At 32.3% G+C, this 115,343-nt stretch carries 106 protein-coding genes and 2 tRNA genes (1 of these 108 running past the window's edge); 53 read left to right on the top strand and 55 right to left on the bottom strand.

Annotated elements, in window-relative coordinates; all coding sequences use genetic code 11:
* A protein-coding gene (locus tag JM80_RS02245; protein ID WP_144709103.1) for a porin crosses the window boundary here: on the bottom strand, window positions 1–1,083 show its 5' portion. 123 nt of this gene lie to the left of the window's left edge; only the first 1,083 of its 1,206 coding nucleotides appear in the window; it begins with the start codon at window positions 1,081–1,083; its stop codon lies off the left edge, out of view.
* Window positions 1,084–1,306: 223 nt separating this feature from the next.
* Here JM80_RS02245 and dgt point away from each other — a divergent pair, with 223 nt between their 5' ends.
* Complete coding sequence (dgt, locus tag JM80_RS02250) at window positions 1,307–2,650, top strand: dGTP triphosphohydrolase (protein ID WP_013621220.1); 1,344 nt, start codon at window positions 1,307–1,309, stop codon at window positions 2,648–2,650.
* Here the strand turns inward: dgt and JM80_RS02255 are convergent.
* The gene (locus tag JM80_RS02255; RefSeq protein WP_034644753.1) at window positions 2,647–3,747 is read right to left on the bottom strand and encodes a DUF3078 domain-containing protein; all 1,101 of its coding nucleotides are present in this window, start codon (window positions 3,745–3,747) and stop codon (window positions 2,647–2,649) included. The genes dgt and JM80_RS02255 overlap by 4 nt on opposite strands.
* A 4-nt stretch (window positions 3,748–3,751) precedes the next feature.
* Window positions 3,752–5,521 (bottom strand): 1-deoxy-D-xylulose-5-phosphate synthase, encoded by a 1,770-nt coding sequence (locus JM80_RS02260; protein WP_144709104.1) that lies wholly within the window; start codon window positions 5,519–5,521, stop codon window positions 3,752–3,754.
* 166 nt (window positions 5,522–5,687) lie between these two features.
* On the opposite strand from JM80_RS02260, the gene JM80_RS02265 reads away from it, so the two are divergent.
* The gene (locus JM80_RS02265; RefSeq protein ID WP_075694973.1) at window positions 5,688–6,137 is read left to right on the top strand and encodes a nucleoside deaminase; all 450 of its coding nucleotides are present in this window, start codon (window positions 5,688–5,690) and stop codon (window positions 6,135–6,137) included.
* A gap of 56 nt (window positions 6,138–6,193) precedes the next feature.
* Here the strand turns inward: JM80_RS02265 and JM80_RS02270 are convergent, their stop codons facing one another.
* The 4 genes from JM80_RS02270 to aspS form a co-directional block, all read right to left on the bottom strand.
* Window positions 6,194–6,385, bottom strand: a complete 192-nt coding sequence (locus JM80_RS02270; protein WP_034644878.1) for a cold-shock protein — start codon at window positions 6,383–6,385, stop codon at window positions 6,194–6,196.
* Between the two features lie 86 nt (window positions 6,386–6,471).
* On the bottom strand, window positions 6,472–6,726 hold the full coding sequence (locus JM80_RS02275) for a hypothetical protein (RefSeq protein ID WP_141103717.1): 255 nt from the start codon (window positions 6,724–6,726) through the stop codon (window positions 6,472–6,474).
* 6 nt (window positions 6,727–6,732) lie between these two features.
* Window positions 6,733–8,520 (bottom strand): chloride channel protein, encoded by a 1,788-nt coding sequence (locus tag JM80_RS02280; RefSeq protein ID WP_144709105.1) that lies wholly within the window; start codon window positions 8,518–8,520, stop codon window positions 6,733–6,735.
* Between the two features lie 19 nt (window positions 8,521–8,539).
* Window positions 8,540–10,294: an aspartate--tRNA ligase gene (gene aspS, locus JM80_RS02285; protein ID WP_089118402.1), complete on the bottom strand. Its 1,755-nt coding sequence runs from the start codon at window positions 10,292–10,294 to the stop codon at window positions 8,540–8,542.
* A 215-nt stretch (window positions 10,295–10,509) separates the two neighbouring features.
* Between aspS and JM80_RS02290 the strand changes: the two genes are divergently transcribed.
* A complete protein-coding gene (locus tag JM80_RS02290; protein ID WP_144709106.1) occupies window positions 10,510–13,143 on the top strand; it encodes a TonB-dependent receptor in 2,634 nt (877 codons plus the stop codon).
* A 208-nt stretch (window positions 13,144–13,351) separates the two neighbouring features.
* Window positions 13,352–13,702, top strand: a complete 351-nt coding sequence (locus JM80_RS02295; protein WP_013621211.1) for a toxin-antitoxin system YwqK family antitoxin — start codon at window positions 13,352–13,354, stop codon at window positions 13,700–13,702.
* Between the two features lie 75 nt (window positions 13,703–13,777).
* On the opposite strand, the gene JM80_RS02300 is transcribed toward JM80_RS02295, so the two are convergent.
* The 4 genes from JM80_RS02300 to JM80_RS02315 form a co-directional block, all read right to left on the bottom strand.
* Window positions 13,778–13,969: a hypothetical protein gene (locus JM80_RS02300; RefSeq protein ID WP_034644744.1), complete on the bottom strand. Its 192-nt coding sequence runs from the start codon at window positions 13,967–13,969 to the stop codon at window positions 13,778–13,780.
* Window positions 13,970–14,184: 215 nt separating this feature from the next.
* On the bottom strand, window positions 14,185–15,630 hold the full coding sequence (locus JM80_RS02305) for a SusD/RagB family nutrient-binding outer membrane lipoprotein (protein ID WP_144709107.1): 1,446 nt from the start codon (window positions 15,628–15,630) through the stop codon (window positions 14,185–14,187).
* Between the two features lie 11 nt (window positions 15,631–15,641).
* Complete coding sequence (locus JM80_RS02310; RefSeq protein ID WP_144709108.1) at window positions 15,642–18,734, bottom strand: SusC/RagA family TonB-linked outer membrane protein; 3,093 nt, start codon at window positions 18,732–18,734, stop codon at window positions 15,642–15,644.
* 28 nt (window positions 18,735–18,762) lie between these two features.
* Window positions 18,763–20,019 carry an alkaline phosphatase family protein gene (locus tag JM80_RS02315; RefSeq protein WP_144709109.1) on the bottom strand — a complete coding sequence of 419 codons (1,257 nt, stop codon included), beginning with the start codon at window positions 20,017–20,019 and terminating at the stop codon, window positions 18,763–18,765.
* A 169-nt stretch (window positions 20,020–20,188) separates the two neighbouring features.
* Between JM80_RS02315 and JM80_RS02320 the strand changes: the two genes are divergently transcribed.
* A complete protein-coding gene (locus JM80_RS02320) occupies window positions 20,189–20,794 on the top strand; it encodes a TetR family transcriptional regulator (protein ID WP_013621207.1) in 606 nt (201 codons plus the stop codon).
* A 4-nt stretch (window positions 20,795–20,798) separates the two neighbouring features.
* Here the strand turns inward: JM80_RS02320 and JM80_RS02325 are convergent, their stop codons facing one another.
* The 3 genes from JM80_RS02325 to rseP all read right to left on the bottom strand — a co-directional run bounded on the left by JM80_RS02325 (window position 20,799) and on the right by rseP (window position 22,615).
* Window positions 20,799–21,026, bottom strand: coding sequence for a hypothetical protein (locus JM80_RS02325; RefSeq protein WP_013621206.1), 228 nt, complete (start codon window positions 21,024–21,026; stop codon window positions 20,799–20,801).
* A gap of 120 nt (window positions 21,027–21,146) precedes the next feature.
* Window positions 21,147–21,220, bottom strand: a tRNA-Asn gene (locus JM80_RS02330).
* A 78-nt stretch (window positions 21,221–21,298) separates the two neighbouring features.
* Window positions 21,299–22,615, bottom strand: a complete 1,317-nt coding sequence (gene rseP / locus JM80_RS02335) for an RIP metalloprotease RseP (protein ID WP_144709110.1) — start codon at window positions 22,613–22,615, stop codon at window positions 21,299–21,301.
* Window positions 22,616–22,768: 153 nt separating this feature from the next.
* On the opposite strand from rseP, the gene JM80_RS02340 reads away from it, so the two are divergent.
* From JM80_RS02340 to feoB, 3 genes are all read left to right on the top strand, one after another.
* The gene (locus JM80_RS02340; RefSeq protein ID WP_013621204.1) at window positions 22,769–23,440 is read left to right on the top strand and encodes an SCO family protein; all 672 of its coding nucleotides are present in this window, start codon (window positions 22,769–22,771) and stop codon (window positions 23,438–23,440) included.
* Window positions 23,441–23,537: 97 nt separating this feature from the next.
* Complete coding sequence (locus tag JM80_RS02345; protein WP_013621203.1) at window positions 23,538–23,768, top strand: FeoA family protein; 231 nt, start codon at window positions 23,538–23,540, stop codon at window positions 23,766–23,768.
* Window positions 23,769–23,780: 12 nt separating this feature from the next.
* Window positions 23,781–26,003, top strand: coding sequence for a ferrous iron transport protein B (gene feoB / locus JM80_RS02350; RefSeq protein ID WP_144709111.1), 2,223 nt, complete (start codon window positions 23,781–23,783; stop codon window positions 26,001–26,003).
* A 1-nt stretch (window position 26,004) separates the two neighbouring features.
* On the opposite strand, the gene JM80_RS02355 is transcribed toward feoB, so the two are convergent.
* Genes JM80_RS02355 through JM80_RS02370 form a run of 4 tightly spaced genes read right to left on the bottom strand, consistent with a single transcriptional unit; the run spans window position 26,005 to window position 29,563 of the window.
* Entirely contained in the window at window positions 26,005–26,658 is a 654-nt protein-coding gene (locus JM80_RS02355) for a hypothetical protein (RefSeq protein WP_013621201.1), read from the bottom strand.
* Window positions 26,659–26,714: 56 nt separating this feature from the next.
* Window positions 26,715–27,959: a DNA cytosine methyltransferase gene (locus JM80_RS02360; RefSeq protein WP_144709112.1), complete on the bottom strand. Its 1,245-nt coding sequence runs from the start codon at window positions 27,957–27,959 to the stop codon at window positions 26,715–26,717.
* Between the two features lie 7 nt (window positions 27,960–27,966).
* On the bottom strand, window positions 27,967–28,614 hold the full coding sequence (locus JM80_RS02365) for a hypothetical protein (protein ID WP_013621199.1): 648 nt from the start codon (window positions 28,612–28,614) through the stop codon (window positions 27,967–27,969).
* Window positions 28,615–28,660: 46 nt separating this feature from the next.
* Entirely contained in the window at window positions 28,661–29,563 is a 903-nt protein-coding gene (locus JM80_RS02370; RefSeq protein WP_144709113.1) for a metallophosphoesterase, read from the bottom strand.
* 116 nt (window positions 29,564–29,679) lie between these two features.
* Between JM80_RS02370 and JM80_RS02375 the strand changes: the two genes are divergently transcribed.
* A complete protein-coding gene (locus JM80_RS02375) occupies window positions 29,680–32,052 on the top strand; it encodes a hypothetical protein (RefSeq protein WP_013621197.1) in 2,373 nt (790 codons plus the stop codon).
* A gap of 68 nt (window positions 32,053–32,120) precedes the next feature.
* On the opposite strand, the gene JM80_RS02380 is transcribed toward JM80_RS02375, so the two are convergent.
* Window positions 32,121–33,329 carry a Pycsar system effector family protein gene (locus JM80_RS02380; protein ID WP_013621196.1) on the bottom strand — a complete coding sequence of 403 codons (1,209 nt, stop codon included), beginning with the start codon at window positions 33,327–33,329 and terminating at the stop codon, window positions 32,121–32,123.
* A gap of 47 nt (window positions 33,330–33,376) precedes the next feature.
* Between JM80_RS02380 and JM80_RS02385 the strand changes: the two genes are divergently transcribed.
* On the top strand, window positions 33,377–37,093 hold the full coding sequence (locus JM80_RS02385; RefSeq protein ID WP_144709114.1) for a metallophosphoesterase: 3,717 nt from the start codon (window positions 33,377–33,379) through the stop codon (window positions 37,091–37,093).
* A gap of 3 nt (window positions 37,094–37,096) precedes the next feature.
* Here JM80_RS02385 and JM80_RS02390 read toward each other — a convergent pair whose 3' ends face one another.
* The 6 genes from JM80_RS02390 to JM80_RS02415 form a co-directional block, all read right to left on the bottom strand.
* The gene (locus JM80_RS02390) at window positions 37,097–37,948 is read right to left on the bottom strand and encodes a hypothetical protein (protein WP_013621194.1); all 852 of its coding nucleotides are present in this window, start codon (window positions 37,946–37,948) and stop codon (window positions 37,097–37,099) included.
* Window positions 37,949–37,951: 3 nt separating this feature from the next.
* Window positions 37,952–38,728 (bottom strand): enoyl-CoA hydratase/isomerase family protein, encoded by a 777-nt coding sequence (locus tag JM80_RS02395; protein WP_144709115.1) that lies wholly within the window; start codon window positions 38,726–38,728, stop codon window positions 37,952–37,954.
* Between the two features lie 11 nt (window positions 38,729–38,739).
* Window positions 38,740–40,170, bottom strand: coding sequence for an ATP-binding protein (locus JM80_RS02400; RefSeq protein ID WP_013621192.1), 1,431 nt, complete (start codon window positions 40,168–40,170; stop codon window positions 38,740–38,742).
* Between the two features lie 111 nt (window positions 40,171–40,281).
* On the bottom strand, window positions 40,282–40,647 hold the full coding sequence (locus JM80_RS02405; protein WP_144709116.1) for a hypothetical protein: 366 nt from the start codon (window positions 40,645–40,647) through the stop codon (window positions 40,282–40,284).
* Window positions 40,648–40,724: 77 nt separating this feature from the next.
* Complete coding sequence (galE, locus tag JM80_RS02410) at window positions 40,725–41,741, bottom strand: UDP-glucose 4-epimerase GalE (protein ID WP_144709117.1); 1,017 nt, start codon at window positions 41,739–41,741, stop codon at window positions 40,725–40,727.
* A gap of 16 nt (window positions 41,742–41,757) precedes the next feature.
* Window positions 41,758–42,912: a DegT/DnrJ/EryC1/StrS aminotransferase family protein gene (locus JM80_RS02415; protein WP_144709118.1), complete on the bottom strand. Its 1,155-nt coding sequence runs from the start codon at window positions 42,910–42,912 to the stop codon at window positions 41,758–41,760.
* Between the two features lie 92 nt (window positions 42,913–43,004).
* Here JM80_RS02415 and JM80_RS02420 point away from each other — a divergent pair, with 92 nt between their 5' ends.
* Both JM80_RS02420 and JM80_RS16545 read left to right on the top strand, forming a co-directional pair.
* On the top strand, window positions 43,005–44,255 hold the full coding sequence (locus JM80_RS02420; RefSeq protein WP_144709119.1) for a 3-deoxy-D-manno-octulosonic acid transferase: 1,251 nt from the start codon (window positions 43,005–43,007) through the stop codon (window positions 44,253–44,255).
* 98 nt (window positions 44,256–44,353) lie between these two features.
* Entirely contained in the window at window positions 44,354–44,479 is a 126-nt protein-coding gene (locus JM80_RS16545; protein WP_013621187.1) for a hypothetical protein, read from the top strand.
* A 161-nt stretch (window positions 44,480–44,640) separates the two neighbouring features.
* On the opposite strand, the gene JM80_RS02425 is transcribed toward JM80_RS16545, so the two are convergent.
* From JM80_RS02425 to JM80_RS02440, 4 genes are all read right to left on the bottom strand, one after another.
* On the bottom strand, window positions 44,641–46,098 hold the full coding sequence (locus tag JM80_RS02425) for a TolC family protein (protein ID WP_144709120.1): 1,458 nt from the start codon (window positions 46,096–46,098) through the stop codon (window positions 44,641–44,643).
* A complete protein-coding gene (locus JM80_RS02430; protein WP_144709121.1) occupies window positions 46,082–49,324 on the bottom strand; it encodes an efflux RND transporter permease subunit in 3,243 nt (1,080 codons plus the stop codon). Before JM80_RS02430 ends, JM80_RS02425 begins: the two co-directional genes overlap by 17 nt.
* Before the next feature lie 23 nt (window positions 49,325–49,347).
* Complete coding sequence (locus JM80_RS02435; RefSeq protein ID WP_144709122.1) at window positions 49,348–50,430, bottom strand: efflux RND transporter periplasmic adaptor subunit; 1,083 nt, start codon at window positions 50,428–50,430, stop codon at window positions 49,348–49,350.
* A gap of 154 nt (window positions 50,431–50,584) precedes the next feature.
* Window positions 50,585–50,986, bottom strand: coding sequence for a hypothetical protein (locus JM80_RS02440; protein WP_144709123.1), 402 nt, complete (start codon window positions 50,984–50,986; stop codon window positions 50,585–50,587).
* A 132-nt stretch (window positions 50,987–51,118) separates the two neighbouring features.
* Here JM80_RS02440 and JM80_RS02445 point away from each other — a divergent pair, with 132 nt between their 5' ends.
* Entirely contained in the window at window positions 51,119–51,721 is a 603-nt protein-coding gene (locus JM80_RS02445) for an alpha-ketoglutarate-dependent dioxygenase AlkB (protein WP_089118384.1), read from the top strand.
* Between the two features lie 43 nt (window positions 51,722–51,764).
* On the opposite strand, the gene JM80_RS02450 is transcribed toward JM80_RS02445, so the two are convergent.
* Window positions 51,765–51,846 (bottom strand) — tRNA-Leu (locus JM80_RS02450).
* 119 nt (window positions 51,847–51,965) lie between these two features.
* On the opposite strand from JM80_RS02450, the gene JM80_RS02455 reads away from it, so the two are divergent.
* The 4 genes from JM80_RS02455 (at window position 51,966) to JM80_RS02470 (ending at window position 57,575) form a co-directional block, all read left to right on the top strand.
* Window positions 51,966–53,354: a dipeptidase gene (locus JM80_RS02455; RefSeq protein ID WP_013621181.1), complete on the top strand. Its 1,389-nt coding sequence runs from the start codon at window positions 51,966–51,968 to the stop codon at window positions 53,352–53,354.
* A gap of 286 nt (window positions 53,355–53,640) precedes the next feature.
* Window positions 53,641–54,006 carry a BlaI/MecI/CopY family transcriptional regulator gene (locus JM80_RS02460; protein WP_034644721.1) on the top strand — a complete coding sequence of 122 codons (366 nt, stop codon included), beginning with the start codon at window positions 53,641–53,643 and terminating at the stop codon, window positions 54,004–54,006.
* Window positions 54,007–54,008: 2 nt separating this feature from the next.
* Window positions 54,009–56,357 (top strand): M56 family metallopeptidase, encoded by a 2,349-nt coding sequence (locus JM80_RS02465; protein ID WP_144709124.1) that lies wholly within the window; start codon window positions 54,009–54,011, stop codon window positions 56,355–56,357.
* Window positions 56,358–56,474: 117 nt separating this feature from the next.
* A complete protein-coding gene (locus JM80_RS02470; protein ID WP_144709125.1) occupies window positions 56,475–57,575 on the top strand; it encodes a DUF4407 domain-containing protein in 1,101 nt (366 codons plus the stop codon).
* A 58-nt stretch (window positions 57,576–57,633) separates the two neighbouring features.
* On the opposite strand, the gene JM80_RS02475 is transcribed toward JM80_RS02470, so the two are convergent.
* Entirely contained in the window at window positions 57,634–59,286 is a 1,653-nt protein-coding gene (locus JM80_RS02475; protein WP_034644866.1) for a solute:sodium symporter family transporter, read from the bottom strand.
* Window positions 59,287–59,520: 234 nt separating this feature from the next.
* Between JM80_RS02475 and JM80_RS02480 the strand changes: the two genes are divergently transcribed.
* The 11 genes from JM80_RS02480 to JM80_RS02525 all read left to right on the top strand — a co-directional run bounded on the left by JM80_RS02480 (window position 59,521) and on the right by JM80_RS02525 (window position 66,836).
* Window positions 59,521–61,068, top strand: coding sequence for a hypothetical protein (locus JM80_RS02480; protein WP_316931898.1), 1,548 nt, complete (start codon window positions 59,521–59,523; stop codon window positions 61,066–61,068).
* Between the two features lie 164 nt (window positions 61,069–61,232).
* Window positions 61,233–61,499 (top strand): hypothetical protein, encoded by a 267-nt coding sequence (locus JM80_RS02485; protein WP_144709126.1) that lies wholly within the window; start codon window positions 61,233–61,235, stop codon window positions 61,497–61,499.
* A gap of 673 nt (window positions 61,500–62,172) precedes the next feature.
* The gene (locus JM80_RS02490; protein WP_144709127.1) at window positions 62,173–62,634 is read left to right on the top strand and encodes a hypothetical protein; all 462 of its coding nucleotides are present in this window, start codon (window positions 62,173–62,175) and stop codon (window positions 62,632–62,634) included.
* Window positions 62,635–62,683: 49 nt separating this feature from the next.
* On the top strand, window positions 62,684–63,175 hold the full coding sequence (locus tag JM80_RS02495) for a hypothetical protein (protein ID WP_144709128.1): 492 nt from the start codon (window positions 62,684–62,686) through the stop codon (window positions 63,173–63,175).
* Between the two features lie 157 nt (window positions 63,176–63,332).
* Complete coding sequence (locus tag JM80_RS02500) at window positions 63,333–63,677, top strand: hypothetical protein (protein ID WP_144709129.1); 345 nt, start codon at window positions 63,333–63,335, stop codon at window positions 63,675–63,677.
* Window positions 63,678–63,688: 11 nt separating this feature from the next.
* Window positions 63,689–63,922 (top strand): hypothetical protein, encoded by a 234-nt coding sequence (locus JM80_RS02505; RefSeq protein ID WP_144709130.1) that lies wholly within the window; start codon window positions 63,689–63,691, stop codon window positions 63,920–63,922.
* Window positions 63,915–64,346 (top strand): imm11 family protein, encoded by a 432-nt coding sequence (locus JM80_RS02510; RefSeq protein WP_370511833.1) that lies wholly within the window; start codon window positions 63,915–63,917, stop codon window positions 64,344–64,346. The genes JM80_RS02505 and JM80_RS02510 overlap by 8 nt, the downstream gene beginning before the upstream one ends.
* A gap of 263 nt (window positions 64,347–64,609) precedes the next feature.
* Window positions 64,610–64,753 carry a hypothetical protein gene (locus JM80_RS16405; RefSeq protein ID WP_186439744.1) on the top strand — a complete coding sequence of 48 codons (144 nt, stop codon included), beginning with the start codon at window positions 64,610–64,612 and terminating at the stop codon, window positions 64,751–64,753.
* Between the two features lie 7 nt (window positions 64,754–64,760).
* Window positions 64,761–65,135, top strand: coding sequence for a hypothetical protein (locus tag JM80_RS02515; RefSeq protein WP_144709132.1), 375 nt, complete (start codon window positions 64,761–64,763; stop codon window positions 65,133–65,135).
* Between the two features lie 64 nt (window positions 65,136–65,199).
* Window positions 65,200–66,036, top strand: coding sequence for a hypothetical protein (locus tag JM80_RS02520; RefSeq protein WP_144709133.1), 837 nt, complete (start codon window positions 65,200–65,202; stop codon window positions 66,034–66,036).
* A gap of 95 nt (window positions 66,037–66,131) precedes the next feature.
* Window positions 66,132–66,836 (top strand): DsbA family protein, encoded by a 705-nt coding sequence (locus tag JM80_RS02525; RefSeq protein ID WP_144709134.1) that lies wholly within the window; start codon window positions 66,132–66,134, stop codon window positions 66,834–66,836.
* 72 nt (window positions 66,837–66,908) lie between these two features.
* Here the strand turns inward: JM80_RS02525 and JM80_RS02530 are convergent, their stop codons facing one another.
* The 4 genes from JM80_RS02530 to JM80_RS02545 form a co-directional block, all read right to left on the bottom strand.
* Window positions 66,909–68,336, bottom strand: a complete 1,428-nt coding sequence (locus JM80_RS02530; RefSeq protein ID WP_013621172.1) for a Gfo/Idh/MocA family protein — start codon at window positions 68,334–68,336, stop codon at window positions 66,909–66,911.
* 106 nt (window positions 68,337–68,442) lie between these two features.
* Entirely contained in the window at window positions 68,443–69,114 is a 672-nt protein-coding gene (locus tag JM80_RS02535; RefSeq protein WP_075694955.1) for an HD domain-containing protein, read from the bottom strand.
* On the bottom strand, window positions 69,111–69,848 hold the full coding sequence (locus JM80_RS02540; protein ID WP_013621170.1) for a 1-acyl-sn-glycerol-3-phosphate acyltransferase: 738 nt from the start codon (window positions 69,846–69,848) through the stop codon (window positions 69,111–69,113). Before JM80_RS02540 ends, JM80_RS02535 begins: the two co-directional genes overlap by 4 nt.
* Window positions 69,849–69,914: 66 nt before the next feature.
* Window positions 69,915–70,325: a BrxA/BrxB family bacilliredoxin gene (locus tag JM80_RS02545; protein WP_013621169.1), complete on the bottom strand. Its 411-nt coding sequence runs from the start codon at window positions 70,323–70,325 to the stop codon at window positions 69,915–69,917.
* 124 nt (window positions 70,326–70,449) lie between these two features.
* Here JM80_RS02545 and JM80_RS02550 point away from each other — a divergent pair, with 124 nt between their 5' ends.
* From JM80_RS02550 to JM80_RS02570, 5 genes are all read left to right on the top strand, one after another.
* The gene (locus tag JM80_RS02550) at window positions 70,450–71,193 is read left to right on the top strand and encodes a TerB family tellurite resistance protein (RefSeq protein WP_013621168.1); all 744 of its coding nucleotides are present in this window, start codon (window positions 70,450–70,452) and stop codon (window positions 71,191–71,193) included.
* A 30-nt stretch (window positions 71,194–71,223) separates the two neighbouring features.
* Window positions 71,224–71,808 carry a HupE/UreJ family protein gene (locus JM80_RS02555; protein WP_013621167.1) on the top strand — a complete coding sequence of 195 codons (585 nt, stop codon included), beginning with the start codon at window positions 71,224–71,226 and terminating at the stop codon, window positions 71,806–71,808.
* 78 nt (window positions 71,809–71,886) lie between these two features.
* On the top strand, window positions 71,887–72,309 hold the full coding sequence (locus JM80_RS02560) for a dCMP deaminase family protein (RefSeq protein WP_034646463.1): 423 nt from the start codon (window positions 71,887–71,889) through the stop codon (window positions 72,307–72,309).
* A gap of 8 nt (window positions 72,310–72,317) precedes the next feature.
* Window positions 72,318–73,946 carry a S41 family peptidase gene (locus JM80_RS02565; protein ID WP_144709135.1) on the top strand — a complete coding sequence of 543 codons (1,629 nt, stop codon included), beginning with the start codon at window positions 72,318–72,320 and terminating at the stop codon, window positions 73,944–73,946.
* Window positions 73,947–73,989: 43 nt separating this feature from the next.
* On the top strand, window positions 73,990–75,357 hold the full coding sequence (locus JM80_RS02570; RefSeq protein WP_144709136.1) for an aldehyde dehydrogenase: 1,368 nt from the start codon (window positions 73,990–73,992) through the stop codon (window positions 75,355–75,357).
* A 61-nt stretch (window positions 75,358–75,418) separates the two neighbouring features.
* Here the strand turns inward: JM80_RS02570 and JM80_RS02575 are convergent, their stop codons facing one another.
* The 3 genes from JM80_RS02575 to JM80_RS02585 all read right to left on the bottom strand — a co-directional run bounded on the left by JM80_RS02575 (window position 75,419) and on the right by JM80_RS02585 (window position 76,389).
* The gene (locus JM80_RS02575) at window positions 75,419–75,889 is read right to left on the bottom strand and encodes a hypothetical protein (protein ID WP_013621163.1); all 471 of its coding nucleotides are present in this window, start codon (window positions 75,887–75,889) and stop codon (window positions 75,419–75,421) included.
* Window positions 75,890–75,983: 94 nt separating this feature from the next.
* Entirely contained in the window at window positions 75,984–76,169 is a 186-nt protein-coding gene (locus JM80_RS02580) for a hypothetical protein (RefSeq protein ID WP_013621162.1), read from the bottom strand.
* Window positions 76,170–76,224: 55 nt separating this feature from the next.
* Window positions 76,225–76,389: a DUF1328 family protein gene (locus JM80_RS02585; RefSeq protein ID WP_013621161.1), complete on the bottom strand. Its 165-nt coding sequence runs from the start codon at window positions 76,387–76,389 to the stop codon at window positions 76,225–76,227.
* A 304-nt stretch (window positions 76,390–76,693) separates the two neighbouring features.
* Here JM80_RS02585 and JM80_RS02590 point away from each other — a divergent pair, with 304 nt between their 5' ends.
* From JM80_RS02590 to JM80_RS02630, 9 genes are all read left to right on the top strand, one after another.
* Window positions 76,694–77,203: a Dps family protein gene (locus tag JM80_RS02590; protein ID WP_013621160.1), complete on the top strand. Its 510-nt coding sequence runs from the start codon at window positions 76,694–76,696 to the stop codon at window positions 77,201–77,203.
* A gap of 45 nt (window positions 77,204–77,248) precedes the next feature.
* A complete protein-coding gene (locus tag JM80_RS02595; protein WP_013621159.1) occupies window positions 77,249–78,127 on the top strand; it encodes a mechanosensitive ion channel family protein in 879 nt (292 codons plus the stop codon).
* A 208-nt stretch (window positions 78,128–78,335) separates the two neighbouring features.
* Complete coding sequence (locus JM80_RS02600; protein WP_042256817.1) at window positions 78,336–78,962, top strand: ABC transporter ATP-binding protein; 627 nt, start codon at window positions 78,336–78,338, stop codon at window positions 78,960–78,962.
* A complete protein-coding gene (locus JM80_RS02605; protein WP_144709137.1) occupies window positions 78,959–80,167 on the top strand; it encodes an ABC transporter permease in 1,209 nt (402 codons plus the stop codon). Before JM80_RS02600 ends, JM80_RS02605 begins: the two co-directional genes overlap by 4 nt.
* 52 nt (window positions 80,168–80,219) lie before the next feature.
* Complete coding sequence (locus tag JM80_RS02610) at window positions 80,220–80,666, top strand: hypothetical protein (protein WP_144709138.1); 447 nt, start codon at window positions 80,220–80,222, stop codon at window positions 80,664–80,666.
* 161 nt (window positions 80,667–80,827) lie between these two features.
* Window positions 80,828–82,387: a DUF748 domain-containing protein gene (locus JM80_RS02615; protein WP_144709139.1), complete on the top strand. Its 1,560-nt coding sequence runs from the start codon at window positions 80,828–80,830 to the stop codon at window positions 82,385–82,387.
* Between the two features lie 42 nt (window positions 82,388–82,429).
* Window positions 82,430–82,831 carry a hypothetical protein gene (locus JM80_RS02620; RefSeq protein WP_013621154.1) on the top strand — a complete coding sequence of 134 codons (402 nt, stop codon included), beginning with the start codon at window positions 82,430–82,432 and terminating at the stop codon, window positions 82,829–82,831.
* Window positions 82,832–82,835: 4 nt separating this feature from the next.
* Window positions 82,836–83,936, top strand: coding sequence for a DUF748 domain-containing protein (locus JM80_RS02625; protein WP_144709140.1), 1,101 nt, complete (start codon window positions 82,836–82,838; stop codon window positions 83,934–83,936).
* A gap of 100 nt (window positions 83,937–84,036) precedes the next feature.
* The gene (locus tag JM80_RS02630; protein WP_144709141.1) at window positions 84,037–85,398 is read left to right on the top strand and encodes an NAD-dependent succinate-semialdehyde dehydrogenase; all 1,362 of its coding nucleotides are present in this window, start codon (window positions 84,037–84,039) and stop codon (window positions 85,396–85,398) included.
* Window positions 85,399–85,471: 73 nt separating this feature from the next.
* Here the strand turns inward: JM80_RS02630 and JM80_RS02635 are convergent, their stop codons facing one another.
* The 5 genes from JM80_RS02635 to JM80_RS02655 all read right to left on the bottom strand — a co-directional run bounded on the left by JM80_RS02635 (window position 85,472) and on the right by JM80_RS02655 (window position 90,865).
* Complete coding sequence (locus tag JM80_RS02635; protein WP_144709142.1) at window positions 85,472–86,302, bottom strand: TlpA disulfide reductase family protein; 831 nt, start codon at window positions 86,300–86,302, stop codon at window positions 85,472–85,474.
* A 3-nt stretch (window positions 86,303–86,305) separates the two neighbouring features.
* The gene (locus JM80_RS02640) at window positions 86,306–86,890 is read right to left on the bottom strand and encodes a TonB-dependent receptor plug domain-containing protein (RefSeq protein WP_186439745.1); all 585 of its coding nucleotides are present in this window, start codon (window positions 86,888–86,890) and stop codon (window positions 86,306–86,308) included.
* Window positions 86,891–86,936: 46 nt separating this feature from the next.
* Window positions 86,937–88,241 (bottom strand): M56 family metallopeptidase, encoded by a 1,305-nt coding sequence (locus JM80_RS02645; RefSeq protein WP_144709144.1) that lies wholly within the window; start codon window positions 88,239–88,241, stop codon window positions 86,937–86,939.
* Window positions 88,241–88,600: a BlaI/MecI/CopY family transcriptional regulator gene (locus tag JM80_RS02650; RefSeq protein ID WP_089118371.1), complete on the bottom strand. Its 360-nt coding sequence runs from the start codon at window positions 88,598–88,600 to the stop codon at window positions 88,241–88,243. Before JM80_RS02650 ends, JM80_RS02645 begins: the two co-directional genes overlap by 1 nt.
* A 180-nt stretch (window positions 88,601–88,780) precedes the next feature.
* Entirely contained in the window at window positions 88,781–90,865 is a 2,085-nt protein-coding gene (locus JM80_RS02655) for a M13 family metallopeptidase (protein ID WP_144709145.1), read from the bottom strand.
* A 245-nt stretch (window positions 90,866–91,110) separates the two neighbouring features.
* Between JM80_RS02655 and JM80_RS02660 the strand changes: the two genes are divergently transcribed.
* The 3 genes from JM80_RS02660 to JM80_RS02670 all read left to right on the top strand — a co-directional run bounded on the left by JM80_RS02660 (window position 91,111) and on the right by JM80_RS02670 (window position 92,407).
* Window positions 91,111–91,554 (top strand): molybdenum cofactor biosynthesis protein MoaE, encoded by a 444-nt coding sequence (locus JM80_RS02660; RefSeq protein WP_186439746.1) that lies wholly within the window; start codon window positions 91,111–91,113, stop codon window positions 91,552–91,554.
* A 2-nt stretch (window positions 91,555–91,556) separates the two neighbouring features.
* Window positions 91,557–91,985: a cyclic pyranopterin monophosphate synthase MoaC gene (gene moaC / locus JM80_RS02665; protein WP_144709146.1), complete on the top strand. Its 429-nt coding sequence runs from the start codon at window positions 91,557–91,559 to the stop codon at window positions 91,983–91,985.
* A 119-nt stretch (window positions 91,986–92,104) separates the two neighbouring features.
* Complete coding sequence (locus tag JM80_RS02670; protein ID WP_034646479.1) at window positions 92,105–92,407, top strand: hypothetical protein; 303 nt, start codon at window positions 92,105–92,107, stop codon at window positions 92,405–92,407.
* A 1-nt stretch (window position 92,408) separates the two neighbouring features.
* On the opposite strand, the gene JM80_RS02675 is transcribed toward JM80_RS02670, so the two are convergent.
* Entirely contained in the window at window positions 92,409–93,350 is a 942-nt protein-coding gene (locus tag JM80_RS02675) for an NAD-dependent epimerase/dehydratase family protein (protein ID WP_038505676.1), read from the bottom strand.
* Between the two features lie 152 nt (window positions 93,351–93,502).
* Between JM80_RS02675 and JM80_RS02680 the strand changes: the two genes are divergently transcribed.
* Complete coding sequence (locus JM80_RS02680; RefSeq protein WP_013621142.1) at window positions 93,503–94,006, top strand: hypothetical protein; 504 nt, start codon at window positions 93,503–93,505, stop codon at window positions 94,004–94,006.
* Window positions 93,999–94,487, top strand: a complete 489-nt coding sequence (locus JM80_RS02685) for a nuclear transport factor 2 family protein (RefSeq protein WP_013621141.1) — start codon at window positions 93,999–94,001, stop codon at window positions 94,485–94,487. Before JM80_RS02680 ends, JM80_RS02685 begins: the two co-directional genes overlap by 8 nt.
* A 72-nt stretch (window positions 94,488–94,559) precedes the next feature.
* Here JM80_RS02685 and JM80_RS02690 read toward each other — a convergent pair whose 3' ends face one another.
* Window positions 94,560–95,258, bottom strand: a complete 699-nt coding sequence (locus JM80_RS02690) for a hypothetical protein (RefSeq protein WP_144709147.1) — start codon at window positions 95,256–95,258, stop codon at window positions 94,560–94,562.
* 385 nt (window positions 95,259–95,643) lie between these two features.
* Window positions 95,644–96,855, bottom strand: a complete 1,212-nt coding sequence (gene hflX, locus JM80_RS02695; protein WP_144709148.1) for a GTPase HflX — start codon at window positions 96,853–96,855, stop codon at window positions 95,644–95,646.
* 119 nt (window positions 96,856–96,974) lie between these two features.
* On the opposite strand from hflX, the gene JM80_RS02700 reads away from it, so the two are divergent.
* Window positions 96,975–97,910 carry an endonuclease gene (locus tag JM80_RS02700; RefSeq protein ID WP_013621138.1) on the top strand — a complete coding sequence of 312 codons (936 nt, stop codon included), beginning with the start codon at window positions 96,975–96,977 and terminating at the stop codon, window positions 97,908–97,910.
* A gap of 8 nt (window positions 97,911–97,918) precedes the next feature.
* Here the strand turns inward: JM80_RS02700 and JM80_RS02705 are convergent, their stop codons facing one another.
* Window positions 97,919–98,632 carry a 3'-5' exonuclease gene (locus JM80_RS02705; protein WP_144709149.1) on the bottom strand — a complete coding sequence of 238 codons (714 nt, stop codon included), beginning with the start codon at window positions 98,630–98,632 and terminating at the stop codon, window positions 97,919–97,921.
* Between the two features lie 123 nt (window positions 98,633–98,755).
* Between JM80_RS02705 and JM80_RS02710 the strand changes: the two genes are divergently transcribed.
* Window positions 98,756–99,508: a hypothetical protein gene (locus tag JM80_RS02710; protein ID WP_144709150.1), complete on the top strand. Its 753-nt coding sequence runs from the start codon at window positions 98,756–98,758 to the stop codon at window positions 99,506–99,508.
* A 56-nt stretch (window positions 99,509–99,564) separates the two neighbouring features.
* On the opposite strand, the gene JM80_RS02715 is transcribed toward JM80_RS02710, so the two are convergent.
* The 8 genes from JM80_RS02715 to hemB all read right to left on the bottom strand — a co-directional run bounded on the left by JM80_RS02715 (window position 99,565) and on the right by hemB (window position 107,066).
* Window positions 99,565–100,035 (bottom strand): methylated-DNA--[protein]-cysteine S-methyltransferase, encoded by a 471-nt coding sequence (locus tag JM80_RS02715; protein WP_038507360.1) that lies wholly within the window; start codon window positions 100,033–100,035, stop codon window positions 99,565–99,567.
* A complete protein-coding gene (locus JM80_RS02720; protein WP_013621134.1) occupies window positions 100,035–101,198 on the bottom strand; it encodes a CNNM domain-containing protein in 1,164 nt (387 codons plus the stop codon). The genes JM80_RS02715 and JM80_RS02720 overlap by 1 nt, the downstream gene beginning before the upstream one ends.
* Window positions 101,199–101,317: 119 nt before the next feature.
* Window positions 101,318–101,587 (bottom strand): hypothetical protein, encoded by a 270-nt coding sequence (locus JM80_RS02725; protein WP_013621133.1) that lies wholly within the window; start codon window positions 101,585–101,587, stop codon window positions 101,318–101,320.
* 100 nt (window positions 101,588–101,687) lie between these two features.
* Window positions 101,688–102,566, bottom strand: a complete 879-nt coding sequence (locus JM80_RS02730) for an AraC family transcriptional regulator (protein WP_144709151.1) — start codon at window positions 102,564–102,566, stop codon at window positions 101,688–101,690.
* A gap of 85 nt (window positions 102,567–102,651) precedes the next feature.
* The gene (locus JM80_RS02735; RefSeq protein WP_013621131.1) at window positions 102,652–103,566 is read right to left on the bottom strand and encodes a sialate O-acetylesterase; all 915 of its coding nucleotides are present in this window, start codon (window positions 103,564–103,566) and stop codon (window positions 102,652–102,654) included.
* A 174-nt stretch (window positions 103,567–103,740) separates the two neighbouring features.
* Window positions 103,741–105,039: a short-chain dehydrogenase gene (locus JM80_RS02740; RefSeq protein WP_144709152.1), complete on the bottom strand. Its 1,299-nt coding sequence runs from the start codon at window positions 105,037–105,039 to the stop codon at window positions 103,741–103,743.
* Between the two features lie 80 nt (window positions 105,040–105,119).
* Window positions 105,120–105,869: a hypothetical protein gene (locus JM80_RS02745; protein WP_144709153.1), complete on the bottom strand. Its 750-nt coding sequence runs from the start codon at window positions 105,867–105,869 to the stop codon at window positions 105,120–105,122.
* Between the two features lie 207 nt (window positions 105,870–106,076).
* Window positions 106,077–107,066 carry a porphobilinogen synthase gene (hemB, locus tag JM80_RS02750; RefSeq protein WP_013621128.1) on the bottom strand — a complete coding sequence of 330 codons (990 nt, stop codon included), beginning with the start codon at window positions 107,064–107,066 and terminating at the stop codon, window positions 106,077–106,079.
* 72 nt (window positions 107,067–107,138) lie between these two features.
* Between hemB and JM80_RS02755 the strand changes: the two genes are divergently transcribed.
* The 4 genes from JM80_RS02755 to JM80_RS02770 all read left to right on the top strand — a co-directional run bounded on the left by JM80_RS02755 (window position 107,139) and on the right by JM80_RS02770 (window position 115,293).
* Window positions 107,139–109,784, top strand: coding sequence for a DEAD/DEAH box helicase family protein (locus JM80_RS02755; protein ID WP_144709154.1), 2,646 nt, complete (start codon window positions 107,139–107,141; stop codon window positions 109,782–109,784).
* 107 nt (window positions 109,785–109,891) lie between these two features.
* On the top strand, window positions 109,892–110,773 hold the full coding sequence (locus JM80_RS02760) for an ABC transporter ATP-binding protein (RefSeq protein ID WP_034646495.1): 882 nt from the start codon (window positions 109,892–109,894) through the stop codon (window positions 110,771–110,773).
* Between the two features lie 2 nt (window positions 110,774–110,775).
* Window positions 110,776–114,384 (top strand): M1 family aminopeptidase, encoded by a 3,609-nt coding sequence (locus JM80_RS02765; protein ID WP_144709155.1) that lies wholly within the window; start codon window positions 110,776–110,778, stop codon window positions 114,382–114,384.
* Window positions 114,385–114,714: 330 nt separating this feature from the next.
* The gene (locus JM80_RS02770) at window positions 114,715–115,293 is read left to right on the top strand and encodes a fasciclin domain-containing protein (RefSeq protein ID WP_034646498.1); all 579 of its coding nucleotides are present in this window, start codon (window positions 114,715–114,717) and stop codon (window positions 115,291–115,293) included.
* The last annotated feature ends 50 nt before the right edge of the window (window positions 115,294–115,343 follow it).

The raw sequence follows: 115,343 nt of genomic DNA on the forward strand, positions 1-115,343 counted from the left end.
TGTGTATTGCAATTCTTTATTTCTGCCTGTGATATCTTTATCCAAATCTACAAATGTATATCTGCCAGACAGCTCCCAATTATTTTTAAACACATAACCAGACATTAAGTTTAGTCCGTTACCTACTTGCACTATATCACCAGTTACCGTACCATCATTATTTTTAGCAATGGCATCGTCGGCGTTTCTGTCTGCATATTCACCCATAAAGGAAAAGCCGTTATATTTAAACATAGCATTTACAAATAAAGTTTTTATGTCTGTTTCATAAAAACCGGTATCTGTATACATATAATCTCCTTGGTTGCTTCTTGTTTTTACAGCGTTATTATTAAAATCATAAGCTGCACCAATCATTAATTTAGGCTTTTTTTCACGTTTTAAATCGGCTCCAACAAATTCTGTATTACCTGTAAAATTACCAAAAGGCAAAAAATCTATTCTTGCTGTGTATTGGTAACCTCCTAAATTTCCTTTGCTAACATTTCTTCCTTCTCCTTGAGAAATAGCTAATGCTTCTTTTACAATAAAATTTTCTGAAACATTAAATTTATGTCGTAATTGCATTCCCATATCTCTGTCTATTGTAAACCTACTATTTAACAAAGATCTATCAACCATTTGCATATTTGCAGAAGAAACTATGCGCTCTATATTTCCTGGTAATTTTGTTTGGCCTATCCACAGTTCAAAATTCTCATAAAAATTCCACATCACATAAGCATCTAAAATGTAGCGTGGAGCATCATGGGTAAACTCAGACCCTCCAGACAAATCTCTATTAGACAGCCCCAACTCAACCTTATATTTAAATTTAGGAGAGTAAGCAAAACCGCTAAATTTTAACCTGGCTCTACGCACTAAAAAGTTAGATCCTACAGAAGCTAAATTCCCATCTTCATTTTCTCCCCATTGTCCTATTCCTAAAAATTGTAAACGGGCAGATGCTTTCATAGTCCAAGTACTATCTTGCCCAACAATATTTAGTATACCCCTACCAAAACTAGGTGCTTTAATCTCCTGAGCTTCAAGCGTATTTAAACCTACTACAAAAAACAATACTGTAAAAATTCTAAAACACATAAATACTATTTTCCTCTTGCAACAATCCTTTTACAAATGTTAATTAATTGTTTCTAAATTATTAACTAGATGCAAATTTAGGTAAACTAACTTAAAGACAAAGGTGTTATTTTAGATAACCCATGCAACCATAAAATGTATAGTGTATAAATATACTTTTTAAGTTTATTCTACTTTATTTAAAAAGCTATTTAAGTATCTTGCAACTTTTAAATCATGTACTATGAATTGGGAACAATTACTATCTTTAAAGCGCTTTGGAGACACTAATAAAAGACTACGTAAAGAACAAGATGAAACCAGATTGGGTTTTGAAGTTGACTATGACCGTGTAATATTTTCGTCTGCATTTAGAAGTTTACAAGATAAAACCCAGGTTATACCACTTTCTAAAACAGACTTTATACACACTAGGCTTACGCACAGTTTAGAAGTGTCTGTGGTTGGCCGTAGTCTAGGACGTATTGTTGGAAAAAAAATACTAGAAAAACATCCGCACTTAAAAGAAGTTCACGGATACCATTATAATGATTTTGGAGCTATTGTTGCCGTTGCTTCTCTTGCGCATGATATAGGAAATCCTCCATTTGGACATAGCGGAGAAAAAGCTATTGGCGAATATTTTAAAACCGGAAACGGACAAAAATACAAAACCAAACTTACAGCCAAAGAATACCAAGATATTATAGATTTTGAAGGAAATGCTAACGGGTTTAAACTGCTAACTGAATCTAGAACAGGTGTAGAAGGAGGATTAAGATTAAGTTATGCTACACTGGGTACTTTTATGAAATACCCAAAAGAATCTTTACCCAAAAAGCCCACAAAACATATTGCTGATAAAAAATTTGGTTTTTTTCAGACAGAAAAGGATTTTTTTAGTGAGGTTGCAGAAGAACTTGGCTTATTGCAAACCAGAGATGGCAAAGACATTTCTTTCTCTAGACACCCACTTACTTATTTGGTTGAAGCTGCAGACGATATTTGTTATACAATTATTGATTTTGAAGATGGCATAAACCTAGGTTTAATATCTGAAGACTACGCTTTAGAATACTTAATTAAGCTAGTTAAAGACAAGATTAACACAAAAAAATACAACGAAATGGTTTTTATGCAAGATCGTCTTAGCTACTTAAGAGCACTTGCCATAAACACATTAATTACAGATGCAGTTGCTATATTTTTAGAAAATGAAGAAGCAATTTTAGATGGTTCATTTGACGTATCTTTATTAGATAAAAGCAACTATATTGCCCAAATAAAAGACATAATATCTTTAAGTGTATCTAAGGTTTACAAATCACAAGAGGTAATAGAAAAAGAAATAGCTGGCTATAAAATTATATCAGATATTTTAGATGTATACACAAATGCTTTAGTAAAAACAGCAGAAGGTACTGCTTCTAATTATGATAGTATTGTTTTACAAACATTACCAGAACATTACCAAAATACAGATGCTCCTTTGTACAACTTACTTTTAAATACCTGCTGTTATGTGGCAAGCTTATCAGATAGTGGCGCTGTGCACATACACAACAAAATTATGGGCAAACAACTTTAAAAATCATAAGATAACCCCACACCAAGTAGCTGCTTAAATTGTATTTTAGGCCTACCAGGTGTGGTTACAACACCATCTGTTACAACCTCATCAAAAACAACATCATCATCATATAAAAGATTGGTGCCAATATTAGCTTTTACGTATTGGTTAACCTTCATATCTAAACGCAGTTCCCAATCTACATCTATATTACCAAAACTATTTAGGTAATCTGTGTAAAGAGTTAAGTCATGCGCTAAAGTCATATTTTTAGCCACATCTGTTTTCCATGTATTAGTAACTAAAAAGCCAAATTCCATTAAAGTTCGCTCTCCTTCTTTTGTGATGTTACCATCTGCATCTCGCTCAGCTTTTTGCACACCAAAAGCACCAGAATTTGCTAACTCTTGATCTAACACAAAAGTTGCTTTTTGTGTTATTGGTGATATGTATAAGTTAAACTTTTTACCTTCTGGAATATAAGAAGTACCCGCTCCTAAAAACAAATAACCAGGTGCCATAAATGTAGAAATTTTATCTTCTGTATTTGGGTATTTATAACCGTCTGCAAATTGCGAATTAAAGTTTGCCTTAACAGAATAGTACCAATTACTTATTGTGTCTCTCCTATATGCAAAAGTAGAGCTAAAACGAATTGCATCATCTGCCTTTCTTAATTTCTCACCTTCTATGGCACTAAGTCCAAACCTAAGATCTAAACTATTGTTCCACTGTATGTATCTAAACTTGTAATTACGAACAAATTTTACATTTCCTATAGCCGATACAGAGTTGTTACCACCAGCTTTCCAGTTTACAAAAGCCACCTCATTAATAGCTATACCTAAATGGTTTGTTTTATCCCAAAAAGAAGGAACCTTAAACCATCCGAAATTTTCTCTACGTGGGTTTGCCTCATAAGTAATTCTTGGGTTAGCTAGCTTAACACCTCTAGGGATATTCTTAATTTTTTCTTGATTTTTACGAACTACAATTGTACCTACTATAGTGGTATCTACCTGAACAGAATCTGTTTCTACAGGATTAGAAATTTGAGCGTTTATTTCCGCTATACAAAAGGTTAAAACTAAAATTACAATTGTTTTTTTAAACATAATCCTATTCGTTTGCATGTAAAGATTCTATAAAAATCTTAAAACTATTTGCTCCTATATTATTTATTTCATGTAGTTGCGCTACACTGCCATGTTGCACAAAAACATCATCTATTCCTAAAATATGCACCTTATTTGTAAAGCTATTGGTATTTGCAAACTCTAAAATAGCACTACCAAAACCTCCAATTTTACAACCATCCTCAATAGTAACTATTGTTGAATATTTGTTAAAAATAGACAATAATTTTGTAACGTCTAATGGTTTTATAAATCGCATATTAACGTGTCCTATTTTACTACTGTCTAAATCATTTAAAACAGCCGCAACCATGTTACCAATATGACCTACAGAAAGCACCACAATTTCTGTGCCTTTTTTTAATTCTAAAGATTTTCCTATCTCAATTTTTGTAAATGGTTGTTTCCAATTTTTAGTAACACCTCTGCCTCTTGGATACCTTATTGCAATAGGCTGTTGCAAACCTAATTGGGCGGTGTACATTATATTTCTTAATTCCTCCTCATTCATAGGAGCAAAAATTAACAAATTTGGTATGCAACGTAAATAAGCAATATCATAAACACCATGATGCGTGGCACCATCTTCACCAACCAAACCTGCCCTATCTAAACAAAAAATTACTGGCAAGTTTTGCAATGCTACATCATGTATAACCTGGTCATAGGCACGTTGCAAAAAAGTAGAGTATATATTACAAAACGGAACCAAACCCTCTGCAACCATACCAGCAGCTAAAGTTACTGCATGTTGTTCTGCAATACCTACGTCAAATGCCCTATCAGGAATTTCTTCCATCATAATTTTTAAAGAGCTACCTGTTGGCATCGCAGGCGTAATACCTACTATTTTTTTATTTTCTTTAGCTAACTCAACAATAGTTAAGCCAAAAACATCTTGATATTTTGGCGTTCCCTCTCCGTTAACCTTAGGCAATAAATCTCCTGTAACTTTATTAAATTTGCCTGGCGCGTGGTAGGTTACTTGGTTTTCTTCAGCTTTTTTAAGTCCTTTTCCTTTTGTAGTAATAACGTGTAAAAACTTAGGGCCTCTAACTGTTTTTAGTCTATTTAACTCCTCTATTAGTAAAGGTAAATTATGGCCATCTATTGGTCCTGAATAATTAAAATTTAACGCTTCAAAAATATTATCTTGCTTTGCTCTACCTTTTTTAACATTGGTAAGGTATTGTTTTAAAGCTCCAACGCTTGGGTCTATACCAATAGCATTATCATTTAAAATTATTAATACATTTGCATCTGTTACGCCAGCGTGGTTTAACCCTTCAAAAGCCATACCGCTAGCAATAGAAGCGTCTCCAATTACCGCTATATGCTGCTTTAAAGTTTCCCCTTTTAATTTAGAGGCAATTGCCATACCCAAAATAGCAGAAATAGATGTAGAGCTATGCCCTGTTCCAAAATCATCATAAATACTCTCTTCCCGTTTAGGAAAACCACTAATACCGTTTAGTTGCCTATTGGTTTCAAAAACATCACTTCTGCCCGTTAAAATTTTATGTCCGTAAGCTTGGTGACCTACATCCCAAATTAATTTATCAAACGGCGTATTAAAAACATAGTGTAAAGCAACGGTTAGCTCAACCACACCTAAACTAGCTCCTAAATGTCCTTCTTTAGCAGAAACAATATCAATAATAAAATCTCTAAGCTCCTTTGCTACAATTGGCAAGTTTTGCGCTGGTACTTTGCGCAAATCATCTGGAGTTGTTATGTTGTTTAAATATGCCATTTAAACAGCAAATTTAAAGGGTATTTATGAGTAAATAAAGAAATAAGTAAAGAGTTATAGCTTTACAACCAAATGTGCTACATAAAAGGTTGTATTTTATTTGGTAAGGTTGATAAACTCTAAAGCTAAGCTTAAAAACTGTTGGTATTTTTTATATTTTTACTCCATGATAAATCCTTTTGACGACACGTACTTTATGAAAAAAGCCTTAGAAGAAGCACAAGCTGCTTATGACAAAGGAGAAGTACCTGTTGGAGCTGTTATAGTTATAAAAGACCGTATAATTGCACGTGCACATAACTTAACAGAACAATTAAATGATGTAACAGCACACGCAGAAATGCAAGCTATAACTTCTGCTGCAAATTTTTTAGGCGGTAAATATTTAGAAAACTGCACACTTTATGTAACCTTAGAACCTTGCCAAATGTGCGCAGGAGCCTTGTATTGGAGTCAAATTTCTAAAATTGTATACGCAGCTAAAGATGTAAAAAGAGGTTTTACTGCAATGGGCACAACCTTACACCCTAAAACAAAAATATCTGGTGGTTTATTAGAAAAAGAAGCCTCTGAACTTTTAAAACGGTTTTTTATTGAAAAACGAAACTTGAATTAAAAATAAAAAGCCTTGCAATGCAAGGCTTTTGTTTTAATCAAAATAAATATACTTTATTAGATTACTTGCACTTGTGCAGCAACCACTCCTTTTCTTCCTTCTTCTTCTACGTATTCTACTTTGTCTCCTTCGTTTAGCTCTACTCCGTTTAGCGATGTTGCATGCACAAAGATGTCTTTTCCTGTTTCGTCGTTTGTAATGAATCCATATCCTTTAGAGTCATTATAAAATTTTACTGTTCCAGTCATTAAAAATAAATTATAAAAAATGTTAATACTCAAATATAACATATTTTAATTAGAGCAATGTAAACAGAAGTTAAAATCGCATAAAATTATTGATTATCAGTCTTTTCCAAGTTTTTTCCTTGCATTTTCTTAATATTTTCTTCATTTAGCATGTAATTTTTAACATTCTTCCCCTTACTTACTCTTATTAAAAAAAGAGGCATTGCTATAAAAAATATTCCTACGGTTCCAAAACCTATAAACTTGTGCGCTATGGCTTCATTCCCTTCTAAAATAATAAAACCATACACTATTAAGCCTATTGCTACTATAGCTACTATACCACTACTATATTTCATCATACATCATTATTTTGTGAAATCTATTAATTTTTTTCTGTAAGCTGTTAATAGTTTAGATTTAGACACAAAGCCTATATACTTCCCTTCTTTAACAATTGGTAAGTTCCAAGCACCTGAAAGTTGAAATTTATCCATTACTGCCTGCATATTGTCTTTTTCATATTCTATTACCTCTGGCACAGACTGCATAAAATTTTCTACTTTTAACGTTTTATACAGCTCTTGTTTAAACATTACATCTCTAATATCATCTAAAAGCAAAATACCTTTTAAAGCTCTTCCTTTTTTATCTAATACAGGAAAAATATTTCGGTTAGATTTAACAATTGCAGAATGCACTACATCTCCTAACGTCATATTTTGTTTTAAAGGAATAAAGTTAGTCTCTATAACGGTATCAATATCCATTAGTGTAAGGACTGCATGATCTTTATCATGAGTTAACAACTCACCTTTACGACCTAACTCCATAGTGTACACAGAGTGCGGATAAAAATACTTTGTAATACCAAATGACAATGTTGCTGTAATCATTAAAGGCACAAAAAGTTCATAACCACCAGTAACTTCGGCAATTAAAAATATAGCTGTTAATGGTGCATGTAACACGCCTGCCATTAAACCTGCCATACCAATTAATGTAAAATTACTTTCAGACACTGGTGAGCTAACCAAGCCTGTTGCATTTATAATTTTAGCAAAGCAATTACCCATTATGCTTCCCATAAATAATGTTGGCGCAAAAATACCTCCTACACCACCTGCTCCAAAAGTTAAAGAACCTGCTATTACTTTAAAAAACACCAAACCTCCCAACAAAGCTATAATTACCCATACGTTTTCTAGGTCTAAATGCAAAAAGTTAGTAGATAAAGCTTTTTCTGGATGCCCTGCCATAAGGTGGTTAATAACATCAAAACCCTCTCCGTATAGTGGCGGAATAAAATAAACCAAAACCCCAATAGAAAGTCCACCAATTATTAATTTTTTTAAGGGCGATTCTATTTTATCAAACAATTGCTGAATACGATCATAAACCTCTGTATAGTACATAGAGATTAATGCAGAGACTACACCTAATGCCATATAAAAAGGAACATCAGAAATAACAAATTTGTCTTCTAATTTAAACGGAAGCAAAACATCGTCTCCAAAAAAAAAGTAAGATGTTATTATTGCTGACAAAGATGCCAGTAATAAAGGTAACATAGACGCAATAGTTAAATCTAAACTAAATACTTCTATAGCAAAAACAATTGCCGCTATGGGCGCTTTAAATATTGAAGACAAAGCACCAGCTGCAGCACAACTAATTAGTAAGTTACGCGTTGTTTGGTCTAGATGAAAAAAACGAGATAAATTAGAACTTATAGCAGCACCTGTAGCTACCGTAGGGCCTTCTAAACCTACAGACCCACCAAAACCAACTGTTATTGGAGCTGTAATTAAGGAACCAAACATTTGATACCTTTTCATAAACCCTTTACGCTTGGCTATTGCGTACAATGTTGAAGGTATACCGTGACTAACCTTATTTCTAATAATATATTTAACACATAAGTACACTAAAAAAAAACCTAGTATTGGCGACAAAAAGTAAAAAGCATGGTGGTAATTAGCCACCAATTTACCCTCTAACGCGTGTTGTATAAAATGGGTTGCATTTTTTAGCAACACTGCACCAATACCAGATGTTATACCTACTATTACACTAAGAATGTATATAAACTGCCTATTTGTAATGTACTTTGCTCTCCATACAAAAATACGTTTAAGCAATTTTTTATTAGACATTACGTAGCTTTTTAAATTCCTATTTGTTAACTGTTACTTGTAAGCTTAGTTCTTTTAGTTGTTCATCATCAATTGCAGCAGGAGCATCTATCATAACATCTCTACCGCTATTGTTTTTAGGGAAAGCAATAAAGTCTCTAATTGTTTCTTGCCCTCCTAAAATAGATACTAACCTATCCAAACCAAAAGCTAAACCTCCGTGTGGTGGTGCTCCATATTGAAAAGCATCCATTAAAAAGCCAAATTGCTCTTTAGCTTCTTCTGGTGTAAAGCCCAAATGTTTAAACATTGTAGCTTGCGTTTCTTTATCGTGTATACGTATAGATCCTCCTCCAATTTCGTTTCCATTTAAAACCAAATCGTATGCATTGGCTTTTACAGCACCTGGATCTGTATCTAAAAGCTCTAATTGACCTGGTTTAGGAGATGTAAACGGGTGGTGCATTGCATGGTAATGCCCTGTTTCTTCATCTAACTCTAATAAAGGAAAGTCTATAACCCACAATGGTGCAAACTCATTTGGTTTACGTAAGCCCAAACGTTCTGCAAGTTCCATACGTAAAGCACTTAGTTGCGCTCTTACTTTATTTGTTGGCCCAGAAAGCACACAAACCAAGTCTCCTGGTTTAGCACCTGTTCGTTCTGCCCATTTAGCAAGATCTTCTTGGTCATAAAATTTATCTACAGAAGATTTAAAAGAACCATCATCATTGCAACGAGAATAAACCATACCTAAAGCACCAACTTGCGGACGCTTTACCCAGTCTATTAATTTATCTATTTCTTTTCTAGTGTATGCGTTACCACCTGGCACAGCAATACCAACAACTAACTCTGCATTATTAAAAACACCAAAATCTTTATGTTGTGCTATATCATTTAGCTCGCCAAATTCCATTCCAAATCTAATGTCTGGTTTATCATTACCATACAAGCGCATAGCATCATCAAACAACATTCTAGGAAACTTATCTACTTCTACACCATTAATTTCTTTTAAAAGGTGGCGTGTTAAGTTTTCAAAAATGTTTAAAATATCTTCTTGCTCAACAAAAGCCATTTCACAGTCAATTTGCGTAAACTCTGGCTGGCGATCTGCTCGCAAATCTTCATCTCTAAAACATTTTACAATCTGAAAATATTTATCCATACCACCTACCATAAGCAACTGCTTAAAGGTTTGTGGCGATTGTGGCAAAGCATAAAACTCACCCTCGTTCATACGACTAGGAACCACAAAATCTCTAGCACCTTCTGGTGTAGATTTTATTAAATAAGGTGTTTCTACCTCTATAAATCCATTATTTGACAAAAAATTACGCACTTCCATAGAAACCTTACTCCTAAAAATAAGATTGTTTTTTACAGGATTTCTACGAATATCTAGGTAACGATATTTCATACGTAAATCTTCACCACCATCAGTTTCATCTTCAATTGTAAATGGTGGCACAATAGCCTTGTTTAAAATAGTTAATTCAGATACTAGAATTTCTATTTCTCCAGTAGGCATATTAGGGTTTTTAGAAGCCCTTTCTATTACCTTACCTTTAACTTGTATTACAAACTCACGCCCTAATTTTTGGGCACGCTCCATCATTTCTTTACTTGTACGCTCTTCATCAAAAACCAACTGAGTAACACCGTAACGATCACGTAAATCTACCCATACAATAAAACCTTTATCTCTTGACTTTTGCACCCAACCAGAAAGTGTAACCTCTGTATTTATATGAGTTGCGTTTAATTCTCCACAATTGTGACTTCTATACATTTTTAATAGCTAAAGTTGAAAGTAGCAAAGGTATAAAAGTATCTTATTAACTTAAAAACTATATGTGATTTAAAAAAATAGTATGTAGTAAGAAAAAAACTATAAATAAAAACTTAAATTACATGTGTTAAAAACTAACATTTGTTAATTTTTTATTTGTTTATGTGACAAAAATGTCATTATCTTGTCATATAACTAATAAAACACTTAATTAAATGAAAAATTATTTATCAAGAAAACTGCTTGGTTTAGTTTTCCTTGTTTCCCCTTTGTTTGCTATGGCGCAGGGTGAGATAAGTGGAACAGTAACAGACCAAAACAATGAACTTTTACCAGGAGTAAACATCATTATTAAAGGAACAACAATCGGAACAACCACAGATTTTGATGGTAATTACAGCATTACTTCAGAGAGTTTTCCTGCAACATTAATTTTTTCTTCTATAGGCTTTAATACCAAAGAAATTGTTGTTAACGCCGCAGGTAAAGTTAATATGACTTTACAAGAGGGTTTGGCTTTAGATGAAGTAGTATTAACAGGTAACAGATCTAAACCTAGGACTATTTTAGATTCTCCTGTGCCAATAGATAATATAGGCGTAGCAGAACTTACTAGTAGCGGAAAACCTACGGTAGATAGGATGCTTACTTTTAAAGTACCTTCATTTAATGCACAAACACAAGCAATTTCTGATGCAACAGCGCATTATGATCCAGCAGATTTACGTGGCTTAGGTCCTAGTAGAACTTTAGTTCTTGTTAACGGAAAACGTAAAAACCAAAGTGCACAGGTTTACTTAAACAGAACACCAGGTAAAGGTGAAGTTGGGGTAGATCTAAAAAGTATACCTACTGCTGCTATAGAAAGAGTAGAAGTATTAAGGGATGGTGCTTCTGCACAATATGGTTCTGATGCCATTGCCGGTGTAATTAATATGGTATTAAAGAAAAACGCCAAATACACAACAGTATCTGCCAGAACAGGTATTACGTCTCAAGGAGATGGCTTTAACTTTGCTGCAGATGCTAACACTGCTTTTAATTTTGGTGACGGCGGGTTTATAAACCTAACATTAGGTTACTATAACCAACAACTAACAAACAGAGCTGGTTCTCCTGGTATTGCAGATTTACCTGCAGATGCTAGACCAAATGAAATACAATGGGCTACTGAAAATCCTGAATTAGGAATGAAAGTTGGACAGCCAGATTTAGAAAAAGGAGATTTATTTGTTAACCTGGGGCACCCATTAGGTGAAAATGCAGAACTGTACTCTTTTCATGGATACTCTACCAGAAAGGGACGTAGTTTTGCATATTACAGAGCTCCTTACTGGAGAAGAGGCGTTGCTGATTCTGAATTTTTAACAAGGTCTGAAGATTTTGTAGGTTACCAACCAAGTTTTGAAGCACAAATTGATGACCACATCAATGCCTTAGGTGTAAAGTTTGATATTACAGACACTTTTAATGCAGATGCAAGTGTTACTTATGGCTCTAACAGTGTAGATTATACTGTAAATAACTCTGTAAATCGTGACTATTTAGCTGATAACGGAACTTCACCTAGAACTTTTAAACCAGGTGGATATACATTGAGCAATGTTGTAATGAACCTAGATTTTGCTAATGCTTTTACAGAGCAATTAACATCTTCTTTTGGGGTAGAATATAAAAAGGAATATTATGAAGCAATTGAAGGAAACCCTTTATCATATTACAAAGGCGGGTCTGATTCTTTTGCTGGTATTAAGCCAGACGAAGCTGGAAAGTGGAACAGAGATAATATCGCTTTTTATGCAGGATTAGATTATGATATTACCGAAGATCTTTTATTAGGATTAGCTGGTAGATATGAAGACTTCTCAGATTTTGGAGACAACTTTTCTTGGAAAGTGTTTGGCCGCTATAAATTAGGAGATAAAGGGGCTATTAGAGGCTCATACAGTACTGGCTTTAGAGCCCCAACCTTACACCAACGTTACCTAACAAATAGCCAATACATTATTGTTGATGGTTCTCCAGAGCCTGTATTACAAGGAACACTTGCTAATAACAATTCTGCTGTACAAGCCTTAGGTGTACCTAGCTTATTTGCTGAAACTTCTAGAAATATTTCTGCTGGTTTTACGTATAAAATAAATCCTAAATTTTCTGCATCTATAGATTTTTACCAAATACACGTAGATGATAGAGTACTATTTTCTTCACAAATTGGTTATGATGGAGATGATGCAAGTACAAACCCTGTAGAACAAATTCTTATAGACAATAATGTGGTAGCTCTTCAGTTCTTTATTAATGCTGGCGATACAAAAACTACGGGAGCAGATTTTGTACTTAATTATAGAGGTATAGATATGGGACAAGGTAGATTTAATGTGAGTTTAGCTGCCAATGTTAACGAAACTACAATTGATGCTATTGAGACTCCTCAAGTTCTTGCAGATAATGGCTATAATATTTTTACAAGAGAAGAAAAAGGTTTAATTACTAATTCTAGACCTAGATCTAAATTTATTTTAGGTATGGATTATGACACTGACAAATTTAACATTGGCTTAAATAATACTCTTTTTGGTAAGGTAACTGTTACTGCTCCAGAAACAGGAGGTATAGATCAAGATTTATCTTCTATGTTGGTTACAGACTTAAATTTAAGCTACAAAGTAACAGACAAACTTAGTTTTACTGGTACTATTAATAACTTATTTGATGTTTACCCAGACAAAACTTTAGCAACTACAAATACAGCTGAAGCTGGTGGAAGATTTCAGTACTCTTCTGAGGTACAACAAGGTGGACAATTTGGTACTAACTTTAGCTTAGGAATGAACTACAGTTTTTAATAAAATTTAAACTTTAAATTTAAAAGCGGCCTATGAGCCGCTTTTTTTATCGTTGTATATTAAGTGTTAAAAATAATTAAATAACTTATTATCAGTGTTTTATATCTTTAATGTAAATTTAATGTTAACTTAAAGCGTATTTATTGTAAAATAAAATGTATCTTTATATCGTTAATGTTAAGAAATTAAAAATTAAAACCTACATATTATGAAAAAAATAGCACTAGTATTCGCATTTATATTCTCAATAGCAATAGTTAACGCACAAAGTACAAAACCAGTTTTTGAAAAAGCAGATAACAAAGTAAAAGCAACTTATTTTCACTCTAACGGAGAGGTTGCACAAGTTGGACACTTTTTAAATGGTAAATTACACGGTGAGTGGACTATGTTTAATGAAGAAGGTAAAAAAATAGCAACGGGTAATTATACTGAAGGTAAAAAAACCGGAAAATGGTTTTTTTGGAATAAAACAGAATTAAACGAGGTAGATTACAAAAACAGTAAAATTGCCAATGTTACAAAATGGAATAACGAGGGAACATTAGTAGTAAACTAATTACTACTTAAATAAAACCCATTAAAAAACCCAGAGAATTTAAATTCTCTGGGTTTTTTATTTTTTGTTTACTTATTAAACAAATAAATGGCAATCTTTACAGTCTTTAATTTCCCCATAATACGTTTGTCTATACTTGTACAAGGTTTTTACAGGAATTCCTAAAACGTATTTCTTTACGTAGGTTACTTTAGCCGCAAGTTGCCCCATTCTTTTGGTGTATCGCTTTTCTACTTTGCTTTTTCTTTTGACTTGTATAATCTTCATAATTGAAATTGTTTACCAACAACATACATTTATACAAACCAAATGCAAGATAAAAGTGTTAATATTTTGTTATAACACAAAAATAAAGCCACTATAACGATATAGTAACAACTTAATTTACAAATACTTACTTTTATAAAATGAAAAACTAGCACCAAAACAAGGTGCTAGTTAAACAAACTAAAAAACGATATTTATAAACGTATGTAAATACCTTACTTTAAAATCCACATTTGTGAATTAATATTATCACCAGTAGTAAACTGTCTATTAATAGCCTCCTCTAAATTTTTAGGGTTATTAGTAGACTCACTTGTTGGGTACAACCATCTTTTTGGTATTCTAGCTTCGTTTAATGTTCCGCCTCCGTCTACATTAAACTCCGGATAACCAGTTCTACGCTGGTCATAAAACATTTGCCAACCAGTATTTAAAAACAACGCTATGTGTTTTTGAGTTGCAATACTCTCTATAGGGTTTGTAGCATTAAGTTGCACATTTGGGTTTACCAAATAATCATCAGTATTTGTAATACCATAAAATTCCATAGATGCCTTAATACCCTCTGTATAATACGCAGAAGCATCACCAGAAATCCATCCTTTAGTTACAGCTTCTGCTAAAATAAATTGTAGCTCTGCATAACCAATTAACAAGCTAGACTCATTAACAGGGTCATTATAATACCTTGGAGCAATTCTAGATGCATTACCGGCTACTGCCTTTGCTGCGTTATCACTAAAAACAGCACTACCATATAAGCCTCCATAGGCATTAAAATCTGTTTCATCTAACGCAGAAGCACTTGGCATTTTTTCTGCAAAAACAAATAACCTTGGGTCTTCTAAATTTTTCAACTTATTTACAAAAGACTCTTCTAAATAATATGCAGTTTGCAAGTTGTTGTTGTTAAATAATGGGTAACGGTTGTTTTGTATGTTTACAAAAGTTAATGCACCGTTGTCATTATTAGAACTAAACAAAGGATATTTACTTGGGTTATCTACAACCTCTTTAAACCTACCTACAACGTTTAAAGATGCAACATCTGTTTTATTAGATAACATTAACAAAACTCTTAAGTAGTAAGAGTTAATTAACTTTTGCCATTGTAGTTTATCACCATTGTAAATTACATCACCCAAAATAAGTTCATCATTAGCAGCAAGCTCGTTAGAAGCCGATTTTAAATCTGTTAACACCTTTAAAAAAATTTCTTCTTGTGTGTCATATACAGGCGCATAAATTTGTTCATCTACGCCAATAGCCTGGCTGTAAGGAACATCACCAAAAACTAATGTAAGCTCTGTTATAAAGTACGAGTTAAAAAACTTGCCCAAAATAGCATAAACCTCAGACTCTGCGTTCTGGCTCTCTTCTATCATTTTATGAACTTGCTTTATATTGTCATAATTAGCAAAAGAAGCTTGTTGCCAATTGTAATATTGATTTTCATTAACACCGTCTGTAAATGCTAAATATCTACTTGCTAAAGCACTATTTAAACTAACAGTATTAAATGCTAGTGTTTGAATGTTAGTTAGCAATAAATCTGGACTAACTGCTGTTGCTCTGTTAGGATCATCTTGCAACTCTTCTATATCTGTACAACTTACTGTAAAGAAAATTGCACATAAAATGTATATACTAAATTTTTTCATTATGCTTTTATTTAAAATTTCACATTTAAGTTAAGTCCAATATTCCTAGTTGACGGAGCCTGTAATGCATCTACACCAGAATCTGGATCTACATTTGGCACATCAGAATTTAACCAAAGGTTACGTCCTATTAAAGACAAACTAAACTCATGTATAGGTGTGTTTGCTAATGCTTTTTTGGGAAAGTTATAGGTTAGTGTAACCTCTCTAAGCTTTACAAAAGACTCTTTATAATAGTGGTAATTTTTATTTTGACCATTACTAGTTGTCTGCATAAAGTTAATGTAGTTAACAGCAACGTCATTAGGAGCATACGTACGCGTATCACTAGTAATATTACCATTAACATCATAAGTTGCTGTGCCGCTTACAACCTTTACTCCCGGAGCTACATAAGAACTAACACCGTTATTTGCATCATCTCTAAACTGGTTTACTGTACCTTTGTGTTTACCGCCCCACCACATTTTTTGATTTGTAGTAGAGTAAATTAAACCTCCTATTCTACCATCAAACAAGAACGATAAATTAAGATTTTTATACTTAAATGTATTTGTAATACCGTACGTCCAGTCTGGATCATCATCACCAATATATCTCTGGTAAGGATCTGCAACAGGGAAACCATTTTCATAAATAACCTCTCCGTTAGCATTAGTCTGGTATACGTTAGCATAAATTTGATCTGTACGTTCACCAACTTTTATAAAGCCTTCTGTCTGCTCTCTATCTCCGTAAATTTCTTCTTGAAATCTTCTAAACCTACTAAAGTTTACAAGCATATCCCAACTAAAATTAGCTGTTTGTATGGGTTTAGCATCAAAAACAAATTCTAAGCCCTTGCGCTTGTACTCATCTCCATTAAGTAAAATACTCTCATACCCAGATCCTTCAGAAATTGGACTATAAATTAGGTTATTATAATCTTTAGCTTCAAAATAAGCAACATCTAAACCTAAACGATTATTAAACAACCTAACATTTGCACCAACCTCCCAAGTGTCTGATGTTTCTGGCTCTAAACCAGGAGAAAGCAAGCTAGATCCAAAAGATGCTGACGTATTACCGTTCCACGTTGTTCCCTTATCATAAGCTTGTATATAACTATAAGGATCGTCTCCTATTTTACCTTCTGACACTCTAGACCAAGAACCTCTTAATTTTGCAAAACTAATAGCCTGTGGCATATCAAAAAGGCTAGATAAAACTAAAGATCCAGATACAGATGGGTAAAAGAAAGAATTGTTTTCTTTTGGTAAAGTAGATACTTTATCGTTTCTACCAGTTATAGATAAGTAAAATGCATTGTAAAAAGACATATCTACAAAACCATAAATACTCTTTATAGCTTCTTCTTGCTCTAAGTTAGATGCAATATAACTTGCTCCAGCATTATTAGCCAAATTGTAAAAACCAGGAATATTTAAACCATCTGTTTGCGTACTTGCAGCTGTAGATTTACGATAGTAATTAGAGTAAGCAACTTCACTTTTTAGTGTAAAATTATCTGAAAAGTTCTTTTCAAACTTTAAACCAAAATCTGTAATAATATCAAAATATCTACTATCTGCATTGGTAAAATTACCAAGAGATTTATTGCCATAACCCACATAACTTTTAGGCTCTTTATACGTTCTGTTTAAGCTGTAAACATTTATACCGCTTGTGCTTTTAACACTTAGTTCTGGCGTAATATTATACTCAAAGGCAACATTACCGTAAACATTATCTTTATCATAACCACGCTCATACTCATATGCCTGAAAGTAAGGATTGTTATAATATGACACATTAAAATGTCTTTGTTGGTACCCCTCTTGTCCCTCTCTCCAATAATTACGCAAATCTTTAACATCTACATCTACACCTGTCCACAAAACCAAATTGTACAAATAATTTGTTGGTCCGTAACCAACCTCAGGAAAATTATCTGTGTATTGCTTATTGTAAGTTAAGTTAGAGCTTACTTTAAAATTATCTGACGGGTTTAATGTACCACCAATTGTAAAAGAAGTGTTCCCCAAATCTGTATTAGGAACAATACCCTTTTGGTATACATTAGACACAGACATTCTATAACTAGCTTTATCATTACCCCAATTTACACTTACGTTATTGGTTTGTATAGAGCCTGTTTGAAAAAAATCTTTGATATTATCTTTACCTCTAGATGTAAACGGAATTGGAATTAAATTACCAGCAGCATCTGTAGGACTATTGTATTGTGTAGTTTCAAAAAAACCGCTTGCTGTACTTGGATCTAATTGATCTACTTTAGGGCCCCAAATCCAGCCACCACCTTCAGAGCCACTACCTAAACCGTTAATATATGCGTATTGCCCTTGGTTACCGTTACCGTAAACTGTTTGCACATCTGGTACTTTAATAAAAGAAGGTTGAAAAAGCACTGAACTATTAACTGTTACAGTTAACCTTCCTTTTTCTCCTTTTTTACTTGTAATCATTATAGCACCATTTCTACCAGCAGAACCATAAAGAGCAGATGCAGTTGCACCTTTAAGCACGCTAATACTCTCTACATCATCAGAATTAATTTTCCAAATATCTGCAGAACGGTCTGGTATACCATCTATAACAACTAATGGTGTTGCGCCTCTTAAGCTAATTTCTGGATTCTGAAATAAGTCGGTAGAGTTTTTAATATTTAAACCAGCTACTTTACCCGTTAAAGAATTTACCAAGTTAGGCTCCTTTGCTTTTTCTAAAGAAGCTCCTTTAACTTCTTGTACAGCGTAACCCAATGCCTTTTTTTCTCTTTTTATACCCAAAGCCGTTACCACTACCTCTTCTAATGCCGCAGTATCTTCTAAAAGGGTAACATTAATTACTGTAGCGTTTAAAACCATAATTTGCTTTGTTTTAAACCCCATTGATGAAAATGTAAGCACATCTCCCTTTGCAGCATTAATGGTATAATTACCATCAAAATCTGTTGTTGTACCATTTGTAGTATTAGCAACTACAATGCTAACACCCATTAATGGTGAATTGCCCTCATCTACAACACTACCCGTAATAGTTTGTTGTCCGTAGCTAAAACAGCATACAAACAACATTACAATAAACGTAATTCTAAAATTCATTTTCTTTAATGTTAAGTTAAATTGGTTATTAGTTATTGTTTATGTACCAAGTATTTAGCACATTATTTGGAGTTTCTAATACTATTTTTAACATCTTGCCCGTATGCTTTTTAAGCGATAGCGTAGTCTCTTCACTAGTCAAACTCACTGTTACCTCCTTTGTGTAAGTATCTTTTTTTCCTTCTTTAAATTGATTTGTAGTAGAAGTGTAAATTGTTCCTTTTACATTTTTATCTGAATTATTTTTCCAACGGATAACAATTTTGTCGCCTTCTTTAACAGCTGATAAACCATAAGCATCTACCTCGCCTACAAAAGGAGTACCATCTATTTCATAAGCAATATCTTTTGAAACATCAATATTTAAAAAACGAAGCATAGTTGGGTAAATGTCTGTAATTGCTAAGGTTTCATTTTTAAAATAACTGTTAGTGTTTTTCTCATTAGTTACAATCCAAGTAGCACGCTCCCTATCTGTTTGCCCTCCATGATGGCGCCCATCTTTAGGACTACGACCGTGGTCTGTTGTAACTACCAATAACCAATCTTCATTAAACTTAGCTTCACGTATTTTAATAGCATTCCATATTTTGCCAACCAAAGCATCTTCATATGTAATTGCATCATCTAGTTGCGGACTATCACCCAATCCGTGGCCAACATCATCTGTATACTCTAAATACACCCAAGACAAATCCGGTGCATCAGTTTTTATATACCTAGCGGCCTCAACAGCCACATCATTATCAATTTTTTTAATGTATTGCTTGTAAGCATCATGCGGATAATTAGTGGTGTCTAATTCAAAACCATCAAAAGCATAATCTAGCTCTACATTTTTTGTTTCAGATTCACACTCAATAAGTTTTGTTCTGTTATCTAGCCAAGTAGAAAAAATAGCTGTTTTTTTAGACGGATATTGATCTTTAAATACCTTAAAAATTGTTGGGTAATTGTAATTTGGTTTTTTAATACTATTACCATATACATTGTGTTTATTAACCCAAGTACCTGTAAGTAGACTGTTATAACCTACTGCAGAAATTGTTGGTGTTTGTGAGTAACCTCCTTTTTTACCACCCACATATGCTTTAGTATAACTACCAGTATTGGCTATACTATCTAAAAAAGGAGTTGGAGCTTTTTGCAGCATATCTGTAGAAATACCATCTACTATAACAAACACTACTTTTTTATTATTTATAGGCTTGCTAGTTTGTTGAGTAAAACCTACCTGCACAACTAAGCACATAACAAATACTACATATTTAATTTTATTCCCCATTTTTTTAGATTGATTGGTTACACTAAAATCTGGGTCAAAAGTATTTTTATAAATTATAAATTGAATGAATGTTCAATTAATAAAACTTTAAATAAATGTTAACTTGCACAGGCAAAGCAAGGCTTGTAATTATCTTAAAATGTTACATTTGCCTAAATAAAAATCTTACATGGGAAGAAAAAGTGTATCTGTACAAAGACGAAAAGAAATTATAAAAGCATTTTACAAAGTTGCAAAAGACATAGGCTTAGAAAACACCTCTATTGCTAAGGTTGCAGAACATTTAAGCATAAGTAATGGCTTAATAATGCACTATTTTAAAACTAAAGATGAGCTATTAATTGGCTTAAATGAGTTTATATTAGAACAGCATTTAAACATTGTACAAAATGACGAAAATGGTGAAATTAACTCCAAACAAAAACTTCACAATCTAATAACATCACTTTTTTCTAGAAACTGGAACAAATATTTTGATGATGGAGTTTTTTATAGCTGCTACGCCCTAATTTACAGAAAAAAAGATTTTAATGATAGCTTTAAAAGCTACCTACAAGCGCTACACACGGTTTTACACAAAAAATTAACAGAAGCAAAAGAGCACCAAATTATTTCCAACACAAACATTGATGAAATAACAGAAGTAATTTTTGCCTTAATAGATGGTGCTTACTATTATTTGGGACTTTTTAATGAAAAAACAGAAGATTACAAGCAAAAAGAGGCTATTTATATTAAGTATGCGTTAAATATACTAGAATTTAAAAACGAGTAAACGTTTACTTAACAACCTTAACAATAGCATAGAGCCCAATACAAGCCCATACAGCGTTAACTACAACATTAGGAAAGTCATTTAACGCAAAACCATTAATAATTAAGCAAACGGCACCTAATATATTTAAAATATGGTATACTTTAGATTTAGATGATAGTTTACCTATGCTTAGCAACAAGTAAGACACTACAAACAATAAGGCCCCGAGCCAACCTATTATAGAAAACATAGATTTGTAATTTTAAGACTGAAAAGATACAGGAAAAAATAAAACAACTACAAACTATAAAATTGTAGAAACTATATAAAAGCAAAAAACCTCAACTATTTCTAGTTGAGGTTTGTTTTGCTCCCCCTCTTGGGCTCGAACCAAGGACCCTCTGATTAACAGTCAGATGCTCTAACCAACTGAGCTAAGGAGGAATGTTAGCAGACATAACGTCTGTAAGCGGGTGCAAATATATAAGCTTTTTTAATATCTACAAAACAAAAAATAAAAATTTATATAAATTTCTTTATAATATTCCAGATGTCGTTTCCAAACACAATTGCCATAAGCCCCATAAGTATTACAAAACCAATAATTTGTCCTTTTTCTAGTACTTTTTCACTAGGCGGGCGGCCAGAAATAATTTCATACAATAAAAACATTACGTGTCCACCATCTAATGCCGGAATAGGTAAAATGTTTAAAAAAGCTAACCATACAGAGAACATTGCCATAAAGTTCCAAATAAATGTCCAGTTCCACTGTTTTGGCATCATTTCTACAATACCAATAGGCCCTTTTACTTGTTTGTAAGCTCCTGTTTTAGTGTTAAAAATAACCTTAAACTGTCTAATTTGTTTTGTTAGTACTTCTATAGTTTTGTTAAATCCTTCTGGTATAGCTGCACCAAAACTATAGCTATCTGTAACAAATAAGTCTTCTCTGTTTAACACAACACCTATTGCTGCTTCCTCAGGAACGGTCATTTGCAATGTTTTTGGTTGCCCATTACGTAAAACCTCTAATTCTATTTCCTTTTCTGGAGACTTTTTAATCACACCAACAAACTCGTTCCAGTACGCTGTTTTTTGTCCGTTAACAGCAACAATTTCATCTCCTTTAAGAACACCTGCTTTTTCTGCTACCATACCAGACACTACACTATCTATAATGGCTTTTTGTCTGTAGCCTAAAAAGTTTCTCCCTTGTGTACTAAAAACAGCTTCTTTACCTTCTGCGCTTAATGGCACGGTAAGTTCTTTACCGTCTCTTTTAACAGTAACCTCATCTCCTAAAATAATATCTAATACGGCATCTGTAAACTTTTTACTTTTTTTACCATCTATAGCTAAAATTTTATCTCCTGTTTTTAATCCTAATTGTTCTCCTATAGAATCTATTAAAATTCCGTGTTTTAAACTATCTGCAGGTATATACGTATCTCCGTTATTAAATAACAACATTGTATATATAAACCAAGCTAAAAAAAAGTTTACAGTTACACCACCCAACATTATAATTAAACGTTGCCAAGCTGGCTTACTCCTAAACTCCCATGGTTGTGGTTCGCTTTTCATTTGCTCGGTGTCCATACTTTCGTCTATCATACCAGCAATTTTAACATAACCACCTAAAGGCAACCATCCAATACCATAAACAGTATCGCCTATCTTCTTTTTAAAAAGTGAAAACTTAACATCAAAAAACAAGTAAAATTTTTCAACTTTAGTTTTAAAATATTTGGCAGGAATAAAATGCCCCAGCTCATGCAAAATAACAAGTACTGATATAATTAAAATGAACTGTACTATCTGAATAAATAATTCCATTAAATCTCTTTTAGTTTTTAAAAACGAACAAAAGTACACTTTTAAGCGCTCTTACAAAAAGATATACCTATAACGGCATCATTTTTATGAATTATTTAATAAGCTAGGGTATTGATTATTACCTATGCCTATTGTAAATTTGCACAAAAAATTATGGGAGCGTTTTTTAGCAAATTTAAAGTTTTTGGCATTGTTCTTTTAGTAATATCTGCCATAATAATTACCTTATTTTACAACGCTTTAAAACCAGAAGTTAAGCTGCCTATTTACCAGCCAGCAGATTTTAACACAGAACTTGTAGACTCTACACTTTTACACAAAAAAAAGTACCACACTGTTGCTAACTTTAAACTTACCAACCAAAACGGAAAAACTATTACCCAAGATAATTACGCGAACAAAATTTATGTAGCAGATTTCTTTTTTACCACCTGCCAAACCATTTGTCCTGTAATGACAAAAAATATGGTAAAAGTACAAGAGATTATAAAAAATGATGATGACGTAATGCTTTTATCTCATTCTGTTACTCCTGAAATAGACTCTGTTGCTCAGCTAAAAAAATATGCCCTTAAAAAAGGAGTTATTGACAGCAAATGGAATTTAGTGACAGGAGACAGAAAAGAAATTTATGATCTAGCCCGCAAATCCTATATGGCAGCTAAAACAGACCTTAACAATCCTTACAGTATGGTACACACAGAAAACTTTGTTTTAGTTGATAAAGAAAAACGTATACGTGGTACTTATGATGGCACAGACAGTAAAGAGATTGAGAAACTTATTGAAGACATTAAAATTTTAAAAGCATCATACAAAGACTAATTTTGATGTTAAAGAATATAAAAAAGTAATGTAGAGTTCTGTTATTTTGCTTTTTTCCATTACTTTTGCTCTTACTTAAAATCAATCTAAATAAAAATTGAGCATTACTGTAGCACAACTAAAAAAAGGGCAAAAAGGGGTTATTAAAGATTTCTCTGAAGACACCTTACCTATTAAACTCTTAGAAATGGGTTGCTTGCCTGGCAATGTTGTAGAGCTTATACAGATTGCCCCATTAAAAGACCCTATTTACATTAACGTAAATGGCTCACATATAGCGATAAGAAAATCTACAGCCAACTTAATTGAAGTAGATTTAATTGAATGAATGTAATTGAGTATGAGCAAAAATATTAATGTAGCCTTAATTGGAAATCCTAATACCGGAAAAACATCAGTCTTTAATCAGCTTACAGGATTAAAACAAAAAGTGGGTAATTACCCAGGTATAACTGTAGAAAAAAAAGAAGGTATTTGCAAATTACCTCGTGGTGTTAAGGCGCATATAATAGATTTACCTGGTACATACAGCTTAAACACAACATCTTTAGATGAGAGTGTTGTTGTAGAATTACTTTTAAATAAAAACGATAAAGATTTTCCTGATGTTGCTGTTGTTGTTACAGATGTAGAAAACCTAAAGCGTAACTTACTTTTATTTACTCAAATAAAAGACCTTAAAATACCTGCCATTTTAGTAATTAATATGGCAGACCGTATGACCAGAAAAGGAATTACGCTAAACATACCCTTATTAGAAGAAAAACTAAACACAAAAATTGCTCTTGTTAGCACAAGAAAAGGTATTGGTATAGACACCCTAAAAGAGCTTATTGCAGATTACAAAAACTTATCTGTTAAGCCAAATATAGACACTACATCTATTGCTCCAGATTATTTTAATAAACTTAGAGCTGCTTTTCCTAAGGAAGACGTTTACAAGCTTTGGTTGGTTATTACGCAAGATGTTAACTTTATGCCTATAGAGAAAAAACGCATAAAAGATGCAACTTTCTCTATAAAATCTAACACAGAACTTAAAAAGTTACAGCACAGAGAAACCGTTTTAAGATATCAATTTATAAATAATATTTTAAAAGAAACTTATACTGTAGACCTTACTGTTGCTAAAGGTTTTAGAGCAACTTTAGATAAAATTTTAACGCACAAAGTCTGGGGTTACGTAATATTCTTTTTAATATTATTAGTCATTTTCCAAGCCATTTATGAGTGGAGTAGCTACCCAATGGATTTTATAGATGAGTCTTTTACGCAAATGAGCGAATGGACAAAAGCTAGCTTGCCGCCAGGTGCATTTACAAACTTACTTGCAGAAGGCATAATAGCGGGTATTGGAGGTGTAGTAATTTTTATACCACAAATTGCATTTTTATTCTTGTTTATATCCTTACTTGAAGAAAGTGGATATATGAGTAGAGTTGTATTTTTAATGGATAAACTTATGCGCCCATTTGGATTAAGTGGTAAAAGTGTTGTACCATTAATTTCTGGTACTGCCTGCGCTATACCTGCAGTTATGGCAACCAGAACAATAGAAAACTGGAAAGAACGCCTAATAACAATATTAGTAACACCTTTTACAACTTGCTCTGCCCGTTTACCGGTGTACTTAATTATAATTGCCCTTGTTATACCAGAAGGGAAATTTTTAGGACTTAGCTACCAAGCGCTAACACTTATGTTGTTATATTTACTAGGGTTTGGAATGTCTATTTTTTCTGCAATGGTTTTACACAAAATTTTAAAAATAAAAAGCAGAACATTTTTTGTTATAGAAATGCCAAATTATAAGCTTCCATTATTTAAAAATGTAGCTTATACGGTTTGGGAAAAAACTAAAAGCTTTGTGTATGGTGCTGGTAAAATTATTTTAGCCATATCAATTATTTTATGGGTATTGGGCTCTTATGGTATATCTGATAATTTTAAAAACGCAGAAGAGATTGTTAAAAACAGAATTAATACGGTTGGTTACTCTGAGTTTAACCAAAACCATATTAAAAATGAAATTGCCATTTATACTGGTGAACTTTACACCAATTACCCTACATTAAGTGGAGCAATTATTAAAGATTCTATTGCAATACGTACAAACGATTTAAAACTAAAAGCAGAGAACGAAGAAATAGCTAGTTTTAAATTAGAGCACTCTTTTATTGGTTACGCTGGCAAAGCTATAGAGCCTATTGTAAAGCCTTTGGGTTACGACTGGAAAATTGGTATTGCAGTAATAACTTCGTTTGCCGCTCGTGAGGTGTTTGTAGGCACACTTGCCACAATTTACAGTGTTGGTAATGATGAAGAAGAAACTATTAAAAACCGCATGGCTGCCGAGATTAACCCGTGGAATAACAAACCACTTTTTAACTTAGCATCTGGTATTTCTTTACTACTTTTTTATGCTTTTGCAATGCAATGTATGAGTACATTAGCTGTGGTTAAAAGAGAAACTAATAGTTGGAAATGGCCTGCTGCACAATTGGTATTTATGAGTGGTTTTGCTTATATAGTTGCTCTTATTGCATATCAAATTTTAAAATAAATTACGCAAACCTGTAACTAAAACTACCATCTTTTTTTTCAATAATAAAAATTACCATAGCTTTTACATTTAGGTAACTTATAAAGTTTTTAGAGGTTTTTAATTGATGAATAAAGCTTTTATAAACTTCAGTTTTATACTCCCAAGCACAACGTAGCTCTAATGCTCTTTTATGTTCTTTAAACGAGTGATGCACTATAAACAAACGGTTTTGCAAGCAACTACGCTTGCCAGCACTTTGCCTACTATAATAAAAGTTCACTATTTTCTCTGGAAACTCAAAACTAAAATTACTTCTTAACTCTTTAGGCACTAACGTTCCTTTAACATCAAAACGTAAATTTTTATCTCCAAAAAATTCTATATCATATTCCTGATCCTTGCCATTTGGATTTCTACTAACTCCAGTATTTGTATAAAATAGATATTCATCGCACCTGGCACATTGCCATAAAAACCATCTTCTTTTAAAATAATTTTTATCATCTGTAGGCAATCCTGTAATTGCAAGCTCTAAACTAGATAATGTTTTACACTTAAATAGAGACACTTTTTTATCGGTAGTGTTGTTTTGTATTTTTCCCCATTGCAAAGGTATTTCTGGAGCTAATTTTTGCAACTCTTTACTGCGTGTATTAAATTCTAATGCGTTCATAAGAATATCTTTTAAGATGAAAACGCAATGTTAAAATTTGACCACAAGGAATAAACTTATATTGCTAAAGTTTCTCTAACCGCTAAAGCAATTGCTTTTGCTAATAAAGGCGGCACAGCGTTTCCTATTTGTACCATTTGTTTTCCTTTTGCTCCCTTAAAAATAAAATCGTCCGGAAAAGATTGCAACCTAGCCATTTCACGTACTGTAATAACTCTAGATTCTATTGGGTGTATGTTTACACCTCCGTGATTCTCTTTTATAGTACAGCTGGCCTCGTTCCAAGGACATTTTTTCCAAGAGTCCGAATAATTATCATACAAGCTTTTACCTTCAGGAACTTTAGCCAAGCGCTTTTTCATAGCATCACTATGCTTTGTTCTAACGTGGTTAAAAGCTGCATCATCTTTTAACTTTACCAAATCTTCTATTGCCTCTTTAGTGGTAATGTAATTTTCTGGTGACAATAATGGTTTAGGGTGTAAATTCTTTTTCCCTATTCGGTTAGCTACAAAAATGATACGTTCTCTTTTTTGAGGCACGTAATAATTTGCTGCGTTTAACACCGTAACATTTACCTCATAACCAAGTTTGGCAATATCTTCCTTTATCTTATCTTCTACCTTACCCTTTAGCATAGAACGTAAACCTTTTACGTTTTCTGCAACAATAAATTGTGGTTGCAACTCATCTATAATCTGAAGCATATCTTTATAAAGAGAGTTTCGCTCATCTTCTACAATACGGCTACCAGACATACTAAAACCCTGACAAGGAAATCCGCCAGACAAAACAGTTAATGGCTTACCATTAAGCGAACTTTTAACTGTGTTTATAAACTTGTCTTTAACGCTCCTTTCTGTAATATCACCTAATATGTGTGGATGTTCAAAATTTTCTCGGTAGGTCATACCAGCTTCCTTAAACCAATCTAATCCGCCAACTTGTGTAAACCCTGCCATTTCAAAACCTTTAGCCATACCACCTGCGCCACAAAACAAATCTGCAGATGTAAGCTTAGTTTTTGAGGGATTCTCCCAATTTTCAGAAATATCTGCCCAGTTTACAACATCGGTCTTTATAGATTTAGTGTTTTTTTGGGGCAATTGTTTTTTAGGTTTAGCGTCTAAAACACCACTATTTTTAAATACAGTAACATCTTTAGGTTTTATATAATGTACACCAAAGGTTTTTGTAGATTTTAGCGCGCCAGAATGTATGTGTTTTCTAATTATTTTTTGAGAAACACCCAACTGCAACGCAACATCTTCAATACGTAAAAACTGCTCTTTAACCGCCATACATTAATTACTCTCCCAGTTCTGTAATCTTTTTTTCGTATAAATTTTTACTTTCTATAACCGCCACATTTAATTCTTGCATAATGCCCTCTACTCTACTTTCAATACTTTCCATTTGGCTGTTTATATTATCAAAAGAATTTAGTGCTGCAGCAACCTCTAATGCCTTTACCACTTCTACAGCATCACCGTGCAACAAACGCAACTTAGCAATTGCTTTAGAGGTATTAGCTAAAGTGCCGTTGTATTTTGTTTTAGCTTTATTAATAGCTTTTAAAAGTGTTTTTTTACTCTGCTCATCACTTAAGCTATTAGTTTGGGTCTCCATAGCTGTAAATAAATTAGAGGCTTTAGTTTTTAAATCCTCATATTCTTTATTTAGGTTTTCTACACGCTTGTTTACCTTTTCCCAGTCGCCATAAACCTTAGCAAACTCTTTATCTTCATTTTTAGCGTCTTCTAAAGCTCCTTTTAAAGCACTTAAAGATGTTAAACCTTTGGTTACGTTTTTATTTGCGGTAATTTTTTTCTTTTCAAAAGAAGCAACTTGTGACTTAAACTTCTCTTTTAATCTAATTAAATCTTCTGGACTTTTATTTTTCCAACAAGATGATAATGTTAGCAAAATAACTAACAAGGCAATACTGTTTTTCATATGTTAATTTAGTTAATGGTGGTGTAAAAATAGAAAAATTAAACCATTACTGTTTTGCCCGTTGGTAATCTACTAATTTTTGAGGTCCTTCTAACAAAACTCTAACAACGCGTAGGGTACCGTCTTCTGTAGTTGCAATTTGCCATTTTATTAAAGATATTTCTCCATTTTCAATCTCTATACCTGTAATACTTCTTGGGTGTACACAACTGCCGTCATTAAAAAAAGGAATATCTCCTGGCTCAGGAAATCTAGGTCTATGAGTGTGCCCAACAATGGTAAGCTTTTCATTATTTTGCAGTATCCAACGTTTAATTCGTTTTTCAACCTTTATTAATTCTTGGTGGTTTTTAGCCGGACTAGTAGGATCTGCAATTCCCCAAACTTGCAATGGTTTCCATAAAACACGTACCAAAAACCTACCTACGCGCCAAAAATTATAGTTCCACCAATCTGCCTGGTGCCCGTGTGTTAAAAATAGTTCTTGTTTGGTGTCTTCGTGTTTTAAAACAATACCTTCATGGTAAGTAATACCAACAAACAAATCTTTATCCTTACCATCTATAGGCTCAAAATAACTTGATAAATATTTTTTTACATAATTAGGGTCTTTATACACCATATCATGGTTACCCCAAATCATAAATAAACGGTTTTGTAAATGGTACTGCCTTAACAACCCGTATATGTTTTTGTGAGCTGTAAAAATAGACTCAAAAGATGTGTTCTCCCAAAGTTCATCACCATCACCCAGCTCAAAATAACTAAAACCCTCTTTAAAATAATGCTGTAATGCGTGGTAGTAAATATTTCTGTTGTTGGCAAAATCGTCTGCAAAACTATTATCACCTCTGTGACAATCACTAAAAAGTATTAACTTAGAGCTATCATCAAAAGGGACAATTTTAGACTTTTTATACGCTCTGGTTAACCTAGTAAAAGAGGACATATTTTAATTTTTGTATAAATATCTAAAAAAGGGATTAATTAGGATTATAACAAACCTAATAAAAAGTAATAATTATTTTGTAATTTTGTATGCTATTCTTAGACTAAGTAGGGAAGATGAAAGTTGAAAACGAAATAGAGTTACCACTAAAAAGTCTTGTTAGTTTTGACAAGTTACTTAGACAGTACGATAAAATGGCTGTTAGTAACGACTTGTTCCTTGCTCAAAAAGCTAGGTTTATTTTAAACTACCAAAAGCCTTACCCAGAACTACGAGAAGGTTTTACAGATTTAACTTTACTAGAAAAACATAAAGATGTAATTAATGTTATTTTGCAAGATACTTTTTCTGAAGTATTAACCAAGAATGAGATTAAAGCTGCATCATTACCATATGCTAACGTAATTTTTAACTCTTCTGAGCGATTTAAAAAAATTATTGAAGACGCAGGTGAAGGTTTTGAACTTGAAATTAAAAACGTAGAAGAAAGATTAAATTATATTATGGCAAGTACCGTAATATTAAATTTTCACTACGGCTTTAATTTAGATTTTAGAAGACCTCTATTTTATGAAATTCCGGATAAAAACGGAGTTATGAGACATTATAGAATTTTGTATAATGCAGATTTTATAGACATTACACCTAATAAAAACGCAAAGAAGTTAACACAAGCAGATGTAGATGAATTATTAGAAAACTTTGAGAACCTAGAACTGTGGAAGGAAAAAATTCCGCCAAACAGTTTTACATCTAAAGGCTTTGTAATTTCTAATATGTTTGATGTTACTGCTGAGCATTCTATTTCAGAAATAAAGTCTAGCCTTATTTCTAACGACAAAAGAGGCTCTGAGTTTTTTATGGAAGATTTTCAAAACACGTTTAAGTCGTTATTTGGCCTTCCTAATTTAAAAGTTGGTTTTTCTATACACAATACCAAAGAAGATACTTTTGAAAAAGTACACGGTATTGGCATAGACAGCTTTATACTTAATAAAAAAGCCAATGTAAATTGTAAAACAACACTTTGCAATGACTCTTACAAAACTATATTAAAAGATCATAATTACTTTGTAATTTCTGATCTAGACAAATACCTAAAAAAAGCACCAGATAATAGCTTGTACGCTACACTAGCAAAACAAAATATTAAAAGTGCTATAATTGCACCTATCTCTAGCGGAAAAGAATTACTTGGTGTATTAGAGCTTGCATCTACTAAAAGATACAACTTAAACAATGTAAACGCGCAAAAGCTGCAAGATGTAATGCCATACATAGTAACTGCAGTATTACGCTCTAAGGCAGAAGAAGAAAACTTAATAGAAGCTGTTATACAGCAAGAATGTACTACTGTACACTCTTCTGTTTTGTGGAAATTTGAGAATGAAGCCATACGCTTTATAAGGGCAAATGCAGAAGGCTTAGAACCAACCTTTAAAGAAATTGTTTTTAAAGATGTGCACCCTCTTTACGGTCAAATAGACATTAAAGACTCATCTACTTTTAGAAACAGCTCAATACAAAAAGATTTATTAATACAATTATCTGAAGTAAACAAGATACTTACCAAGGCTTGGGAACTAGATAAATTGCATATTTATGAAGAATTATTGTTTAGAAGCAATAGCTATATAGATGACGTAAAAGAAATACTAAATACCAATAGTGAGCAAACTATTTTAGAATTTATAAAAAAGGAAATTACACCTGTATTTAAACATTTAAAAAATACAGAGCCTAAAATTGCTCATTTAATTTCTTCGTATGAAGAGGGTATAGACCCTAATACGGGGTCTTACTATGATCATAGAAAAAACTATGATGATAGTGTTATGAAAATAAATGAAAAACTTGCTCAGGTTTTAGACAAAAAACAGATTGAAGCACAAGAAATGTTTCCGCATTACTTTGAGCGCTACAAGACTGATGGTGTAGAACACAATATGTACATAGGAGCATCAATATCTGAAACTAAAGAATACAACCCATTTTACTTAAAAAACCTAAGGTTGTGGCAGTTACAGGTTATGTATGATATGGAAAATGAGTACTACAACCTAAAGCCTAAATTGCCTATAGATTTAGACGTTGCCTCTTTATTACTTGTATACAACGCATCATTATCTATTAGATTTAGAATGGATGAAAAGCGCTTTGATGTAGATGGCACGTACAATGCCAGGTATGAGGTTATTAAAAAACGTATAGACAAATCTTACATTAAAGGAACCAATGAAAGATTAACTCAAAAAGGAAAGCTTTCTATTGTTTACTCACAGAAAAAAGATGAATTAGAGTACTTACGTTACATTCGTTTTTTACGTTCTAAAGGATATTTTTCTAAAAACATTGAGGTTTTAGAACTAGAAGGCCTACAAGGTGTTGCTGGTTTAAAAGCAATACGTGTAGAAATCTTATACAAAAAAGACAAGGAGTCTAAAGAAACTTATACTTATGACGATTTAATGCATGAGCTAAAACGTTAAAATATTACACAGCATAAAAAAAGGGAATATTAAAATTAATATTCCCTTTTTTTATGTGATTAAGAAACTTACAAAATAACAGCTTCTCTTGGACCGTAAAAATGCAATGCTAAAAAGAAAGATAATACAGACACAATCATTCCAAACATAAATATAGCATAGGTCCAACGCAATAGCTTATATTTCCTGTCTAATACAAGCCCTAAAAAGTACAAATCTTTAGTTAAGGAAGAGTATACATAAGACTGGTCTTTTATTAGCTCTTTCATAGCCCACTCATAATCCTCTAATTTCATTTTATGAAAATTACCAAAAAACAATAAGTTTACCTTTTTATTGTCTACATCTTCTTTTGTAAACTGTCCGCTAGTAATATTTGGCCTAGTTGCAATAATAGACAGCACCATAGATATTACACTAAAAAACATAAACAAAGCCGTAGGCAATATTAAATATTTGTTTGATGGGCTATCTAGTTTTGGCATTAAATCTGCTAACACCAAAGAAATTATAATTGCATTTACAGATAATAAAATATTGGCTTTAGTATCTGCAATATCACTAAGCTTTAAATGGTTACGCATAGTAACCCTGTACATTGTTTGTACACCTCTTTCTGGACTTTTATCTTTAAACTCAGACTTATATTGAGCTTTTACTTTTTCTTTTTTAACTAGCTTTTTCATTTTTTTTCTAGCCTTAATTAGTTTAGCTAGGTTATCATCTTTGGTCTCTTGCCAATTTTTAATAGCATAATCTGTATAAAACCTATGCTTTGTCTGAAACATTCTAATATTAGTATCTCTCCACTCTGCAGGCGAGTAATCTATAAGCCCTAATAAAGATAATTCTTCCCTAAGCATTTCGGTAGTTTCTAAATAACTCTCTTGCCCTAAGTGAGATCCATCTGCATCTCTAATTATCTCTTCACTCAGGCTTGTAGGCTCATACCCTTTTTTAGTAGCTAAAATTAAATTGCAAATATTTTCTATACGTTTTTCATCAAAAGATTTTTCCCTTAAAAACTCCCTAGCAATATCACAACTTCTTTCTTCATGTTCTTTGGCGCTCCTTGTATAACCTGCGTCATGAAACCACGCAGCTAAAAGTAAGTCCTCATGCTCTTTTACGTCTAACTTGTAAAAATCTAACAATTCTTGCGTACTTTTGACAACACGTTGGGTATGCCTTATATTGTGATATAAAAAACTAGAGCTTAACTCATTGGTTAACAAACTAATTACATAATCTTCGGTTTCCTGAATAATATTTGCCATTGTTTTTAATAAATAAGGTGCATCACAAATTACAAAATTTAATCTTTATGAATACTTCCATTAGAAAATATTGTTGGTCGTTATGTATTTTAATCCTTACTAATTGTGCTACACAAAAGGCAAAATACACAAATACAGAACAAGCCAAAGATACTACTACTAATAAAGATATAGAACATACGTTTTATTTAATTGGTGATGCAGGTAAATCTCCTATAAACGGAATGAACCCTGTGTTAAAATCATTTAAAAAAAGAATTGAAAAGGCCCCAAAAAATAGTACCGTTTTATTTTTAGGAGATAACATTTACCCTGCAGGAATGCCAGACCCTAAAGATTCTACACAAGCTTATTTAATTGCAAAAAGTCATTTAGATGCACAATTAAACACTTTAAAAAATTACAAAGGAAAACCATTATTTATACCTGGTAACCATGATTGGTATACAGAAGGTTTGGTTGGCTTAGAAAGAGAGCAAGATTACATACAAGAAGCCCTAGACAGCAAAGATGTTTTTTTTCCTGAAGATGGCTGCCCATTAGAAACAATAGAAGTAAATGAAAATCTTATAATTATAGCTATAGACACAGAATGGTACTTAACCAATTGGAATAAAAGGCCAGACATTAATGATAAGTGTGATATTAAAAGTAGAGAAAAGTTTTTAATAGAGCTAGAGAGTTTAATATCTAAAAACAAGCAAAAAACTACAGTTATTGCAATGCACCACCCAATGTTTAGCTATGGTTCTCATGGCGGACAATACTCTTTTAAAAAACACTTTTACCCTAAATCTGGTGTAGGCCCATTACCTATTGTTGGTACTTTTTTAAATTTACTTAGAAAAACTGCTGGTCCGTCTTCAGAAGATTTACAAGGCAAAAGATACAGAGAACTACGCAACCGCGTTGTTACACTTGCACAATACTCTAACAAAGTAATATTTGTTTCTGGGCATGAACACTCTTTACAATACATTGTAGAAGAAAACACTCCGCAAATTGTTAGTGGCGCTGGTGCAAAAAGTGGTGAAACTAGACTTATTAATGGCAGCAAATTTTCTACTGGAGAAAAAGGGTATGCAACATTAAAAATTTATAAAGATGGCTCTTCTAGAGTACGTTTTTATGGCTTAGACCAAGATAATAACGAAAAATTTCTTTTTACTTCTGAAGTTTTACCAGAAGACAAAAAACTATTTACAAAAAAATTACCCGATAGTTTTCCGGCAACAACAACAGCATCCATATACACACAAGAAGAAATTACTAAAACAGGATTTCACAATTTTGTTTGGGGAGATCGTTACCGTAAATACTACGGCACTCCTGTAACTGTACCCACATTAAGCTTAGACACAATTTATGGTGGCCTAACACCTGTAAGAGCCGGTGGCGGACACCAGTCTAAATCTTTACGTTTAGCAGATAAAGATGGCAAAGAATATGTTATGCGATCTATGCGTAAAAGTGCAGAATTATACTTACAATCTATGGCTTTTAAAGACCAATACGTAGTTGGTGAATTTGAAGATACTGCTATAGAAAAATTACTTATGGATTTTTACACCGGGTCTCATCCTTACGCTCCATACATTGTATCTAAATTATCTGATGCTATAAATATTTATCATACAAATCCTAGATTGTACTACATTCCTAAACAAAAAGCTTTAGGAGATTTTAATGTAAATTATGGAGATGAATTATATATGTTTGAAGAACATGCTGGCGATAACCACGGAAATCTTAAAAGTTTTGGTTATGCTAATGAACTTAAAAGCACAGACAGTATGCTTGAAGATTTGCGTGATGATGAAAAATATGCCGTAGATGATAAAATGTACCTTAGAGCCCGACTTTTTGATATGGTTATTGGAGATTGGGACAGACATACAGACCAGTGGCGTTGGGCAGAAAACAAAGAAAAAAATAAAATAATTTACAAACCCGTTCCTAGAGACAGAGATCAAGTGTTTTCTAATATGGGAGACGGACCATTAATGAGTTTGGCTACCAGAATTGTACCCTCTTTGCGCTTAATGGAAGGGTTTAATGAAGAAATAAGAAGTGTACGCGGGTTTAACTCTTCGCCTAAAACTTACGTGTTAGACATTGCCCTATTAAGCGAAACAAAATTAGAAGATTGGATTGCAGAAGCTACATACATACAACAAAATTTAACTGCAGATATAATAGATAAATCTTTTAAAGATTTCCCTGTAGAAATACAAGATGAGTCTTTACCAAAACTAAAAAAAATATTACTGTCTCGTATAGCTCACGTAAAAGAGTATGCTAAAGAATACCACCGAATTTTAAACAAATTTGCTGTAGTTTCTGGTACAGATAAAGATGATTGGTTTGAGATTAATCATCTAAATAAAAAAGAAGTACAAATAAAAGCCTACCGTAACATTAAGGGAGAAAAAGAAAAGCTATTTTTTGACAAAACTTTTAATAGTGATGTTACTAAAGAAATATGGGTTTATGGCTTAGATGATGATGATTATTTTGAAGACTATGGAGCTAACCAAAGTCAAATTAAAATTAGAATTATTGGCGGACAAAACAATGATATTTACAACCTAACAAACGGCAAAAATACCATTGTTTATGATTACAAGTCTAAAAAGAACACTTTTAAGGCAGATAACAATGCAAGAATAAAACTTACAAATGATTACAACACAAATGTGTATAACCCATTGGCAATACGCAATAGTGTAAACCAAATTATACCAACAGTTGGTTTTAACCCAGATGATGGTGTTAAAATTGGCTTTACTAACACCTATACGTACAACGGTTTTAGGCTAAATCCTTTTACAGAAAAACACACATTTAATGCTTCTTTTTACTTTGCAACGCAAGGTTTTGATTTTGGATATACTGGAGAATTTGCTAATATTTTTGGCAACTGGAATTTTGAAGTAGACACAAGGTTTACAAGCCCTAATTTTAGTGTAAACTTTTTTGGCTATGGCAACAATACAACAAATAGTGATGATGACCTTGGTATGGATTACAACAGGGTAAAACTAGAGCAAATTAAGGTTGCACCATCTGTTGTATTTAACGGACAATTAGGAGGTAAATTTAAAGCTGGTCTATTACTAGAAACAATAGAGGTAGAAGAAACAGAAGACAGGTTTATAAATACTTTTTATGTAGCAAATAATGAAGATGTACGCAACACATTTTTAGGTGCAGATGTAACTTACACTTATGAAAATAAGGATAACAATGCTTTTCCAACAATGGGTATGTCTACAATGATAAAAGCTGGTTACAAGCAGTCTCTAGTTAATGACAGTCAAAATTATGCATACATAATTCCTAGTCTTGCTTTTGATTATAAACTAGTACCAAACGGAAGGTTAGTTTTAGCTACAAAATGGAAAGCCCATTTTAACATAGGAGATGATTATGAGTTTTACCAAGGAGCAAGTATTGGTGGTATAGACGGATTAAGAGGTTACAGAAACCAACGTTTTACTGGTAAAAAAGCATATTACCAAAATACAGATATACGCTATAGTCTCAGAAAAATGAAAACCAATATTATACCATTATCATTAGGTGTATATTCTGGCTTTGATTATGGACGTATATGGTTGCCAACAGAGGATTCTGACGAGTGGAAAACATCATATGGTGGAGGTATCTTTTTAAATGGTGCAGATGTTATTTCTGCCAGAGTGGCCTTATTTTATGCAGACGAAGGACCAAGATTTACATTTGGACTAGGGTTTGGATTTTAAACCCTAGTTTAATGTATAAATATATAGGTTTCCGCCTGTTTTTTTATGATATTCATCTGCTAAATACAAGGTATTATTTGTAATAAAACAAACAGACTCTAACTGGGTTCTTACTCCCAAATCTATGGTTTTAACAGTACCCTGTGTAAAGTTGTCTGCTTTAAAATTTGTAAAACTCCAAAGCATACCATTACTAATAAGCACTATAGTTTTTTCATCTGGAGAGATTGCCGCAGATGTAATTCGGCTGGTACGTTCATCTGTACCCGCCATAAAACTACCAACTAACTCTGCCTTATACTTGCCTTTAGTTGCAGGAACTTTATAAATAAGTGCTTCACCAGTAAATGGTTTAGCTCTATTTTTAGTAATTATATAAAGGCTGTTTTTCCAATAAAAAAGAGATTCTGCATCATACAATAATTCCTTTTTCTTAGGAGAAAAATCTGTCTGTTCTGGATAACTAAACTCTATTTTTTCAGCTTCAATATCATCTCCCTTTTCATTATCAGGATTAGGTACTTTTAAAATTTCTAGATCATCTCTATCACTACTATTATTTCCAAAGTCTCCTATGTAAACATTACCAGCTTTATCTTTACTTAGATCTTCCCAGTCGTGATTTTTGCCGTTTTTAACCTTAAGTGTTTTTAGCCAATTGCCTTTAGAGTCAATTTTATAAAGTTCATCTTTATTCCCCTTATCTTCAATAAGCCAAACACTATTTTGCGCTGTAGACACAAGCCCAGATACTTCTTTAAATTCTTCAGGTATATTTGCTATTACTTTTAATTGTCCGTAATTACTACAGCCAACTAAAAGCAATAAATAACTTAATCCTAAGTATTTTTTCATACACTATGCTCCTGGAAAATTTGCTTTTCTTTTCTCTAAAAATGCAGTAGTACCCTCTTTAAAATCTTCTGTTCCAAAGCAAGCACCAAAGGCTTCAATTTCTACATCATAACCATCTTTAGTAAAACCAGCATTAACTGCTTTAATAGCTGCAGAAATTGCTACAGAAGAATTGTTTGTAATTTTACCTATTAGTTTATGGCAAAGTGGCAATAATTCTTCTTGTGTTACCACATAATTTACCAACCCATAGTCTAATGCTTTATCTGCAGAAATCATTCCTGCTGTCATTATTAATTCCACTGCTCTACCCTTACCAACTAATTGCGGTAAACGTTGTGTACCACCGTAACCAGGTATTACTCCTAAAGACACTTCTGGCAAGCCCATTTTTGCATTATCACTAGCTACTCTAAAATGGCAAGCCATAGACAGCTCTAATCCGCCACCTAATGCAAAACCATTTACAGCCGCAATTACAGGAGTTCCTAAGTTTTCTACTAAATTAAAAAGTTCATCTTGTCCTTTACGTGCTAATCTGGCTCCTTCTTCTTCAGAAAAATTAGCAAACTCAGAGATATCTGCACCAGCAACAAAAGCTTTATCACCACTACCCGTTAATATAATTGCTTTAACACTTTTATCTGCTTCTAAATTTGCAAAAGCTTTATGCAATTCTAAAATAGTAGCCTTGTTTAAAGCATTTAGCTTTTTTGGTCTGTTTATAGTTACAATTGCAGTGCTATTTTGCTGTTCTACTAAAATAGTTTCAAAATTCATATTTGTTAGTTTTAATTATTTTCTTTGGGAAAACGCACTACAAAAACTGTCCCTTTTTGTGGCTGAGAAGTAAATGTAATGTTCCCTTTATAGGTTTCTACAATATTTTTTACCATTCCTAATCCTAATCCCATACCACTAGTTTTAGTTGTAAACTTAGGCTCAAAAATTTTATCTTTAAATTCATCTGCAATACCCACACCGTTGTCTGCTACAGATATTTTCACAAAATCACCATCTGATGCTACAGTTACCAATACCTTAGGGTTTTCTACTTCTGGTAGTGCTTGCATTGCATTTTTAACCAAATTGGTAACCACACGCACCAACTGTGTCCGGTCTAATTTTGCCACAATACTCTCTTCTTCTGCTATAAAGTGAATATAACTTTCATTAAAGATATCTACAGCTAATTTAACAATTTTAACTACGTTTAACGTCTCGTTTTGTTGTGCTGGCATTTGCGCAAAATTAGAAAAAGCAGAGGCTATACTACTCATAGTATCTATTTGCTGAATTAACGTTTTAGAATACTCTGTAAGTTTCTCTTTTATGTCTGGGTCATTTGGGTTAAACTTACGCTCAAAACTCTGCACACTTAAACGCATAGGAGTAAGCGGGTTTTTTATTTCATGAGCCACTTGTTTTGCCATTTCTCTCCAGGCTTGCTCCCTTTCGCTTTTAGCTAATTTTACAGCACTTTGCTCTAACTCATCAATCATTCCGTTATAAGCATCTACTAAGCGCCCTATTTCTTCACTAGGATTATCTATTAATATTTTTGGATTTCTAATGCTTAAATCAGTTTTATTAAGCTTATCTGAAATTGTTTGTAAAGACCTTGTTATGTATTTAGATGTAAAGTAAGCCAACACAATAGCAATTATAAACATTACTATGTAAACCAAACCTAGTCGTAGCAAAAACTCTGGAAGCTCTTTATCTTCAAAAGAGGTATCCTCTACATACTCTAGCTTTAAAATACCAATATCTCTAAATTTTAAATCCTTTATAAAAGTGTAAGAGGATCTAAATATTTTCTCTTCGTTAGATATTTTTTCAATATGACTAACTTCTTCTACGTAACGCTGATTATCACTAGTTTTTAATTTTTGAAGAACAATAGCATCTAAACAAGTTGTTACAGATGTTTTATTAAGTAAGGGATGGGAGTCTATAATTAATTCTCCCTCTAGATCATAAATACTAAAATTTACATTCTGAATTTCTGCAATTTCAAAAATCTCATCCTTAAAAATTAAATGCAATTTTTCTGTAATACGCTCAAAAGAGGTTTTTCTTATTGTAAGATTAACACTTTCCTTTATCTGTGCTTCTTTACGCTCTAAACGGTCTTGGTTATATTCTTTAGATTGTTCTCTGTATTGATAAATAGTTACACCAGCAATTAGTATTGATGCCATAAGCACCAAAAACATCATGGTAATAAAAATACGCGACCTAAGTGATAATTTTTTAAACAAGAGTTTATTATTTACCCTCAAATATAGCAATTATTACGCCAAACTTAATTGCTTAAAACCTAGTATTAATTAGCTAGAGTATTGCTTTTTGTACCACACTTTTTGCCATTCTCTTTTTAAGATTAAAAATGCTACTTGGTCTGCTACTTCCACTGCATCTGTAACTTGTATTTGCTTTAGGGTTTGCTCTGGAATGTCTATAACATACAACAGGTTTAAGTACTCTGTAAAACGTTCTAAAAGCAGTTGGTAAATTTTTTCGCGTAGGGCAGTGGCAAGCTCTTCTGGAGAAATTGTTTTATTTTCTTGAAGCACATTAAAGTCTATGTTAGCTAAACTAAAGTCTTTTTGTAATTGAGTTACCAAATTACCATATAGGTTTTGGCTCGTTACAGAGCTTAAAAGAGTTTTGGTATTTGGGTAGTTAAATCTCATCTCTTTTATGTACGCAAAAAAATAAAGTATGGTTTACACCCAAACCATACTTTATTACTTTTAACATTAAGCTTTGATTATTTTCTGATTTTTTGCTCCCAATCCCAGGCAGATTTCATAGCATCATCTAATGTAGACTCTGCTTTCCAGCCTAAAACGGTATTTGCCTTTGTAGTATCTGCGTAGGCAGTTGTAATATCTCCTGGTCTACGATCTACAATTTTATAATTTAATTTTTTACCAGACACACGCTCAAAGCTTTTTATTGCTTCTAAAACAGAACTTCCAGTACCTGTGCCTACGTTAAAAACTTCATAGTTTGCACTATTATTACCGCCTATTAAACGTTCTAAAGCTACTACGTGTGCCTTAGCTAAGTCTACAACGTGTATATAGTCTCTAATACAAGTGCCATCTGGCGTAGGATAATCTCCTCCAAAAACAGACAATTGCTCTCTTAAACCAACACCTGTTTGTGTTATAAAAGGCACTAAATTCTGTGGCACTCCTATTGGTAATTCTCCAATTTCTGCACTTGGGTGTGCACCCATTGGGTTAAAGTAGCGCAATGCTATTGCATTTAATGCTGGTACAACTTTACACGTGTCTCTAATAATTTCTTCGCCCATTTGCTTAGTGTTGCCGTAAGGAGACTCTGCTTCTTTTACTGGTGCATTTTCTGTAATTGGCATAATGTCTGCTTGCCCATATACAGTACATGAAGAACTAAAAATAAAATTAGCTTTTTGCAAAGGAGACAACTCTTGTAGTAAATACACTAATGTTCCTATATTGTTTTCATAATACAATAATGGTTTTTCTACACTTTCTCCTACAGCCTTAGAAGCTGCAAAATGTATAACACCAGCAATATTAGAGTGACGTTTAAAAAAATCTTGAACTTTAGACTTTTCTTTAAGATCAAATTTTTCAAAAGTTGGCTTTGTGCCAGTTATAGCCACAATACCATCCAATACTTTTTCTGAAGAATTAGATAAATCATCAATAATTACGACTTCAAAGCCTTTATTCTGTAATTCTACCACAGTGTGCGAACCAATAAAACCTAATCCGCCTGTTACTAATATTTTCATCTATTTCTATATTTGGTTAGTTATTTAAAAACTCTAAAACTGCGTCTGTAATGTAGGTTATTTGCTCATCATCTAACTCGGTATGCATTGGTAAAGAAATAACTTCTTTTACCAGTTGGTTTGTAACAGGAAAATCAGACTCATTATACCTGCTATCTTTATATGCCTTTTGCAAGTGTAAAGGAATTGGATAGTACACACCACACGGAATATCTTTAGATTGTAAATGCTTTACAAGTGCATCTCTGTCGTTGTTTTTTATTTGTAAAGTATATTGATGAAATACGTGACAATCACAAACACAAGTGTCTGCCGAACAACACACATCCATTTTTGGCGTAATAATATCTTTATGGTTAGCCAAAGCCATAGAATATTTTAATGCAGCTGCTCTACGCTTTTGGTTATAAGTATTTAAATTAGGTAGTTTAGCTCTTAAAACTGCCGCCTGTATAGAGTCTAACCTAGAGTTTACTCCTACCACATCATGATGGTAACGTTCATACATTCCGTGATTTACAACGCCTCTTAATGTGTGCGCTAATGCATCATCATTTGTAAAAATAGCTCCACCATCTCCGTAAGCTCCTAAATTTTTTGAGGGAAAAAACGATGTTGCAGAAACGTGACCCATTGTGCCCGCTTTTTTCTTGCTTCCGTCTTTAGAAATATAACTTGCACCTATTGCTTGTGCATTGTCTTCTATAACAAATAAATTATGCTTTTCTGCAATTTCTAAAATGGCATCCATATTTGCACATTGTCCAAATAGATGTACAGGAACAATAGCTTTAGTTTTTGGTGTTATAGCCTTTTCTATAGCAGCTGGATTTATGTTAAACGTATCTGGCTCAACATCTACCAAAACAGGCGTTAATTGTAATAATGCAATAACCTCAACAGTAGCTGCAAAGGTAAAATCTGCAGTAATAACCTCATCTCCAGGCTGTAAACCAAGACCCATCATTGCAATTTGCAAAGCATCTGTACCATTTGCACAAGGTATCATATGCTTAACACCCAAATACTCTTCCATTTCTTTTTGTAGTGCGTGTACCTCTGGACCGTTAATAAATGCTGATGTTTCTAATATCTGAGCTATAGAAGTGTTTACTTGCTCTTTTATATCTTGGTATTGACCTTTAAGGTCTACCATCTGAATTTTTTTCATTGCCTTAATTTGAAAGGTAAATTTACAAAAATACCAATGGGCAACAATGAAATTAATGAAAGAAACGTATTTTTACGACAAATAAACATTAGGTGCATCTTTTATATAACATTGTAGTACACATTGCCGCTCTTTTGGTTAAAATAATTGCAAATTTTAACCCTAAAATAAAACTCTTTGTGCAGGGCCGTAAAAATATTTACAACACCCTAAGCAAAAACATTTCTGTAAAAGATGATGTTATTTGGGTACACACAGCCTCTTTAGGTGAGTATGAACAAGGTTTGCCTGTTATAGAAAAACTTAAAAAAAATTACCCTACCTACAAGTTTGTTGTTACATTTTTTTCTCCTTCTGGCTACCAAGTCAAAAAAGATGACAACATTGCTAATGCTATTGTTTATATGCCATTAGACACTTTAAAAAATGCTAAAAAGTTTATAAAAGCTGTAAATCCTAAGCTTGCCGTTTTTGTAAAATATGAGATATGGCCTAACCACCTTAAAATTTTAAAAGAAAAACAAATACCAACTCTTTTAGTTTCTGCCTACTTTAAAAAAGAACAACTATTTTTTAAATGGTATGGTAGTTTTATGCGCAAAAGCTTAACTGCATTTACACATTTTTTTGTGCAAGACTCTAACTCTAAAAACTTACTTAAAAGTATTGGTTATAACAATTGCACTGTTAGTGGTGATACAAGGTTTGACCGTGTATCTAAAATACTAGAGCAAAACAATGAGTTAGATTTTATGACCAACTTTACACAAAACAAAACTTGCGTTGTAGCTGGTAGTACTTGGCCAAAAGGACATTTATTTTTAATAGATTACATAAATAATACCTCTGCAAAAAATATAAAATTTGTTATTGCTCCGCATAATATTATTACAGACCAAATAGAAGAGTTAAAAAATAGCATACACAAAAAAGTAGTTTTATTTTCAGAAATAAACAATAATGATATTTCTGATTTTGATGTTTTAATTATTGATACTATTGGAATTTTAACCAAAGTATACAGTTATGCTCACATAGCTTATGTAGGTGGTGGTTTTACAAAAGGCGGCTTACACAACACTTTAGAACCTGCCGTGTTTGGAGTTCCTATACTAATTGGCCCAATTTACAAAGGCTTTAAAGAAGCTGAAGATTTAGTACAACTAAAAGGTATTTTAACTACCAAGAGCAAAAACGAATTTACGAGTGTTTTAGATCTGTTACTTTCTAAAAAAGAACACTACAATAGCACTGCAGAAATAAATAAAAATTACGTTGCTCAAAATATTGGAGCTACAAACAAAATAGCAAGTTACATTGTTACTTTACTTGTAAACAAGTAATACAACAGTTTTTACAACTCACATAACAACTTGATTTACAGTGGATAAAATTGTTAAAGTCGATTTTAATTTGTAAATTACTAGAAACTATTGAGATTATGAAAGAATTAACTGTTGGCACAAAGGTCTTAAATAGTTTCCTAGGCGCAATGGTTGTTGTACTTATTGCAATATTAATTGCCGTTGTAGGATGCTTAATTTTGGCTGCCGTAGGCGTCTTGTAAAAAGGACAAAAGCACTTTCCCCACGTCTTGTTTTTGAATTTAGCTTTAAAACGCTATAGATTATATAAAAAGCCCTTCATTTCTGAAGGGCTTTTTCGTTGAAAAAGTAGAGAACTAAAAAACTTTAACAACTAACTTAAAAAACATAACAATTAAAAAAACTAATTCCAACCACCGCCTAAAGCGTGGTATATGTTTACATGCGCTAGCAACTGCTCTTTTTTGGTTTCTACAAGTTCTATTTTTGCCTCTAAAGCATCACGCTGTGTTAATAACACCTCCATATAATCTGCTCTAGCAGATCTAAATAGCTTGTTAGAAATTGCAATAGACTCTGTTAACGCATTTACTTCTTGCTGTTTAACATCAAAACTTTTTTTAAGATTTTTTATATTAGACAATTGGTTTGTGGTTTCTATATAACCATTTAAAATAGCCTTCTCATACTCGTATACCGCTTTAATTTGCCTCTTATTTGCATTTTTATATGCTGCCTTAATAGCATTACGGTTTATAAGTGGTGCAACCACATCACCAACAACATTATAAAGTACAGACTCTGGCGTTTTTGTTAAAAACTTAGGTTTAAAAGCCTCTAACCCCACACCTGCTTTAATACCTATTGATGGATAAAAATTGGCTTTGGCTACTTTTATATTTAATTTATTAGCAGCCAACTCATACTCTGCACGCTTAATATCTGGTCTATTTTGTAGTAACTGGCTTGGTATACCTGCGTGTACTGGAGTAGTAGTAATTTCTACAAAATCTGTTGTGGTTCTTTTAATATGTTTAGGATAAGAACCCATTAAAAAACAAATTTTATTTTCTGCCTCAGTAATCTGTTGTTGTATTTGGTATCTAGAACTTTGGTTTTTTAATACCTCAGCTTCAAAACGCTTTACACCTAACTCTGTTGCCCTAGCAGCTTGTTTTTGCAGTTTAACAATTTCTAGCACATTTTTTTGAATAGCTATATTCTGGTCTATTATTTTAAGCTGATTATCTAGAGCTAAAAGCTCATAATAAGAAGATGCAATTTCTGAAACCAAATTGGTAACCATAAAGTTTTTACCTTCTTCACTTGCTAAATACTCTAACACAGCAGCTTTTTTAGAGTTCCTTAGTTTTTTCCAAACATCTAACTCCCATGACGCAACTGCTGCTACCTGATAATTAGGTAAAGGCTCTGGAAATTCTTCTCCTTCTTTAATATCTGTAGTAGCATCATTAGCACCTTGACTGGTATAACGCCCAACTTTTTCTACCTCTGCTCCTGCCTGTATGTTTACAAATGGTAAATACTCACCTTTTCTAACCATAATTTCATTTTTAGCCACCTGTACTTCTTGTAGCATAATATTTAATTCTTGGTTATTAACTAAGGCCGTATCTATAATTGCTTTTAAATGAGGATCAGAAAAATACTGATCCCATTTCATAACAGCAGAATTTACAGTGTCTGTAGTTGCGTTATTATATACAGTTGGCACTGTTGTATTTTCATTTTTTATTTCTCTTGTAGGAACACAAGAATAAAAAGCAAACACACAAATAACACAAACTAGATAGGCTTTTTTATGCCTAAGCACAGTTTTATATTTATTTATTATCTTCATTTTTAGCTATTAATTTTTTCAAAAGTTGATTTATTTTCTCCATACGAGCCTTCATTCCGCTTTTACTTTCACTAGCTCGCATAAACTCTTCAGAAGCAGGCACTGTATCTTCTTCTTTAATAAGACTACGCCCATCTGCCATTTTTGCAAAAATGTAATACAAACCAGGTATTATTAATACACCAAATAAAGTCCCTAAAAGCATTCCTCCTAAAGAAGAACCGCCTATAGTTTTATTTCCTATTGCTCCTGCTCCTGTAGCAATAATTAGTGGTATTAACCCAGCAATAAATGCAAAGGATGTCATTAAAATAGGTCTAAAACGTGCTTTTGCACCTTCTATAGCTGCTTCTAGTATTGTAGAACCTTGATTTCTTTTTTGAACCGCAAACTCCACAATTAACACTCCGTTTTTACCTAACAAACCAACCAACATAATCATACCAATTTGTGCGTAAACATCATTAGAAAGTCCCATCATTTTTAATAAAAAGAACGAACCAAAAATACCTACAGGTAATGATAGTATTACGGCTAAAGGCAGTAAAAAGCTTTCATACTGTGCTGCCAACACTAAGTATACAAACACTAATACAATTGCAAAAATGTAGATAGACTCGTTACCTCTGCGTGCCTCATCATAAGACAATCCTTCCCACGCAACATCATAACCATGTGGTAAAGATTCTTTTGCTACTTCTTGTATTGCTTTTATAGCATCGCCACTAGTATAACCAGGAGCCGGCAGCCCCCTAATTGCAGCAGAATTGTATAAATTGTACCTAGTAATTTCATTAGGACCAAGTGCTTTTTCAATCTTCATAAAAGCAGAATACGGTACCATTTTACCTTCTTCACTCTTTACAAAAAGCTTTTCTAAATCAGACGGCAAAGCTCTGTACTCTGGTGCTGCTTGGGTATATACTTTAAAAAATCTTCCAAAACGTATAAATCCTTGCTCATAAGTACTACCAATTAAAATGTTTAAGTTTTCCATAGCCGCACCAATAGACACCCCTTTTTGCATAGCTGCTTTATTGTCTATTTTAAGTTTATATTGCGGATAATTAGCTGCATAAAAAGTAAACAAGCCACTTAACTCCTTACGCTTTCCTAAAGCTTCCATAAAGTTGTTGTTTATTTTCTCGAACTCATGATAGTCTGTACCATTGGTTTTATCTAACAAACGCATAGAAAAACCACCAGAAGAACCGAAACCAGGGACTGCAGGCGGCTCAAAATACTCTATAACTGCACCTAAATTTTTGGTTTCTTCCTCTAGTTCTTCCATTATTTCATGAACAGAATGGTGGCGCTCTGACCAAGGTTTTAAGTTTATTAAACACGTACCAGCATTAGAACCACGACCCTCTGTCATTATTTCATAACCTGCTAATGATGAAACAGATTGTACACCCTCTGTTTCTTCACATATGGCTTGTAGTTTTCTGGCAACTTCATTTGTACGCTCTAATGTAGAGCCTGGAGGAGTTTGTATAATGGCATAAATCATCCCTTGATCTTCATTAGGTATAAAACCAGCAGGCAAAATTTTACTGGTATAAACGATACCTGCGCAAAATATTGCCAAGACGCCAAAAGTTAAAATTCTACGAGCTACAATTTTATTTAAAATTTTTACATAGCTACCTGTAAGTCGTTCAAAGCCTCTGTTAAACCAATCTATAAACTTATCTACTGGCGATTTTTTTCTTTTACCATCATTGTGCTTTAATAACATTGCACAAAGTACTGGCGTTAATGTTAAAGCAACTAATGCAGAAATAACTATTGAACCAGCCATTGTTATAGAAAACTGACGGTAAAACACACCAACCGGACCTGTCATAAAAGAAATAGGAACAAAAACCGAAACCATTACCAATGTAATTGCTATAATAGCGCCACCAATTTCTCCAACAACACTTTTAACAGCCTTGTAAGGTGTTAAATGCTCTTCTTCCATTTTTGCGTGTACGGCTTCTACCACAACTATAGCATCATCTACCACAATACCAATTGCCAATACCAGTGCAAATAGGGTTATTAAGTTTATAGACAACCCAAATAGTTGCATAATAAAAAATGCACCAATAAGTGATACTGGCACGGCTATAATTGGAATTAAAGTTGACCTCCAATCTCCCAAAAACAAGAACACTACAATAGCTACAAGAATAAATGCATCTCTAAGCGTATGTAATACTTGTTCTATAGATGCATCTAAAAAATTAGAAACATCATAACTAATTTTATAATCTATACCAGGAGGTAAATCTTCTTTAAGCTCTTTCAGTTTATCTTTAACTGCGTCTATTACATCACTCCCGTTACTACCAAAGGTTTGCTTTAATACAATAGATGCAGATGGCTTACCATCTAAATTAGAGTAGATATCAAAAAACTCACTTCCTAACTCTACATCAGCAATGTCTTTTAGCGTTAAAATTTCTCCTTCTTCATTAGCCTTAATAATGATGTCTTTGTATTGATCTGGCTCACTATACCTATTTTGGTATACCAATGTATATTCTAACGCTTGTGATTTTTTACCAGAACTTCTACCAATTCTACCTGGTCTGGCCAAAATACTTTGGTCTTCCATTGCTTTTAAAACCTCCTCTGCAGAAACATTGTATGCACGCATACGATCTGGTTTTAGCCAAACACGCATAGCGTACTTACGGCTACCTAAAATTTTAGCACTTGCAATACCATCTATACGTTGTATTTCGGGTACCATTTTGGTATAGGCATAATTGTATAAAAACTTTTCGTCTGTATGTTTTTTATTACTGTACAAGTTAACGTACATAAGCATACTAGGTTGTACGGGAGTAATAATTACACCTTCACGCTGCACCAATTCTGGCAACAAAGGCATTACTTGATCTACACGTGTTTTTATTTTAACAACAGCCTCATTGGGGTCTGTACCAGGCTCAAAAATTACACGTAAAGTTCCTTCACCGGCACTTGTAGCATCAGAAGCTATATAACGCATACCTTGTACACCGTTTATAGAAGTCTCTAAAGGTATTAAGGTAGATTTTACCAACACATCTGCACTGGCACCAGGGTAAGCAATAAAAATATTTACAGTTGTAGGTGCAATTTGCGGAAACTGGGATATAGGCAATTGGTTTATTGCTAACAGTCCTGTAAAAATAATAATTACAGAAATTACAATAGCCAACACAGGCCTTTTTATAAATTTACTAAACATATTTTTATAGTTCTATTTTGTAATTATTCTGCATACAGGTCTAGTTCTTTTAGTACCGTATTTGGTTCTAAAAACTTGGTATGTATTTTTTCGTTATTTTTTACCATACGCAACCCTTCTAGCAGTATTTTATCTTTAGTAGAAAGGCCTTTGCTAACAATAAATAAGTTAGGTAAGGTAGCTTCAATTTCTATTTCTCTTTGCTTAACCTCACTATTAGCATCTATAACATACACGTAAGTTTTATCTAAAATTTCAAAAGTTGCTTTTTGTGGTATTAGTAAGGCGTCATCATATGGAACAGACATAAGTACACTACCAGTTTCACCGTGTCTTAATATTTTATCTGGATTAGGAAATGTTGCTCTAAACGCAATGTTACCAGTTTGGTTATTAAACTCACCCTCTATAGTTTCTACAATACCTGTTTGATTAAACATTTTATTGTTTGCCATAACCAACTCTACTTGTTTAGCTCTTGCTTTACCCGTATTTGTAATGTAGTCTAAATACTCTGCCTCTGGCACATTAAAGTATACCCACATTTTACTGTTATCTGACAGTGTGGTTAATTTTTCTCCTTCATCTAAAAGACTACCTTCTCTAGCTTCTAAATGATCTACAATACCATCAAAAGGAGCTCTAATATCTGTAAAACTTAAATGGGTTTGTGTTAAAAACACCTCTGCTTTAGCTTTATCATATTCTGCTTTAGACATTGCTAATTCATTTGCAGAAACCACATTACTATCTGCTAGTAGTTTTGTGTTTTTGTATTCTATTTCTGCTACTTCTGCTTCAGCTTTTGCTTTTTGTAAATCTGCCTGATACACGTTTGGCATTATATTAAAAAGCTTTTGACCTTTTTTTACAAACTGCCCCTCATCTATAGAAATATGTTTTAAATACCCTTTTTCTAAAGCACGTATTTCTATATGCCTAATAGAGTGTATTTGGCATACGTAGTCTTTTTTAATAATGGTGTCTTTTTTAACAGGATTGGTAACAAGAAATTTAGATTCCTCTTTTTTTTCTTCTTTTTTAGACTCACAGCTGGCAAAACAAAGCACAAGCAATAGGCCTATGAGTATAGAAGTTCTCCTCATAATACGATTGATTTTTTAAAATAATTGATTGTTAATACGTGTGGCAAAAACGCACAGAAAACTATACGTATATTACCGCTATGTCCTTAGACAAAATAAATAATGGTGTGGTGTGTAAGCAGTATTAGTAAGTGGCTACTGCTTTATTGGTTTTCTATATAAGTAGTACTTGGTACTTTATATAAATTTTTAAAACACTCCCTAAATTGGTGTGTAATAAATAATGTGTTTTAGTAAGTAGTGTAGATGGTAAACCTAAAATTTGAGCAGAAAAAAAGGCACCTTTAAAATTGCCATTGTTATTACTTAATTTTTTAGGCGTAACATTTTCTGTTACTTCTTCTTCATTTGCCTCTGTTAGCTCTGTTGCAAAATGACTGTGTTTATTTAGTACAGACAAACCTACATTTTCTATTTGCTTAGTAACAGAATCTGTATTGGTTGTTTGCTGTAAAGCACCACTATTTTCTAATGAAACATTAGCGTATAAGCTACCCAACATTGTAAAACACAATGCTAATAAAAGAGCAGTCTTATTTTTTAGTGATACTGTCATACAGAATGCAAAATAATGCGACAGATATTTACTGGACAAAATTTTACTGTTAATAAACGTTAAAGGTTTATTTATTTTTAAATAGGCACATCACAACCATTTAAAATTGATTGATTATTTTTATGATTATAAATGGATTTATTTAACACAGACATACAAAAAAATATACTTCCTTTTGATGGCGAAGTGTATTATTACGGAGCAATAATGCCAACCAGTAAAGCTCAAGAGTACTATAATTATTTATTTAACAATATACGATGGGAGAATGATAAAGCTGTTATTTTTGGAAAAACCATAACTACTAAACGCAAAGTAGCTTGGTATGCAACCAACCCATTTAGTTACACCTACTCTAAAATTACCAAAACAGCCCTACCGTGGACAAAAGAGCTACTAGAACTAAAAAAAATAGTAGAGGAAAAAACCGGAGAAACATTTAACTCTTGCTTGTTAAACTTATACCACTCAGGAGAAGAAGGTATGGCTTGGCATAGTGACGGTGAAAAAGATTTAAAAGAAAACGGGGCAATAGGGTCTTTAAGTTTTGGTGCAGAACGTAAGTTTAGTTTTAAACATAAAGAGAACAAGCAAAAAATAGATATTAATTTAGACAGAGGAAGTTTATTGGTAATGACAGGTACTACTCAAAAAAACTGGTTACACAGACTACCACCAACAAAAAAAGTAAGTACACCCAGAATAAACTTAACGTTTAGAACAATAGAGAATTAGCATAAAAAAAAGCCTTTCAGTTTCCTGAAAGGCTTTTTATTTGTACAGGCGGAGAGACTCGAACTCTCACACCTCGCGGCACTAGATCCTAAGTCTAGCGTGTCTACCAATTCCACCACGCCTGCATTTTCAACTAGCAATTTTGCCAATTGGGTTGCAAATATAATGCAAAAAATCAATTTTGAAATACTTAATTATAAAAACTTCTTTTTTTTGTACATTTATACTTTATCAAAAACATATTATGCAAGACGTAAAAAGCTTTATAGATAGTAATAAAGACAGATTATTAAATGAACTTATAGAACTTCTAAAAATACCATCTGTTAGTGCAGACCCTGCTTATGCGCATGATGTACTTACAACTGCAGATGCTGTTAAAGATGCTTTAGTAAAAGCAGGCTGTGACACGGTAGAGATTTGTGAAACTCAAGGTTTTCCTATTGTTTACGGAGAAAAAATAATAAATAAAGATTTACCAACGGTATTAGTTTATGGTCATTATGACGTGCAACCAGCAGACCCAATTAACCTATGGGACTCACCACCATACGAGCCTGTAATTAAAAAAACAGACCTTCACCCAGAAGGTGCAATTTTTGCTCGTGGTGCTTGTGATGACAAAGGGCAAATGTACATGCACGTAAAAGCCTTAGAATTTATGGTAAGTACCAACCAACTACCTTGTAACGTAAAGTTCATGATAGAAGGTGAAGAAGAAGTTGGTAGCGTTAGCCTATCTACATTTGTAAAAGAAAACAGAGAAAAACTTAAAAACGATGTTATTTTAATTAGTGACACTGGTATGATTGCCAAAGACGTACCATCTATAACAACGGGCTTAAGAGGTTTAAGCTATGTAGAAGTAGAAGTTACAGGCCCTAACAGAGATTTACACTCTGGTTTATACGGTGGCGCTGTTGCCAACCCAATAAACATACTAACAAAAATGATTTCGTCTTTACATGACGAGAACAACCATATTACCATTCCTGGTTTTTATGACAACGTAGAAGAATTATCTGCAGAAGAACGCGCAGAAATGGCAAAAGCTCCTTTTAGTTTAGAAAACTATAAAAAAGCATTAGATATAAATGCTGTTTACGGAGAAAAAGGATACACCACTAACGAGCGTAACTCTATACGCCCTACTCTAGACGTAAATGGTATTTGGGGTGGTTACACTGGCGAAGGTGCAAAAACCGTAATAGCAAGCAAAGCTTACGCAAAAATATCTATGCGTTTGGTACCAAACCAAGACTGGGAAAACATAACAGAATTGTTCTCTAAGCACTTTACAAGCATAGCACCACAAGGTGTAACAGTAAAAGTAAACCCACATCATGGCGGACAAGGTTACGTAACACCTATAGACAGTGTTGGTTATAAAGCAGCATCTAAGGCATACGAAACTACTTTTGGCAAAACACCAATACCACAACGTAGCGGTGGTAGTATACCAATTGTTTCTTTATTTGAGCAAGAGCTACAAAGCAAAACCATATTAATGGGCTTTGGGTTAGATAGTGATGCAATACACTCACCTAATGAGCATTTTGGAATTTGGAACTACCTAAAAGGTATAGAAACTATTCCTTATTTCTACAAGAATTTTACAGATATGAGTTCTTAATATCACATACATAACACAATTTAAAAGTTCGTTTTTTAATTAAAACGGACTTTTTTTATGCAAGCAATTATATTAGGGCGTTCCTACGGGCAGGCTATACGCTACAAGTCCTCGCTACGCTGTGGGCTTTTCACTCCTATCCTTAACGCAAAAAAATGTTAGCACCTTGCAAATAAACCATAATGCGCTCATTTTAAAACATTCACAAAAAATAATTTAACTCTACACTTGTAGAATTCATTTTTTTGTTCTACGTTTGTAGAGAACATTCTAAATATGTACAATTATGCAGTTATCAAAATCAGAAGAAGAATTAATGAACCACCTCTGGAAATTAGAAAAAGCATTTTTAAAAGATTTGCTAGATCAGTATTCAGATCCTAAACCTGCAACCACTACTGTGGCTACAATGTTAAAACGTATGGCAGACAAGAATTTTATAGCCTACAATCTATACGGTAAATCCAGAGAATATTATCCGCTCGTAAAAAAGAAAGCCTATTTCTCTAAACACGTAAACGGCTTAATAAAAAACTTTTTTAATGATAGTGCATCACAATTTGCATCGTTCTTTACTAAAGAAACCAACCTAACAAAAGAAGAGTTGGCACATTTAAGAGAGTTAATAGACCAAGAACTAAAAAATAAATAGTTATGCTTATGTACCTATTAAAATCTACAGCTTGTTTAGCAACTTTATTCCTTTTTTACAAACTATTTTTAGAAGGGCAAAATATGCACAAGTTTAAACGTTTTTACTTACTAGCTGCTTTAGTTTTAAGTTTTGGTATACCACTAATAACGTTTACAACATACATACAAGTACCAATAGCAATTTATAAAACACCATTGGAGTATGGCAACATAAACACTACAGAAACTATTGTAGAACCTACCAATTACTGGTCCTACCTAATTTGGAGTATTTACGGCTTGGGTGTTTTAATTTTTAGCATAAAATTTATTAAAAATAGCACTAACCTATTTTTAAAAATAAAGCAAAATCCTAAGCAAAGACTAGAGAACCATACTAATGTACTGTTAACTGAGAAAACTACACCCCATACTTTTTTAAGTTATATATTTTTAAATAAAAAAGCCCATCAACAAAAACAAATACCAAAAGAAGTGTTGCTGCATGAAATTACACATGCAAAGCAAAAACACTCTATAGACGTATTACTTATAGAGGTTTTACAAGTTGTATTCTGGTTTAATCCGCTTATCTATTTTATAAAACACGCTATTAAATTAAATCACGAATTTTTAGCAGATCAAGCTGTCCTAAATCAGGGTGCGGACACTGTTAGCTACAGAAAAATTTTACTCGCATTTTCATCAAATGTAACAGAGCCATATATGGCAAATTCAATTAATTATTCATCAATCAAAAAACGATTTACAGTTATGAAAAAAAGAACCTCAAAACGGTCGGTTGTATTAAGAAGCTTGCTACTTATTCCTTTAGCAGCATTGCTTTTTTACAGTTTTAGCAACCAAAAAACAGAAGAAATTTTAGTAGACACTCAAGCCTCACACGCGACTAAAAATGCAGGTAAAGGTGCCTCAGAGAAAATGATGCAAGAATATCGTACATTTTTCAAAAAATACAACAATGCAAAGAAGAAAGTAATAGATATGACGTACTATCAGCGTATAGTTTCCATTTATGATCTAATGACAGAAGAACAGCGTGCAACCGTTACAGACCATAAAACAATTCTAAAATTCCCTAGCGCAGATTTAAAAAATACTACAAAAAAAGCACCAACGCAATCGGAGTTTAATTCTTGGAAAAACAAAGAAAACTTTGCTATTTGGATAGATAATAAACACGTTCCTAATTCTGTATTAAACAAGTATTCGGCATCAGATATTGTACATTTTAACAATAGCTACGTATACAAAAATGCACGTAGCGCAAAGTTTCCGCAAGAACACCAAGTAAATTTATTTACCAAACAAGGCTTTACTAATACGTATGTTAAGGCAGATGTAAATACATATAATAGCATACTACAAAAGTATAATAGTGAGTTACATTCATTTAAAAAAAATAGCGAAATTTCTAACGATGATTTAGAAATAAAAAATGTTCAATTAAAAAAACTTTATGCTGAGTTTAGTAAAGAAGAAATAAAAAAATATAATATTGTTTTCCCTGAAAGTATCCCTGTTAAAAATTCTGAACACTTAGGTTTAGTTATAAAAGAAGAAAAACAAGATCCTTTAGAAACCTATAAAAAAGAGTACAACACATATGTAACCTTAACTAAACAAGAACCACATTATATACATAGATCAGAAGCTGAGAAAAAGAAAATTGATGATCTTTTTACGCTTTTGGGTAGCATCTACTTTAGCTTAAGCAAAGAAGATAGAGCTAAAGTAAAAAGAGTAAAAGCACCTATTTTACCATACGTTATACTAATTAGAAATGGCAAAACAGAATACAAAAAAAGAAGCGAGTTAACGGCAGAAGATAAAAAATTATTGCCACCACCTCCGCCGCCACCGCCTGCTGCAAATGCTAGTTTAAAACATAACTCTAAAGAGATAAAAAAAGCTTGGACAGATTGGACTAAGGATGCTACTGAATATGCTGCTGCTGTAAAAGCATACTCTAAAGGAGAAAAAATAACCAAGGAAGAGTTAACAAAATTGTATAACAAAACAATGAAGACTCTGGATATATACAATGCCATAGCAAAAAAAGAAAAAATAGAGTCTAATATAGTCCCACCACCATTACCTCCATCAAATAACAAACAAGACTCTAAAGAACTTGCAAAAGCCAGAGCTACGTTTAAAAAAGATGCTAATGCATATGGTACTGCTGTTAGTAAATACAGAAAAGAAGGTAAGGGAACCAGGGAAGAATTAAATAAGTTGTATGAGAAAACAATGAAAAGCTATGAGAAATGTAGTGCGCTAATTAAAAAAGAAAAAGGAGCGGCTCCATTACCACCACCGCCACCTCCTGCTCCACCAATAAAGAATTAATTTTCATAATAATGTCTTAAAAAGTAATAAAAAGCCTCATTTAGAGGCTTTTTTTGTAACAAATCATTGCAAAATGCGTTCTTATAGGTACATCAATCATCAAAAAAAAGAACACTTATGATTAAACGTTTTTTTATACTCTGCTCCGGAGCAGACACTGCTATACTAGAAACTTGCTCTAACGGTGAGCAAAACAAATACGCTGGTATTGGCGCAACTGTATTTTTTACTGCTGTTATGGCTTTTATAGCCAGTGCATATGCGTTGTATACTGTTTTTGATAATGTTTACTACGCTGTTTTTTTTGGACTTGTTTGGGGCTTACTTATTTTTAATTTAGACCGCTTTATTGTTTCTACCATTAAAAAAAGAGACAATTTTAAAAGTGAATTGTTACAGGCCACACCCCGTATTGTTTTAGCTGTTATAATAGCCATTGTTATTTCCAAACCTTTAGAAATGAAGATTTTTGAAAAAGAAATCAATCAGGTTTTATTAGAACAAAAGAATGATTTAACGCTTGCAAACAAGGAACAAATTGCATTACAGTACAGTCCTAAAAAGGAAGTCATTCATCAATCTATAGAAAAATTAAAACAAGAAATTACAGCTAAAGAAGCAGAAACAAATGCGCTTTACAACACTTATATTGCCGAGGCAGAAGGAAGGGAAGGTACTAAACTGCTAGGTAAAGGACCAGTTTATGAAGAAAAAAGACAAAAACATGATGCTGCCTTACAAGAATTACAAAAGCTAAAAGAAAACAATGCCGCAAAAATTACTACGCTAGAAGAGCAAGCAGTGGCATTAGATACAGCATATGCTGCCTCTGTTAAAGACTCACAACCCATTATTGATGGTTTTGATGGTTTAATGGCTCGTATAACGGCTTTAAACAAGCTACCTTGGCTACCATCATTCTTTATATTTTTATTGTTTTTAGCTATAGAAACATCTCCTATAATTGCAAAATTATTAGCTCCTAAAGGAATGTACGATTTTAAGTTAGAGGAAGAAGAAAGTATTGTTAAAACCTGGGTTACACAGAAAGTAGAACAGCGTAACACTTTAATGCAAACAGATGCGGCAATAAATAAAAAAGTATATGAAGATATTGAACAAGAAAACGAAATTTACAATTATAAAAAACAACAAGCAGAAAAGTTGTTAAAACAACAAACTGACGCTTTCCATAACATACAAGCTAAAAACTTGTAATAAAAAAAAGAGGCTAGTTTTGCTAAACTAACCTCTTTATATTTTAAAGTACAATTACTTAATTAGCAAAGTACACGTATATTGCTACTACTATTAAACAAATAACAATACCTATTTGGTTTACGTATTTGTAAGGCTTAATTTCTACTTGCTCTGTATATTTTTGCTCAAAAGCAGTTTCTCTTGGTTTTATTTTACCAATAGCCAACATTATTAAAGAGTTTACTACACATAAAATAGCCATTACGTGTAAAAAGTGTGGGTATGCATCTGCTTCTACTACAGCTAATGCATCTGCACTAGTAACTCCTGCTGCTTCTGCTTTCTCTAAAGCAGAGCTTACAAAATATGGTTTCATTAAAAACTGACTTATAATATACAGTAAAGATCCAGATATAATACCAACCTTTGCTGCAATAGCTGGTACTCTTTTAGTTAAAAAGCCAATTATTATAACAGAAAAAATTGGAATACTATAAATACCGTTTACTTCTTGTAAATAACCAAATAAACTACCTGCATTTGCTATAAAAGGCGCAATAAACATTGCCGCTAAAGCCAATACAATACCAAATATTTTACCGTTTTTAACAACTTTAGTTTCACTAGCTTCTGGGTTTATATGTTGTTTGTAGATGTCTAAGCCAAATAAAGTTACAGAACTGTTTAAAACACTATTAAATGAACTTAAAATTGCACCAAACAATACTGCTGCAAAAAAGCCAACTAAATAATCTGGCAATACTTTACCAACTAGTAGAGGGTATGCGCTAGAAGAATCTATTTTACCTTCAAAAATATGAAACGCTATTATACCAGGTAAAACTAAAATTAACGGTCCTAATATTTTTATAAAAGAAGCTAGTAATAGCCCTTTTTGTCCTTCTGCTAAGTTTTTGGCTCCTAAGGCTCTTTGTATAATTTGTTGGTTTGTTCCCCAATAAAAAAGGTTAACCAACATCATCCCTGTAAAAATTGTAGAAAAAGGAACTGAGTCTGTTTTAGTACCCATAGAGTTAAATTTCTCTGGATTTTCTGTAGTTAAAATAGATAAGCCATCTATTATACTACCATCTCCTATATACATTAAACCAAAAACAGGAATTAAAATACCACCAATTAACAATCCTATTGCATTAATAGAATCTGATACCACAACGGCTTTTAAGCCTCCAAATACAGCGTAAATACCGCCAATAATACCAATACCCCAAACACATAGCCATATAGATGCAGTGTGGCTAATTCCTAGGTTTTCTGGCACATTAAACATTCCGCTTATGGCAACAGAACCAGAGTATAAAATTACGGGTAATAATACAACTACGTAACCTGTTAAAAACAAACCAGATGTTATTGTTTTTGTAGTAACATCAAAACGTTCTGCTAAAAACTGCGGTACGGTTGTTAAACCACCTTTTAAATACCTTGGTAATAAAAAAATAGCAGTAATAACTATTGCTATTGCTGCTAACGTTTCCCAAGCCATAACAGACAAACCATCTGTATAAGCATCAGAATTTAAACCTACTAGTTGCTCTGTAGAAAGGTTTGTTAGTAAAAGAGACCCTGCAATAACACCTGCAGTTAAACTCCTTCCTCCTAAAAAATATCCATCAGAAGAGTTTTCATTAGTTTTTCTTGTAGCCAAATAAGATATAACGGCCACCAAAACTGTAAAGCCCACAAAGGACAGTAATGTTAATAACATAGTGCTAAATAAGTTTGGTTTAAGCTTATAAATATATTGGAATAATTTGTGTATAAAAAATAACACAGACATCATTTATATATCTTTTGTTATAAATTTAACCGAAAACGATGTAGTTTAACTTAAACTTTAATGTAATTACCAAACTATTGCTATTTTAGAAATACTTTTTTTTAAAAGCACGTAACAATTAATAATAGTAAACGTTACTATAAAGTAATCTTAAGAAAATAAATGATGAAGAAAATTGCATTACTACTTATGTTATGTCTTGGTTTTACCGCCACAGCACAAAAAATGCAAGTAACTTATAAGTTTAGCGAAAAATATGCAGACAGATACAAATACTCTAATTTACTAACAATTGATAATGATGGTGCAGATGGTACCATACTTGTACGCTCTTACTACACTGGTTTAATATTAAAACCAAAAGGGTATTATATAGAACACTACAATAAGAATTTAGATTTGGTAAGCGAGTTTAATTACAAGCTTAAAGATAAAGACTTTGTAAACGGTTTTATAAGCAATGGGCAATTATATCTTATATTTTTAGAATATAACTCTGGTAAACAAGCTTATGATTATATAGTACACCAAAGCCCTTTAGATAATTTTGCATTTACTCAAAAAACAATTTTATCTGTACCTTCTAAAGAAGTAGATAATCCGTTAGATAAAAACTATTATAACCGTAATTTTTCATCGGGTTTTACAACTTCTGTATTGTTTAATAAACGTAAAGATGCTTTTGTAGTTAGCGCTCACTTTAAAAAGGCAAAAGATAATCAGCATTTTATATATGTTTTTAATAACAATCTAGATTTACTAATTACACACGATTTTTCTGCGGAAGTAGAAACTAAAAACTATGCTTTTGAAAGCGTAGAAATAACAAAAAACAAAAAAGAGGTATTTTTAGTTGCCAAAGCTTATTTTAAAAAGAGGCGTTTTTCTGCCTTAGAGCGTAAATTTCAATACGAACTTTTAAAGGTTTCAGAAGAAGAAAGGGTTATGAAAACTTTTGATGAACCTGGTAAGTTTTTAGAAGCTTTAAAACCCATACTTACAGACGAAAAATTTGTATGTGTAGGCTTTTATGCCAATAGAAAAGATAACAGATACAACGGTTTAAGTTACTTTAGGTTAGATGAAGGTTCTTTAGATGTAAAAGACAAAAAATTTATTCCGTTTTCTGCACAATTTATGGCAGACAAATTTGGTAAAGAAGAAGATAATAAAGAGGTAAAAAACTTAGTATTTAAAAATGCAGAAATTGCTAGTGACGGCTCTATACTTTTTAACGCAGAAGAATATTTTGTAACCTCTGGTTACCAAAGTAATCCTGGTGGTGGGTCTAGAGTTAGAATTAGTAGGTACCATTATAATGATATGGTTGGTGCTAAACTTAGTGATGATGGCGACCTTATTTGGGTACGTAACATTAATAAGTCTGAAGTAACTCAGGGTGATGGCGCATATGCATCATACAGTACATTTACAAAAGGAGACAATACTTACTTTTTTATAAGCACAGCGGCAGAAAATCCGCAATTAATAAATAATGAGCGTTTGGTATTTAGACAAGGTTTAAGCAGAAACAGAAACATCTTTTTAATTAAGTTAGATGCTAAAGGCTTTATGACCTATGAAAAAATAATAGATAGTAAAACGGCAAGGTTACCTTTAATGGTTTCTAAACCATTAACCAATAAAAATAACATTTTGTTTTACGCTAAACGTGGCACAAAAAAGCAGTTGGTAGAAGTTGCTTTTTAAAAACACACACCTTATAAATTATAATCCTCTTGCCAAAAGTAAGAGGATTTTTTTTGCTTAATGCATGCGATTAAAACCAAAACCTCACTTTTTTAAAGGTTTTTATAATGTATTTTCTTGCTTTTATTTAATATTCTTATGAAAATTTTAACAAGAACATTGTAATGAAAAACAAGGCTAGATTACTTTTAGGGAAATTAACACTTATAATAATACTTCTATTTAATGTTAATTGTGAAAAAGATGAAGAATTACACAGCTATTCAGAAGCTGTAGAAACTAATACCGAAAGTAGCTTAAAACTTACAGAGGGTACTTTTAAAGATTTGCTAGAAAAGAAAGAGTTTAAAAAAGCATTTTCTGAATATGAAGATTTACAAAATAAAATTCTACTAAATTCTACTAAATTCTACAACCAGAAAAGATATTGATCTCCAAAACTTCACAATTGACTACTCTGTTGTAAAAGAAATTAATTATAAAGATAGAACCACGTATACCTTTTCTGTAAACAGAGCAACAAAGAAAAGCTTTTATGAAAACATAGTTATAGAGAAAAAAAAAGAAGAAGAGAATATTACTGCATTTTTACTGAGGTACTATCCAAAAGAAACTCCGGCATATGTCAAGGAACACGACACTCATTCATTTAAAGGAAAAGTAGTTGTCTTTAAAATAGATCCAAACTTCAACAGTTTAGCTGCTTCAAGTAACTGTTACAGCGGAGGTGAATGGGTATGCATTTGGGGAGATTAAGAGCATACAGCTGGGGCTAAATGCTTCGCAGCTAATGACGGAAGAGTATATTTTAAAGAGTTTGATGGTGACTGCACAAGAGACGAACCTTTAGGTGGTTTTGGTGGTGGAGGTGGAGGTAATGGCGCCAACAATCCTGGACCGGGTGAATCCGATATAATTACTTCATTAACTTTTCCAGATGGTTCAACATATACCTCAAAATTAACATCTAGGCTTAGTTTAAACTTTCAAGAATCCAATTTCTTAAACAATAATAGGTTAATAGCTGAAGATATTTTAAACTTCTTAGAAAAGAACAATAATGTAGAAGGGGAGAAATTTGCAAAAAATGCTTTGCAGGTTTTAATGATTACCCCAAACGCAAACCCTTTTTTAGGCTCAGATTGTAGAAGTTTTGAATATGCGCAACCACCAGGAGCATTACAGAAGGGTTGCGCTGTAACAAATTTTAATCATACATTTTACACTGCAGGAATTTCCTCTGATGGGAGCCCCTATTATGGTGAAATTGAATCTATTGTCGATATTGCATATTTTACAATGCCCGTAGGGATGACTAATGGTCGCGCTGCTAACTTAACAGCTATCGCAGTCACAACCGCAATTAAAGCAACAGATCTATATTATGCAGAAAACCCTAGAATTTCTAAGTTTACATTGGGCGAGTATTTTAAAAATAGAATAAATCAATCATTATCTGCTGTTGGGGGTAGTGTTAACACTACTTCCCCTCCTTTTAATATCCCAAGTCCAGCACCTTACATTACTAGTATTTTAGGATTAAGCACCCCGTATGATTGTGAATAATATTTTTAAATTTGTAGTATTCGTTATAGCATTTAACCATTCATATCAGATGAAGAGTCAACAATTTGAGAATTTACTTGGGAAAAATATTTCAAAATTGAGTAAGATTATTGGTGAAGAGTTTGAAAACGAACTATTTGACAGTAGTTTTTATTACATAAAAAATGAATCAATAAAAAAGAATTTATATGGAATGCAATATAATTCAATAACTGTTTTAACTAATGAAAAAGATAACATTAAGTCAATAAGTATTCATTTTGATAAAACCATAAATAAATATTTTTATGAATCTTTTATTGAAGATTATAATAAGCCAAATAATATTCTTGTAATTGAAGCTTCAGAAACTACAAGCGAAGGATTTTTGGAAGGTAAGCCATTTAATCAAAAGCTAAGAAAAAACAATATACAATTAAGGGAAGGAAAATTTGATGAAAACCCATTATTTATAGTTTGGACAAAGGAAGATTATGAAGTAAAGTTCTTTTTCAGATACAATAATAATTCAAGCGAAGTAACATATAGATTGCTACATTAACCTGCTAACTTATTTTTTCATTTTAATATGAATATGGTAATGAAAGGGTGAAAGAGTTTGGATGGGATGGATTATCAGGAATAATTAAGTAAATTTATCAATATAACTTAATCATAGTAGTGGACAACAAATTGAAGTCATAAAAATTGAATAAAACATGAATTTTACTAGCCCCCAAGAAGCCCTAATAGTAATAGAAAAAAGTCATAAAAAAAGTAAAGAAGCAATGAAAGTTGGTGACTTTAGAACCAATAATAAAATAATATCACAAGAAATGATGCCAGCATTTTTATACATAGAAAAAAATAATCTAACAAAACTCCTCATTCCCTTTTTAAAAAATAAAGATGTTGATTTAAGCCTAATAGTCTCGAGACGACTGCTACCGTATTACGAAGAAATAGCAATCAATAATTTAAATGATATTATTCAAAAAAAAATACCACATAAATGGGATGTAGCTGAAACTATTATTAAAGAGTGGAAAGGTTTGCCACTTTAATAAATTTTGATATGAAATATTTTTCAATAAGTCCAACAAATGATTTAGAAGTAATTGGCTATTATCCACAAACAGATTTTAGTGATAATTACAACCCTGCATTGCCCGAATCTCATTGGCAAGTAAAATTCAATGAGTTCCCTGATTTTAAACCTAACTATAAATTAGATATACACCCAAAAGCAATTCCTACTAATTTAATAAGTGGTACTGGTGGGTACCATGGTTTATTAATCGATTTTTGAATTAAAGCAATTATTAGAACAACATAATTTACCTCAATGTCATTTTTACCCTATTGATGTCCAACATAATAACAAACCACTTAATTATTATTGGTTACATTATGTTATGAATGATGTTTGGGAAAATATCGAATTAGAAAGTTCCGAAATTCGAATTCAGCACTTAAGTAATTTAAATAATTATGTAGTTCTACCAATGATTAACAAAGATTATGTGACTCATTTGCATAATTACTTTCTCAAGAATCATGAATTTCATATCATCCCTGAAAAAATAATATTAAAGAATAAAATTAAAGAATTAGACATTATTGATTTAAGTTTTCTGCATAGTAAACCTCTAATAAGCTACAGACTAAAAAAAGCTATAGAAGAACAAGGTATGAACGGTTTTGGTCTAAAGTTATTTAAACCAATAAGATAACAGTAAAGTATAAATTAAATGACACTGGTATTTACAAAAGTGAATTTGGCCATCACCCGTTAGCAAAAATAGCATTTGAATCAGATAAATTTTATAAATACAGAAATGCATTTAGTGTATCTTCAAATACATTAGAATCTGTATGGAAAAGTGCCAACCCAAATAAATCTCTGCCACGAAACTTACATAGTAAGATTACAGGTCAACAAAATTCTTTATATTCTGAATTCGCAAAAACAGGAAAAAGACTAACTTTAGACAAAATGGCGGAAATTGAAATCAAGGCTATGACTAATCTCAACATACCAAAAAATATTGCACAAGGTTGGGTTATAAAAGCATTACAAGACTTAAAAGTCCAAGGTGTAAAAACAATAACAAATATTCCGTGGAATGGTAAAAATTAAACACTAAATGAAAAACAATCAAGAAATATTAAATTTTTTTGGAAAAATACTAATTCGCACAATCTTTGATCCTAATAATAGATTTATAAAACAAAGCGTTAACGAGTTTGCAAACGCAGAAGAATATAAAAATTTATTTCAAGGAATGAGTCTAATTCAAAAAAAAGAACTTGAAAATTTAGTCTATGAAATTAATGAGGGAACTCTATTTGATTTTCTGAAATTTTTTGAAGAAAACGAGCAATTTAAAATTGTTTATGAAGAAGAAGGCAAACAGGTTAACCTTGTAGAGATTAGTGAAATGCTTAAAGCAGAAATTCACGGTGAAGATGGTTGGATAATGCGTTTTAGTGAAGAATTAAAAAAAGAAAATAACAATTAACAGTAAACTTATTTAGAAATATAAAAGTCAGATTATTTTGTAATCTGACTTTAAACTTTATTTTATGAAGCAAACATTATATCTTGTTGTATTATTCACTTTTACTTTCTTACAAGGACAAAACAAAAAATTTAGTCCTAAGAACGGGAAAATAATTTTCTCTGTTGAGCAAAATGTGTATAATAATCAAAAATTAGATTCTTCAATACAAGTTAAAAAGCCTGTAATTATAAATATGTTTAAAGAAATGTACAATGAAATTTCGTTATCACAAGGTCTTACGCCTGATACAATAGCTTTAAACAAAAGTATTGAGACAAAAATATTACCCTCATTAGACCTTATTTTAGATCCCAGAAAAACAATAAAACCTGCTCAGAAACACATTTATAAATTAGAAGACTCTATAATAAAATATCAAATAAAAACTTCTCCTTTAGATAAAAATAATCAGGTTACGGTAATTAACAGAAGTACTGGCAAACAAAAAAATTATACGCTACAAGATTCTATTCTGGTCCTGGATGAGTTTACCATTAGTGTACCTGTAAAAGATAGTAATAAAAATCTCAAAATAAAAGAGTATAGAGAGCTTACAAAAAATATTAAAGGTTTTAACTGTTTTAAAATAATAGTTACAAGAACAGAGCCTTTTTTTAAACCTTTTAACTCAATAGAAGATTATGTTTCTAATGAATTTAAAGAAAAATATATAGATTATTTAGAGCCTACTTCCCAACAAATACTTTACGTTACAGAGGAAATACAATTTAAGCATCACCCATTTATAAATTTATCCGAAGTTTTAGATAAATACTACCCATTAGAAATCATTAGCACAAATGGTTTTATAGATGGAGTTGAAAAAAAATGTACTGTAGAGGAGATACAAGTGAATTAATCAACTCCTAAAAATCTGTTAACGACTTATTAATTTGAAAGGTTTCTACCGTATTTTCGTCTAACAATACATTAATATTAAAAGATAAAATAGTTATGCAAATACATATATGGTCAGATATTAGATGCCCGTTTTGTTACATTGGCAAACGTAACTTTACAGCTGCATTAGATAAATTTCCGCACAAAGATAAAATTACTGTAGAATGGAAAAGTTTTGAGTTAGACCCTAACTTAAAAACGCAAACAGATATTAATGCTATAGACCACTTTATGCAAAGCAAAGGTGTAGACGAGGTTAATGCTAAAGGTATGTTTAACAGAGTTACAGAAATGGCTAGTGGTGTTGGTCTTAACTTTAAAATTGAAGACATTGTTACCGCAAATTCTTTAAACGCACACCGTTTATTGCAATATGCAAAAACAGTAGGTTTTGCTGATAGTACTAAAGAGGCTTTGTTAAAAGCACATTTAGAAGATGGTAAAAATATAGATGATATAGCGTTTTTAGTAAATACAGCTATCTCTGTTGGTATGGACAAAGCTGCTGTTGAAGAAATCTACAAAACAGATGCTTTTACATACGACGTAAGGCAAGACGAAATGGAGGCCAAAAACCTTGGTATTAGTGGCGTTCCTTTTTTTGTTTTAGATAACAAGTATGGCGTTTCTGGCGCACAACCAGTAGAAGCTTTTACTGAAGCTTTAGAACAAGCTTGGGAAAAACACCAAAAAGAGCAGCTTACTGTTTTACCAACAACAGGCGGAGAGTCTTGTGATGTAAATGGCAATTGTTGTTAATTTTTAATTACAAACAAATAAAAAGGCGCTATTAGCATTTGCTAATAGCGCCTTTAATATTTTAAAACACTTTTATTTCAGTTCCCATCCTTTTCTGTAGTCACGAGAAACCCACTCGTTAGCCATATCAAAATTTGTAACCTTCATATTAGCAGCGTCCCATTTTATGGTACGTCTACCAGGGTAGTTATAAGGATCCCAATCTCCTACTTTTTTACCCGCTTTTAATGTTTTATACTGGTATGCTTTAATAGCTAAATTACCCATAAGCACGCCCTCCGTTAATGGTCCGGCTTTAGTTACAAAATCTGATGATGCTACTGTACCATTTAAGCAACCCTCTACCCAGTTATTCTGGTGCCCTGCAGAACCACCCTTTATTCTTGGTAATGTTTCTTTTGGCTTGTTAAACATACTATTAACATCTGCTGGCAACAATCTAGGGTTAGCAGAATACACATCTGTTACAATAATGCCTTTTGTACCGTGAAAAACTACGCCACCATCTCCGTTTCCTAATTTTTCGCCATCTGCCAATTCACTAGGAATATCTGGCATAATTCCACCATCATACCAATTTAAGTCTATACTTCCTTGGTTGGGCGCATCTACTTTTAAACGGACTACAGATGAAGGTGGACAAGAGCTAGAGTAATCTGCCTCTACAAAATCTCCTACCCAAGTAGTTGTACAACTAGCTTCGGCTTCTGTTGGTGATCCTAAACCTAAAACACTATACGGAGTTTCCATAATATGGCAGCCCATATCACCTAAAGCTCCAGTTCCAAAATCCCACCAACCACGCCATTTAAATGGCAAATAAGCAGGGTTATAATCTCTCATTGCTGCTGGCCCTAACCACAAATCCCAATCTAACTCTTTAGGAATTGGGTGTCCGCCTGCTGGTGTTTTTACACCTTGTGGCCAAACAGGTCTGTTGGTCCAACAATCTACTTTAGTAACATCTCCAATTACCCCAGCATCTATCCACTCTTTAGCTGTTCTACTACCAGGGCTAGATGCTCCTTGGTTACCCATTTGGGTAATAATTCCGTTTTCTTTAGCTACTTTAGTCATTAACCTTACCTCTTCAATATTGTGCGCCAGAGGTTTTTCTACATACGCGTGTTTTTTTGCACGCATAAAAGGTAATGCTATGGTAGCGTGTGTATGGTCTGGTGTTGCCACCATAATAGCATCAATTTCATTTAAATGCTTATCATACACATCTCTAAAATCTTTATATCTTTTTGCTTTAGGATGTAATTTATGACTGGCAGCAACTCCTCTTTGGTCTACATCACAAAGGGTAACAAACTTAACTTTACCCGTATCTGTAAGTTCTTTAATAACAGATGATCCTCTTCCTCCTACTCCAAATGCTCCTATGTACAATGTATCACTAGGAGGCACGTGGTTTTTACCAAGTACAAAACTTGGAACAATAGAAAATGCAGCGGAAGATGCAGCCACATTTTTTATAAATTTTCTTCTTTCCATAAATTAAGGTTGCTTATAGTTTACTGGTTGAAGATACATAAAAAAAGCCAGCAACTGTTTTGCTAAAAATGTTAAAAGAAGGACTATAACGTTGTAGTAAAACTTATTATAGTTTACCGTTCCATTCGTTATAAAACTGCTCTAAAAATGCAATCATATACAAATGTCTTTGCTCTGCTAGCTTTGCACCACTTTTGGTATTCATTTTATCTTTTAAGAGCAATAATTTTTCATAAAAATGATTAATTGTTGGTGCTGTAGATTTTTTATATTCCTCTTTGGTCATATTTAAATTAGGAGCAATTTCAGGGTTATACATTTCCCTGTTTTTAAATCCGCCATAATTAAAAGCACGCGCAATACCAATTGCACCAATAGCATCTAACCTATCTGCATCTTGCACCACTTGTAGTTCTAAAGAGGTAAAAGGTTTTGCTGTAGTTGCATCATCAACCTTTAAACTACTTTTAAAAGAAATGTTTTCTATAATTTTTACAACGTGATCTATAATTTTTTCATCAACCTGTATAGATCTTAAAAAATCTGTTGCCATTTTAGGGCCAACAGTTTCATCGCCATTATAAAATTTAGCATCGGCTATATCATGTAGTAGTGCCCCAAGAGCAACTACCAATTGGTTTACAGCTTCATCTTTAGCCAAAAGCATTGTGTTGTTATACACACGTTCTATATGAAACCAATCATGGCCACCTTCTGCACCTTCTAAAGTTTTTTGTACAAAGACTTTAGTTTGTGCTATTATATCAGAATTTATCATTTAAAAGAAGTTACGCCAGCGGTTACTGTCTGTTCTACTTGAGCAATTATATCATCTGCATTACCTTTTATTTCTACAGGTGCGTGTACGTCTATTGTAAAATGACTGCCTAAGCCATATGGGTATTTCCCATATTTTAAAAGTTTCCAAGAATTGTTAATGCTTATAGGAACAATTAATGCTGATGGTGCATTTTTCATAAGAATTTTAAGTCCCATTGGCTGAAACCGTTTAGGGTGCCCTGTTCTACTTCTGGTACCTTCTGGAAAAATTACTGCACTACGATTGTGTTTTTCTATGTATTTACCAAGTTTTGCAATTTCTGTAAGTGCTTGCCTAGCATCTTTACGGTCTATTAAAACAGAACCTCCGTGCCTTAAATTATAAGATACACTTGGTATGCCTTTACCCAACTCTTTTTTGCTTACAAACTTTGGATGATTTTTTCTAAAGAACCAAATAAGTGGCGGAATATCGTTCATACTCTGGTGGTTTGCTACAAATATAATAGGCCTATCTGTAGGTATTTTGGTCTCTTTTTTAAACGAATAACGCGTACCTAAAAAGTGTGTACTACGCATTAAAAACCAGTTTAAAAGACTAACGCTTTTTTTATGAGCAGTGTAGCCAAATACATTGTAACAAACCCATTGTATAGGATGAAAAACGACTAATGAAAGTCCAAAAAATAAAAAATACAATGCCGTTAACGGATATGATATAAGTTTTTGCATGCTACAAAAATAAAAAAACCGCTCCTTGTTTTGAGCGGTTTTTTAAGATAATTTAAATTCTATTAATTAACAGAATTCGTTGTATGCTTCTTTTAAGTTTTCAGCAATCATTTCAGCTGGTCTTCCTTCAATATGGTGGCGTTCTATCATATGCACTAATTCTCCGTTTTTAAATAATGCCATACTTGGAGAAGAAGGAGGAAACGGAACCATTAGTCCTCTTGCGGCATTAACTGCTTCTGTGTCTACACCTGCAAAAACGGTAACCGTATTACTTGGTTTTTTATCGTTTAATAAGCTCATTTTTGCGCCTGGTCTTGCATTAGCAGCAGCACAACCACAAACAGAGTTAACCACTACCAAAGTAGTACCTTCTGCATTTATTGCTTTTTCTACAGCTTCTGCTGTGAATAATTCTTCAAAACCTACAGAGGTTAAATCCTCTCTCATTGGTTTTACTAATTCTGCTGGGTACATATATTTTTATTTTTTATGTTAATAAGCGTTCTACAAAAGTAACCAATTTGTCGCATTTTTCTACAAACCTTAACTTTTCATTTAATCTTAACGTTTATCTTTGAAAAAATTTTTAGAAAAAAGTATGTTAAAATGGTTATTTGCAATACTAGGCAGTGTATTTTATAAAATTCCTGGTGGTATTGCTGGTTTTTTTATTGGTAGCCTTTTAGACAATCTTGTGGGTAGCAAGGCCAATAAAAGTAGAGGTTCCGTATTTAATGATATGACTCGCCAAAGTGTGTCTCCTGCAGATTTTGAAATGCAATTAATATCTCTCTGCTCTATAGTTATTAAAGCAGATGGCAAAGTAAGTAAAACCGAGTTGGATTACGTACGCCAATATTTTGTACAGACCTACGGAAAAGAAAAAGCTAACGCTATTTTTAGAACCTTTAATGAGGTAAACAAAAAACACGAAATTTCTGCAAAACGTATTTGCTATTACCTAAACCAACGTGTACGTTATGAAGTTAGGTTGCAGTTAGTACATTTTTTATTTGGCATTGCACAGGCCGATGGTTCTGTAACCGCTGCAGAGGTAGAAGTTATTAGAGATATTGCAGCCTACTTTAAACTAGGCAAAAGAGATTATGAAAGCGTAAAAGCAATGTTTGTAGCATCTGCAGATACTGCCTATAAAATATTAGAGATTGACAAAAGCGCTACAGATGACGAGGTTAAAAAAGCCTATAGATCTATGGCTAAAAAATACCACCCAGATAAGGTTGTTACCCAAAACGAAGCAATAAAAAAAGGAGCAGAAGAAAAGTTTAAAGAGGTACAAAAAGCCTATGAAACTATACAGAAGGAACGCGGTATTAGCTAACAAATTTTAATTATTATTTATACATAATTTATGGAACAGTTTTTATTTTATATTGGTTTAGGGCTAGAGCACGTATTAGACCTTAGCGCTTATGATCATATTTTATTTTTAACCGCTTTGGCTATTCCTTTTTCATTTAAAGACTGGAAAAATGTATTGCTTTTAGCTACCGTATTTACAGTTGCACATTGTTTTTCTTTAGGCTTATCTAGCTACGGTTATGTAACACCAGACGTAAGTTTAATAGAGTTTTTAATTCCTGTAACTATATTTATTACTGCATTATTTAATATCTACGCTGCAAAAAACAAGCAAACCTTAGCCTCTGTAAAATTACACGTTATAGCTACGGCATTTTTTGGATTAGTGCACGGTTTTGGTTTTTCTAATTATTTTAAAATGCTAATGGCAGAAGAAGATAATAAGTTTACACCACTACTTGGGTTTGCAACTGGTATAGAAATGTCTCAGATACTAATACTAATTTTAGCGCTAGCATTAACTTTTGTAGTTGTAAACTTATGTAAAGTAAAACAATGGTTATATGCTATAATTGCATCTGTAATTGTGTTAGCTATTACAATACCAATGCTATTAGATACGTTTCCTTACTAAAAGGTATTGTGTTAAAATTATCCTTTATTGATTGTGTGCGTTAGCTAAAGCCTGTATCTTGTGGCCATTACAATAAAAATGAAAGACAGTAAACAAAGAAAATACGATGAAGCTTACTTACGTATGGCTCAAGAATGGGGCAAATTATCATACTGTAAACGTAAGCAAGTTGGTGCCATAATTGTAAAAGATAGAATGATAATTTCTGACGGATACAATGGTACCCCAACTGGTTTTGAAAATATTTGTGAAGATGAAGAAGGCTACACAAAATGGTATGTTTTACATGCAGAAGCTAATGCAATATCTAAAGTAGCATCTTCTACACAATCTTGTACAGGGGCAACTTTATACATAACGTTGTCTCCGTGTAAAGAATGTAGCAAGCTAATACACCAGTCTGGCATAGTACGTGTGGTATACCAAAATGCATATAAAGATGATTCTGGTTTAAAATTTCTAGAAAAAGCTGGCATAAAACTAACCCATTTACCCCTGTAAAAGCTGCAATGAAAAATAAAATGTATTACATATGGCCCGTTTTAATTGCTGCAGCTTTAGCACTAGGCATTTTACTTGGTGGTAAGTTAAACTTTAACGACTCACCAGAGCGTCTTTTTACTACAAACTCTAAAAAAGACAAACTTAACAGGCTTATAGACTACATAGATTATGAGTATGTAGACGATGTTAATACAGATAGTATTGTAGATGTTACCGTAAATAATATTTTAGGCAAATTAGACCCACACTCTGTTTATATTCCTAAAAAAGAAATGGCAGAAGTCTCTGAAAGTATGAAAGGTGACTTTGTTGGTATAGGCATCAATTTTTATATGTACCAAGACACTATTTCTGTTATAAAAACAGTAGAGAATGGCCCTAGTTATAACAAAGGAATAGAAGGTGGAGATCGTATTTTAAGAGCTAACGGAGAAGAATTGTTTGGCAAAAAATTACCTAGTGGTAGTGTTGTAGAGCAATTAAAAGGCAAAAAAGGCTCTACCATAGATTTAGAAGTTTACCGTAAAAAAGAAAATCGCACATTTACAGTAACGGTTAAAAGAAATACCATACCATTAAAAAGTGTAGACAGTTATTATATGCTAACTAATGACATTGGTTACATAAAAGTAAATAGGTTTGCAGAGTCTACCTATAAAGAATTTAAAACAGCTTTAAAAGCGTTGCAAAAACAAGGAGCCACAAAACTTACCTTAGATTTAAGAGACAACCCTGGTGGTTACTTAGGTATTGCAGAACAAATGGCAGATGAGTTTTTAAAAGATGGTAAACTTATTTTATTTACTAAAAACAAAAAAGGTAAAATTGAAAATGCATACGCTACAGACAAAGGTAGTTTTGAAGACAAGCCTGTTTATGTACTAATTAATGAGCGCTCTGCTTCTGCTAGTGAAATTGTTGCTGGTGCATTGCAAGATAATGATGTAGGTACAATTGTAGGAAGACGTTCTTTTGGCAAAGGACTAGTGCAAAGAGAAATGGATTTGGGAGATGGCTCTGCTGTACGCCTAACAATATCTAGATATTATACACCAACAGGAAGATCTATACAACGCGATTATAAAAAAGGTAATGTAGATTATTACCAAGAGCTAATGAAGCGTTATGCTAACGGAGAAATGCGTGAAGCAGATAGTATTAAAGTAGCAGATTCATTAAAATACACTACTCCAAAAGGTAAAACTGTTTATGGCGGTGGTGGCATTATACCAGATGAGTTTGTGCCAATAGGTGATAATGAACAAGAGGCTATTATAGATTTAGATAGTTATGGATTTTTATCATACTTTACTTTTGAACATTTAGATAAAGACAGATCTAAATATGATATGTTTGCCCGTGATGAATTTATTAGAGATTTTAAGGTTGATGAAAACTTGTTTGTAGAGTTTATTACATATGCCAAAAAAAATAATATCTCTTTAGATTTTTACAAGTATGAAACTAGTTTAAAAAGATACTTAAAAGCCACTTTAGCAGACCAACTTTTTGATGCCAATGCTTATGCCAAAATCAAAAGTAAATCAGACCCAATGCTACTAAAAGTGTTAGAGCTTGCTAATGAAAATTTTAAAGACAAAGATTTAGAAACTACAAATACTCTAAACAACTAGTTTAGTTAAATTACAAAGCTCTTTTTTTGGTATCTTGCATACTATGATGGAGATACTACAAAAGCAACAAACGTTTTTTAAGTCGCAGCAAACCAAAGATATAACTTACCGTAAACAAGCTTTAATAAAACTTAAGCAAGAAATTACCAAAAGGGAAGCAGACATTTGTGATGCTATTTATGCAGATTTTAAAAAACCTAGGTTTGAGTCTATGGCTGCAGAAACGCAATTTGTACTAGCAGAACTTAACTACGTTATTAAGCATCTTAAAAAGTGGGCGAGACCAGAAAAAGTTTCTGGTGCATTATTAAATTTTCCTTCGTCAGATTGGTTGTATAAAGAGCCTTATGGCACTGTGCTTATTGTTGCTCCTTGGAACTACCCTTTTCAATTAGCAATTGCACCCTTAATTGGTGCTATTGCAGCTGGTAATACTGCTGTTATTAAACCATCAGAAATTACTCCAAATACATCAAAAATAATAGTAGAAATTATAACTGCTGTTTTTAGTGATGCCTATGTTGCTGTTGTAGAAGGTGGCGTAGAAGTCTCTAAAAACTTATTAGATCAAAAATGGGATTATATTTTTTTTACCGGGAGCACCAAGGTCGGAAAAATATTTTACCAAAGTGCTGCAAAACATTTAACACCAATTACTTTAGAGCTTGGCGGAAAAAACCCAGCTATAGTAGATACTACCGCCAACATAAAACTAGCTGCTAAACGTATAGTTTGGGGTAAATTTTTAAATGCCGGACAAACCTGTATTGCTACAGACTACATTTTAGTACATAGAGATGTAAAAGATAAATTAATAATAGCTTTACAAAAAAGCATAGAAGACTCTTATGGTAAAAACATAGAAGACTCTAGTGATTATGCACGTACAGTAAGTAAAAACCACTTTAACAACTTAAATGATTTACTAGAGGGGCAAGAAATTATTTTTGGTGGACAAACAAATGCCAAAGATAATTATATGGCCCCTACACTTGTAAACGAACCTAGTTTAGATAGCAAATTAATGCAAGGTGAAATTTTTGGTCCTATTTTACCAATTATTGCATATACTACAGAAGAAGATATAGAAAAACATATTATGAACTATGGTAAGCCCCTTGCTACGTATGTATTTTCTACAAACAGAAAATTTCAACAAAAAATAATAACCAAATACAGTTTTGGTGGTGGTGCAATTAACGATACTGTTATACATATAACCAATAAAAAACTACCGTTTGGTGGCGTAGGTTCTAGTGGTATTGGCGCCTATCATGGTAAAACTTCTTTTGATACTTTTACGCACCAAAAAGCCATTATAAAAAGAGCCAATTGGTTAGAGGCTCCTTTGAGGTATCCGCCGTATAATTTACCACTAAAATTAGTAGAAAAAGTAAAGCACTTATTCTAACTAAAAAAGGGGAGGCAAAATTTAATTGCCTCCCCTTTTTGTGTGTTATTATCAGTTTTTGTTAAAACTGATATCTAATACCTAATGCTATATCTAAATCTAAATCATCAGAATAGTCATCATTAAATCCTAATTCTGGTCTCATATCTAGTGATAAAATTAAAGGAAAATCAAAATTATATTCAATACCTATATCACCAGCTACCAAAGCAAAAGTACCATCATTTTCACCAGCATCAAAAGATCCAATACCTGCACCAGCACCAACAAACCAGTTAAAATTACCATCTAAAGGCATAACCCATTGGTACAAACCAACTAGTTTAAAAGCATCTACATCATTAGAATCTCTCCATCCTAAATCAAATTCTAATCTATTATTTTCAGATAAATAGCGCTGGTAAGATATTTCTCCACCAAAACCATCATTATCACCAATACGTAATCCTATAGCGTTGTCTGCAATAGATTGCGCTTGTAAACTACATACAGTAAGAGCTAAAATTGAAAATAAACTTAATATCTTTTTCATTGTTTTATGTTTTAATTATTAAATATACGGTGTTACCACCAAAAAAAGACAACACTAACGTTGTCTTTTTGTGCTAAAATTATGTTAATTTTAGTTATTCGTTATCGTCTACGGCATCATCTATCTCATCTCCAACTTCCTCTACTCCTTCTTCAATTCCGTCTCCAACTTCTTCTACTCCGTCTTCAATTTTTTCTCCTGTAGTTTTAGTGTCTCTACAACTAGTTAATACTGTACCTAGTGCAAATGCAAATACTGCAAAATATGCTATCTTTTTCATTGTTGTTGCTTTTTAAAAATTAATATTCTCGTTTATTTGTGTGAGTTTAGGTGTGCTAAACGTTTCTTTTTCTTCCAGTAATTAATGAAACTACAAAAAGTATCAGAAATAAAAAGAATAAAATTTTAGCGATACTGGCAGCACCTGCTGCAATACCTCCAAATCCTAAAACTCCAGCTATTAAAGCTAGAACCACAAACGTAATTGTCCATCTCAACATAATATTTTTAATTTAAAGGTTAATACTATTTTTTGTGAATACTTAAATTCTACACTACAAAGATGAAGCTTGTTTAGAGATCTTCTTAACACAATCAATGCAATTCTTAACTCATTTAAAAACAAGTAAATAAATGCAGTTATATATATAATAGGTATAATTTTTCACTATTTGCATTTGAGTCAATAATCTATTTAAAAGAGCAAAGCTAGCTTGGTTGTTATGGGTAGTTTTGTATAGAACAAATAAGCATAAAGAGTAGATATTCTATTCTTTAACAATTAATCTAAACCCCACAAACCTTATGAATTATTTAAACATTAGCGACAACAAATTAGTACCTGTAGTAGGTGAATTAAATATGCTACTAGCAGACTATAGTGTGTATTATCAAAAATTAAGAAGTTTTCACTGGAATGTTTTAGGTCAGAACTTTTTTGATTTACACGAGAAATTTGAAGAATTATACACAGATGCTAGAGTAAAAGTTGACGAAATAGCAGAAAGAGTCCTAACACTAAGGTACCACCCTGTGAGTAATTTTAGCAAGTACTTAAAAATATCTTCTATAAAAGAAGTTACCCCTTTAATTACTGATAAAGAAATGGTTGCTGAAATTTTAAGTGATCATCAAAAAATATTAAAACAAATGAAAATTACTATTGAAGCTGCAGAAGAAGCTGGTGATGAAGGTACAATCGATATTATGGGGTCTTACATTGCAGATTTAGAAAAATCTAGTTGGATGTTAGACGCTTGGCGCAAAAACACAGAAGACCAATTAAAAATTAGAGCCAAAGAGCTTACCTCATAAGGTAAATTGTTTAACCACAATTATTAACCTTATAAATTACACCACATGAACGACAAAATACAAGCTTCTTTTATAGATATATATGATAAAATTGAAGGCTGGGTAACTGCATTAATAGAAAACTTGCCTAACATAATAGTAGCCATTATTGTAATGGTAGTATCTTATTATGCTGCACGTTTTGTAAACAAATGGGTAGTTAAACTAGCTTCTAAACGCATACCACAAGATAGTATTTCTAACCTTATTGGGCGTATTAGCGCAACTGCCGTAGTATTGCTTGGTTTATTTTTAGCATTAGGTGCAATGGACCTAAGCAAAACTTTAAATACATTATTGGCTGGTGCTGGTATATCTGGTTTAGTTATTGGTTTGGCATTGCAAGGAACTTTATCTAACCTCTTATCTGGTGTGGTTTTATCGTTTAGAAAAAAAATAGAAATAGGAAACTGGATAGAAACAAATGGCTATTCTGGAGAGGTTATAGATATTAACTTAAACAGTTTAGTACTTAAAGAGTTTGATAATAATTTGGTGGTTATACCTAACAAAACCATTATTGAAAACCCCTTTAAAAATTATTCACTTACCACCCGTATGAGAATAGTTGTATCATGTGGTGTTGGGTATGAGTCTGATTTAGAATTGGTGAAAAAATTAACCAAAGAAGCAATTGGAGAGTTATATAAGGATGATGATGACTCTGAAATAGAATTTTACTATACAGAATTTGGAGACAGCTCTATTAATTTTATTTGCAGATTTTGGGTAGATGCACAAAACGCAAAAAACAAGTTAGATGCTAAAAGTGTAGCCATAAGAGCTATAAAAACCAAATTTAATGCCAATGACATTAACATACCGTTCCCTATTAGAACATTAGAGTTTAATAACAAATTAAATATAAACTCTCCTCAAAAATAGTTTGTTGGTTTATACACAAAATACAAACAAGCTTATTGTTGTTGAGTAGGTGATTATTCAACGTTTATTTGTTTGGTTTGTGGTGAAGAAAAAGGCTTCTTTTAATTAAGAGGTCTTTTTCTATTTTTTATAACCAATACAGATTTCATAATAAATTCATAAATACAAAAACGGTATGTATGTACTTATTATATTTGTGTTTAAGCTTATGATAAAGACAAGTAAACTACAATTTTCATATTCATCAGAAAACAGCTTTAGTTTTCCAGATATTTCTTTGCCAAAAGGAGAGCATTTGCTAATATTAGGCTCTTCTGGTGTAGGCAAAACTACTCTTTTGCATTTATTAGCTGGTTTACTACCTGCAAGCTCTGGTAGTATTACTGTGGGTAACACAGAACTCCAAAATTTATCTAGAAAAAAACTAGATGCTTTTAGAGGTAGAGAAATGGGAATTATTTTTCAGAACGATTATTTTATAAATGCACTTTCTGTTGGTGAAAATTTAGAATTACGCCTGTATTTTCCTGATAAAAAAAAGGATTCTGCTAGAGTAAAAGAATTAGCAGAAAGACTAGGAATAAGCAACTTGTTACATAAAAAAGTAACTGCATTAAGTGAAGGCCAACGCCAACGTTTGTCTATTGCTCTTGCATTAGTAAATAAGCCAAACATAATTTTTGCAGATGAACCTACTGCTAGTTTAGATGATGAAAACTGTGAAAAGGTTGTTACATTACTAAAGGAAGAAGCTAGTAATAGCAATGCAAATTTGCTTATAATTACCCATGACCAAAGAGTAAAAACAATGTTCAAAAACCATTTGTATTTATGAATCTTGTAAAGCTCAGTTTTAAAAATTTAATTTCTAAACCGCTTAATGCTTTATTAAGCTTACTGCTTTTAGTATTAAGTGTAGCCTTGGTTACCTTTATGCTTCAACTAAGCGCACAAGTAAAAGGTAATTTAGATAAAAATATAAAACCTGTAGACCTAGTTGTTGGCGCCAAAGGTAGTCCACTACAATTGGTGCTTTCATCTGTATTACATATAGATGCTCCTACAGGAAATATAAAATTAATAGAAGCAGAAAAACTCAAAAAAAGTAGACTTGTAAAAGCTGCTGTTCCTGTTTCTTATGGTGATAATTATAAAGGTGTACGTATTTTAGGTACAGAAACTAGTTACTTAAAATTATACAATGCAGAGTTAGCAACGGGTGAGTTGTTTAGTAAATCACAGCAAGTAGTTTTGGGTAGCGAAACAGCAAAAAAATTACAGCTAAAATTAGGTGATACCTTTTTAAGTTCTCACGGTTTAGCAGACCAAAATTTAGAAGAGCACCACGGACACCCATTTAAAGTAGTTGGTATTTTAAAACCAAGCGGCAGTGTAGTAGACAATTTAATCATTACAAATTTAGAAAGTATTTGGGATGTACATAGCCACGCTAATGAGCATAGTGATGATGAGCACCACCATCATGAAGAAGACTTAGAGGTAACCTCACTACTAATACAATTTAGCAACCCAATGGCAATGATGCAGCTGCCAAGGTATATTAATGACAAAACCAATATGCAGGCTGCATTACCCTCTTTAGAAATTAACCGTTTGGTTAAGTTACTTGGTGTTGGTGTACAAACAATACAGCTTATTGCTATTGCCATTTTATTGGTTTCTGGCTTAAGCATTTTTATTAGTCTTTTAAAAGCCATTAGAGAACGTAGACAAGAATTGGCTGTATTGCGCACTTACGGTGCTACAAGCGCACAATTATTATGGCTGGTTCTTTTAGAGGGCTTATTTTTAGGCTTTATTGGCTATGTTATTGGTTGGCTAATTGGTAGAGTTGGCCTCTGGGTAATATCTAACTACGCACAAAGCAGTTATGGTTATACATTTAATTTAGCAACTCCTACCAAGTGGGAAGCTATATTATTAGCTGCAACTTTAGGCATTACAGTAATAGCGTCTGTATTTGCATCACTATCTGTTTTTAAACTAAACGTTTCTACAATTTTATCTTCAGAAAAATAAAATTGTATTTGGAACAATTATTGGATTACTATCTTTGATAAAAATTACAACTATGATAAAAAAGCTAAGCCTTATATTTCTTTTTATATTCTCTGCACAATTAGTTTCTGCGCAAGCATTATTAGATTGGGAAGATATGATACAAGGTGTAAATTATACCACACCAGAAGGCGGTGCAGAATTAGGTGAGTTTTTAAAACCTACTTACAGCAAACAAATGCTAGTTTTAGAAGGAAAAGAAATTTCTATTACAGGATATTTTTTAGTGTTAGAAGGACAAAAAGATTCTTTTATGCTATCTAACAATCCTATGGCATCATGCTTCTTTTGTGGCAATGGAGGGCCAGAAACTATTATAGAATTGTACTTTGACAAAAGACCTAACTTTTTTATGGACGATTTAATATCTGTAAAAGGAATATTAAAACTTAACAGAGACGATCCAGACCACACGTATTACACAATAGAACACGCAAATGGTTTCACCATAAAAATGTAACACATATTACATGTTAACACTAAAAAGCTCTTTATATAATTAAAGGGCTTTTTTTTACTCTTTTTCTATATCAGTTAAAGATTTAATTGCTTGCGATACTCGTTTTTTAATTTTCTTAGGAAATTAGTCTTGGTGAAATTTACGCCAATACTACACAAACTATGACAAAAAAAAAGAGTAACATATTAAAAATTACCATAGCTACAATTGTATTGTGCTTAACTGCTCTTTTAGGTACTTATTTATATGCCAAGCATACAATAACACAACATTTACAGTACAATTTGCCTCCCCACATTAAAGTAAGTTACAATAGCATAAATATTAATATTTTATTAGGTAACATTACTTTAAATAACATTGTTTTTAAAGAGTTAACTAAAGATAGTAGCAAAATAAAAACACTATTAAAGGCACAAAAAATAGCGGTTAAAAACATTGGCTACACCAACCTATTAATACACAAAAAGCTTGGTGCAAATAAACTTACTATATACAACCCAAAATTAACCCACAACACCCAATTAAATACAGTAGAAAAATCTAACAAAACTAAAAAACACGGAATACTAGCCAAGCCTATTACTATTGCAGAATTTAAAACCACAAACGGCACAGTAAATTTTATGACCAATAAAATTGATACCACTGCTGCCGCAAAACGTATTTTTATTAGCTTAAAAGGTGTAACGATAAACACAAATAGCACTTTAAACAAATTACCAATAACGTATAAAAACAGTAGCATATCTGCCCAAAAATTGCGTGCTAATTTAGGCCAGTTTGAAGAGCTTTTGGTTGATGAATTAGATGTTAAAAACGAGTCATTTACCGTTAAAAATCTTTTGCTAAACACCAAATACACTAAAAAAGAATTATCCCAAAAAATAAAAACAGAACGTGACTATGTAAAGCTTAAAGTACCCAGCATACACATAAATAATTGCAACTATAGTTTTGCAGGTAATAAAGTACTCATTGGCATAGCTAACTTTACTATTCATAAACCAAACCTAGAGGTATATAGAGACAAATTAATTGCAGATGATTTTAGCTACAAGCCAATGTATAGTAAAATGCTAAGAGATTTACCCTTTAATTTAGCAATTACTAGGTTAATAATTAATCAGGGAAAAATTGCCTATCAAGAAAAATTAGAACAAAATATAACTCCAGAAAAATTAACTTTTACAAACTTAAATGCAACCATTTCTAATCTACAAAATTATAAAAACATTAAAACGGTTGTACACACAAACTCTTTACTAATGGGTAAAACACCTTTAGAGTTAAATTGGAGTTTTAATACCTTAAAAAAAACAGACTTTTTTAAGGCTTGGGGAAATTTTAAAAATTTAGATATCCCTAGCATAAATCCTTTTTTAAATACCAACCTACGCGTTAAAGCAGAAGGTGATATGCAACGCATGTACTTTACCGTTAGCGGCAACAAACAAACTGCTCTAGGAGATTTAAAAATAAACTATAACAACTTTAAGTTTAAGGTATTAAAAAAAGACAGACTAGGTGTAAATAAGCTATTAACAAAACTAGGAAACTTGTTAATTAAAAAAGACTCTAAGCAAAACCCTACCAACTTTAGGTACGGAGAAATTGAAGTAGAACGCAATACAACAAAATCGTTTTTCAACTATTTATGGATTAATATTAATAACGGACTGCTAGACGCTTTAACCGGAAAAGGCACAAAAAAGGAGTAAAACACCACAAAAAATAAAGTTTAACACACAAAAACAAACAAAATGGGAGTAATTGCAACAGATAATAATAAAGTAACTTTAATATACAATTCAGAAAATAGCATAGGAAAACAAACTATTGGCTATGTAAAATCTGCAGAAAAAGAAGTACTTACCATAGACAATTCTAAAACAAAAATTACTGGCACACAATGGGCAGAAATTGCAGATAAACTAAACATTAATATATGCGATTTAATAGATCAAGACCATCCAAATTTTATAGAAATTTACGGTGAAGACAAAGTAGATATTACTACTGATGATTGTATTAAAGTGCTTCAAAATAGCCCAGAAACACTAGCCTACGCTATTTTAATTAATGCAGATAAGTTTTATGTAATTAAAACACCATCAGATGTAGAAAAGCACATCAAAATTAAATCTAACAACAATAACCAATAACATAATGAGTAAGCGTAAAATATATAAAAAGAAAAGGTATGTAATACCACTAACAATACTAACTATTGTAATAGTGGCACGCCTACTTTTACCTACGCTTGTAAAAAATTATGTAAACAATGTTTTAGCAGAAATACCAGGGTATTATGGTCACGTAGACGATATAGACATTTCTTTAATTCGCGGTGCATACGTAATTAATGGTTTGTATTTAAACAAAAAAGAAGCCAAATCACAAGTTCCTTTTATTGCTGTAGATAAAACAGATATATCTATACAATGGAGAGCTCTTTTAAACGGTGAAATTGTAAGTGAGTTGTATTTAACTAAGCCTAGCATAATTTATGTTTTTGAAGACCATAAAACTACAGACAGTACAGATATAGAAGATTGGTCTAAAGCATTAACAGACATAGTTCCTATAGATATTAACCACTTAACTATTACCAACGGAAAAGCTGCTTTTGTAGAAATTAATACTAGTCCTAGTATAGATTTACATTTAAGAGACATAAATTTACAAGCAAATAACCTTAGAAATGTTGTGCAAAAAAAGCGCAACCTACCTTCTACTATTAATGCCACGGCAGTATCTATAGGAAACGGTAAATTAAAACTAGACGGTAAAATGGATTTGGTAAAGCAGATTCCTGATATAGATGTTTCCTTAGCTTTAGAAAATGCAAATGCAACTGCCTTAAACAATTTTACAAATCACTATAGCGGCATAGATTTTAAAGAAGGTAACTTTAATTTGTATAGTGAAATTGCTATTGCAGATGGTTTTTTAACTGGGTATTTTAAACCTATTTTAAAAGACGCTAAACTTATTAGTAAGGAAGATGGCTTTTTTGAAACCCTATGGGAAGGTTTTGTGGGCTTTTTTAAGTTTATATTAAAAAACCAGAAACAAAATACATTGGCAACTAAAGTTCCTGTAGAAGGAGATTTAACCAATGTAAAAACTAAAATACTACCAACAGTAACCAACATTTTTAAAAATGCTTGGATCTCTGCTTTTAAAGGTAAGGTAGATGATAATGTTGCCTTTAAAGATGCAGAAAAAGGAGCCGATAAGAGTAACGAAAAAAAGAAAAAGAAGTAACTTTATACTAGCAATAATTTAATGCTTTGCAGCAAAGAAGAACTTTTATCTTGCTTAATTTTGATGAACAAGAAATACTAATTTTTTAATTATCACAACTATGAGTAATACAGTAACAACAATAAATCCGTTTAACGGAAAAGATATAAAAACATACAATTTACATACAAAACAAGAAATAGATTCTGTTTTACTAACAGGAGAAAAAACGTTTAAAAGTTGGAAAAAAACCAGCATTAAAGAACGTACTTCTTTATTAAAAAAATTAGCCAAACAATTAGAAAAAAAACGCGAAGATTTGTCTGCTTTGATGACCGCAGAAATGGGAAAACCCATAGCACAAAGTAGAGCGGAAATAGATAAATGCGTTTGGTTATGCGATTTTTATGCTAAAAACGCAGATAACTTTTTAAGTGACGCTATTATAGACACAGAAGCACAAGAAAGTTTTATTAGTTATGATCCTATTGGTGGTGTGTTAGCAGTAATGCCATGGAACTACCCTTTTTGGCAAGTTTTTAGATTTGCTGTTCCTACACTAACTGCTGGTAATGTTGGTGTTTTAAAACACGCTGCAAATGTAACTGGTTGTGCATTAGCAATACAAGAGTTATTTACAGATGCTGGGTATCCACAGGGTTGTTTTCAAACAATAATTGCAGACCATAAAGCAACAGAAACTGTTTTAGAAAGCAGTTTTATACAAGCTGTTAGTGTAACTGGTAGCGAAAAAGCTGGTAAATCTATAGCTAGTATTGCTGGTAAAAACCTAAAAAAATCTGTACTAGAATTGGGTGGTAACAACGCGTGTATTGTGTGGGATAATGCAGATTTAGATACGTACATACCAACTATGGTAAAAGCTAGATTTCAAAACACAGGACAAAGCTGTATTGCTGCTAAGCGTTTTATTGTTGAAGAGGGAATATATGATGAGTTTTTAGATAGGTTTAAAAAAGAAGTTGAATCTTTAAAAGTTGGAAACCCTGAAGAGGATGAAACTTTTATGGCTTCTATGGCTCGCAAAGATTTGGCTGAAGAATTAAAAAAACAAGTTGATGAATCGGTACAAAAAGGGGCAAAAGTAATTTTAGGCAATACGCTTAATGGTGCTAATTATGCACCAACCATACTCACAAATGTTACAGAGGATATGCCTGTTTTTAAGGAAGAAACATTTGGACCAGTAGCTGCAATTACAAAGGTAAATAATAAAGAACACAGTTTAGAGCTTGCAAGCAACTCCAGATTTGGATTAGGAGCTATGTTATTTACAGAGGATATAGATGCAGCCAGACAAGCAATAGACAAAATTGAAGATGGTGCGTTTTTTGTAAACGAAATGGTAAAATCTGACCCAAGATTGCCTTTTGGCGGCACAAAAGCTTCTGGTTACGGCAGAGAATTGTCTAAAGAAGGTATGTTAGAGTTTGTAAACAAAAAGACCGTTTACATTAAATAATATAACTTAAAAAATATAAAAAGCTTCAAGCTAAAGGTTTTACCAATAGTTTGAAGCTTTTTTTAGTAAAATATCAGTCTACAAGTTGCTTAATTTTAGCTGCTAATTTCTGTAGATTATCTTCATTATAGCCCATAGAAATATAAACAACCACTCCATTTTTATCTATTATATAGTTTAGCGGTATTCCTTGCTTTCTATAGCCACTGTAAAACTCATTTTTAGGATCTAAATATACATTAAAGTCTACTCCTCTATCCTTAAGCTTGGTCATTTTTTTAACTACAGTAGAGCGGTTTTCTCCAACAGAGACTGGTATAAACACAAAGTTTTTACCAGTATTTGGTTCCAAAATAACTTCTGGTATTTCATAAAATTCTCGTAAACAAGGTACGCACCAAGTAGCCCAAAAATTTAACAATACTACTTTGCCCTTTAAGTCTTCCCTTTTTAAAACATCTCCATTTATATCTTCTAGGGCAAAAGCAGCAATAGTATCACCAACTTTAATTTTAGAAGCAGATACCGCTTCTTTTTTTGCAACTTTTACTTCTTTACGTTTAGACTTACTCTTAACTAGCTGTTTCTTTTTATTGGCTAATATTTCTTCATCAGAAAAGGTTTCTATTTTCATTACAAAGTTGTTATCCAATCGTTCTTTAAAACGTTTTACAATGGCTTTTTTCTCTTTTTTAGAAACACCATTATGCATTGCTTTTATCTTATTTTCTTTTTGCAAAACCAAAAGGTATTCTTCTGTTACTTCTTTGCCTTCAACAATAAAAATCATTTTTGGCTTGGCTATTTTTTTATCTTGTGCAATGGTATTAAATGTACTTCCAAGACATAAAAAAAGTACAGAAACACAAGTGTATTTCTGTACTATATTACATATTTTCTTCATTTTTTACTTTAAAGTTATTTCAATAACACCATCTCTACCTCTAGAACCGTATTTAGCTGTTGCACTTTCATTTTTCAAAACATTTATAGCCTCTATATCTTCAGGATCAATCATACCAACATCAAAAGGTTTAGGAACTTCTTGTCCGTTTACAACAAAAAGTATGTTATCCTTTGCTACATTATTTTTTATTCTAAAACCAATTTTCTCTATGATTTTTGATTTTTCTGAAGTTTTTACATAAAAATAAAAAGGATCAATGGCAATTTTATCAACCTCAGTGTATGTTTCCGTTTTATTATCTTTTGTTTTATAAACTGCAGATATACTTGTTAAATTACCCTTAGCATCTCGCTTTATTCTAGTAAAAGACAAATCTACTTTTTCTTTTTTTGCGTCAGCAATATAGCTAGCTAAATCATTTTCTGTTGTTTTAAAGTTTATATCTATTTTTAAAAATTTAAAATTTTCATTACCCTCTTTTTTAGAAAATGTAAAGCTATTAGATTGCGCATTTATACTTAAGCTTAACAGGCAAAATACTGCTGTTAAAATAGATGTAGTCATCACAATTTTTACTGATTTCATTTTTTGTAACATAACTGTTCGTTTTTAATTGATTAAAGATTGATTTTTATTTTTTTGTTGTAATTTCTACCACACCATTTTCTCCTTTTTTACCAAACCTATCTATAGCAGATTGATTCTTAAAGATATTTATATGCTCAATATTTTCAGGAATTAACAGATTCATATCAAAAGAACTTGGCATTACCTCGCCATTTATAATTATTAAAGGTTTTTTACTTCTTAAATAAGAATTTTCAGGTGTTTTGACTTCACGTATTGGCGTAGTCATAGAAACAGGAGTAATAGTAGCTTGCGCATTATCTTCTATTTGAAAATTAAATGTGTTAGACACTTTTGCCTGCTTTTCTTTTGATTGCGCATGAGCAGCTTTAGCTTGTTTTTTAGCTTTATTTTCTAAAGTTTTAACAGAGTCTTTTACACTTATAGTTTTACTATTTTCAACAACTGTTATTTTAGGAGTCTCACTAACTAAGTCATTAGAAACAGATTTAGATTGGGCAATAGTTTTTGTATTAAATGCTACAACAGCACAAAACAACATTGGTATTACCAACCCCATTTTTAGTATGCTTTCTTTTCTGGACTTGCTTTTGTTGAGCATTACAATACGTTTTTTAACTAGTGAATTAAAAAATGTATTGGTTACTGATAAAGATGGCATACTATGTACAGACTGTTGCAATAACAAATACTGGTATTCTTTTTTATTTTGATGAGATACAATTGCATCATCTACAAGGTACTCTAAGTTTACAGAAACCATTTTTTTGTACCACCATGCAAACGGATTTGCCCATTGCAATACACATAACAAATGTGTAAGTAACATATCTAGAGAGTGTTTTTGCTTAGCGTGTAACTCTTCGTGCTTAATAATTGTTTTAAGCTCATTTGCTGTGTGTAAACTTGGATTGTAAACTATGTAATTAAAAAATGAAAACGCACTGGTATCCACAGTAACCTCAATCATTTTATATTTACCTACTCTTGTGCTTGTTCCTTTATTAATTAAACTAAATAAAGATGCTAGTTGCACTAAAAATCTACCTAAGAAAAATATACAACCCATAGCGTAAACAGTCAAAATTACCAACCACCAATTTATATTTTCTATTGACGACTGATTGACAACCGTATTGGTTAATTTATTAAAATCTACAACAGGAGTATTTACAAAAACTACCTTGGTTATAATTAAAAAAGGAAATGCCATTGCTACAAATATACCCGCTAGCAAAAACCATCTTTTAGCTTTAAAAAATGTTTCGTTACGTAAAAACACCTGAAAACAAATAAAAAATAAGGCTATAACCAAACTACTTTTAGCAATAAAAATTAAATATTCCATTATTTATTGTTTTCTATATGGTTAATAATCTCTTTTAGTTCATCTACGCTAATTTTATCTTCATTAACAAAATTAGACACCAAACTCTTGTATGAGTTGCTGTAAAAGTCTGTAATTGCCCTACTCATAAATCCTTTTCTGTACACTTCTTTCTCTACTATTGGGTAGTATTGATGAGTGTTGCCATATGCAGTATGACCAACATATCCTTTTTCCTCCAAATTCCTAATCATAGTAGATAGCGTATTGTAATGTGGCTTATCTTCTTTAAATTCTGCCAAAACATCTTTAACAAAAGCTTTTTCTAGCTTCCACAAAATTTTAAGTACTTCTTCCTCTTTGTTTGTTAACTTTTTCATATTGTATGTATTACAACTCGAATTTATCAGAAATCAAACTTAAACCTATTTTTTTAGTTACGCAACTATTTTTATAGTTAATAAACTAAATAAGTAGTTATGAATCAATAAAAACAAGTAAAGGCTACTCTTTTAGGAGTAGCCTTTACTTTATAAAATTGTGTGATTGTTAGTTTAAAACTACCAAATTCGCACTCTTTTTTCTGGAGCAACATACATAGGATCTCCTTCTTTAATATCAAATGCTTCATAAAAGGCATCAATATTTAATAAAGGTTGTACCGCTCTAATCATTCCTGGAGAATGCGGATCTGTTTTTACTTGGTTACGTAAAGCCTCATCTCTAGATTTAGTTCTCCAAACAGTAGCCCAAGACATAAAGAAACGTTGTTCTGCTGTAAAGCCATCTATATCTTCTGGTCTTCCGTTTTCTTCAAATAATAGTTGTAAACCATCATAAGCACCTAAAACACCACCTAAATCACCAATATTTTCACCTAAAGTAAATTTACCGTTTACATAAACGCTATCTAACACCTCTAAGTTACTGTACTGTGCAGCTAAAGCATCACCTCTTTCTGTAAAAGCAGCTAAATCTTCATCTGTCCACCAGTTTTTAAGGTTACCATCTGCATCAAAACGAGCACCACTATCATCAAAAGCATGAGATATTTCATGACCAATTACAGCACCAATACCACCATAGTTAACAGCATCATCTGCAGTATAGTTATAAAAAGGAGGTTGTAAAATTGCAGCAGGAAAAACAATCTCGTTGTTCATTGGGTTAAAATATGCATTAACAGTTTGCGGAGACATTCCCCACTCACTCTTATCTACTGGCTCTCCAATTTCTGCAAAGTTTTTATCTCTACCCCATTTAGCTACAGCTGTCATATTCTCAAAATAAGATTTATCTGCAGCTACTTCCATAGCAGAATAATCTTCCCATTTGTCTGGGTATGCAATTTTTACAGTGAATTTGTCTAATTTTTCAATTGCTTTAACCTTAGTATCCTCGCTCATCCAATCTAATTTCTTAATTCGGTTTTTATAAGCGGTAATTACATTAGCAATCATTTTCTCTGCCTTAACTTTTGCTTCTGGCGGAAATTTAGCATCAACATATAATTTACCTAAAGCCTCACCCACTGTACCGTTTACAGTTGCTAAAGCACGCTCATCTGCTGGGCGTTGTTTTTTAGCGCCTCTTAAATACTTGCTGTAAAACTCCCAACTAGCAGTTTCTGTAGCTGTAGTTAACCTACCTGCAGCACCGTTAAAAGTGTCCCATTTTACAAGAGTTTTTAAATCTTCAATAGGTGTGTTTTTTAATAATTTATCTAATGCAGCTGTGTACTTTAGTTGTGTTACCAAAATAGTATCAAACTCTTTTTTCATTCCTAAATCTGCAATCATTTTTTTAACATCTAAAGAAGATAGCATTGCATCTGTTTCTGCAACAGTTTTAGGGTTGTTAAAGTTTCTTGCATCACGACTCTCTACTTTGTCTAAACGAGGTTCTGCCAATTTAGTTTCTAAAGCTAAAATAGTTACAGCCGCTTGGTCTGCATCTTCTTTAGAATCTCCTAACATTTGTAACATTTTAGAAACGTACTTTTTATACTGTTCTCTAATTTCTTTAGACTTACTATCTTGTTCTAAATAGTAGTCACGGTCTGGTAAACCAAGGCCAGCACCACCCATATAAACAGCATTCATTGCAGAGTTATTTAAATCTGCACGTACACTAAACCCAATAAACGGAGAAGAAACCGCTGGATTTTTTGCTAGAACTGTTTGTAAATCTGATAAGTTTTTAACTTCCTCTATTGCTTTTAAAGCAGGCTTTATTGGGTCTATACCAGCCTTATTTCTTGCTGTAGTATCTAATTTTGTTTCAAAAATAGCTAAAGCTTTAGCTTGGTCTGTGTCTGCACCGTACTTGCCACTTTCTTTAGCATCTTTAATAATTTCTAAAACATCTGCATCTGTAGACTTACGAAGTACAGAAAAACCTCCCCAACTAGATCTATCGTCCGGAATTTCTGTATTCTTCATCCAACTACCATTAACATAGTTGTAAAAATCTTGCTTAGGATCCACATTGGTATCCATATTCTCCAGTACAATACCAGGAATTTTTACTACTTCTTTAGTTTCTGTTTCTGTTGCTGCTGTTTCTTTTTTACCATCTTTACAAGAGGTAACCGTCAAAGCACCAACCAAACCTACCATAAGTAGTGATTTGTTAGTAATTTTCATTGTTCTGTTTTTAAGAGTTAATTAGTCCTTAGATTCTAAACAAGTTAGCATCTACACAAAAATAACAAAAAGATAAAATAAAGCGCTATATAGTATGTTAATTACATTTTTAATACTTACTTATTGTATTTAAATAAAAGATTATCAATGATTTTTGCAACTACTCTATATTATACAAGCAACAATTATCATTAAAAAACAGTATTTTTACTTTTTACAAAACAAACAGTTTTTACATTAGATTTATGAAGAATGATAAAATAAAAAATGTGTTTAAAGAAGGTGCAATATCTAGTGCCTTTATTGGTGACGCTATTGCAAAACACCAAAGCAAAACCCAAATTGGTGCGCACAATATATTTTTAGGTCAGGTTAGAGCAGATAAAATAGATGATAAAATTGTAACAGCTATTGATTATACCGCGTATGAAGAAATGGCTAATCTTAAATTTCATGAAATAAAAGAAAATACCTTTTCTAAATTTAACATTACTTGTATGCACATTTACCATAGTAAAGGCATTGTAAATGTTGGTGAAATATGTTTGTTTGTTTTTGTTTCTGCTCCACACAGGCAGGTTGTTTTTGATGCGCTTAATTATGTTGTAGAAGAAATTAAAGCAGAAGTGCCTGTATTTGGCAAAGAAATTTTTGAAGACAGTTCTTACCAATGGAAAGTAAATAAATAATAATGGTAGATATTACACACAAAGCTATTACGCTTAGAACAGCTGTTGCACAAGCTGTAGTTAAAGTAAGTTCACAAGCAACTATAGATGCTATTAATACTAAAACTGTACCTAAAGGAGATGTTTTTGCTATGAGCAAAGCTGCTGGCTTACTTGGTGTAAAAAAAACACCAGAATTATTGCCAGATTGCCACCCTTTACCAATTGAGTATACAGATATTAGCTACCAAATTAATAATCTAGAAATTACAGTGTTAATTACGGTAAAAACAAACTACAAAACTGGCGTAGAGGTAGAAGCCATGCACGGCGCAAGTGTTGTGGCGTTAAATATGTACGATATGCTAAAACCTATAGACAAAGGCATAGAAATACACCATATAAGGCTTTTAAAGAAAACAGGTGGTAAGTCTGACATTACCAACACGTAAAATAATACTTACTACAATTTACATGCAATTAACTTTATTGGTTTTGCATTTTTAAGATAATAAACTAATTTTAGTAACTCGCATACTGCGTGTATTACAATTCTCTAAATATATTAGTTATGAATAATCTTAAACGGGTAATTGTAGATTTTAAAAAGCTAACTCCCGAAGTCTTAAAATTATTGGTAGAGCGTTATCCGGCAGGATATGGCGATAATGATATTATTGTTTTTAAAAACGCCAAAAATGAAACCATAGAAGCTGTAGAAGTATTAACTAACAACACTAAATACCTTGTGAAAATTAGTGCCAAGCTAGAGCATACTATGGAAAATTATGACGAGGATGACTATGAGGACTTTAGTAATGATGACCCCACAGCCATCCCAGACATAAATTTAAACTCTAGTAATGATGAGTAATTTAGTTCGCTAAATTCTTTAACATTGTTTCTGTGGTTTTTTCTAAGTCAAATTCTGCTTTCCAACCCCAATCTTTTTCTGCTGTAGAAGCATCAATACTTTGTGGCCATGAATCTGCTATTTCTTGTCTAAAATCTACATTATAATCAATTTTAAACTCTGGTATTTGTTTTTGTATGCTTGCAGCAATTTCTGTTGGCGTAAAACTCATTGCTGCTAAGTTGTATGATGAGCGTTCTTTTATGTTTTCTGCTTCAGTTTCCATAATAGAAACAGTAGCTCTAATAGCATCATCCATAAACATCATTGGCAGTTTTGTGTCTTCAGATAAAAAACACGTGTATTCTTTATTCTCTAACGCTTTATGATAAATTTCCACTGCATAATCTGTAGTTCCGCCACCTGGCTGTGTTTTCCAACTAATTAACCCTGGGTAACGCAAACTACGTACATCTACACCATATTTACTATGGTAATAACTACACCAACGCTCACCAGATTGTTTACTAATACCATAAACTGTACTTGGTTCCATTATAGTATTTTGTGGTGTATTTTCTTTTGGCGTATTAGGTCCAAAAACTGCAATACTAGATGGCCAAAATATTTTATTAATTTTTTTGTCTTTTGCTAAGTTTAAAACATTAAAAAGAGATCCCATATTTAAATCCCATGCACGCATAGGAAACTTTTCTGCAGTAGCACTTAACATAGCAGCCATAAGGTATACCTCTTCTATTTCATAATGCATCACAACATTTTCTATAGCCTTATAATCGGTAGCATCTAAAAGCTCAAAAGGTCCGCTAGACATAAGATCCTCACCACCCTCTCTAATATCACTAGCAACTACATTATCGTTACCATGTTTTTCTCTTAAAGCTAAAGTAAGCTCTGTACCTATTTGCCCACAGGCACCTATAATTAAGATAGATTTTTGCACAATAATTGGTGTTCTAAAGTTAGGCTACAAAGATATATTTATTAAATTAACTTTAGTGGTAATTACATATTTACTACTTATTTAACTAAATTTATAAATGAATTGAAAGTGAACAAACTTCTTATCTTATTCTTTTTTTATACTTTCGTCTTATGAAGAGATTTTTCCTTTTTTTTATATTGATTTTTAGCGTTATTTCTTGCAAAAATACCAAGAAAGAAACCGTAAAAGAAGCGCAAGTTTTAGATGAAATTACTTTTAATGCTAAAAAGCTACCAAAAAAAATAAAGCTAGACCCCAAAGTAATTCCTGTTTTAGAAAATTGGCAAGAGTATAAAGATTTTAATACTGCCATAGATGGTATGTACAAGGCAGAAAATGATGAAGACTTACGTTTAACTTTAGACCAAATTATTGAAGCTCAAAAAAAGTTAGAAAAATCTGCTTATCCTGAAGAGTTTAACAAACCTCATATTAAAAGTAGGCAAACTGTTGTTAAAACCTACACCTTAAAAACTAAGGCAGCAATAGAGTATAGTTTAGATGTTTTAGAACCAGCCTCTGAGCTAATTGTTGCTTACAACAACTTTAGAAACCAGTTTAACATTATTGCTAACAATACTTTAGACACTAATTTAATTTTAGAAAATGAATAAAAAGCTATTATTACTTATTATGCTAGTTGCAAGTTTACAAGTAACTGCTCAAAAAACTGAAATTAATACGGTTGTAGATGCTTGGCATAAGGCTGCCGCCGATGCTAATTTTGATACTTACTTTGGCTTAATGACAAAAGATGGTGTTTTTATAGGTACAGATGCAACAGAAAACTGGCAAAATAAAGATTTTAGAGCTTTTGCTAAACCTTATTTTGACAAAGGAAAGGCGTGGAGTTTTACGGCTCTAGAACGCAATATATACCTAGATAAATCTAAAAAAATTGCTTGGTTTGATGAGTTGCTAGATACCCAAATGGAGATTTGCCGTGGTTCTGGTGTTCTTAAAAAAGTAAAAGGAAAATGGAAAATAGCTCACTATGTTTTATCTATTGCCATACCAAATGATAATGTTAGTAAGGTGGTTGAACTTAAAAAAGATAAAGACCTTGAGCTAAAAAAGCAATTAAAACAAAAATAAAAGCTAAAAAATATAAGACAATAAAAAAAGGAGTGCTGTTAGCACTCCTTTTTTTATTCTATAATGGTACTATTATTTTTTAGGTGCCTCTACATCTGCCTTTCTTGCCTCAATAGCTTGCTTGCTTAAGCTAGCCAAGTTAAAGTTAGGCGCAATTGTTAATGCTTCATTAATTAATGCCAAAGCAACATCTGGTTTAGACTGGTCATTGTTATACTCAATTAATGCTTTTAAATGTAAAAAAGCTGCTTTAATAGGTACCTCATAAGGTTGTTGTCTTTCATAAAAAGCATATTTCATATCATCTTTAGCGTTAGCCAAACCATACTCAATATTAACTAGAGCACCTGCCTTGTCTCCTGTTTGTATTTTTAAATCTGCCAACTCATACGCTAAAAAAGTATTAGGTGTTCTTTTGTTTAAAATTTCAAACTGGGCTATAGCTCTTTTTACATCTCCTAAAGCTTTTAAAGCTAAAGCTCTTACTTGTACAGCAAGGTTAGAGTCACTGTCTTTTGTATCTACACCAATTACACGCAATGCTTGCATATTTTGGTTACTGTTTACATATAAAAATGCCAAAGTATCTTTACGTGCCTCACTAGGCTCCAAAACATTTAGGTGTGTAATGGCATTAATAATACCTTGTGTATCTCCTTGAGACTTCATTTGCTTGTAAAACGCTTTATAATGCGTTAATAAGTCGCTCTTAGTTTGTGCGCCCATACTTACCGTAAAAAGCAACACAACTGCAATAATTATCTGTTTCATTCTCATATTTTTAGTGAGTCAAAACTATAAAAATTATTCAAGTAAACACTAAAAAAACATACAAGGAAGGTTATAATACTAAAAAAGCCCTCTAAAGAGGGCTTATAGGTTAAATTTGATAATAAGATTTGGGATCTTTTTATATCATTTTTATGAAAAGGCCAGATTTGGGAAAAAAGGCGTTTTAATATCGTTTGTGCAATTTTAAAATTTAGATTTTTACAACCCTTATTTCTTAATTACAGTGTAAAGATATGGCGAACCTTAAAAGTCTGGCAATTTATGTTGTGAACATGCTCTATTCTGTTGTATAAAAAATAAGCGGTTCATTTTCTCCGATAAAGTGCGCTTTTCTAGATAAATAGTAATTTATTTACGCTAACATTTAATATTCATCTAAATGCTCTGGGTATAAAAAGTTGTTGTAAGGAAAACGCGTTACGTGTATGTCTCTAACCTCATCATAAACCCTTTTTCTAAACGTATCTAAATTTTCATTATTTAATGCAGATATAAACAAAGCCCTATCGCCTACTTTCTGCATCCACGTTTTTTTCCACTCTTCTAATGTAAAATGTATTTTGGTTTTTTCGGTTACCAAATCATCATCATCTATAGTCTCATGTGTAAACTGATCTATTTTATTAAAAACAATAATAGTTTTTTTGTCATCAGCCTTAATTTCTTCTAAAATTTTATGTACAGATGCAATGTGGTCCTCAAAATTAGGGTGTGATATGTCTACAATATGCAATAACAAATCTGCCTCCCTAACCTCATCTAAGGTACTTTTAAAACTTTCTACAAGTTGTGTTGGTAATTTTCTAATAAAACCTACAGTATCACTTAATAAAAATGGCAAGTTCCCCAATACAACTTTACGTACAGTAGTATCTAATGTTGCAAATAGTTTATCTTCAGCAAAAACATCACTTTTACTTACCACATTCATTAATGTAGATTTACCTACGTTTGTGTAGCCAACCAAAGCAACTCTAACTAAAGCTCCACGGTTACCACGTTGGGTTTCCATTTGCCTATCAATTTTAGACAGTTTCTTTTTAAGTAACGTAATACGGTCACGTACAATACGCCTATCTGTTTCTATTTCTGTTTCACCAGGACCGCGCATACCAATACCACCTTTTTGACGCTCTAAGTGTGTCCATAAACCTGTTAATCTTGGTAAAAGGTATTCATACTGTGCCAGTTCTACCTGTGTTCTAGAATAGCTTGTTTGCGCACGTTGGGCAAAAATATCTAAGATAAGGGTTGTTCTATCTACTATTTTACATTTTAAATGGCGCTCTATATTACGCTGCTGGCCAGGTGTTAGCTCATCATCAAAAATAACAGAACCAATTTTATGTTCTTCTACATACTGTGCAACCTCATCCATTTTACCACTACCTATATATGTTTTAGGATTGGGCTTATCTATTTTTTGTACAAAACGCTTGTAAACTTCTCCTCCGGCAGTGTAGGTTAAAAACTCTAGTTCATCTAAATATTCTTTTACCTTTTGCTCTGTTTGTGTGCTACTTATAACTCCTATAAGTACCGATCTTTCATATTCTACGACTTTCTTCTCTAGCATATGTTTAATTTATAATGCAAATCTAATCAATACTTGCTAAGCTATTTTTGTATTTTAGCATCTAATATTAAAAAGTAAACACTTTTTTTACTACTTTAAAATAAAAAAATAAGATTAATTTGGTGACAATTGCCTTTTACAATTTAGAAAATCTGTTTGATACTATTGATGACCCCACAACTTTAGATGATGATTTTACTCCTAAAGGTGAAAAAAGATGGACAAATAATAGGTACAAGAAAAAGGTTTTTAAACTCACAAAAACCATATCGGAAATAGGAACACATAACACAAAAGAACCTCCTGTACTTATTGGTATTGCAGAAGTGGAAAATGAAAATGTTGTTAAAGACCTTGTTACTAATAGTAATTTAGAACGTATAAATTATGATTACGTGCATTATGATTCTCCTGATGAGCGTGGCATAGATACCGGATTAATTTACAATAAAGATTATTTTACGGTTTTACATTCTGAGCCTATACACGTACATATTATAAACACTAATGGCGATGTAGATAATACAAGAGATATACTTTATGTACACGGTAAATTAAATGGTGAAGAAGTACACGTTTTTGTAAACCATTGGCCATCTAAAAGAGAAGGCAAAATTACTACAGATTATAAGAGAATTGAAGCTGCAAAAGTGCTTATTAACTTTATGGCTAAAATTGAAGAAAAAAATCCAAACCCTAATTACATAGTTATGGGTGATTTTAATGATAGTCCAAAATCTGATAGCATACAAACATTAATGGATACAAATAAGTTTTATAACCCTAGTGAGCATTTACTAACTTTTGAGAAAGGGAGTGCCAGCTACAAGAGAAAATGGAGCTTATTTGATCAGATTATTATATCTCATAGTTTTTTAAATTATGAAAAAGGAACGCATAGTTTTTTAGAAGCTAATATTTTTGATGAGCATTTTTTAACCGAGTTTGACGGCAAGTTTAAAGGCACACCATTTAGAACATATGTTGGCCGTAAATACGTTGGTGGTTACAGTGATCATTTTCCTGTTTTTATACAGCTTAAGTACAATGAGTAACTAGTGGTTTACACTCGTTTAATTTCATCATCTACCAATAAGTCCTCATTGCGTAGCCTAAGAAAAACTTGGGCTATTGCAATAACATCCAATTCGCAATACTTTACAATACGGTCTATATTATTATCTATATAAAAAACATCCCTAACCATACTACCATCAATATCCTCTTTAGGTGATGGTACACCAAGCACATTGGTCATTAGCTTTAATGAAGTGTAATGCTTAAAGTCTCCAAATTTCCAAAGTTCCATAGTATCTATATGCGGCACCTCCCAAGGTTTTTTACCAAATAAATTAAGTTTTGGTGGTAAATCTATACGGTTAATAACCATACGCCGCGCAATGTAAGGAAAATCAAACTCTTTACCATTATGTGCGCACAAAACGTATTTAGGTGATGCAAAATGCGTGGTTAACAGGTTTTTAAATTCTTTTAGTAGAATATCTTCTTCTCCAAAAAAAGTAGTCACTCTAAAATTACGTACATCTCCTTTTGTGTTAAAATACCCTACAGATATACATACTATTTTACCAAATTCTGCCCAAATACCTGCCCTATCATAAAATTCTTCAGGCGTAAAGTCGTCTTGCCTTTTATAGGCTGTTTTTTGTGCCCATAGTTCTTTTTTTTCATCTGTCATTTGGTTATAATCCTCATTCTCAGGCACTGTTTCAATATCTAAAAAAAGTACATGTTCCAGATTAATTTTATGAAGCATAGTTATGGTTTAGTGTTAAAAGAAAACTGAATATAAGTATAAATAACCGTTTATCGAAATATACTATTCTTAGTCAATAAAATCTTACAAATACAGTTAATTAAAAAAACAACTTACATACTTATGAAATTAAAATTATTACCATTAGCCTTAATTGCTGCAACATTTTTTTCTTGTTCTAGTAGTGATGATAGTGATGACACCAATAATGTAGATGATACAGAAAGTTCTGAAGAACAAAACACTAACTGTAGTGAAATTGAGAATTATGTTTTTATTGAAAAAGATGGTCTTATTAGCGTGGAGTTTGAAAACGCTGTGTTTACAGATAACTGGACTCAAAAAAATGACGGGAACAACGTATCTGGAAAAGGATATATGGTTTGGGAAGGAAATCAATACTTAGGAAAACCTGGAGAAGGTTTGGCTACGTATAGCATTAAAATTACCAATCCGGGTACATACCGTTTTATGTGGAAATCTGCCGTAAAAAAAGGAGATAGCGGATCTGACCATAATGATACTTGGTTACGTTTTGCAGATGCAGATGATTTTTTTGGCAAAAAAGAAGGTAGCACAGTATACCCAAATGACACAGGTAAAACTCCAAACCCTGAAGGATCTTCTAAAGACGGTTGGTTTAAAGTATACCGAAGTGGTAACGATTTAGATTTTAAATGGCAAGCAAGTACCTCTGACAATGATAGTCATCCTATTTTTGTGACCTTTAACAACGCTGGTACATACACTATGGAGGTATCTGCAAGATCTTCTGGGCACGCTATAGATAAATTTGTTTTATTTGAAGAGAGTATAAAACAATCTGACGCCACAGCAGATGATGTAAAATCTAGTGAAATTACGTGTAAAAACTAAATACTTATTATAGTAGGTAAAGGAGTCAATTTTTATAAGTTGACTCTTTTTTTATTTTAAAATAAAGAGGTTTGTGTAACAGGACTCTCATGTTCTAGCAACCATTTTTTGCGGTGCAAACCACCTGCGTAACCTGTTAAAGAACCATCACTACCAATTACTCTATGACAGGGAACCATAATCCACAAGGGATTTTTACCATTTGCAGCTGCAACAGCTCTTATAGCTTTTGGATCTCCCAAAATTTTAGATAATTCTAAATAAGAATATGTTTTACCGTACGGTATTTGTAAAAGCGCATCCCATACTTTTTTTTGAAAATCTGTACCAGCAGGATTTAAAGTTAAACTAAACGTAGTGCGTTCTCCTCTAAAATATTCTTGTAGTTGGTAAACAGCATCTTCAAGCACTTCTGGAATTACTTCCGTTATTTCGCCATCATCAAAAACAGAAATTACAGAAAGTCCGTCTTCATCGCCTTCTAATTTAGCAATACCTAACGGAGTCTTTATGTAAGCTGTTTCTATCATTTTGTATCTTCAGCAGCATCTGGTTTTGTTTCAGAAGTATCTGTTTTACCATCTTCTTCAACAATTAGCCCCATTTTTTTAGCTCTGTTCTCCCAATTTTTTCTGGCCAGAGATTGTAGATCCGCAATATGGTCGCTCTCATCCATAATCTCCATTCCTAACAAAGTTTCTATAACATCTTCCATAGTAACCAAACCACTTACGGAGCCATATTCATCTACAACCAAAGCAACGTGTTCTCTCTTCTTTATAAACGTTTCAAACAACTGCGGAATAGGTGTATTACGTTCCGTTGCTAAAATTTCTCTTTTTATACTAGACAAAGGAGAATTCCCGTTTTTATTAATAACCTCTTCTAATATATTATCTTTTAATACAAAACCAGTTATATTATCTAAAGAGCCACTGTATATTGGAATTCTAGAAAAACGCATTTTAGGATTAGCTTCATAAAACTCCCCTATTGTAGCTGTTTCTGCCGCAGATTTTAAAACCGTACGTGGCGTCATTATATGCTTGGCTAAAATTTCATCAAACTCTAATAAATTACGTATAATTTTAGATTCAGATTCCTGAAAAACACCTTCTTCATGTGCAATATCTGCCATAGTTGTAAAATCTTCTCTACTTAACACACTACCGTGGTGCTCTTTACTTCCAACTAATTTAGTAAACACTTGCAATAACCAAAGTAGGCCTGTATATTTTAAAATTAAGACCATTATTTTTAATGCCTTTGTTGTAAAATTTGCTAGTTGTTTCCAGTACGTTGCACCAATAGTTTTAGGTATAATTTCTGAGGCTACTAATATTAAAATTGTCATTAAAGTAGACACAATACCAACCATTAAATCTTCTGTAAAAGTAACGCCAAAAACACTAGTTGTTGCAGTACCATACATTTCTGCATAGGCAACTTTTGCTTGTACACCCACTAAAATTGCACCAACTGTATGTGCAATTGTATTTAATGTTAAAATAGCAATTAACGGTTTATCTACATCTTTTTTTAAAGCCTCTAATTCTGTTGCAAAGCTTTTACCCTCTTTCTTTTTAACGTTTATAAATGTAGTAGTAACACTTAATAAAACCGCCTCTAGTATAGAGCACAAGAATGAAAAGAATACCGAAATAAATGCGTAAAATATTAAAAGACCCATAGTATATGATTAGATTACGAAAATAGCAAAAAGTTAGCAGTTCTATGTAATTAAAAATTACTAGTAAAGTAATACTACTTTGTAAAATATCAAAAATAAAAAAAACAGGGTATAATAATTTACATTTTAAATTTTGGCTTAACAAAATAGCGTTGTTTCTTTTTTGTTCTGTAAATAGTTAAGGTAGCCATAATGCACCAAATTAAATTAGAAACAAATGATGGTATAGCATTATAATAATAGCAGTTTATGGCTATTAAAAGTGCTCCAAAAAGATTTAAGTACTTTGCATAGTTAACGTACTTATTGTTTTCTATAAGTGTAATCCCATAAGCAAGGATTAAAAAGCCAGAACCTGACCAACCTAATACATCAATTAACAATTTCATTTTTACTAATTTGTTTCATTTATTGGGGTTAAATTATGAAGCAAATTTGCGCTATCAGGAGTTATGTATTATGATACAAATACGGCTAAAAATGGTAATTTTACGCCAGTAGTATTTTTTTTCTAAATTCGGTTGGTGTAAAGCCTTGGTGTTTTTTAAAATATTTTACAAAATTTGTAGGCTCCTCAAAACCAATTCTGTAGCCAATTTCTTTTACGCTATCCTCTGTGTGTACTAGCAAACGCTTTGCCTCTAATATTACCCTGGCATCTATCATTTGTTTAGGCGTAATATCCATTACTTTTAATGTAGCTGCATTTAAACGTTTTTGAGTTACGTTTAGTTGGTCTGCATACTTGCTTACCGATTTTTGCTCAACAAAATTTTTATCTAACAAGTCTCTAAACTTAATTACGTAATCTATATCTGGCCCCTTATTTATTTTTTTACTATGCTGATTTTGCCTTTCTCTTTCTGATAAAAGTAAAATATTCTGAAGGTAATTTCTAAGTATATCAGATTGGTAATTATCTATACTCGCCCGTAGTTCTTCTTCTATAAATTGAAAAAGACCTGTATAAATAGATGTAAGTTTGTGCACTTGTATGGTAGAGATAGAATACAGATCGTTAAAAAGCATGTTACTTCTTAAAAACTTTGTGTCTTCATCGGTCTTACAAAAAAAGTTATCTGTAAACAGTAAAACTACACCCTCTACTGCCACATCCGCATCAAAACATTGTACACTATTTTTATCTACAAATAAAATTGAGTTTGGTTTAATGTCTATAGGGTTAAAATCTACCATATGTTTGGGATTTCCTTTTTTAAACCATATAATTTGATAAAAATCTGCTCTGTGAGGAACTATTAAATCATCAAAAAAATTGTTGTACAAGTCTGCAAGGTTTACCAACTCAAACTCTTGTGGCAACCCTTCTTTAAAACCATGTTTTTGAATTACTGATGGTGTAGACATCTATTTACAACTTAAAAACCAAAAGTATGGTATTTTATGTTAGTATTAAAACATTACTAACGTTGTAATATAATGTGGTTGCTTTTTACTTATACTTAAGTTGTAGCATTTTCTGAGCGTATCTTTTTCCTAATTCTCGTACTCCGGCAGAATTAAAATGCACGCTATCTTTACGTGCCTCGCATTCTTTAGAAGAAATAATATGTGCAGTTGGGACTACACTTGGCAATGTATTAACTATTGGATTCATACTTGCACATTTACCTCCTTGATCTTCGTGTACCATTTCACCAGCCAGCAAAGGTACTTCTGCTGCGTTTAATGATAAATCTGCTAACATATTGTTGTAGATAGTAGCTACGTAAGATGGCCATTTTTCATCACCTGTATTGCTTTCTCCTTGGTGTAAAAGAATACCTTTTATAACACCTCTCTTTTGCGCTTGCTTAGCCAATTGTATTAAATGGTTATATGGGTTACCGCCATATGCTTTAATTTTATCTGCAAACCAATCTTCTTTATAAGTATCATCATAATTGGCATAAATTTCTTTATCAAATAACCTAATATCAGATCCGCCAACAGCAACATTTACAAGACCTATACTAATACTATCTGCTAAATTGTTAACCATTGTTTTGCCAAAATAATCTGCAGGAGATAAACCTGTGTAACATTGAGTTAAAGGAGCTACAGCCGTATACCATTCCCCTTTTTTTCTTTTAAGATTATCACAATCTAAAGACTGTAATACTTTAAAACGGCTGTTCTCCAATAAATCTTTCTTTTGTATAGTTGCAGAACCTTCCATATTAGACTGCCCAAAACATAAATAAATATGAAAATTTGGATTAAAATCTAAACTACTATCCTTTGCAATAGTAGGTTCTGTATTTTTAGTGTTAAAAGTAGTTGTAGTTAATGTTGCTGGTAAAAATGCAGTGTAAGAAGTAAACAAAAATGCAGCTAAAGCAATGTATTTTATAAATGTAAATTTCATTGTTTCAATATATTAAGTACCAACAATCTTAATTATTAGTCAACAACGAATGTAAAAATTTTAACAATTAAAAAATTAGTAAATTATGCGATATATTGATACTTTCATGAAAAAACAAAGCGTAATACTAGTTTTAAAACTCATACTACGCTTTTAAAAAAGATAATTTGTAGCTTAATCTAACAACCCTTTTGTTTTGTCCCAAAGACCTTCACCCTGTTGTAACAGCTCTTCTCCTGTTTTCTCTAAATTTTCAGAGCTTGTATACTTATTGTAATTTTTTATAAAGCTGTTAAAATTTTCTATAGCAGTAAACATTTCTTTAGTGTGTGGTACGTTTTGCTCTTCCATTAACTTTTGCCAATCTACCTCTGCTAAAAGAGACAGCATATATTTGGTTGCTATTTTGCTTAAAAAGTATTTATCATAAAAACCGTTTAATACTTTACCTGGCTCTCTATTTTTTACATATACTATAGACTCACCTAACCTTTCTTTTTCTTTAGCTGAAAGCAAATCACTTGTTTTTAATTTTTTTAAAGCAGCTATGGCTTTATCATTTTTTTCTTTTTTAAGATATAAGTAAGACTCTATAGACCAAATTACCTCATTATCTAATCCTATTTTTTTTGAGTCTTCTAAAAACATTTCAAAATCTTCTAATGCACGTTCTTCATCTATATCTCGTTCCATCATTAGCCTATCAAAACCTCTAAATAAATGATTTAAAGAGTGCAAACCAATATGGGTTTGCTCATTATTTAGATTTCCCCACTGGAACATAGCTCTTGTGTATGGCAAGTCTACACCCTCATTAGCATTTAACCAATCTATGTTTCTAGATATTTCATCTTCAGATAAGTAGTATAGTTTTTTCTCAAAAAACAAAAAACCTCTAAAATATTGCAAAAGTGTTTTTATTTCAGAGTCTGGCAGCAATTCTGGTTTAGTTTTAGAACATTCATACAAAGAGACCTCTTTACCAATATCTCTACTTAAAATAACAATTGCACTTAAAACCGAATGCTCTATATTCTGCACATACTCTTTTTCTTTACCAGCTAAAATTTTTTTTCCTTGTGTATTAGATGCATTAAAAGCTTCTAACAATGTAGGAAACTCATCCTCATCAGTCTCCATAATAAAGTTTTCCATTTTTTTGTAATCTCTATAAATAGAAATGTAATCTAAAACAGATAAACTCTCTTGGTCATTAGAGTTGTACTTAGAAATTTTAGAGAAAACCCTATCTAAATCCGACTTAAACTCTGCAAATTCTGGAGAAACAGTGTCTTTTGCCACAGATGCTCTAATTAGTATTTTTCCAAATTTATAGGATAACACCTTGTCAGAGTTTATACTAGCTACAAGAGTTTTTTTGTCTTTAGCCAACAATTCTTCATCAGTCTTATCTCCGCCAAAACAGCTATTAAATAGTATTACAATTAATAATAGTAGTAGGTTTTTTTTCATAGATAATTTTTAAGATTGATGCAGTAAGGTGTAAAATTAAAAGAATAGTTTATACAATTATACCCTGTTAAAAGGGATTATTAAAGTTTACCTTCTCTTAGCTTATCAGACAGCTGACTTAAACCTATTACATTACTTATTTCTCCATTTTTAACCACAAATAGATCTTCACATAAAAGTTCACAATTCTGCTTGTTAGTTAATATCATATATGTATGAATGTCTATAAATTGATATATATGTTTGGTGTCTAGCAAATAAGAACAAACATAAATAAGCCCTTTTCTTGGAATAGAAACCAATAGCTCATTAGAGTTTAGCATTTTGTGAGCCTCTAACATATGTTTTCTACTCAATATTTTTTCACTTGAAAGCGGAGTAATTCTGGCTGATAAAATATCATACTCATTTTTTTCATCAGTGAAATCCCAATACATAAAAGGCAATTCTAAATTATCCAAATTGGTTATGCTATGTTTATCAAGCTTTTTAAAGTCTTTTTCAGTTTTATTACTTGTTTTTAAATGAAAAACATCTATTTCTCCGTTTGCATCTTCTTTGCTTTTATCCATCATTACAAAAGCCTGTACAGTAGGAGCATAAATATCTTCTGATTCATAAAAAACCGAAACTAAATCATCAGTCAAATCTATTTCTTTTGTTTTTTTAGAAACCAAATACGGATAAACCATTGTATAATCCATTTCCAAATTATCAGTAATAACTTCTTTTGCAAGAGTTCTTGCTTGTGTATTAGCTGTGGGCTTTTTACGCAAATTTGTGGGTTCTGCAGGGCCAAGTCCTAAAATATTTCTTAAAAACTGTATCATATATATTGTGTTAGCACATTAAATAAGGGTATTAAACAGGACTAAACTATATATTTTTATAGGACTGCTATAATACGCACCTATTTCCGAAAGGTTTTAACCTTTATTCGTAATAAAAAATTGCATATTATAATGTATTACAAAAAAAGGCTTGCTAAAAAGTGTGTTGTACTTTTTAGCAAGCCTTTATAATTTGTATTTAAAAAATTACCCTAAAATACGAATTGCATCTTTAGCAAAGTAGCTTGCAATAATATTTGCACCTGCTCTTTTTATTGCGGTAAGTTGCTCCATAACTACTGCATCATGGTTTAACCAACCTTTTTCTGCTGCTGCTTTAACCATTGCATACTCTCCACTAACTTGGTAAACTGCCACTGGTACATCTACCTCATTTTTAATTTCACGAACAATATCTAAATAACAAAGTCCTGGTTTTACCATTACAATATCTGCACCTTCATCAATATCCATTTCTGTTTCTCTAATGGCTTCAAAACGGTTGGCATAATCCATTTGGTATGTTTTTTTATCCTTAGGTATATCTTTTTCATCTACTGGTGCAGAGTCTAAAGCATCTCTAAAAGGGCCGTAAAAAGCAGAGGCATACTTTGCACTGTAGCTCATAATACCAGTGTTGTAAAAACCATCATCCTCTAAAGCTTCACGTATGCTTAAAATACGTCCATCCATCATATCACTAGGTGCAACAAAATCTGCTCCTGCTTCTGCATGTGACACGCTCATTTCTGTAAGCACCTCAACAGATTCATCATTTAAAACCAACCCATTTTCTATAATACCATCATGGCCGTAAGAAGAATAAGGGTCTAAAGCAACATCTGTCATTACCAACATATCTGGACAAGCGTTTTTTACTGTTTTAACAGCACGTTGCATTAATCCGTCTGGGTTTACAGCTTCTGTACCTTTATTATCTTTTAAATTATCGGGCACTTTTGCAAAAAGTAAAACCGACTTTAAGCCCATTTTCCAAAGCTCCTTTACCTCATTTTCTAACAAATCTAAACTATACCTAAAATAATTTGGCATAGACGGTATTTCTTCTTTTATAGCTTTACCTTCTACCACAAAAAGTGGCACTAAAAAATCATCTGGAGATACTATGGTTTCACGAACCAAAGAACGGATTGCCTCGTTACTACGCAATCTTCTGTTTCTAATAATTGGATACATAATTATTGTTTACTTTAGTAGTGTCAAAGTTACTTAATATCAACCAAAAATACAGAAACCAAGAGCCTTCATTTGAGTACTATTAACAACATTTTACAATTTAAGTTTACTTGGCGTACCTATCAGCAAAAATTCTTAGACAATTTTGATACGCATATTAACGACAAGCACCTACACGTTGTAGCGCCACCTGGATCTGGAAAAACAATTTTAGGCATAGAAATGCTTAAAAGAGTTAACCAAACTACCTTGGTATTATCACCTTCTTTAACCATTAGAAACCAATGGAGAGACAGAATGCTTACCTTTTTTTTAGAAGATAAAAGTTATACAAACTACTCTTTAAACATAAAAAAACCAAAGCAAATTACCTTTACTACCTACCAGGCTTTGCACGCTTTACATAAAGATTTTAACAAGCTAGACAACCCTAAAACTCTAGTTAACTTTATAAAGAAAAACAACATAAAAACTATTGTTTTAGATGAAGCACACCACCTAAAAAATGAGTGGTGGAAATGCTTATTTGAAATTAAAAAGGCAGATGACATAACGGTAATATCACTAACCGCTACACCTCCTTATGACAGCGAAGCTAATGAGGTAAAAAAATATTTTGATTTATGCGGACCAATAGACGATGAAATTGTGGTTCCTGATTTAGTTAAAAATGGAGATTTATGTCCGCACCAAGATTATGTGTATTTTTCTAAGCCAGATAAAAAACAAATAGAAAGTATTGTTACCTACCGTGAAAACATTTTAAACTTTATAAATACACTTGTAGATGATACTGAGTTTACCAACATTTTACAAGAACATCCGTTTTACAAGAACACAGAAGAAGAGCTAGAAAGTATATACAACAAACCACTATTTTACTCTTCTTTAATTATATTTTTAAATGCAGCAAAAATAACTGTTCCAAAAGAAAAAATAGCAATTTTAGGTTTTAAGGATGATAAAATTGAGTTTCCAAACTTAAACTACAACTGGCTACAAGTTTTACTGCAAGAAATGCTGGTTGTACAACGAGATTTACTTTTACCTTTTGAACAGAAGCTACATACCATTGAAAGGGATTTACGAAAAATTGGTGCTTTTAGTAAAATGCGAGTAGATTTTGTTGGTGTTGAAGATTTGTACAGAACATTAGCCAATAGCCCTAGCAAATTAAAAAGTATAAATGCCATTATTACTGCCGAAAGTGATAATTTAAAAGACGATTTAAGAGCTGTTATTTTAACAGATTTTATACGAAAAGAATTTCTGTATTTTGACGGCTCTAAACTTGAAGAATTAAATAAATTAGGTGTTGTTTCTATTTTTCAATACTTACGTACACAAGGCAAACATAAAGAACAACTAGGTATTTTAACTGGCTCTATTGTAATTTTGCATAAGAGTGCCCTCATCAATTTAAAAAAAATAGCAGCCCATACTACATTTACTGTAAAACCTTTAGAGGCAGATGAAGATTTTGTTATTATAACTTCATTTACAAAAGGGAAAAACACAATAGTATCTGCAGTTACAGCGCTTTTTGAAAACGGAACCGTAAAAATACTAATTGGTACAAAAGCTTTACTTGGCGAGGGTTGGGATGCTCCTGCAATTAACACCTTGGTATTGGCGTCTTATGTTGGCTCGTTTGTATCATCTAACCAAATGCGTGGTAGAGCTATTAGAACTCAAGCTGGTAATAAAAACAAAACTGGTAATATTTGGCACTTGGCTTGTTTAGATCCTACAGATCCCGAAGGTGGTAAAGATTTAGAAAAACTAACCCGCAGATTTAATGCTTTTATGGGTGTTGCTCTAAAAGGAGAACCCTACATTGTTAATGGTTTAGATAGGTTAGGTTTACCTTTGCAATACTCACCAAAAATAAACATAGAACAATTAAATAAAGATACTTTTACCATTGCAACCAAAAGAGATTTAATTGCCACCAGATGGAAAAAAGCAATTGGTAAAGGAGATGTTTTTATTAGAGAATTAAACATTTTATACCCTTACAAAGAACCTTATACCAAACAAAAAAAATTACGCAGTGTAAACGCTAGTAAATATCTTTTTTTAGAAGTGCTAGTTGGTACATTTGCTATAATACCAGAGTTTATTTTAAAAAATGTAGGCATACTATTAAGTAAGGGAGTAATGCAATTTATATCACTATTTTTTGGCGCTATTTTTTTAGGTTTCATACCTAAAGCATACAAAGCACTAAAGCTTTACTTTTTATTTGGCAATATGGAGCGTAAAACACAAAAAATAGCACAAGCTGTATTACATTCCTTAGTGGCATTACAAAAAATAACAACACCAATAAACAAAATTAAACTAGAAACCGACCGGTATAGTAATGGTGTTTTTGCATTTTACATAACAGGCGTAACTACTAATGAGAGCTCTTTATTTATTACTGCTCTAGAAGAAATTATTGCTCCTGTAGACAATCCAAAGTATTTAATAGACAATAGCTCTTGGTTAAAAAGAAAATGGAATTTGCGAACCTATTACGTTGTACCTACCATTTTCTGTAAACGTAAAGCAGAAGCCAAAAGATTTCATTTTTATTGGGAAGAATTTGTTGGTAATTCCTCCTTAATATATACCAGAACAAAATACGGCAGACAACAACTAATTAAAGCAAGGCTAGCACATATTGTTTATCAATTTAAAGATGCTTCTAAAAAAGCCATTACTTGGAGATAATTGTTAAAACAGTAAGACATTTCTTAAATTACACACTTAATTATGTAACAATTTAACAACTAAGGTTACTAACCAATTAATATCAACAAAACTTAAATATATTACATATGCTATCTATTAAAGACCTTAACAAAACGTATCCTAACGGAACAAAAGCATTAAACAATGTAAATTTAGAAATTAGCAAAGGTATGTTTGGTCTTTTAGGTCCAAATGGCGCTGGTAAATCTAGTTTAATGAGAACCATTGCCACATTACAGTTAGCAGATAGCGGTAGTATAGAGTTTAATGGTGTAGATGTTTTTAAAACTCCTGAAGAATTACGCAAAGTATTGGGTTATTTACCACAAGATTTTGGTGTTTACCCTAAAGTTTCTGCAGAAATGATGCTAAATCATATTGCAAAAATAAAAGGAATACAAAATAGTAGTGAGCGCAAAGCATACGTAGCAGATTTGCTAAACAAAGTAAACTTATACAAGTTTAGAAAAAGAAATTTAGGAGATTACTCTGGTGGTATGCGCCAACGTTTTGGTATAGCACAAGCACTAATTGGTAATCCTAAATTAATAATTGTAGATGAGCCAACTGCTGGTTTAGATCCCCTAGAGCGTAACCGTTTTCATAATTTATTAAGCGAGTTGGGAGAAGATGCTGTAGTAATTTTATCTACACATATTGTAGATGACGTTGTTAACCTATGCACAAATATGGCAGTTTTTAATGAGGGGCAAGTACTGGTACAAGGGCACCCAATGGAATTAACCAACTCTTTAAATGGTAAGGTATTTAGAAAAAGTATTCATAAAGAAGAAATTGCTGAGTATGAAGCCAATTACACCGTACTATCATCATACCTACGCAGTGGCAGCCTAAACATTAATGTTTTTGCTGAAAGCAACCCTGGTGAGGGTTTTGAAGTTATAAGCAACACCTTAGAAGATTTTTACTTTTACAGTATTAACCAAATGGCTAACCAAACTGTGTAATTATGAAAGAAATATTTTTATTTGAAATAAAGTACAGGTTACGCAGACCAGTAACCTACATCTACATTTTTTTAATGTTTATAATTCCGTGTTTACTAGCGTTATTTAGCTTAGATTCTGGCACAGCACAATTTGTAAACAGTCCAAGCTCTATTGCCAGTGTTTTGGGAGCATTAAGTATGCTTGGTTTGTTTTTTTACGCTGCAATTATGGGCGTACCAGTATTTAGAGATGAAGAGCACAAAACCGCACAAACCTACTTTACATTTCCTGTAACAGAAAAAAACTATATTCTTGGTCGCTTTTTAGGTAGTTTTACTATTGTAACTATTATGAATATTGGTGCCGTATTAGGCACTATGATTGGTATTGGTATTGGAGCTTTATGGAACAGACCAGATTATGGCGTTTATACAGCTTTTGATATCACATCTTACATACTCCCTTTTGTATTTTTCTTAACGCTTAACTCATTATTTATTGGCGCATTATTCTTTAGTCTAATGACATTTTTTAAAAGAATGTCTATTTTGTATTTAGGCGGAATTTTAATTTTTATACTTAGTAATGTTGCTGGTACTTTATTAAGCAATTTAGATAGTCAATGGTTAAGTATTTATGTAGATCCTTTTGGCTCCGAAGCGTATAAGTACATAAAAAAATACTGGTCTATTAACGAGGTTAACACCTTGTACTTACCAATGTATGGAGAGTTTTTAGTAAACCGCTTACTATGGTTAGCTATTAGTGTTGGTATATTTTTATTTACATTATTTAAATTCTCTTACCCAAGCTTTTTAATACCTAAAAAAGCTAAAAAATTAAAAGAAGATAATAGCACACCACAAACAACAATTGCTACAAATAGTATAGAACAAGTATTTAGCAACAAAGCTATTTGGGGTAATTTATGGTCTTTAAGTAAAATTGAATTTTTATCTATTGTAAAAGAAAATGCTTTTAGAATACTTATTCTGGTTGGTATTATTTTCTCTGTATTTATTGCAACACAAACTACGCAAACCTACGGCACACCATCTTTACCAATAACCCGTTTTATGGTACAAGAGTTAAGCTCTGGGCTATTAGTTTTTTCCATTATTATACTGGTTATTTATGCTGGTGAAGCGGTACACAGAACAAGAAAAAGTAAAACATTTGAATTTTATGACGCACTACCAGTAACCAACGCAACATTATACATCTCTAAAATTATTGCACTTATATGCGTAGCTGTTGTACTTACATTAATTACCATTTTAGTTGGTATGTTATATCAAACTTATAATGGCTATTTTAATTATGAGTTGGGTATGTATCTTACATTTAATTTTGCTTACATTTTTCCGGCTTACATTACAACAGTATTGCTGGCGTTTTTTATTCACATATTGGCAAACAATAAATTCTTAGGTCACTTTTTAGTTATTGTAATTTCTTTAGGCTTACCGCTACTAATTACCTTAGTTTTTAAAGTAAACAACCCATTATTTCTTTATGGCGGTGTACCTGGTAGCTTTTTAAGTGATTTAAATGGCTTTGGACATTATTTAACAGGTAGTTTTTGGCTAAATCTGTATTGGATATTATTTAGCTGTATTTTAGCTGTAGTTGGCTATGTTTTTTGGAGCAGAGGATTTTACTCTTCTTTTAAAGAAAGGCTACGCCTTGCTGCTAGTCGTTTTAAAGGAAAAACAATAATTGCTTTTGTTGTATTTAGCATTGGTTTTGTTGCTGTTGGTGCATATAGCTACTATAATTTACAAGTTTTAAACAGTATAGGAAGCGCAGACTACAGCAATAAAATTGCAGCAGATGCAGAAAAAAAATATGCCAAATACATAAACAAGCCTCATATACAAATTATAGATTTAAAGGCTAAAGTAGATATTTACCCTGAGGAAAGAGACGTTTATGCAGAAGGTAATTTTACTGCAGTAAATAATTTTGATACTCCAATAGACACACTTTTAATGGAAGTTAAATTTGGTGTTGCAGATACTAAAATAACTAAGGTTGTATACAACGGTAAAGAACTACAACCATTTTTAAAAGATAGTATTTACAGGTTATTTATATATAAATTACCGCAACCTTTACAACCAAAGGATACTGCTTCTTTAGTTATAAATACTAGAGCTATTACTAAAGGTTTTTCTAACGGACTAGAAACAAATGTGTTAAATAACGGCTCTTTTTTTAGAGATGATATTTTCCCTTCTTTTCATTATGAAATTGCTTTAAACGACAACGGTACGCGTAAAAAATATGGGTTAGAAGAAATGGATTATCTGTTGTCTCCAAGAACAGATAGCATTGCCTTGCGTAAAAATTTATTTAATGAAGATGCAAATTATATGAATTTTGAAGCTACTGTAAGCACCGCTAAAGGGCAAACAGCTATTGCTCCTGGTAACCTTATTAAAAAATGGGATAAAGACAATAGAAGTTACTTTACTTATAAATTAAGTGAAACAACAGATTATTTCTTCAACTTTGCATCTGCTGCTTATGATGTTAAAAAGGATAACTGGACAGCCCCAAGCGGAAAAAAAGTAGCTATAGAAATTTACCATTCTCCTAAACACAAGAAAAATTTAGAACACTTTATTAACGGCATAAAAATATCTTTAGATTACAACTCTAAAAACTTTTATGAATATCCGTATTCTATTATCAGAATTGTAGAATTCCCTGCATACTCAACTTTTGCACAGTCTTTTGCCACCACAATACCATATTCTGAAGATTTTGGTTTTGTAGCTAACTTTTCAGAAGCAGAAGATTTTAATTATGCGTTTAGAGTAACATCTCATGAGGTGGCACACCAATGGTGGGGACATATTGTAACTCCTAGTAAAACCTCTGGATCTAATATAATTTCTGAAACCTTAGCAGAATACGTGTCATTAATGACAATGAAAAAAGAGTATGGAGAAAACGGAATAAAATCGTTCTTAAAAAATTCTTTAGACTCTTATTTAAGTGCACGCCAGTTTAGTTTTAAGCCAGAACGGTCTTTACTAAATGTAGAAACTGGTCAGCATATTTGGTACCGTAAAGGTTCTATGGTTATGTATGAATTACAAGATGTTATTGACGAAGACAAAATTAATAGTGCGCTAAAGCAATTTTTAAACGAGTATAAATACTTTAACAAAGGAGTGTATGCTACATCTGAAAATTTATATGATGCCATTTACGCTATAGCACCAGACTCTTTAAAATATAAGGTTACTGATGGTTTTAAAGAAATTGTTTTGTATGAAAATAAAGTTGTAAATGCTAAAACCAAAAAATTAGACAACGGAAAATGGGAAACTACTTTTACTGTAAACTCTTCTAAAATTTATTATGATGATAAAGGAAAAGAAAGAGAAACTGACACTAAAAAGAATTTAGTTGACATAGGACTTTTTGGACCTGATATTAAGAATGATGAGAATGTTACCATAAAAGATCCTTACTATTTTGAATTAAAATGGTTGGCACCAGGAGACAATACATTTACAATTGTAACAGATAAAAAGCCTGAAAAAGCTGGTATAGATCCTTACAACAAACTAATAGATCGTAAATCTGGCGACAATTTAAAAGATGTATTAGAATAACATAAAAACACTTTTTACTCTATAAAAAAACGCTCCATATGGGGCGTTTTTTATTTCTTATAAACTCCCACTATAACAAACTACATAGTTTCTTGTAGCTTAATATGTTTTTTAAATATGCCTTTAATACTGCTCTTTAACCTAAAAACAGAGAATATTACCACAATATAAGATTGTAGCAACTTATAGTATATACAATTATACTAGGTAGTTGGTTTTGTAATTTTCACCATAAACAATACAACAATATAAAAAAGAGACATTTTTGTAAAACCCTGTTTTACTTTTTACCGTAGGTAAGGTTGAAACAGAAATTTAAAACACTTATAAATGAAATTATCTAAAGTATTAAAATCGACATTATTAGCAGCAACACTATTAATTGGAGCAAACACTTTTGCACAAGATAAAATGATGAAAGCTGAAACAAAAATGGTTGGTGGCGCAGAAATGTACCCAACAAAAGATATTATAACTAACGCTGTAAACTCTAAAGACCACACAACACTTGTTGCTGCCGTTAAAGCTGCAGACTTAGTAAAAACATTACAAGGAGAAGGTCCTTTTACTGTTTTTGCACCAACAAATATGGCTTTTGAAAAATTACCAAAAGGTACCGTAGAGACATTATTAATGACAGAAAACAAAGCAACATTACAAAAAGTACTTACCTACCATGTAGTTGCCGGTAAATACTCTGCTAAAGACATTATAAAAGCAATAAAAATGGGCAAAGGAAAAGCTGAATTTACCACTGTTGCTGATGAAAAACTAACTGCAATGGTTACAAACGGTAAAGTGCAGTTAAAAGATGTTGCAGGTAATATTTCTACAGTTACAATTGCAGATGTAAATCAATCTAACGGCGTTATACACGTAGTAGATACCGTTGTTTTACCAATGAAATAGTTTTTTTTATTAGTTTAATTGATTGTTCCCCAAATGTAAAAAGGTGTCTA

It is taken from the genome of Cellulophaga sp. RHA_52 (assembly GCF_007827205.1).
Classification (GTDB): Bacteria; Bacteroidota; Bacteroidia; order Flavobacteriales; family Flavobacteriaceae; genus Cellulophaga; species Cellulophaga lytica.

Coding starts and splice junctions, on each gene's coding strand:
- dgt (WP_013621220.1), top strand. CDS start 1,307: ATGAATTGGGAACAATTACTATCTTTAAAGCGCTTTGGAGACACTAAT.
- JM80_RS02255 (WP_034644753.1), bottom strand. CDS start 3,747: ATGTTTAAAAAAACAATTGTAATTTTAGTTTTAACCTTTTGTATAGCG.
- JM80_RS02260 (WP_144709104.1), bottom strand. CDS start 5,521: ATGGCATATTTAAACAACATAACAACTCCAGATGATTTGCGCAAAGTA.
- JM80_RS02265 (WP_075694973.1), top strand. CDS start 5,688: ATGATAAATCCTTTTGACGACACGTACTTTATGAAAAAAGCCTTAGAA.
- JM80_RS02270 (WP_034644878.1), bottom strand. CDS start 6,385: ATGACTGGAACAGTAAAATTTTATAATGACTCTAAAGGATATGGATTC.
- JM80_RS02275 (WP_141103717.1), bottom strand. CDS start 6,726: ATGATGAAATATAGTAGTGGTATAGTAGCTATAGTAGCAATAGGCTTA.
- JM80_RS02280 (WP_144709105.1), bottom strand. CDS start 8,520: ATGTCTAATAAAAAATTGCTTAAACGTATTTTTGTATGGAGAGCAAAG.
- aspS (WP_089118402.1), bottom strand. CDS start 10,294: ATGTATAGAAGTCACAATTGTGGAGAATTAAACGCAACTCATATAAAT.
- JM80_RS02290 (WP_144709106.1), top strand. CDS start 10,510: ATGAAAAATTATTTATCAAGAAAACTGCTTGGTTTAGTTTTCCTTGTT.
- JM80_RS02295 (WP_013621211.1), top strand. CDS start 13,352: ATGAAAAAAATAGCACTAGTATTCGCATTTATATTCTCAATAGCAATA.
- JM80_RS02300 (WP_034644744.1), bottom strand. CDS start 13,969: ATGAAGATTATACAAGTCAAAAGAAAAAGCAAAGTAGAAAAGCGATAC.
- JM80_RS02305 (WP_144709107.1), bottom strand. CDS start 15,630: ATGAAAAAATTTAGTATATACATTTTATGTGCAATTTTCTTTACAGTA.
- JM80_RS02310 (WP_144709108.1), bottom strand. CDS start 18,734: ATGAATTTTAGAATTACGTTTATTGTAATGTTGTTTGTATGCTGTTTT.
- JM80_RS02315 (WP_144709109.1), bottom strand. CDS start 20,019: ATGGGGAATAAAATTAAATATGTAGTATTTGTTATGTGCTTAGTTGTG.
- JM80_RS02320 (WP_013621207.1), top strand. CDS start 20,189: ATGGGAAGAAAAAGTGTATCTGTACAAAGACGAAAAGAAATTATAAAA.
- JM80_RS02325 (WP_013621206.1), bottom strand. CDS start 21,026: ATGTTTTCTATAATAGGTTGGCTCGGGGCCTTATTGTTTGTAGTGTCT.
- rseP (WP_144709110.1), bottom strand. CDS start 22,615: ATGGAATTATTTATTCAGATAGTACAGTTCATTTTAATTATATCAGTA.
- JM80_RS02340 (WP_013621204.1), top strand. CDS start 22,769: ATGGGAGCGTTTTTTAGCAAATTTAAAGTTTTTGGCATTGTTCTTTTA.
- feoB (WP_144709111.1), top strand. CDS start 23,781: ATGAGCAAAAATATTAATGTAGCCTTAATTGGAAATCCTAATACCGGA.
- JM80_RS02355 (WP_013621201.1), bottom strand. CDS start 26,658: ATGAACGCATTAGAATTTAATACACGCAGTAAAGAGTTGCAAAAATTA.
- JM80_RS02360 (WP_144709112.1), bottom strand. CDS start 27,959: ATGGCGGTTAAAGAGCAGTTTTTACGTATTGAAGATGTTGCGTTGCAG.
- JM80_RS02365 (WP_013621199.1), bottom strand. CDS start 28,614: ATGAAAAACAGTATTGCCTTGTTAGTTATTTTGCTAACATTATCATCT.
- JM80_RS02370 (WP_144709113.1), bottom strand. CDS start 29,563: ATGTCCTCTTTTACTAGGTTAACCAGAGCGTATAAAAAGTCTAAAATT.
- JM80_RS02375 (WP_013621197.1), top strand. CDS start 29,680: ATGAAAGTTGAAAACGAAATAGAGTTACCACTAAAAAGTCTTGTTAGT.
- JM80_RS02380 (WP_013621196.1), bottom strand. CDS start 33,329: ATGGCAAATATTATTCAGGAAACCGAAGATTATGTAATTAGTTTGTTA.
- JM80_RS02385 (WP_144709114.1), top strand. CDS start 33,377: ATGAATACTTCCATTAGAAAATATTGTTGGTCGTTATGTATTTTAATC.
- JM80_RS02390 (WP_013621194.1), bottom strand. CDS start 37,948: ATGAAAAAATACTTAGGATTAAGTTATTTATTGCTTTTAGTTGGCTGT.
- JM80_RS02395 (WP_144709115.1), bottom strand. CDS start 38,728: ATGAATTTTGAAACTATTTTAGTAGAACAGCAAAATAGCACTGCAATT.
- JM80_RS02400 (WP_013621192.1), bottom strand. CDS start 40,170: ATGATGTTTTTGGTGCTTATGGCATCAATACTAATTGCTGGTGTAACT.
- JM80_RS02405 (WP_144709116.1), bottom strand. CDS start 40,647: ATGAGATTTAACTACCCAAATACCAAAACTCTTTTAAGCTCTGTAACG.
- galE (WP_144709117.1), bottom strand. CDS start 41,741: ATGAAAATATTAGTAACAGGCGGATTAGGTTTTATTGGTTCGCACACT.
- JM80_RS02415 (WP_144709118.1), bottom strand. CDS start 42,912: ATGAAAAAAATTCAGATGGTAGACCTTAAAGGTCAATACCAAGATATA.
- JM80_RS16545 (WP_013621187.1), top strand. CDS start 44,354: ATGAAAGAATTAACTGTTGGCACAAAGGTCTTAAATAGTTTCCTAGGC.
- JM80_RS02425 (WP_144709120.1), bottom strand. CDS start 46,098: ATGAAGATAATAAATAAATATAAAACTGTGCTTAGGCATAAAAAAGCC.
- JM80_RS02430 (WP_144709121.1), bottom strand. CDS start 49,324: ATGTTTAGTAAATTTATAAAAAGGCCTGTGTTGGCTATTGTAATTTCT.
- JM80_RS02435 (WP_144709122.1), bottom strand. CDS start 50,430: ATGAGGAGAACTTCTATACTCATAGGCCTATTGCTTGTGCTTTGTTTT.
- JM80_RS02440 (WP_144709123.1), bottom strand. CDS start 50,986: ATGACAGTATCACTAAAAAATAAGACTGCTCTTTTATTAGCATTGTGT.
- JM80_RS02445 (WP_089118384.1), top strand. CDS start 51,119: ATGGATTTATTTAACACAGACATACAAAAAAATATACTTCCTTTTGAT.
- JM80_RS02455 (WP_013621181.1), top strand. CDS start 51,966: ATGCAAGACGTAAAAAGCTTTATAGATAGTAATAAAGACAGATTATTA.
- JM80_RS02460 (WP_034644721.1), top strand. CDS start 53,641: ATGCAGTTATCAAAATCAGAAGAAGAATTAATGAACCACCTCTGGAAA.
- JM80_RS02465 (WP_144709124.1), top strand. CDS start 54,009: ATGCTTATGTACCTATTAAAATCTACAGCTTGTTTAGCAACTTTATTC.
- JM80_RS02470 (WP_144709125.1), top strand. CDS start 56,475: ATGATTAAACGTTTTTTTATACTCTGCTCCGGAGCAGACACTGCTATA.
- JM80_RS02475 (WP_034644866.1), bottom strand. CDS start 59,286: ATGTTATTAACATTACTGTCCTTTGTGGGCTTTACAGTTTTGGTGGCC.
- JM80_RS02480 (WP_316931898.1), top strand. CDS start 59,521: ATGATGAAGAAAATTGCATTACTACTTATGTTATGTCTTGGTTTTACC.
- JM80_RS02485 (WP_144709126.1), top strand. CDS start 61,233: ATGAAAAACAAGGCTAGATTACTTTTAGGGAAATTAACACTTATAATA.
- JM80_RS02490 (WP_144709127.1), top strand. CDS start 62,173: ATGATTACCCCAAACGCAAACCCTTTTTTAGGCTCAGATTGTAGAAGT.
- JM80_RS02495 (WP_144709128.1), top strand. CDS start 62,684: ATGAAGAGTCAACAATTTGAGAATTTACTTGGGAAAAATATTTCAAAA.
- JM80_RS02500 (WP_144709129.1), top strand. CDS start 63,333: ATGAATTTTACTAGCCCCCAAGAAGCCCTAATAGTAATAGAAAAAAGT.
- JM80_RS02505 (WP_144709130.1), top strand. CDS start 63,689: ATGAAATATTTTTCAATAAGTCCAACAAATGATTTAGAAGTAATTGGC.
- JM80_RS16405 (WP_186439744.1), top strand. CDS start 64,610: ATGGCGGAAATTGAAATCAAGGCTATGACTAATCTCAACATACCAAAA.
- JM80_RS02515 (WP_144709132.1), top strand. CDS start 64,761: ATGAAAAACAATCAAGAAATATTAAATTTTTTTGGAAAAATACTAATT.
- JM80_RS02520 (WP_144709133.1), top strand. CDS start 65,200: ATGAAGCAAACATTATATCTTGTTGTATTATTCACTTTTACTTTCTTA.
- JM80_RS02525 (WP_144709134.1), top strand. CDS start 66,132: ATGCAAATACATATATGGTCAGATATTAGATGCCCGTTTTGTTACATT.
- JM80_RS02530 (WP_013621172.1), bottom strand. CDS start 68,336: ATGGAAAGAAGAAAATTTATAAAAAATGTGGCTGCATCTTCCGCTGCA.
- JM80_RS02535 (WP_075694955.1), bottom strand. CDS start 69,114: ATGATAAATTCTGATATAATAGCACAAACTAAAGTCTTTGTACAAAAA.
- JM80_RS02540 (WP_013621170.1), bottom strand. CDS start 69,848: ATGCAAAAACTTATATCATATCCGTTAACGGCATTGTATTTTTTATTT.
- JM80_RS02545 (WP_013621169.1), bottom strand. CDS start 70,325: ATGTACCCAGCAGAATTAGTAAAACCAATGAGAGAGGATTTAACCTCT.
- JM80_RS02550 (WP_013621168.1), top strand. CDS start 70,450: ATGTTAAAATGGTTATTTGCAATACTAGGCAGTGTATTTTATAAAATT.
- JM80_RS02555 (WP_013621167.1), top strand. CDS start 71,224: ATGGAACAGTTTTTATTTTATATTGGTTTAGGGCTAGAGCACGTATTA.
- JM80_RS02560 (WP_034646463.1), top strand. CDS start 71,887: ATGAAAGACAGTAAACAAAGAAAATACGATGAAGCTTACTTACGTATG.
- JM80_RS02565 (WP_144709135.1), top strand. CDS start 72,318: ATGAAAAATAAAATGTATTACATATGGCCCGTTTTAATTGCTGCAGCT.
- JM80_RS02570 (WP_144709136.1), top strand. CDS start 73,990: ATGATGGAGATACTACAAAAGCAACAAACGTTTTTTAAGTCGCAGCAA.
- JM80_RS02575 (WP_013621163.1), bottom strand. CDS start 75,889: ATGAAAAAGATATTAAGTTTATTTTCAATTTTAGCTCTTACTGTATGT.
- JM80_RS02580 (WP_013621162.1), bottom strand. CDS start 76,169: ATGAAAAAGATAGCATATTTTGCAGTATTTGCATTTGCACTAGGTACA.
- JM80_RS02585 (WP_013621161.1), bottom strand. CDS start 76,389: ATGTTGAGATGGACAATTACGTTTGTGGTTCTAGCTTTAATAGCTGGA.
- JM80_RS02590 (WP_013621160.1), top strand. CDS start 76,694: ATGAATTATTTAAACATTAGCGACAACAAATTAGTACCTGTAGTAGGT.
- JM80_RS02595 (WP_013621159.1), top strand. CDS start 77,249: ATGAACGACAAAATACAAGCTTCTTTTATAGATATATATGATAAAATT.
- JM80_RS02600 (WP_042256817.1), top strand. CDS start 78,336: ATGATAAAGACAAGTAAACTACAATTTTCATATTCATCAGAAAACAGC.
- JM80_RS02605 (WP_144709137.1), top strand. CDS start 78,959: ATGAATCTTGTAAAGCTCAGTTTTAAAAATTTAATTTCTAAACCGCTT.
- JM80_RS02610 (WP_144709138.1), top strand. CDS start 80,220: ATGATAAAAAAGCTAAGCCTTATATTTCTTTTTATATTCTCTGCACAA.
- JM80_RS02615 (WP_144709139.1), top strand. CDS start 80,828: ATGACAAAAAAAAAGAGTAACATATTAAAAATTACCATAGCTACAATT.
- JM80_RS02620 (WP_013621154.1), top strand. CDS start 82,430: ATGGGAGTAATTGCAACAGATAATAATAAAGTAACTTTAATATACAAT.
- JM80_RS02625 (WP_144709140.1), top strand. CDS start 82,836: ATGAGTAAGCGTAAAATATATAAAAAGAAAAGGTATGTAATACCACTA.
- JM80_RS02630 (WP_144709141.1), top strand. CDS start 84,037: ATGAGTAATACAGTAACAACAATAAATCCGTTTAACGGAAAAGATATA.
- JM80_RS02635 (WP_144709142.1), bottom strand. CDS start 86,302: ATGAAGAAAATATGTAATATAGTACAGAAATACACTTGTGTTTCTGTA.
- JM80_RS02640 (WP_186439745.1), bottom strand. CDS start 86,890: ATGAAATCAGTAAAAATTGTGATGACTACATCTATTTTAACAGCAGTA.
- JM80_RS02645 (WP_144709144.1), bottom strand. CDS start 88,241: ATGGAATATTTAATTTTTATTGCTAAAAGTAGTTTGGTTATAGCCTTA.
- JM80_RS02650 (WP_089118371.1), bottom strand. CDS start 88,600: ATGAAAAAGTTAACAAACAAAGAGGAAGAAGTACTTAAAATTTTGTGG.
- JM80_RS02655 (WP_144709145.1), bottom strand. CDS start 90,865: ATGAAAATTACTAACAAATCACTACTTATGGTAGGTTTGGTTGGTGCT.
- JM80_RS02660 (WP_186439746.1), top strand. CDS start 91,111: ATGAAGAATGATAAAATAAAAAATGTGTTTAAAGAAGGTGCAATATCT.
- moaC (WP_144709146.1), top strand. CDS start 91,557: ATGGTAGATATTACACACAAAGCTATTACGCTTAGAACAGCTGTTGCA.
- JM80_RS02670 (WP_034646479.1), top strand. CDS start 92,105: ATGAATAATCTTAAACGGGTAATTGTAGATTTTAAAAAGCTAACTCCC.
- JM80_RS02680 (WP_013621142.1), top strand. CDS start 93,503: ATGAAGAGATTTTTCCTTTTTTTTATATTGATTTTTAGCGTTATTTCT.
- JM80_RS02685 (WP_013621141.1), top strand. CDS start 93,999: ATGAATAAAAAGCTATTATTACTTATTATGCTAGTTGCAAGTTTACAA.
- JM80_RS02690 (WP_144709147.1), bottom strand. CDS start 95,258: ATGAAACAGATAATTATTGCAGTTGTGTTGCTTTTTACGGTAAGTATG.
- hflX (WP_144709148.1), bottom strand. CDS start 96,855: ATGCTAGAGAAGAAAGTCGTAGAATATGAAAGATCGGTACTTATAGGA.
- JM80_RS02705 (WP_144709149.1), bottom strand. CDS start 98,632: ATGCTTCATAAAATTAATCTGGAACATGTACTTTTTTTAGATATTGAA.
- JM80_RS02710 (WP_144709150.1), top strand. CDS start 98,756: ATGAAATTAAAATTATTACCATTAGCCTTAATTGCTGCAACATTTTTT.
- JM80_RS02720 (WP_013621134.1), bottom strand. CDS start 101,198: ATGGGTCTTTTAATATTTTACGCATTTATTTCGGTATTCTTTTCATTC.
- JM80_RS02725 (WP_013621133.1), bottom strand. CDS start 101,587: ATGAAATTGTTAATTGATGTATTAGGTTGGTCAGGTTCTGGCTTTTTA.
- JM80_RS02730 (WP_144709151.1), bottom strand. CDS start 102,566: ATGTCTACACCATCAGTAATTCAAAAACATGGTTTTAAAGAAGGGTTG.
- JM80_RS02735 (WP_013621131.1), bottom strand. CDS start 103,566: ATGAAATTTACATTTATAAAATACATTGCTTTAGCTGCATTTTTGTTT.
- JM80_RS02740 (WP_144709152.1), bottom strand. CDS start 105,039: ATGAAAAAAAACCTACTACTATTATTAATTGTAATACTATTTAATAGC.
- JM80_RS02745 (WP_144709153.1), bottom strand. CDS start 105,869: ATGATACAGTTTTTAAGAAATATTTTAGGACTTGGCCCTGCAGAACCC.
- hemB (WP_013621128.1), bottom strand. CDS start 107,066: ATGTATCCAATTATTAGAAACAGAAGATTGCGTAGTAACGAGGCAATC.
- JM80_RS02760 (WP_034646495.1), top strand. CDS start 109,892: ATGCTATCTATTAAAGACCTTAACAAAACGTATCCTAACGGAACAAAA.
- JM80_RS02765 (WP_144709155.1), top strand. CDS start 110,776: ATGAAAGAAATATTTTTATTTGAAATAAAGTACAGGTTACGCAGACCA.
- JM80_RS02770 (WP_034646498.1), top strand. CDS start 114,715: ATGAAATTATCTAAAGTATTAAAATCGACATTATTAGCAGCAACACTA.